A 115,343-nucleotide genomic window follows, 5' to 3' on the forward strand; every position below is an offset into this window, starting at 1 on the left:
ATTTATATCCGGATGCAGTGACGCATCTCATCTTGGCGGATGCTACAGGGATAGAGTCTTTCCAACAAAAAGAAAGTTATGAAGTACCACCGCTATCGACGGACTTACAAACTGTAACTGAGATTACGAAGTATAATAAAAATGAAGTAAAAAATAGTCGTGATGATAAAGAGCATTATGATCAGCTTACGAAAATGAGAGAGCGCCGCATTGCGATGGAAGCTGATAAAATTAAGGTACCGACTTTAATTATATGGGGACGACATGATAAAAGTGTTTCTTGGAAAAATGGTGAACTGTATCATGGGCTATTTGCAAATAGTACGTTTCATATTATTGAAAAAGGATACCACGCACCGTTTCGTCAGGAACCAATTGAGTTTATGGAATATGTACAAGCATTTTTCGCGAAGCATCCACAATAAAAATTTTAAGCATAAATCCACTTCTTTCCTCATAAAGTGAAACTAATAAGGCTTGTCTAAGGAAAGGAATGAAGTGATTTGGAAACTTTACCATGGTGGGTTTATCTTGTAATTGTCGGGATTGTACTAAGTGGCTACATGGTTTTATATACTTCGAAAAAAGAGCAAGATATGGATAATGAGTTTATCGAAAAAGAAGGCGAAGTGTATATGAAGCGCTTAGAAGAAGAGCGCGAGAAACGTAATCAGGATAGTGATAAAGATTCGGTATTGCTTTAATAGAAATTTTGAAAGGCTACCACCTAGTAGGATTTTACATCTAGGTGGTAGCTTTTTTCTTCTGGGGGAGCAGTATATGTTCATCAAGCTAAGGTTATATTAGTTTAATTTTACATGTATAAGAGAGTCATCATAAACTTTTATTGATGGCATTTATATATATTTTTCCTCATAAGAATGGAACTAGCGGGGATTTTACTGGGGGGGATTAACAATGCATAGGGATGAAACTTCATTACATCCTGATACAGGCGTTACGTCTGTAATGTTTGTTGAGCGTTCATTAAATGAAATTCGTTTTTGGTCTAGAATCATGAAGGAGCATTCTTTTTTTCTTCGATTGGGATTTAGATGTGAGGATACTCAATTAATTGAAGAGGCGAATCAATTTTATCGGTTGTTTGAACATATTGAACAAATAGCGCATTCCTATACAAATGAAACAGATCCTGAGCAAATCAAAAGGTTTAATGCAGAAGTACAACAAGCCGCAACTAATATTTGGGGATTTAAACGAAAAATTTTAGGATTAATTCTCACATGTAAATTGCCAGGACAAAATAACTTTCCACTTTTAGTTGACCATACAAGTAGGGAAGCTGATTATTTTAGAAAACGTTTAATACAATTAAATGAAGGTAAATTAGATGCCCTTCCTGATGCTATTATTAAAGAAAATGTTTTCTTTTTACGGATTATGGCAGACCATGCTAAATTTATTGGCCATCTTCTTGATCCGTCGGAAAGAAAGCTTGTAGATACAGCACGAAATTTTAGCAATGATTTTGATGAATTGATGTATCAAGCAATTGACTTAGAATCTATGAAACCACAATCCCAAACAGCTCCTCTTTTAGATCAATTTTTAGATCAAAATCGCGTGTCAGTTGCATCTCTTCGGGATTTTAAGAAAACAGCACGTGATTTAATTGAGCAATGTAAAATAAAGAGTATCATTCATCCATTATTAGCAGACCATGTTTTCCGTGAAGCTGATAGATTTCTTGAAATCATTGATATGTATGATGTTCATCTTACAAATATTCAATCACAACCTAGATATTAGAAGATAAGGAAAGATACTATTTTTCCTTAAGCTGAGAAGTTAACAATTTATTGTTAGCTTCTTTTCTTTGTGATTAAAATTTTCTTTTAAGGACTACATAAATCCTTTTGACCAAATATGTAATTCTTTGTAAAATATTATATATGGAAATATTATGAATATACAGGAAATCTATGGGTAGTAGATTTTAATAAATTACTCGGGGGAAATTTATTAATTAAGTATATTAACTTTTTCACATTAAATTTTACAACTAAAGGGGTAGTAGTAATCATGAAGGCAAAGAAATTAGTAAGTTTAGCATTACCAGTTATGTTATTGAGCGGTTGTATTACAATTGAAACGGATGGTAAGAAAGCTAATGAACCAAAGAAAGAAGAAACACAACAGGTAGAGAAAGAAAATAAGGCTTCTGAAAAAGAGAGTAAGTCAACTGATAGCAAGAAAGAGGATAGCTTATCTGTAGCGAAAGGTGAAGGTACAAACAGTAGTTCATCAAGTAGTCAACCAAGTTCTTCTTCAAATAATTCAACTTCTTCACCTGGTAAGGTAACTGGTTCAGATGTTGAAAGGTACAAGGCAGATATCATAAATAGTGCTACTCAAATTGAAGATACAATGAAATTAATTGAAGGAATAGCAGATTCAGACGTAAAATCATACAAACAAAAGAAAAGTGAAGTACAACTAAGTTTAGGTGGAGCAAAGGCAACAACGAAGAAACTGAAGAATTTACAAGCGCCCCCTGAGTTACAGGGAGAACAGGCGAAGATAAAGCAATCGATGGAACTGTATGCGGATTGTTTTCAACTTCTCTTTGATGCATTGGACCAAGAAGACGAAAGTAAAATGCATCAATCAGTAAGTAAAGCACAAGAAGGTTCGAATCTGTTTGAAGAGGCAGCGAAGAGTATCGGTAGTAAAACTAACTAAAGTATTTAAAGGGGTATTTGTAAGTGCAGTTGGCGCAAGTGAAGAGTTAGGAATTAGTTATGGAAACACATTACAAATTTATCAAATGGACGATAATGTTCGTATTCGATATGTAAAACAATAAATAATTGGTGAAAAACTCTGTAATAAATTTTACAGGGTTTTTTGTTAGTTCTAGTTTATTTTTTTGTCTTCCTAAGCGCTAAGCATACTAGTATAAGTTGAGAAATGAACAAAACGATAATGATAGGCAGATGATGTAACTCCATAGTAACTGTAACCATCTAAAGCCCAATTCATACACTATGATGGAGGATTTTTACTTCATAACCGGATGAAAAAGGAGTGTAATCATGAAGAAACGTACTGTTAATGAAGCAGGAAGGAATGTGCCACAACCAATCCGCAGCGACGGAGCAGGTGCGATTGATTCTGGACCTCGTAATGTTATGCGGGATATTCAAAATCCGAATATGCTTGTTCCGCCTATAACGGATGCAGGGTTAGTTCCTAACTTGAAGTTTTCATTCTCGGACACTTCTATGATTTTGAAACAAGGCGGGTGGTCTCGGGAGATTACTGCTCGGGAACTACCGGTTTCGACGACGATTGCCGGAGTAAATATGAGTTTAACGGCAGGTGGAGTACGAGAACTACATTGGCATAAAGAAGCAGAATGGGCGTATATGCTTTTAGGACGGGCACGCATAACGGCTGTAGATCAAAATGGACGGAATTTTATTGCTGATGTTGGACCAGGTGATCTTTGGTATTTTCCTCCTGGTATTCCGCATTCCATTCAAGGATTGGAACATTGTGAATTTCTACTCGTTTTTGATGATGGGCATTTTTCTGATTTATCTACTTTAGCTATTTCTGATTGGTTTGCGCATACGCCAAAAGAAGTGTTGTCGGCTAATTTTGGAGTACCTGAGAGTGTTTTTCGTTCTCTCCCTTCAGATCAAGTTTATATTTATCAAGGAGAGGTGCCAGGTTCGCTTGAAAGTCAGGAAGTTCAATCACCGAAAGGAGAAGTTCCTTTAACATTTAAACATGAATTGTTAAAACAAAAGCCGGTTAAGACGCCTGGTGGTAGCGTTCGAATTGTAGATTCTACAAATTTCCCTATTTCAAAAACAATCGCAGCAGCGCTTGTTGAGGTTGAGCCTGGTGGAATGAGAGAACTTCATTGGCACCCGAATAATGATGAATGGCAATATTATTTGACAGGGGAAGCGAGAATGACTGTGTTTCTTGGAAATGGTACCGCTCGTACATTTGATTATAGAGCTGGCGATGTCGGATATGTACCGTTTGCGACGGGGCATTATATTCAAAATACAGGTACCGAAACATTATGGTTTTTAGAGATGTTCAGAAGCAATCGTTTTGAAGATGTATCGTTAAATCAATGGATGGCACTGACTCCTAAAGAAATAGTGGAGAGTAATATACATGTTGGCCCGCAAGTAATGGATTCTCTGCGTAAGGAGAAGTGGCCTGTTGTGAAATATCCGGGGTTTTCATATAGTCCGAAAAGTGATGAGTAAAAATGAAAATTTGCGTTATTCTTTCTGGAGACTGATAAGAAGGGATGGCGTATTTTTTATGCCTAATCTAGTCTTTATCCCGCTATTTGCCGGGCAGTAAGACCCACCTCAAAATTCAGCGGAATCAAAGAAGTTAGGTGGGGCGCGGGCTGTCCGTAAAAGCCCGATTAGTGAGGGCTGATTAAAGTTTCACTTTATTAGTATCCGTCCCTTGTATTATTGTTCGGGAAATTATTATTGGAGCATAGTATAGGGAAGATACATATAAAAGAGCGCCATTATAAGCTGTAACGTATAAGTTGTGCAGGAAATGCAACAATAACTCGCTTTACTCTTCATCATTTATTTGAACATAATGGGCATAGAGAGGTGATAAACACAGTATGATTTTTAGTGAGCGTTTAAAAGAAGAAAGGGAAAAAAGAAATTGGTCGCAAAATGATTTGGCTGAAAAACTTCATGTGAGCAGGCAATCTGTTTCGAAATGGGAGACGGGAAAGAACTATCCGAGCATTGAAATTATTATTCATTTAAGTGATCTGTTCGGTATTACAATTGATGAACTGCTAAGGAGTGATGAAGAATTGACGCAGAAAATAATTGAAGATAGTAAGCAATTGGCGTATCCAAAATGGAAGGTGTTTTTTGATAGTCTATTTATGATAGGAGTATTTTTGTTTATTGCAAAAATCGTTGTATGGATGCTAAATAAGTTTGCTGGAGCAAGTATTACAATTGTAGCAGATGCGCCATATGTAATGAATCTTTTGCCCCTTGTATTCATGATTATAGGTGGTATAGGTTCCGATAAGTTGAAGAAAATATATAAATAGAGGAAAGATTTGAAAGAAATCCCCAACACTGGCTGTTCTTTTCACTTAAATTGTGTACTATAAAGGATAGGATGACATAAAGAAGGGGACATTTAGAATGGAATTTCATGAACAGAAGATTTTGCCGGCAGTGAGGCAAATTAAAGATTTGGAAAAGCTATTACATAGTTCGTATGAATATATTGTTATTTTAGATATTCATGTCGGCCAATTGAAGAGTGTTATATCGCTTGCGAAGCAATATTGTAAAAAGGTGTTTTTACATGTGGATTTAATTCATGGTTTGCAGAGTGACGGGCATGCGACGGAATATTTATGTCAGGAGTTTAGACCGTACGGGTTACTTTCAACAAAGGCGAGCGTTATTATGAAGGCGAAGCAAAAAGGTGTTGTGGCAATACAACGCATCTTTTTAATCGATTCGAGTGCGATGGAGAAGAGCTGCAATCTTTTAGATAAGACGAAACCGGATTATATTGAGGTACTTCCTGGAGCATTAACGGACGTTATCGCTGAAGTGAAAGAGCGTACTGGTGTACCGATTTTAGCAGGTGGTTTTATTCGTACTGTAGAAGATGTGGAAAGAGCATTAAACGCTGGTGCGACAGCAATTACGACATCAAAACGTGAACTATGGAAACATTACCAAAAAAAGTGACGAAAATGTGAATTTTTTCGTTGACACCGCTTTCATTTACGGTTAACATTATAGACAAGTTAATAAACGTGACGGAGAAAAGTAGAGATCCACATTTCATTGTTTCTATATAAATTTATATAGAAGCGTGCAAGCTGTGGGTCTTTTTCTTTTGACAAAAACGAATGGCCATTCATTTTACCTCTATCACATTTGAAAGCGTTTAAATTGATTGTGGAGGGATACTATGTCAGCATTTTTAGGAGAGTTAATAGGGACTGCGTTGTTAATCGTACTTGGTGGCGGCGTTTGTGCTGGTGTAAGTTTAAAGAAATCGTTTGCGAAAGATTCAGGTTGGATTGTTATTACAATGGGCTGGGGCTTAGCAGTAGCGGTTGCAGCGTATGCGGTTGGATCAATTAGTGGGGCACATTTGAATCCAGCTTTAACGATAGGATTAGCATTTAAGGGAGCGTTCCCATGGAGCGACGTACCAGGTTATATCGTAGCACAAATGATTGGGGCAATTATCGGGGCAGTTATCGTATATTTACATTACTTACCACACTGGAAAGAAACAGAAGATCCAGGAACAAAGTTAGGTGTATTTGCAACAGGTCCAGCAATTCCGAACACATTTGCAAACCTTTTAAGTGAAATGATTGGAACATTCGTTTTAGTATTTGGTATATTAGCAATTGGTGCAAATAAATTTGCAGATGGATTAAATCCATTTATCGTAGGTTTCTTAATTGTAAGTATTGGTTTATCATTAGGTGGGACAACAGGATACGCAATTAACCCAGCGCGTGATTTAGGTCCGCGTATCGCACACTTCTTCCTTCCGATTGCAGGAAAAGGCGGTTCAAACTGGAAGTATGCATGGATTCCAGTAGTTGGTCCAATTTTAGGTGGATCACTTGCAGGTTTATTCCATCAAGTTGTATTTGAAGGAAAACAAAATTCAGCACTTATTTATGTGATTATCGCAACTGTGATTGTACTAGCAATCTCTTATATGACAAGTAAAAAAAGCGGAAGCAATACAAATAGTAGAAAAGTAGCATAAGGGGGAAACCGATATGAAAAAATATATTCTTTCATTAGACCAAGGAACAACAAGCTCACGCGCAATTCTTTTCAATAAAAAAGGTGAAATTGTTCATTCAGCTCAAAAAGAGTTTACACAACATTTTCCAAAGCCAGGCTGGGTAGAGCATAATGCACAAGAAATTTGGGGATCTATTTTAGCAGTTATCGCAACTTGCTTAAGCGAAGCGGATGTAAAACCAGAACAAATCGCTGGTATCGGTATTACGAACCAACGTGAAACAACGGTTGTATGGGATAAAACAACTAGTAAACCAATTTACAACGCAATCGTATGGCAATCTCGCCAAACAGCTGAAATTTGTGATGAGTTAAAAGAAAAAGGTTATAGCGAAATGGTTCGCGAAAAAACAGGTCTTTTAATTGATGCATACTTCTCTGGTACGAAAGTAAAATGGATTTTAGATAACGTTGAAGGTGCAAGAGAAAAAGCAGAAAACGGCGATCTATTATTCGGAACAATTGATTCGTGGCTTGTATGGAAACTATCTGGTGGTAAAGCACACGTAACAGATTACTCAAACGCATCACGTACGTTAATGTTTAACATTCACGACTTACAGTGGGATGATGAGCTTCTAGAAATGTTAACAGTACCAAAGAGCATGCTTCCAGAAGTGCGTCCATCATCTGAAATTTACGGAGAAACAATTGATTATCACTTCTTCGGCCAAAATGTACCGATTGCAGGTGTAGCTGGTGACCAACAAGCAGCATTATTTGGACAAGCTTGTTTCGGTGAAGGTATGGCGAAAAATACTTACGGAACTGGTTGTTTCATGTTAATGAACACTGGTGAAAAAGCAGTAGCTTCTGAGCACGGTCTATTAACAACAATTGCATGGGGAATAGATGGTAAAGTAAACTACGCATTAGAAGGAAGTATTTTCGTAGCGGGTTCTGCAATTCAATGGTTACGTGACGGAATGCGCATGTTTAAAGATGCAAGTGAGAGTGAAGTGTATGCGAGTCGCGTTGAATCAACTGACGGTGTATACGTTGTACCAGCATTCGTTGGACTAGGAACACCTTATTGGGATAGTGAAGTACGCGGCGCTATGTTTGGTGTAACGCGCGGTACGACGAAAGAGCATTTCATTCGTGCAACGCTAGAATCTTTAGCTTACCAAACGAAAGACGTATTATGCGCAATGGAAGCAGATTCAGGTATTGAGCTGAAAACATTACGCGTTGATGGCGGAGCAGTTAAAAATAACTTCTTAATGAAGTTCCAAAGTGATATTTTAGATGTTCCTGTAGAGCGTCCAGTAATCAACGAAACAACGGCTCTAGGTGCAGCATACTTAGCTGGTCTTGCGGTTGGATATTGGAAAAACCAAGATGAAATTAAAGAACAGTGGCATATGGACAAACGCTTTGAACCAACGATGGAAGCGAAAACAAGCGAAGAGCTATATGCTGGATGGAAAAAAGCAATTGAAGCAACAAAAGCTTTCAAATAATCATAAACAGTGTTATAATGGTGACAAGTTAATAATTCGGTAGGAGATTTGGAGAGACCACAACGCGCTATAGAGGCGAAATCTATAGCGGAGTTTGTGGTCTCTTTTTTCGTTATCAAAGGGAGGAATTACCATGAAATTTTCAAGTAAACAACGTAAAGACGTATTAAACGGAGTAAATAAACAAGAGTTAGATGTGATCGTAATTGGTGGAGGTATTACTGGTTCTGGTATTGCATTAGATGGAGCAACACGCGGGTTATCAACAATTGTGTTTGAAATGCAGGACTTTGCAGCAGGTACATCAAGTCGTTCAACGAAGCTTGTACACGGTGGTCTACGTTATTTAAAACAACTTGAAGTGAAAATGGTAGCAGAGGTGGGGAAAGAGCGTGCGATCGTATATGAGAACGGTCCCCATGTAACAACACCAGAGTGGATGTTACTTCCGTTCCATACAGGCGGTACGTTCGGATCATTTAGTACATCAATTGGTCTTCGTGTATACGACTTCTTAGCAGGTGTAAAACGAAGCGAGCGCAGAAAGATGTTTAACCGTGAAGAAACGCTAAACAAAGAGCCTCTTGTAAAAAAAGAAGGATTAAAAGGCGGCGGTTACTACGTAGAATATCGTACAGATGATGCGCGTCTTACAATTGAAGTAATGAAAGAAGCAATTGAGCATGGTGCGAAAGCTGTTAACTACGCAAAAGTAGACAGTTTCTTATATAAAGATGGAAAAGTATGTGGTGTACGTGTAATCGATTTACTAGACGGAGAAGTATACGAAGTTTACGGTAAGAAAATTGTAAACGCAGCTGGCCCTTGGGTAGATACACTTCGTGAAAAAGATAACTCGAAAAAAGGAAAAGTACTTCAGTTATCAAAAGGTGTTCACTTAGTAATTGATCAAAAACGTTTCCCATTAGGTCAAGCGATTTACTTCGATACACCAGATAAACGTATGGTGTTCGCGATTCCTCGCGGAGGAAAAACATACGTAGGTACAACAGATACGTTCTATGATAAAGACGCAGCTGTACCACAAATGACAACAGAAGATCGCACATACATCATTAATGCGATTAACTACATGTTCCCAAGCGTGAAAATTACAGAGAAAGACATTGAATCAAGCTGGGCTGGTGTTCGTCCGTTAATTTATGAAGAAGGTAAGAGCGCATCTGAAATTTCTCGTAAAGATGAAATTTGGACTTCTGAATCTGGTTTAATTACAATCGCAGGTGGTAAATTAACTGGATACCGCAAAATGGCTGAAATGGTAGTAGACTATGTAACGAACTTACTACAAAAAGAAGGTCATAGCGCATATCCGAAGAGCGACACGAAACATATGCCAATCTCTGGTGGACATGTAGATGGTTCACACGGATTCCCAGCATTCGTTGCGAAAAAAGCTGGCGAAGGTACGAAATATGGTTTAACAACAGCACAAGCAGAAGAATTCGCGAAATTCTACGGCTCTAACGTTGATGTACTGTTCGACTTAGCGAAAAAACATAAAGAAGAAGCGAAAGAATACAACATGCCGCTTGACGTTCTAATCCCACTTGTATACGCAATGGATTACGAAATGACAGCAAAACCAGTTGACTTCTTCGTACGCCGCAGAGGCGCTGTATTCTTCAACATCCACTGGGTATACGAGTGGAAAGAAGCAGTAATCAACTACATGGCTGCGAAACTAGGCTGGAGCAAAGAAGAACAAATGAAATATACAGCTGAACTAGAAAAAGCACTAACAGACGCTGTAATTCCTGTAGATCAACAAGAACAGGCAGCTGCGTTAGCGTAAAATAGAGAACCACCTGAAGGGGAGCCTTTAGGTGGTTTTTTTATGGGGTATTTTTCTAACTATGTTGCATAACGACATATGTTGTTATACTATGTATATAAGGTGGTGGTATTGTTGGACAAAGAAATCTTGAAGGGAAGTATAGATATTTTATTACTTTCTATCATTGCAAAACGTGATACATACGGATACGAAATAGCTCAAAGTTTAAAGGATGCAAGTGAAGATTTGTATAGTATGGGACAGGGAACTTTGTATCCTGCTTTAAAGAGATTAGAGAAAAAGGAGTTTCTTGAATCTTATTGGAATGAATCTGAGAATGGGATGAAAAGGAAATTCTATACTATTACAGATAAAGGGAAAAAAGAATTGCAGAAGAAAGTGAACTCTTGGGAGAGTGTAACAGCATTAATTCAAGCTTGTCAGAAAGGAGTTATTTATGAGTGAATTTGATGAGTATATTAAGTCTATTTTAGCCTATTCAGAACTTAGTGATATTGAACAGGATGAGCTATTTCTAGAAATGTATGATCACTTGAACAGCTTGAAAGAAGAATATATGGAACAAGGTATGAATGAAAAAGAAGCGATTTATAAAGCGATTCAAAGTTTTGGAGAATCAAAAGTTATTGGCGTAGAGATTAATAAATCGGTATACGAAGTTCCTAGGCCATTAAAGGTATTATCAAAAATTTTATGTATTCCTTATATAATCATTTGTTTTATTGTCTTTTTAGGAACGTTTATTTCAACTTCTACATTTGACTCTGTTCGCAGTTTGACAGGTGGTGGGACTGTCTATCATCCCATTGAATTTTGGCAGCAATTTTTACATATATCTGATTTAGAAACGTTATTACAACTTTTTGGAATAACACTTTGGCAAGTTAAAGATTTTATTGCACATCCAGGTCCTTGGGGAAACTCAACTTATTGGTTAAGCGTTTTACAACATATAATATTAGTAGTTCCATTCGGATTTTTCGTTCCAGTGCTCATTAATAAAGTGACTAACTATAAGAAAGCTCGTAAGTGGTATGTTATGACCTTTCTTGTTTGGGAGATATTACATTTACTAACTTTGTCTGATGTTTTTGATGTGTGGCAGATTGCTATAAATATGCTCGGTGCGTCGGTAGGATATCTTTTATTTATAAGCATAATGCAACTGGATAATAAATTTAGGGTTATGCGAAAGAAGATATTTGAAAATTAGCTCGCTATTCTGTAGTTTAAATTATACAAATTTAATTTGATGGTAATAGAGTATCGCTGAAAACATAGGTACTATGTAGTGAGAGGATTTTTTATATTCGTAATAGGTGTTGTTCCTTGTTTAATCCTACTGTTATGAAGCGGGTCCATAATCCGTCTTTATTGGTGCTATAAATGATGAGAGCGGCACAGCTGAACTAGAAAAAGTCTAGATCAACAAGAGCAAGCTGCGTTAGCGTAAAATAGAGAACCACCTGAAGGGGAGCCTTTTAGGTGATTTTTTCTCTTGACTAAAAATAAATAAAATGTGTTACAATGATGATAGAGTATTTAGTGTGAATTTTGCATAAAATAAAAAAGACAGAAGCCTGAGAAACTTCTGCCTTTGTAACCTAACTTGCTATTGTGGTGGTAGTAGGTGCGGTTATAAGACAATTACATTAACGTTTTAGCCGAGAACCGCCCTTACCTTTTCCACGAAGCAGGGTGGTTCTCGCTTTTTTGTATACAGAAATTAGCCATGGACCGACGTATCTTCTACCGATGACAACGCCAGCTCCGGTTAGGATACCATACACTAATTTAATTACAAACATCGCGATCATATTATCACCTCCCCCCTTTTTTCAAAATGGAAGAGATGATTGCCACACCTACTAGTTATAGCTTATTAAGTTACGTATTCATTGTATTATGTTTTAAAATAGGGAACAAGATATATGGATGAAAATTCCTGTTTTTAAGCAGAACATTAGTGTCAGGGGACAAGAAGTAAATAAATATTCATAAAAAAACGGTATGGACATCGCAATCTGTATTTTTTACACTAGCACACTTAGTACGTTTTGTTTCAAAAACATAAATAGATAGTATGTAGAGGGTTATGATAAATAACCCTCTTTTCGTGTTTAAATAAGTGCACTCTCTTTAATAGAAATACATAATTCAGAACGAGAAATTGATTCAGCTAGTTGCTGTAAATAAGAGTATTCTTCCGCATCTTTTTCGGAAGTGTTAGGATCTAATAAAGGTGAAGAAAGAAGTACATCAATCGTAAGTATGTCTGTATCATGAGAGACGATGTTATAACCTGCAAATACAGGTCGTTTTAAGTCTTTTACTTTTTGAATCATTTGATGGAATTTCGTAACACTTATATGGATTTGTGCGAATGGAAAGCATTTTTGGATAGGATTCTCGATGTTCTTTCTAATTTTATAATCGTATACATAGTAGTACTTTTCTTGCTGCTCAAGTGTTTGCAACTCTTTCGTTATGAGTGGTATTTGTCTGTAAGTCCAGTTGTGAGTGCACGATGTTCTTCGCCAACTAATAATGTGAAAGGTCTTGGTGAGGGAGATTGAAATGGTGCGCACGTTTAGGTCAGTAAAAGTGTGCTTAGATTGTAAAATGGTATGTAATTTTTCGGTAGGAAACTCACCGTCATAAATAGCAATAAAATAGTGGTTCATCTTTTCGCTCCTTAATTTTTTTCTAAACTGATATATTCTACTTTAAAGGTGTAAGTCCTGCATAAAAAAGAAAACACCTTGATTGTTATCAAGGTGTTGTAATAAGCTCAAAACTATCCGAATCAGCCCCAAGTACAAAAGGACTAACCTCGCCAACACAATAAAGGTGCAATTCATGCATCGCTCGCGTACAAGCAGTGTAGAACAATCTACGAACGCTCTCATTGCTGTACACATCTTTAGAAGCATCGTAAATAATAACGGCATCAAATTCGATACCTTTCGCTAAGTAAGCAGGGATCACGACAATGCCTTGTTCGTATTCAGCAGAGGTGCTCTTCACAAGTTTAATATCTTCAATGCTACTAAGTTCCTCATAGGCAGCGGCGCTTTCAGCTGCGGATTTACAGATGATTGCGATCGTATTGTGCTGCTCTGTTTGTAGTGCAGCAACTTTAGCAGTAATATGTTCGTGTAGTTCGTTGTGATTAGCTACTTTCGTCACTGTAGGTTTCGCGCCGTCACGTTCAAAGGCGTGAATGTTCTTCCCTTCCGGTACGAGAGCACGTGTAAATTCAATAATCGGTTTTGTTGAGCGATAGCTACGAGTTAAGTTAATGCCGTTTGTTTCGTCTGGCCCGTATAAATTCGTAAGTGTATCGAAATTCACCGTTTCACTCGCATGGGCAAATATCGCTTGGTTAAAGTCTCCGAGTACCGTCATTCTTGCAGCAGGGAAGAGACGTTTTAAAAACTCGAACTGGAACGGAGAGTAATCTTGCGCTTCATCTACGAGTACGTGTTTAATCGATCTGTTCGTTTGGAAGCCTTCAATTAATTCTTTTAAAAGTAAAAATGGAGTCGCATCCTCGTAATATAGCTTTCCTTCATCAAGCATGTTTACTGTTAATGAGCAAATGTCATCCCACTCTTTCGGTTTTTCCCCAGGAACCCATGATGCATCTGTGAAGAGCTGTTTATATATGCCTGTGAAATTGATGAAACGCAATGTTTGAACGCCTTTACGAAGCGGCTTCATTTTTTTACGGACAATCATACGCCCAAGTACTCTTGTTTCTTTCTCAAAGTCTTGAAAGGAGTTGTCGTCAAACTCGCCTTTTTTCTGTAAATATTTATAAGCCTTTTGGTATTCATCTTTACTAAGTAATTCAATTTCCTCTTCTACCCAAGGTTTTTTCAGTTCTGCTTTTTCAAGTGCATCTATTTGCTTATTTAGCCAATCCGTTAACTTCTCAATTCGACTATGGAAGCGGAGGGAGGAGTCAGTATTATAAAATTGCTCTGTAATTTCTTTAGCTGAGGCAATCAGTTTTCCTCTAAATTTCATTCCTCTAAATAGCATACCTGAAGATTCAAGAGATTGTCTGTACGCTCTAATCATCTCGAAAAATTGAGTGGATGCTTTAAATCGGATGCTCGCATTTCTCGTTTTATAGGTAGGGCTATTTGTTTCAGTTAGCATATATTCTAATTGCTCATAAGGGTCTTCAACGTCAAATGACTTACTCAGTCTATGATTTAAATATTCTTGGAATGTCACTTGCTGCATATTTTCTTCACCGAGTTCAGGTAGTACGTTAGAAACGTAGCTATTGAACATAGAGTTAGGGGAGAAGAGAATAATTTGATCCGCTTTTAGCCATTCGCGATATTTATATAGTAAGTAGGCGATTCGCTGCAGGGCAGCTGACGTTTTACCACTACCAGCAGCTCCTTGCACGATAAGGAGTCGGCCTTCATCGTGACGAATAATTTCATTTTGTTCACGCTGAATTGTAGCGACGATACTTTGCATATGTTTGTTCGTACCTTTTCCGAGCGCTTGTTGCAAGATTTCATCGCCAATTGTAAGGCTCGTATCGAACATAGAATCAATCTCGCCATTTTGAATAATGTATTGTAATTTTTTCTCCACATTGCCGTGAATTACGCCTTCTGGTGTACTGTATTCAGCCGGTCCTGGTGGATAATCGTAGTATACACTCGAAATGGGTGCGCGCCAGTCATATATAAGAAAGTTTTCTCCGCTAGCATCAGTAAGTGTAGCAACGCCAATATAAATTTGCTCTGCGCTAGGTTCGCCTTCTTCTTTGAAATCAATTCGTCCGAAATAAGGTGCTTTATGCATGCGTCTTAATGCGGCAAGTCGATTAAAGGTGTGCTTATGGGTAATTTGTGTGACAGCTAGTGACTGAGCTTGTTGTCTTAAGTTGATAACTGTTTCAAGATAATCATCAAAAGTATCCGTGTTCACTTTCACATCATCCCAAAAGTGTTTACGAATATTGATTACTTCTGCCCGGCGTCTGCCAGTTTCGTTTTCCAGTTTATCAATTTGCTCCGTAATTGTCTCGATTACGGTATCCAATCTTTTTTGCTCTAAATCAAGTTTTTTGTTCATACGGTAAGCACTCCTTTAAAAGTGAAAAATAGAGGTTGACTGAAGATGTGTTTTGGTGTACAATTAAAATAGGGATAAATACGTTCCTTTCATTTTAGAAAACGTGTTTCCGTACTAATTTAACATAGTTTTTGAATTTAATCAATGATAATAAGATAAACCTTGGTTCTGCGTGGCGTGGATCAAGGTTTTTTTGTGTTTTTCTTTAAGGAAGAATTGCAATTTTATTGAGGAGAATGTAAGTAAAGCAAAGAAGAAAATCAGGAATAGGGGGATACTGATGCAAAAATATTTTGAGGAAGCGCATCGTTTTTGTTCTCGTAATAGAAAGCACTTAGAAAAGGATGTTATATGTGGTTGTTTCTATTGTTTAGAAATTTTTCATCCAAAAAAAATTACAGAGTGGTGGGATGATGATAACACAGCAGTTTGTCCGTATTGTGGGATTGACTCTATTATAGGGGAAAGTTCAGGATTTAGAATCACAGAAATGTTTTTAAGTGAAATGCATAAAAGATGGTTTTAGTTAAACGAATGAAAAAATAAACTTTCGTTAACGAAGAGGATACATAAAAAAGCTCGGGCCTAAGCCCAAGCTTTTTACTTCATTATTTCTTTTCTTCTTTTTTATCGTCAGCTTTTTTCTCTTCGAAAAGATCTTTTAAATCTTTATCGTCAACTTTTACGTCAGCTTTTTTGATTTCTTTCATCATAAGATCATTCATGAATGCAGCATCTTGTGCTTTTTTCTGAACTAGATCTTTTTTGATGTCGCCTTTTACTTCATCAAATGGTTTTTGTTCTTTAATGTCTGTTACTTTAATGATGTGGTAACCGAATTGTGATTTCACAGGTTCGCTTACTTCATCTTTTTTCAGCTTGTAAGCAGCATCTTCGAATTCTTTAACCATTTTACCAGCAGTAAAGTAGCCAAGGTCTCCGCCTTTTTCTTTTGAACCAGTATCTTCAGAGTATTGTTTCGCTAACTCTTCGAAAGATTTACCTTGTCCAAGTTCTTCTTTTACCTTTTTCGCAGTAGCTTCATCTTTTACAAGAATGTGGCTTGCTTTAATTTCAGGCTTGTAGTTTTCTTTTAGTTCTTTATCAGTGATTGTTTTCTCGATAGCTTTTTCTTGAGCTAATTGAGCACGCACACCAGTTTTTATAGTTTCTTCTTTAATACCTTGTTGTTTTAATAGTGTATCGAATTGATCACCGTATTGTTTTTTCATTTCATCGAACTTTTTGTCTACATCTTTGTCTTCAACTTTGTAGTTTTTAATAAGTACTTTTTCCATAACCATGTTGTTTAGTACTTGTTTACCAGCTTGTGTCTTCATTTGATCGTAGAATTCTTCTTTTGTAATGTCACCAGCTTTAGATGTAACAATTTTGTCTGATGATGATGTTCCACATGCTGATAATGCGATTACACTTGTTGCGGCTAAGGCAAGCATAGCTTTCTTCATTCGATAAACACTCCTACTATTATGTATTTTTAATTTATCCTACACCAATGAATTTTGATTCATAAGAGCCCGATTAAGTCTCACTGATACTTTTGCTTTTTTATATTGGTAAAGCGCGCTTAACAGGGCTTACCGAGGCTGAGGATAAAGTTTTGATGAATGTTTTGTTCTATAGTATAAGCAATATGTACAAAATTTAATATATCATATTTCGAACCGTTTTCATATTGATAAAGAAAAATTAACCAGCACGTGTCAGATTTTGAAAGTGTGCCATATTGGGCGTATGCCGCATATACAGAATAGAGGAGGGGATGGGGATGAATTCTCAACTTATTTTATTACTTGTACTGTTTATTTTATTGGTTATTGTAGGTATAATTTGCTTATAGAGGAAAAAAGTGAGGAAGGGGCTTTCCTTCCTCACTTTCCATGAAATATAATTTCTATATAACTAGAAATTAATAAAATTGTTATACATACATTAATAACCCGAAAGACACCGGGCTGGCGGCTCGCAGCTATTTGTTTTCGTTCACACAGTGTATGTGTCATGAAATTCGTGTAAAATATAACAAGAAGTGCGAATGCGACAAAAACAACTGTTATAAGTGTCATGAGGCGAGACCTCCTTTTGGCTAAAATACATATACATATATTGTATCACACGATATTTTGTTCGTGTTACAAAATTCAGAAATAGAAGACTTTGTGTTAGAAAGTGAGGGAGAAAATGGACGTTGTTAGAAGATTAGAACAAGCTGAATACTATGTAGACCTACTATTTAAAATGATTGATGAAGAGAAGTGTCCATTTTATTCTTTAATCATAAAGAAAAAAGCTCGTAAAAAAGATATTGAACGTATACTAAATCTTTGTGAAAAACTGAACGATCAATATGTAGTGGAGAAAGCAGAAGGGCTTCTTTTGTTCGATGCGCTGTTAGATCAATTTGAAAAAGCGCTTCCACATCAGCTCGAAGTACACGAAACTGCGGAAGCGCTAGCAAAACAAGGTTTATTTAAGCCGCTTATGAATGAATTCTTAAGCATGATTGCGAAAAAATAAATAGATTATTTCTTAACTAACTTTTGATCGGACTCTGTAAAGTTCTCTTCAATATCTTCTAATGATTTCTCAAAAATATCGATAAAGTCTTGTCCGTAAATATTACGCAGGATTGCAATCAGTTCGATATTTTCTGGGAACTTCCCATAAAAATTACGAAGTGCAAGAGCCCCATTAAACACTGAATTATTTTCAGGATCATACTCCTCCATTAAGCGAAGTAGTAATTCTTCCCCTTTGTCTGTAATTTCAATGTACGTATTTCGTTTATCATCTTCCTTTTTTGAGAATACAAGATAGCCGCGTTCTTCTAGCTTTTTAGAGAAGTTAAATGCCGTTGATACGTGCATAACTCCAAACTTAGCAATCTCAGAAATAGAAGCCCCTTTTAAATGATAAGCGATTGTTAAAATATGATGTTCATTAATATTTAAATCGTAAGGTTTAATCCACTGCTGCCAATCTTTCTCTACACATTTCCATAACGCTTTCGATAATTGAGCAATGCGTTGGCTGAAAATCATCGCTTCTTTTACCGAGTAATCTTTTTCTCCACTTTTCATTTACTCACCCACTTTAACATTCTTTTTCATTACTATCTATTATGCCAGTAAAATAAAAATTAATAAAGTCTTTTTGTAAGAATTGTGAAAATTTTTTAACAAAATGACATTCTATACAAATCATGCATAACTATGGAAGCGTTTTATGAGTCGTGAATACATGCGTTGTCCTTACATGTTAATTGATAACATATATTGTAAATGCATAAAAACACGGCATATCTATACGATATGCCGTGTCAAGGTCAATTTATATAAAAAATATTTGTTATATGCAAAAAACTAAGCAGGAATTTGTTTACGCTTTTTCTGGAACAGCTTCTTGCAGTTTCTCAATTGACTTTTGGATGTCCAAAATTTCTTTCTCAATATGGCGCTTGTTTTGAGAAATATCTTGTTTCCAATTAGAAAGCGTGTCTTGCATGTCATCTTTTAGTTCTTGAAACACTTCTTTACCTTCTGAAGCAGTTTCAACAATTTGACGCTTTAATAATTTCGTATCAGCTGTAATATCAGCTAAAGTCTTTTTAATATCATTTCCTTTTTCTTTTAACTTGCCGCGCATGTCTTTACCAGAAGAAGGAGTTGAGAAAAGAACGGCTAGTCCAGCAACTGCTCCGCCGCAAATAACACCTGTAATAAAGGATTTAGCTTTTGACATAAAAGGAGACCTCCTTATTTTTTGTTCGTATTCATGATGTGAAAAAATATGCATATCTTTCTTATATGTGCTATGCACAAACAATCATCCCTGAGCATTTTAGGTGAAGAAACAAGCCATGCGGAATTTGATGACTTCAGGGAAGTGGCTTGTTATGTATTACGCCTTCTTATAGTGTCATTATTTCACACTATTTGCAATTGTACTTGCGATGTTTTGTAAATTTTCCATAGTGTATTCATTTTGGTGTGATTTCCAAACAGCACCGAAACCATCTTTTTCACCGTAGCGTGGAATTAAATGAAGGTGGAAGTGGAACACAGTTTGTCCAGCTTTTTCACCGTTATTGTTAAGTAGGTTAAAGCCAACTGGATTAAACTCTGTTTTAATCGCATTTGCGATTTTTGGAACGACAGAAAAAATATGTGATGCGATTTCTGGCGTTAACGCAAAAATGTCTTGTTTGTGAACTTTCGGAATAACAAGAGTATGTCCTTTTGTTACTTGACTAATATCTAAAAATGCAAGCACATGTTCATCTTCGTATACTTTTGAGCAAGGGATTTGCCCGTCAATGATTTTACAAAAAATACAATTGTCTGCTGTATGATTCATTGATCTCATCCTTTCAAATATCCTTAGCCGTATTTTACCATAATTACATAAGAGAACAAACACGAAAAACAGGAAGCTGACTCAGCTTCCTGTTTTCTGAAGAGGGATTGAAAAAGCATTATCGTAATTTACGTTTCGCAGACACCTCATTTATTTAAGAAATGCACGGTAAATCGGCTAAAGTTTCTGCCGTAGACACCCCATTTTCAAGTGAAATGAATTGCAATCTTTTTTAAATGAAATTGTTTATTTTTTAAAACAGTATATGCTCTTTCAGAGACACCCCGTTTCGAAAATGAAACAAATGATCTGGTTATGTGTAAATTTCATTGTCCAACTTGGACACCCCATTTCATGATGACTTCACTATGTTGTTGTACTCATCAATTGGTGGTTGCTTTTTCAATGTGTTCCTTCTTCAATAATTATGATGTCCGCTTTCGGGAAAATATATGCTAATAAATTTTAAAATTTTTTTTGAGTACATGGATACTATGTAGTACAGCATAATTTTTGGTAAGATGAATATAGAATGAATACTAATGAAGAAAGTGGTGTCGTATGAGCGAGTTATTGCGTGTAGAAAATGTTACAGGAGGATATACGAAACGACCTGTATTAAAAGACGTTTCGTTCTCTGTTAATAAAGGCGAACTTGTCGGCTTAATCGGTTTAAATGGAGCTGGTAAAAGTACGACGATTAAACATATTATCGGTTTAATGGAACCGAAAAAAGGAACTGTCACAATTAATGGGAAAACAATTCGTGATGATATGACAGCGTACCGTTCTAGCTTTTCATTTATTCCGGAAACGCCGGTATTATATGATGAATTAACGTTAGAAGAGCATTTGAAATTAACAGCTATGGCGTATGGCGTGGATGAAAAACAATATGAAGAACGTGTAGGACAACTACTACAAGAGTTTCGTATGAAAAATCGTTTAAAATGGTTTCCATCTCATTTCTCAAAAGGGATGAAACAAAAAGTAATGATTATGAGCGCATTTTTAGTGGAGCCATCTCTTTACATAGTAGATGAACCTTTCGTTGGATTAGACCCGTTAGCGATTCAATCCCTTCTTCAAATGATGGACCAAATGAAAAAGAGTGGTGCCGGTATTTTAATGAGCACACATATTTTAGCGACGGCAGAGCGTTATTGTGATTCGTTCATTATTCTGCATCAAGGTGAAGTAAGAGCGAAGGGAACTCTATCTGAACTGCAATCACAGTTTAATATGCCAGGTGCAACGTTAGATGATATTTACATTGCATTAACGAAGGAAGAAGATTATGAATAGCACAGCGTTATGGAAAGAACGATTTCGTCAATTTCTAAAAGAAGTTCGTACATATAGTAAATACGTATTTAATGATCATTTGAAATTTATTTTCGTGTTCATCATCGGTGCGGGAGCGTATTATTACCAGCAATGGTTACAAACGTTAACAACTTCGTTTCCAACTGCGCTCGTAATGGCAGTATTAATTGGACTCGTGTTAACGGCTGGATCCATTCAAACGTTATTAAAAGAAGCGGATCTCGTTTACTTACTGCCAGTTGAAGAAAAGTTAAAACCTTACTTCACAAAGGCATTTCTTTTTACATTTATGATTCAGTTATACATAATCGCAATCGTAGCAGCTGCGCTTGCTCCGTTATACTTCCAACAAATAAAGCAAACAGGAGCTGGCTACATATGGATCGTACTCGCATTTGTCATTGTAAAAGCGTGGAATTTATTTGTAGCGTGGGAAAAGTCATTTTTAACAGATCAAAATATACAAAGGGCTGATTGGTTTATTCGTTTTATCCTAAACGGTTTATTTGTATATTTCCTTGTAGAACGTACTTCAGTTCTTTTCATTGGTGGAATCGTCCTTCTCATGGTGTTATACCTTGCTATCATGCATCAAATGGTCAAAGGAAAGCCACTAAACTGGGAGTATTTAATTTCCGAAGAAGGTAAGAAGATGATGCTGCTGTACCGCATCGCGAATATGTTCGTTGATGTACCAGCATTAAAAGAAAGAGTATCTCGCCGAAAATGGCTGGATTTCATTCTTTCGATAATCGGCGAAAAGCGTACATATTTATACTTATATACGAGAACATTTTTAAGATCAGGTAACTATTTTGGATTATATGTGCGCCTGCTCGCTCTAGGCGGAGTTATTCTTTACTTCATTCCATTTTTATATGGACGATTTATCGTAAGCCTTATCTTCCTATACTTAATCGGTTATCAGCTATTAACTTTATGGAAACATCACCGCATGAAAATTTGGCTTGATTTGTACCCAGTAGGCGGAGAAGAGAAGAAGAAAGATTTTCTTACTTTATTAAATGCAATTCTTATTACAGGTAGCGTTATATTTACAATTATATTTGCACTGGCAACGAAAGATTTCATGATGACAGGAATTTTACTTATCGTAAGCATATTATTTAGTATCGGTTTCGTTTACCAATACGGGGCGAAGCGCATTGAGCGTTTAAATTGAAAGGAATGAACCTATGATTACATACGAAGAGAAGGTTATAAAAGAATTGGAGCAGTGGAAAGCTACATTCATGAAAGATTCTTCTATGATGACACGGTTCTCCAAAAAAGTGCAGACGAAGGTGCAACAGCTCATTCCGGCGAAAGTACAAAAGGTACTAACAGAGACGATTCGTATGATGGTGCAAACGATTAGCGCCGGGTCAAACTTTATAAAGCCGAAGCTAAAAGAGACGACATGGTCACTGCAAAGACGTGACGATGAAGTTCGTAAAAAAATGGATGAGTACAAAAAAATAGCAGCGGCAGAAGGAGCAGGGACTGGAGCTGGTGGTATTCTCCTCGGTCTTGCTGACTTTCCGCTTTTACTTACAATTAAAATTAAATTTTTATTCGATGCAGCGACATTGTACGGATTTGATACGAGTAAGCAAGAAGAGCGTCTTTTTATCCTTCACGTTTTCCAACTTGCCTTTTCAAGTGACGATCACAGAAAAGAAATATGGAAAGCAATCGAAACGTGGGATACAGAAAAAGAAAATCATATGGACTGGGAAAAGTTCCAAACAGAGTACCGAGACTATATTGATTTAGCGAAAATGCTTCAGCTCGTCCCAGTAATCGGTGCCCCAGTCGGCGCATATGCGAACTATCAATTACTGCAAAGGCTTGGAGAAGTGACGATGAATTGCTATCGTATGCGATTGCTGAATAGGGATTAAAAACAAGGCGTCCTACATATGTAATGTAGGACGCCTTTTCTTAGAAGCTAAGTCCGATATAGCTAATTCCAACTATAATCAATACGATAAAAAGTACAATGATTAATGAAAATCCGCTCTTACCAGCTTGTCCCGCTTCACCGCCGCCATTACCACCAAGTCCCATATGATATCCTCCTTATTGTTATATGTTGCTTTTACTTTATAACTTTCTGTATTTTCCAATAAATACCTTCTGTAGTGCTAACTAAATTGAAAATCATTTCGTTTTGTTTTATAATTTACTTACCGACCGGTAAGTAAAAATAAGTGAGGTACAGTATGACGAAGAATTTACAAACATCGCAGAACATTGTAGAGGCATCATTTAAACTTATGGCAGAACACGGCATTGAGAAGATGAGTCTTTCCATGATTGCGAAAGAGGTAGGTATTTCAAAACCGGCTATTTACTATCATTTTTCTTCTAAAGAAGCGTTAGTTGATTTTTTATTTGAAGAGATTTTTTCTGATTATCATTTTACAAAGTACTTTAATGAAGAGCGGTATACGAAAGAAAACTTTGCAGAAAAGCTAATCGCAGATGGTTTACATATGCTCTCTGAGTATGAAGGGCAAGAAGGAATACTACGCGTTATCAATGAATTTATCGTAACTGCATCACGAAATGAAAAGTATCAGAAACGTTTATTTGAAATACAAGAGGATTTTTTGCATGGTTTCCACGATTTATTGAAGAAAGGCGCGAGACTGGGCGTTGTGTCACAACATGAAACGGAAGAAAATGCTCATACGCTAGCGCTTGTGATCGATAATATGAGCAACTATATGCTCATGGGATTCCATTTAAAGTATAAAGAAATTTGGATTCGAAATGTGAAAAACGTCATGAAGGAGGAGTAAAGATGAAAATGCAAAAAAACTGGTGGCTCGGTTTTCTTGGATTTATTGGGATTTATAAAATACCAGGTATGATTGAAGCTTTTCAAGCGGATGGAAGTTGGATGAAGTTAATCGGTTTCATTTGGTTACTTTGGTTCGGATATTTTATTCCTGAGAAGAAAGAAGATTAAATTTCAATTTTCTGTAAAGTTATGTAAAATGTAGATTAAGAGTATTCATATATTAGATTACTAGATTTGGAGTGGTTACATGGATTCATTGAAAAATGAAATTCACCCTGACATGGTCAAGGTGTGGAAAGCGCGTTCTTTAATTGAGCTAGGAATCAGTATTATAGTCATTTTTGCATATCTTTTCTTTATGATTAAGTTTAATTGGTGGGCTTGGATTTTCTATGTGCTCATCGGATTAACAATCGTATATACACCGTTTGATTACTTTACGTTTCCGAAACTACGTCAACGTTATTACAACTACCAACTAAATGAAGAAGAACTTGAAATTCAGCATGGCCTTTTCGTTGTTAAGCGTGTATTAGTGCCGATGATTCGTGTACAGCACGTAACGATTGAACAAGGACCAATTATGAGAAAATATGGCTTAGCAGAATTACACATTTCAACAGCAGCAACTTCTCATAGCATCCCAGGTTTAACGATGTATGAAGCTGAAATGTTGAAAACGCAAAATAGCAGAATTAGCGAAAGTGAGTGATGAGGATGTATAAAAGGCAGCATCCAATCACGATGTTATTAGAGTTAAAAATAACAGACTTTATACCACTCATTATTTTCATGTTTAGCTTAAACGGAAAGTTCCCGTTTTGGTATTTAATTCCCGCTGCATTTGGTTTACTCACCGTTTTTTTAGCGTTTGAAAAATGGTATTACACAACATACTGGGTTGAAAATAACGTATTACATGTGAAACAAGGTCTCTTCGTGAAAAAGGAGAGCTACTTAAATAAAGAACGTGTTCAAACGATTAATACAAGTTCTAACGTACTATATCAAATGCTCGGTTTGAAAAAAATTCAGATTGAAACAGCTGGCGGGGGCGATGAAGCAGAAGTTAGCTTAGCTGGAATTACGGCAGAAGAAGCGGCGGAGCTTATTACTTTGCTAAATGAGCCAACTCCAGAAGTGAAAGCAGAAAAAACGTTAGACGAAGCAGCAGAAAATGTAGTAGAAAAAGCAATTGTTACAGAGGAAAAACAAACGACAGAATATAAATTAACTTGGAAAGAGATTTTATTAGCATCTGTTACATCTGGTCAATTTGGACTATTATTCTCTTTAATCTTTTTCGTCTATCACCAAGTAGATGAGTACATTCCGAAATGGATAGAGAATGGCGTAAAGTCGTATGTAATGGAACATGATATATATGGCTGGATTTTCATGGTAGCCATGTTACTCGTTCTTTCTTGGATTATATCTACAATCGGTTACGCGTTAAAACATGGCGATTTCACAGTGAATCGAAGAAATGACGAAGTTCGCATTTCGCAAGGATTACTTGAGAAAAAAGAGCTCGTACTAAAATTGCATCGTATTCAAGGTATTACGATAAAAGAAAGTATTTTACGCCAACCATTCGGTTATTGTGCTGTGCAAGTAGAAGTCATTCAAAGTAAAGGAATGGGTGACGAAAAAGAAAAGGTTACACTGCACCCAATCATTCGAAAAGATCGAGTACAACAGTTACTCGCCCATTTACAATTACCATACGAACTGAATGCAAATATTACTTCGTTACCAAAAGCAGCATTGCGCCGCTATCTCATTGATAGTTTCATCTTTTTCGCTATGCTCGCAATCCCGCTTACTGGAATAGGCATATACTTTGAAAAGTATTACATCATGTGGGCATTACTACCGCTCGCAATCCTTATCTTTACACTTGGATACGCAACATTTAAAACAAATGGTTACAGTGTTAACGGAGAACAAATTACACTTGTCTATCGTAGCATCGGAAAATATACAGGACTTATTAGAAGAAGACACGTCCAATCAATGGAGAAGACACAATCATATTTCCAGCGCCGTGCGGATTTATGTACGTATAAGTTTTCGAGTGCATCATCTAGTTACAAAATAGAGCATACGAGAGTAGAAGATGCGGAGAGAATGCAGGATTGGTATAAGAAGAAGTTAAGTGAGAATTAAGTGGAACGGCTCGCCTTTCGCGGAAGACGGGCTATTTTTTTATGCGAAAATAATGAATAATATATGTAAAGAAACAAGCGAGGTGAATGAGAGTGAGCAAATTTTTAATACCGTATTCATTTTCTATATTAAGTTTCTTTATTTCAGCAACAGCACTTGATTTATATGATAGGATGGGAAACAATAGTGAGCTGGTTTCGCCGAACATAATTGGAAAGATAATTCAATCTACTGCGCAAATGGGAGTCCTTACATTGTATTTCGGAGTACCTATTATTTTAGGTGGCTGTCTACTTGGTGAGCTATTGTTTAGAGGTATCATTTTACGATTTAAACTCAGCTATATTATATCTTTATTATTATATCTATTTTTAGCTTTTAGTATTGTTTCTGTAACGGTTGGAATTCCAACTACATATGAGGATTCTAATACTACTTTCATGGTAATAACTATGATTTGCGCTGTTACATTCTTTATGGGCCGGAATATATGGGAGAAAAAAGAAATGAATAATGAAGTAACAGAATGAAATATACATGTCCGTGCTGCGGGTATAGAACAATAGAAGAAGAACCACCAGGTACATATGAAATTTGTAATATATGTTACTGGGAAGATGATGAGGTACAGTTTAACGATCCTGACTTTGAAGGCGGTGCAAATGAAGTCTCGTTAAGACAAGCACAGAAAAATTTTATTGCATTTGGTGCTTGCGAGGAATGTTTTGTTGGATTAGTTAGAAAACCGACTAGTGAAGATGTGAAGGATGCTAGTTGGCAGCGAATTTGTTAAGTAAAATGTTATTACTCAATTCAATGGGAGTAATAACATTTTTTATTTAGTGCTGAAAGAATTACTGCCGTCTTATAAAGTAATAAGAAGGACTAAATTGGTAAATTTTATTAATGGATATATTTTCAATAAATACAAAAGTATAGATGTATAGTCAGCTTTGTGTGTTTAATGTTATCATATTGAATGATATGGAAGTTTTTAATAGAATAAGTAACTAAAAATTCAAAGGTAATGAAGCTTTTGTTGTATAAAGAAAATACTTAGTAGTAATCAACAATATTAAAAATAAGATTCGTATTTATATAAATTTAGTAGAAATGGGGTTTTAAAAAGGAATGAGTATAAGCATAACGCGGCAAAAGATTTTGGCGGCCGCTTCTCAAATTGTGCAATGTAAAGGGGTTGCTAAATTAACCTTAGAAGCAGTGGCAAAAGAGGCGGGTGTAAGTAAAGGGGGATTATTGTATCACTTTTCAAATAAAGAAGCTTTAATAGAAGGTATGATAGTCAGAGGGGTAGAGGATTATGAAGGGGCCATTTACAATAAAGTAGCGGAAGACTCAGAGAGGAAAGGGAGATGGGTTCGCTCTTTTGTAGAGGAAAGATTAAATAATGAGAGAAGAACAGAAGAGTTGTCTAGTAGTATGATGGCAGCATTCATGTTAAAACCTGAATTACTTGAGCCATTACAACAATCATTTCAGCAACTGCAAAAGAATATAGAAAACGATGAGATAGATGCAGTTTGTGCAACAATTATTAGATTAGCAGCAGATGGATTATGGTATTCGGAATATTTAGGGGTTGGAAGACTAAGCCCCGAGTTAAGAGAAAAAGTGATTCAAGCTCTTATTAGGAATTCATATAAATAGAATATACGAACTATATAATGTGAAAATAATTCACCGTTGCTTCTTTAATGTAGTGGTGAATTATTTTTTTTATTAGAAAAATAGAACAATTTTATAGAGTATTGAATTATAACCGTCCAGACGGTATAGTAATATTTGGTTTAAGAGGAAAATGAAACAAAAAAAGAATAAAAGATATTTTTAGCACACTATTCGAAAGGATAGGCCGCAAAGCTTAGAGTCTACGGTAATACATATTGGTTACTAAGATCGTCTGGTTGCACATTTTTGATGCAACCGGACGGTCTTTTTTTGTTATATAAATATAAAAAATAGGAGGGAACTATGCAAATGAAAAGTACTAAAAGACATATTTCAATGGTTTCATTAGTTTTTCTAGTATTATTTTCAGTGCTGAATGTGTGGGCTCCAGTTATTCAAGCTGCTGTGATGAAAAGTCCAGTGGACGAAATTAATATTTCCCGTACTGATGGCACGACATCTGAACCGTATCAAGCCTCAGATGGTATGAAAGTAGAAGTGAAGTGGTCAGCTAAAGAAAAAATAAAAAGTGGAGATCAATTCACAATTGATATGCCAAAAGAGTTTCGAAAAGACCTTATGAATATGAGTTTTCCTTTAAAAGATGCTGAAGGAAAAACAGTTGGTACATGTGAGATGAAAAAGGGTCTATTAACGTGTACTATGGGTGATTACGTAGAAGGAAAGAATAACATTAAAGGTTCTTTATTCGTAGAATTCTACTTTGGTCTAGAAGCATATGATGGTGTTAAAGAAATTCCATTAGAATTTAACGTTGATGGTCAAATCGTCAATAAAGAAGTAAATGTAAGTAATACGACAGAGAGACCGAAGCCACAGCCCAATACAGATAATCTATTGAAATGGGGTTCTTATAATCAAGAAGATCCTTCGATTGCTGATTGGCTTGTATATGTAAATGCAACTGGAACAGAAATGCAAGATCTTAAATTAACAGATACATTAGGACCTGGGCATGAGTTAATTACAGACAGCGTAGTATTAGAAGAGGCTGTATTTGAAGATGGTTATGCACCAACAAATATTAAGCCAGCAGATTTATCTAACATTAAAATTAATGCAACAAAGGCTGGATTTACAATTGAGTTTCCAGACAGTTCAAAAGGCTATATTTTAAGATATAAAACAAAGGTTACAAATCCTGCTGCGAAGCCTCATAAAAATACTGTGAAATTAGAAGGTAAAAATATTAAAACTGAAGAAAAAGTAGGACAAGTATTTGTAAGTGGTGGGGGAGGATCCGGTTCAGGTGACAATAATCCACCTAGCATTGAAAAAAATATAGTTGATGAGAATGGCAAGCTTGTAGAGAATGAGCAGTTAACAAAAATGGATCAAGTGATTCAATACCAAGTTGGTACACATATACCGAACGATCCTCCTAAATACACATCCATGGTAATTCGTGATGATTTAGAAGATGTTTTAGAAGTATTAGAGGCAAAAGTGTATGATCAAAATGGCCAAGATATTACTTCTAAAGGAACGTTAAATATAGATAAACAAAGAAGTGAAGTAACATTTACGTTTGGTGAGAGTTTTGACTATAAGTCGTATGAAGACCAGATAATTAATCTTAGTATCAAGGCGAAAATTAAAAATGATGCAGACTTATCTTCTTACGTAGATAAGAAGATTCCTAATAAAGCGGAATTACATTTTGATGATAAAACATTAACATCAAAAGAAGTAACTATTACGCCGCCTGAAGCTCCAAAAGATGGTACAGTATCGCTTCATAAAATAGATTCTGAGAATCCGAACAAAGGGTTAAAAGGTGCCGAATTTGAAGTCCGAAATAGTGCAAATGAAGTTGTTGCAAAACTGAAAACGGACGAAAAAGGTTTTTCAGTACCTCAACCTTTAGCTCCTGGGACGTATAAAGTATATGAAACAGTAGCACCAGAAGGATATCAAAAATTAACAAGTCCAGTAGAGGTTACACTTCAAGCTGGAGAAACAAAAACAATTGAAATTAAAAATACTATGCAAAAGGGTCAAATTGAAGTAAAGAAAATTGATTCGGAAAATGGTGAGAAACCATTAGCAAATGCAGAGTTTGATATAGTAAAAGACGTTGTAGTAGTCGAACATATTGTTACAGATAAAGATGGTAAGGCAATCTCTAAACCGTTAGCACCAGGAAAATATATTTTAAAAGAAACGAAAGCGCCTGAAGGCTACCAATTAAAAGAAACAGAGTTCGAAGTAAATGTAACAGGGGACGGCATATTCCCAATACAAGTGGAAAATGCAATGGTAGACAAAGGTAATATAGAAATTACAAAAGTGGACAAAGAAAACGGGGCAGTATTAGCGGGTGTCGAATTTGAAGTCCAAGATGAGAAAGATGAAGTAGTAAGAAAAGTAGTAACAGATAAAGATGGAAAAGCAAATGTTTCAGATCTATCAGTAGGAAAGTACAAATTAGTAGAGGCGAAAAGCTTACCGGGTTATAAAAAGCTAACAGAACCAGTACCATTTGAAATAAAAAAAGGTATGACAAAAGCTTTAGCAATAAAAGTAGAAAATGAGCAGTTAGACAAAGGCTCAGTAGAAATTACAAAAATAGATAAAGATAGTCAAAAAGTATTAGAAGGCGTAGTCTTCGAAGTGCAAGATGAGCAAGGCAAAGTAGTAACAGAAGTAAAAACAGATAAAGATGGTAAAGCAAAAATCTCTGATTTATCAGTAGGGAATTACAAATTAGTAGAGACGAAAAGTTTACCAGGCTACAAAAAGCTAACAGATTCAGTATCATTCGAAATTACAAAAGGTATGACAACAGTCCTATCGTTGAAAGTAGAAAATGAACAGTTAGATAAAGGTTCAGTAGAAATTACAAAAATAGATAAAGACAGCAAAAAAGCATTAAAAGGCGTAGTCTTTGAAGTGCAAGATGAGGCTGGAACAGTAGTAAAGGAAGTAAAAACAGATAAAGATGGTAAAGCAAAAATCTCAGATCTATCAGTAGGAAAGTACAAATTAGTAGAGAAAGAAAGTTTACCAGGCTATAAGAAATTAACAGAGCCAGTATCGTTTGAAATTACAAAAGGTATGACCGAGATCTTATCATTAAAAATAGAAAATGAAATGGTAGATACGGGAAATATAGAGATAACAAAGATAGATAAAGATAATAAAGCACCGTTAGCGGGAGTAACATTCATCGTACAAGATGAAAAGGGTAAGGAAGTTACGAAAGTAACGACAGATAAAGAAGGAAAAGCAAATGTTTCAGATTTACCTGTAGGAAAGTATGAATTAGTAGAGGTAGAAAGTTTACCTGGTTATAAAAAGTTAGAAAAACCAGTATCATTTGAAATTAAAAAAGGCATGACTGAGGTTCTATCATTAAAAGTAGAAAATGAAATGGTGGATACAGGGAATGTAGAGATAACAAAAATAGATAAAGATAGTAAAGCTCCATTAGAAAATGTTGTATTTGAAGTACGTGATTCAAAAGGAAAAGTAGTTGCGAAAGTAAAAACGGATAAAGAAGGAAAAGCAAACGTTTCAGATTTATCTATTGGAAAGTATGAGTTGGTAGAAGTAGAAACACCGGCAGGATACAAACCACTAGAAAAGCCAATTTCATTCGAAATTGAAAAGGGTAGAGTAACAGCATTACAATTGACTGTAGAAAATGAATTAGTGGATACAGGAAATGTAGAAATTACAAAAGTAGATAAAGAAAATAAAGATGCTTTAGCTGATGCAGTCTTTGAAATTCAAGATGAAGCAGGACAAGTAGTCGCTAAAATAACGACAGATAAAAAAGGACAAGCACAAGTTACTAATTTATCAGTCGGCACATACAAGTTAGTAGAAGTAAAGGCACCAAAAGGGTATAAACAATTAGTAGATCCGATTACTTTCCAAATTGAAAAAGGCATGACAAAATCTCTTGCTTTAACAGTAGAAAACGAAATGTTAGACAAGGGAAATGTGGAAGTAACAAAAGTAGATAAAGATAGTCAAAAAGTATTAGAAGGCGTAGTCTTCGAAGTACAAGATGAGCAAGGAAAAGTAGTAACAGAAGTAAAAACAGATAAAAATGGTAAAGCAAAAATCTCAGACTTATCTGTAGGAAAGTACAAATTAGTAGAGAAAGAAAGCTTACCAGGTTACAAAAAGTTAACGGAACCAGTATCATTCGAAATTAAAAAAGGTATGACAAAAGTCTTATCATTGAAAGTAGAGAACGAACAGTTAGATAAAGGTTCAGTAGAAATTACAAAAGTGGACAAAGAAAGTGGCGCAGTATTAGCGGGCGTAACATTCGAAGTGCAAGATGAAAAAGGCAAAGTAGTAACAAAAGTAACGACAGATAAAGAAGGACAAGCAACAATTTCAGATTTACCAGTAGGAAAATATAAGCTAGTAGAGGTAGAAAGCTTACCAGGATATAAAAAACTAGCGAAACCAGTATCATTCGAAATCAAAAAAGGTATGACAGAAGTTTTATCACTAAAAGTAGAGAACGAATTAGTAGATAAAGGCTCAGTAGAAATTACAAAAGTGGACAAAGAAAGTGGCGCGTTATTAAAAGGCGTAACATTCGAAGTGCAAGATGAAAAAGGCAAAGTAGTAACGAAAGTAAAAACAGATAAAGAAGGAAAAGCGAAAATTTCAGATCTATCTGTAGGGAATTACAAACTAGTAGAAGTAGAAAGCTTACCAGGCTACAAAAAGCTAACAGAGCCAGTATCATTCGAAATTAAAAAAGGTATGATAGAAGTCTTATCATTAAAAGTAGAGAATGAACAGTTAGACAAAGGTTCAGTAGAAATCACAAAAGTAGATAAAGATAGTCAAAAAGCATTAGAAGGCGTAGTCTTCGAAGTACAAGACGACAAAGGAAAAGTAGTAACAGAAGTACAAACAGATAAAAATGGTAAAGCAAAAATTTCAGACTTATCTGTAGGAAAGTACAAATTAGTAGAGAAAGAAAGCTTACCAGGCTACAAACAATTAACAGAACCAGTATCGTTTGAAATTACAAAAGGTATGACAGAAGTTCTATCATTAAACATAGAAAATGAAATGGTAGATACGGGAAATGTAGAAATTACAAAAATAGATAAAGATAATAAGGCACCGTTAGCAGGTGTAGTCTTTGAAGTACAAGACGACAAAGGCAAGGTAGTAACGAAAGTAACGACAGATAAAGCTGGAAAAGCAACAGTTTCAGATTTATCAGTAGGAAAGTACAAGCTAGTAGAAGTAGAGAGTTTACCAGGCTACAAAAAATTAGAAAAGCCTGTACCATTTGAAATTACAAAAGGTATGACAAAATCTTTAGCGTTCACTGTAGAAAATGAAATGGTAGATACGGGGAATGTAGAAATCACAAAAATAGATAAAGACAGTAAAACACCATTAGAAAATGTTGTATTTGAAGTACGTGACTCAAAAGGCAAAGTAGTTGCGAAAGTAACGACGGATAAAGAAGGAAAAGCAAACGTTTCAGATCTATCAGTAGGAAAATACAAATTAGTAGAGACGAAGAGCTTACCAGGTTACAAAAAGTTAACGGAACCAGTATCATTCGAAATTACAAAAGGTATGACGAAAGTTTTATCATTGAAAGTAGAGAACGAACTGTTAGATAAAGGTTCAGTAGAAATTAAAAAAGTAGACAAAGAAAGTGGCGCAGTATTAGCGGGCGTAACATTCGAAGTGCAAGATGAAAAAGGCAAAGTAGTAACAAAAGTAACGACAGATAAAGAAGGACAAGCAACAATTTCAGATTTACCAGTAGGAAAATATAAGCTAGTAGAGGTAGAAAGCTTACCAGGATATAAAAAACTAGCGAAACCAGTATCATTCGAAATCAAAAAAGGTATGACAGAAGTTTTATCACTAAAAGTAGAGAATGAATTAGTAGATAAAGGCTCAGTAGAAATTACAAAAGTAGATAAAGGCTCAGTAGAAATTACAAAAGTAGATAAAGATAGTCAAAAAGTATTAGAAGGCGTAGTCTTCGAAGTACAAGACGACAAAGGCAAAGTAGTAACAGAAGTAAAAACAGATAAAAATGGTAAAGCAAAAATCTCAGACTTATCTGTAGGAAAGTACAAATTAGTAGAGAAAGAAAGCTTACCAGGCTACAAAAAGCTAACAGAGCCAGTATCATTCGAAATTAAAAAAGGTATGATAGAAGTCTTATCATTAAAAGTAGAGAATGAACAGTTAGACAAAGGTTCAGTAGAAATCACAAAAGTAGATAAAGATAGTCAAAAAGTATTAGAAGGCGTAGTCTTCGAAGTTCAAGACGACAAAGGAAAAGTAGTAACAGAAGTAAAAACAGATAAAAATGGTAAAGCAAAAATTTCAGACTTATCTGTAGGAAAGTACAAATTAGTAGAGAAAGAAAGCTTACCAGGCTACAAACAATTAACAGAACCAGTATCGTTTGAAATTACAAAAGGTATGACAGAAGTTCTATCATTAAACATAGAAAATGAAATGGTAGATACGGGAAATGTAGAAATTACAAAAATAGATAAAGATAATAAGGCACCGTTAGCAGGTGTAGTCTTTGAAGTACAAGACGACAAAGGCAAGGTAGTAACGAAAGTAACGACAGATAAAGCTGGAAAAGCAACAGTTTCAGATTTATCAGTAGGAAAGTACAAGCTAGTAGAAGTAGAGAGTTTACCAGGCTACAAAAAATTAGAAAAGCCTGTACCATTTGAAATTACAAAAGGTATGACAAAATCTTTAGCGTTCACTGTAGAAAATGAAATGGTAGATACGGGGAATGTAGAAATCACAAAAATAGATAAAAACAGTAAAACACCATTAGAAAATGTTGTATTTGAAGTACGTGACTCAAAAGGCAAAGTAGTTGCGAAAGTAACGACGGATAAAGAAGGAAAAGCAAACGTTTCAGATCTATCAGTAGGAAAATACAAATTAGTAGAGACGAAGAGCTTACCAGGTTACAAAAAGTTAACGGAACCAGTATCATTCGAAATTACAAAAGGTATGACAAAAGTCTTATCATTGAAAGTAGAGAACGAACAGTTAGACAAAGGTTCAGTGGAGATTACAAAAATGGCCGCTGAAAGCAAGGAAGTCTTATCAGGAGCTGTGTTTGAAGTTCATGATGAAAAGGGAAAAGTAGTAGTGAAAGTAACAACAGATAAAGATGGAAAGGCAAAAATCACAGATCTATCTGTAGGTAACTACACACTAGTAGAAGTAGAAGCACCAAAAGGATATGAAAAATTAACTAATCCAATTCCATTTGAAATTACAAATGGAATGATAAATGCAGTTCAATTAGAAGTATTAAACAAATTGAATCATTTAGCACCACCAGGTCCAGAAACACCAGATCCAGAAAAGCCTGGAACACCAGATCCAGAAAAGCCTGGAACACCGGATCCGGAGAAACCTGGAACACCGAATCCAGAAAAACCTGGAACACCAGATCTAGAAAAACCTGGAACACCAGATCCAGAAAAGCCAGGGACACCGAATCCAGAGAAACCTGAAAAAGAATTACCGAAGACAGGGCAGAAAATGCCTGTGGAACCATATATGGGAGCACTTCTTGTAATGATGAGTTTTGGATTACTCGTATTAGGTAGAAAACAGCAGAGATAATAAAGGTGAAAAGGTATCCTCAAAGTATTTGAGGATACCTTTTTTAGCATAAAAAAAAGCATCTAGCAAAAGTACTAGATGCAAATAAAAACACAAGGGAAGACAAAATTCTTCCCTTTTCCCGTATGTAATTATATCAAAAAATTTATAAAAAACTAGCTATATTTAAAATATAATTTTTAAAAAAGTTATATACATAAATAATTGCAATACGCGCAGTTTTATCTTTCTGAAAAATCCATTTCTTTAATTTCGAATATTAAGACTAATGTTGATAAATCTTCAGATAATTAGAAAAAATACCCAAAAGGATATATAATATTGCTTAATAAATAATTTTAATGAATTACATATATTTCATTTGGTGTATTAATTGAATATCATAATTTTAAATTTTATTAAGCAAGAATCTCGGTTACTTATTGCATTTCTAACATAGGGTGAGATAGAAAAATACAATAGTGTGGAGGTTTTTATAATGACGTTTGTTCTTAGTAAAATGAATGGGTTTAGCATAGAAGAAAAGGTACATGAATTTGAATCTAAAGGATTCCTTGAAATCTCAAATGAAATCTTTTTACAAGAGGAAGAGAATCATCGTTTATTAACACAAGCACAGTTAGATTATTATAATTTGGAAGATGATGCGTACGGTGAATGCCGTGCTAGATCTTATTCAAGGTATATAAAGTATGTTGATTCACCAGATTATATTTTAGATAATAGTAATGATTACTTCCAATCTAAAGAATATAACTATGACGATGGCGGGAAAGTTAGACAGTTCAATAGCATAAATGATAGCTTTTTATGCAATCCTTTAATTCAAAATATCGTGCGTTTCGATACTGAATTTGCATTTAAAACAAATATAATAGATACAAGTAAAGACTTAATTATAGGTTTACATCAAGTAAGATATAAAGCTACTAAAGAAAGACCATCTTTTAGTTCACCTATTTGGTTACATAAAGATGATGAACCAGTAGTATTTTTACACCTTATGAATTTAAGTAATACAGCTATTGGTGGAGATAATTTAATAGCTAATTCTCCTCGAGAAATTAATCAGTTTATAAGTTTGAAGGAGCCTTTAGAAACTTTAGTATTTGGACAAAAGGTCTTCCATGCCGTAACGCCACTTGGAACAGAATGTAGTACGGAGGCTTTTCGTGATATTTTATTAGTAACATTTTCTTATAAGGAGACAAAATGAGAGAGAATAAAATAATTATGATTTCTGGAGCCAATAGCGGTATAGGTCATGCTTGTATAAAATACTTTTTAGAAAAATCATTTTATGTAATAGCGCTTGATATTCATAATAATAATTTAATAGATTATATGAAAACAGATATGCCTTTGAAAGTAGTGCAAATTGATTTAAGTAATAGCGAAGCGATTCATAATCTTTTTACTCAATTAGATTTAGAAAAGCTTTCTCCTGATATATTAATAAATGCAGCTGGTATTCGAGAGATAACACCTGTTTTACATTTATCCGATGATATGTTTAAAAAAGTAATTGATGTAAATTTAGTAGCCCCATTTATCCTTTCTAGGGAAGTAGCTAAGCGATGGTGTGAATCGAAAATAAAAGGTTGTATTGTGAATATAGCATCGGTTTCTGGATTAATGGCTGAACCAGAGCGAGCTGCTTATGTTGCATCAAAGCATGCTTTAATCGGATTGACTAAACAGATGGCTATGGAATTTGGGAAGCAAAATATAAGGGTAAATAGCATTTCTCCCGGTGTTATTAGAACCGAACTTACAGAAGAATACTTTAGTAATAAAGCCTTGATGTCTATGATAAAAAGTAATCAATCTTTAGATACTTGGGGGTTGCCGCAGGATATTGTTTCATGTATTGAGTACTTGATTTCTGATCAGGCCCGCTTTATTACTGGTTCTAATTTTGTAATTGATGGTGGTTGGACTGCTGGGAAAAATTTATAATTGAGTGTTTTTGAGGAAAAGCACCTGTCCTTTTTTTAGGCTGGTGTTTTTCTCACTATAAACCGAGTTTTTATTGGAGGGGGATTAATTTGCTTCAAAAGAGTTTTAAGCAAGAGAAAACGGTACCGGCCTTAAAGATGATAGCATCAATGGTTATCTTTGGATCAGTTGGATTTTTTTCTGTTCAAACAAACTTACCTTCGTTTGAATTAGTGTTTGTAAGGTGTATTTTTGCGACAATATTTTTAAGTGTATGCTGGTTGCTTACAGGGCAATATAAACAAGATAAATGGGAACGAAAAGAAGTTATTCAAGTTTTAATATGTGGTTTTTTCTTAGTATTTAATTGGGTTTTCTTATTTAAAGCCTTTGAAAATATGTCAGTTACCATTGCTATCTCAGTTTATCATCTTGCACCAGTAATTGTACTGTTAATTGGAAGTATCGTCTTTAAAGAAAAATTAACATTCATATCTATCATTTCAATAATTGTGTGTTTTGCAGGAGCTTTATTAATTGCTGGTATTGATGGAAGCTTCTCTGTCGGCTCATTAATGTCTTCAGGTATGATATGGGGATTTCTTGCGGCTCTCTTTTATGCATTTACAACTTTATTTGGTAAAGGGATTAACAAAATGAGTGCGTATGCAATGACATTTTTACAAACATTCTTGGGGATATTTCTTTTAATACCATTTATAGATTTAGATGCTTTTAGTGGCCTCACTCAAAGTAATTGGACATATATTATAGCTACTGGTTTTATTCACACAGGGATAGTATATTATCTGTTTTTTGATAGTTTACGCTATTTATCTACAAAAACCATCTCAATATTAGTTTTTTTAGATCCGGCAGTGGCAATATTATTAGATACTGTACTTACTGGATTCCGTCCAACTTTAATGCAAATAACAGGAATTCTTTTTATTTTTATTGGCATGACTTTAACATTAAAAAAATCTAAAGATAAAAAACTAAGCCAAAAAGAAAAGCGAATTGAAAGCGATGCTAGTATATCTCAACAATAATGAAATATATTGTGTATAAAACGATAAACCTTGCATGAATCATGTAAGGTTTATTTTAGTTCAATATAATTCATATTTATAATACATAATTTTCAAAACTGAGGTATGTGTTTCTTTAATATGCTTTTGATTCAACTATTTTTATTTGACTATAAATTTACAAAAATGTATATAAAACCTTATTTTTTGATAATATATAAGTAATAAATTCATAGAATTGGAGTGATGAGATGCAGCCGTTAGAAAGGGAGATTCATTCTAATATGCTGAAAGTGTGGAGGATGCACGCTTTAATTGGGGCGGTAGTTATACTAACAGTCGTAATTGCGTATTTCTTTTTTATGATTAACTTTAACTGGTGGGGCTGGTTGTTCGGACTATTAGTAACAGGAGCTATTACATTTATTCCCCTTGATTATTTTGTGTTTCCAAATTTACGTCAACGCTATTATAGTTACAGATTAAATGAAGAAGAGATTGAGATTCAAAAGGGAATGTTTGTTGTAAAACGCGTACTTATTCCGATGATCCGTGTGCAGCACGTAACGATTGAGCAAGGGCCGATCATGAGAAAGTATAATTTAGCAGAATTACATATTTCAACAGCCGCAACTTCTCATAGTATTCCAGGTTTAACGAAAGAAGAAGCAGAACAGCTGAAAAGACAAATTGGAGAACTTGCGAAAGTGAGTGATAAGGATGTATAAGAGGCAACATCCGATTACGATATTGTTAGGTATTAGGATTGCGAGTTTGTTGCCACTTATTATTCTTGTTTTATTTAAACCTGATGAACAAGTGGAACCTTGGTATTTATTTTATCTTTTTCTTCTGGTTGTTTTATTCATCATGGCTATTTTTTCAGCAATTAAATGGTATTTTAAAGTTTACTGGATTGAGAATAATATTTTACATATAAAGCACGGTGTTTTTGTAAAGAAGGAAAGCTATTTAAATAAAGAGCGTGTACAAAATATTAGTACGTCTTCTAACATCATTTATCAAATGCTCGGACTTATGAAGTTAAATATAGAAGTAGCCGGTGGTGGTAATGAACCAGAAGTGATGTTGGCTGGTATTAAAGAAGACGAGGCAAAACATTTAATTTCTTTATTACATAAGAAAGAAACTACTGTAAAAGAAGAAATAGAAGAGGAAGAAAGCAAGACGGTTTATCAGTTAACAGCGAAAGAGGTTTTAGCCGCAGCGATTACATCTGGTCGGTTCGGACTAGTGTTCTCTGGGCTAGTACTTCTTTACACAAAGTTTGATTTTGTTCTTCCTGAAGGATTCACAAGTAAAGTAGAAGTGTATGTGATGGGAAACGGTGTTTATAAACTAATTGTAATTGCATTAATTTTAATGGCAATTTCGTGGATTATTTCCACGGCTGGATATGTGTTGAAATATGCAAACTTTAAAATTGAGCGAAAAGGGGAAGAGATTCGTATCGTTCAAGGATTATTTGAAAAGAAAGAGTTTGTCTTAAAATTGCACCGCATTCAAGCGATTACTGTAAAAGAAGGTATGCTTCGCCAGCCGTTTGGCTATTGTGCTGTTGAAGTGGAAGCAATTCAAAGTATTGGAGCAGCAAGTAACGAAGTAATGTTGCATCCATTTATGAAGAAAAAAGATGTACAGCACCTGATCACATATTTAGAGTTACCATATGAAATCGAAGCGGAGATCGTTCACTTACCAAAAACAGCGTTGCGTCGTTATTTCATTATGGGCTGGTTAATAAGTATCATACTCACAGTTCTAATTGCCAGCGTGAGTATATATTTTAAACAATATATTGCGTTGTTTGTTATTTTACCGTTATTTATCGTGTTTTCGTTACTTGCGTATGCTAGATATAAAAGTGGCGGTTATGAATTAAGAGAAAATCAACTAACGGTTGTATATCGTAATTTTTCGAAATATACAGGAATAATGCGAAGAAGACATGTTCAAGCAGTAGGTTATAATCAATCGTATTTTCAAAGAAAAGATGAATTATGTACAACTCTTGTAGCGGTAGCTGGGCGCGGTTATGAAGTAAAGCATATGAGAAAAAAAGATTCACTTCGTATATATAATTGGTACAAAGAAAAAGGAAACACCGGTGTGTAATGGTGTTTCCTTTTTGTCATTAAATTGATATCTTTAGTCGAATCGTTGATATATTTCAAGATATGATAGATATATTCGGAAAATCGTTGATATATTTCAAGATGTGATAGATATATTCGGAAAATCGTTGATATATTCAAAGATGTGATAGATATATTCGGAAAATCGTTGATATAATTTCACGTACTGTTAGTGTTGTATTATGTTTTAATTAAACTAACACATCAAAAGTAGTCACAAAAGATGGACGAGAGAAAATACTCTTTTGCTGTTCCGCATGTGGATGCGCTGGAGCTTGTCCTTCTGCTTGTACAGGGCGTTTCTTATGAGCGTTTTCGAATGAACGTGATTCTGTCCAGTCTTTAAAGTTTTGCTCTGTTTCCCACATCGTTAAGATGACGTATGTATCGTTACTTAATGGACGTAGAACACGGATTGCTTGGAATCCTGGTTCGTTTTCAATAAGGCCTGCGCGGTTTTTAAAACGGTTTTCAAATACAGGGCGACCTTCGTCTGTGACAGAAATGTTGTTACAAACGATATAGCCAGGTTGTCCTTTAAATTCACCGACAGCATCTAGTACGTCATACTGAAGTGAACCTTCTACAGATTCTTCTGTATTTTCTTTATAAAACATATTTTTTTCATCATTTTTTGCAGTGAAATGTGCTTGTTCTAGAGGTGTTTCGTATGAAATAATAGCCTTCATTTTAATGCCCCCTTAATAGTTTGTTTCTATTATATCAACTCTCTTAAAAAACTTCGAAGATTATATACATAAAGATACTTCTTTTTCAAATAATAAATGTACCATCATTTGGAAAGAAGGACGATGTATGAAGAAAGTAAAGTGGACTTTATTAGGCGGCGTCGCAACGTTCGTAGTAGCGATTGTAATCTATAAACTTATCGTGTTAGCTGGTGGCTATATGATGGATGAAAAGCAGCTCGTTTTCCACTCTTCATCACGTATCGTTGACCAGAAAGGGAAAGAAATTACGAAATTATACGTAGAAAATAGAGAGCTCGTACCAATCGAGCAAATTCCGAAGTATGTGCAGCAGGCGTTTGTTGCGGTGGAAGATTCTCGTTTTTATGAGCATCAAGGGATTGATTATCCGTCTATATTCCGTGCTCTTTATAAAGATACGTTAGCTGGAGAAAAGGTAGAGGGCGGTAGTACCATTACGCAGCAACTCGCTAAAAACGTCTTTTTAACTCGTGAAAAAACATTTACGCGCAAATTGAAGGAAGTCGCAATTTCTCTTCAATTAGAGCAAAAATATACGAAGCAACAAATTCTTGAAATGTATATGAATCATATTTATTTTGGGCATGGGGCTTACGGCATTCAAGCGGCAGCAAAGTTGTATTTTAATAAAAATGTTGAGGATTTAACAGTAGAGGAAGGGGCAATGCTTGCAGGCCTTCCGAAGTCACCAAACGGATATTCACCGTACTATTCTGCAGAGAAGAGTAAGGAACGCCGTGATCTAGTGTTGTCACTTATGCATAAACAAGGCTATTTGACTGCAGAAGAAAGCGTTCGTTATCAAGGGAAGACAATTGCTCTATATAAAAATTTAGATGAGAATGAGCTTGCATATATGCCGTATATTGATATGGTCATAGATGAAGCCGCTCGTTTATACGGATTGTCTCATCAAGAAGTACTTCGCGGAGGATATACGTTTGTCGTACCTATGGATGAAAAGATTCAAAAGGTAGCATATAACCAGTTTCAAGATGCAAGGAATTTCCCTGGGAAAGAAGAGGGGGCGCAAGGTGCTTTCTTATTAATGGATAATCGTACGGGAGGGATTAAAGCGGCGATTGGGGGAAGAAAGTACGTCCCGAGAGGATTTAATCGTGTTTTTGCCAAAAGGCAGCCTGGATCTGTTTTAAAACCACTTATCGTTTATGCACCAGCACTAGAAACGAAAAAGTATAATCCGTATTCTTTATTAACGAATGAAAGAAATTCTTTTGAAGGGTATGAACCTCGAAATTATAATCATGAGTATTCAAAAGAAATGACGATGTATGATGCGATTTTAGAGTCGGCAAATGTACCGGCAGTTTCTTTATTAAATGAGTTAGGGGTAGAAGAAGGAAAGCAATATTTAGAAAAAGGAAATGTTCATATTGCAGATGCTGGTTTAAGTACAGCGCTTGGCGGATTGAAAAATGGCGTTTCAATATTTGATCTTGTAAAAATGTACCGTTCATTTTTAGCAAATGGAAATATTATCGAGCCGCACGTTATTGATAAAGTATTAAACAGACACGGTGCAGTCATTGGGGAATCTCCAAAAGTAGAGACGAAAATCTTCTCGAAGCAGACAGCATGGTATATGACGAAAATGTTAGAAGGAGTTGTGAAGGAAGGAACAGCGAGAGTTGGTGTATATAACGGTGCGTTAGCTGGGAAAACAGGTACAACTTCATTGCCAAATGACGATAAGGGAGCAAGAGATATGTGGTTCGTCGGCTATACACCAAACTTAGTAGGCGCTGTTTGGATTGGTTATGACCGCACGGATAAGGAGCATCAGTTGCAAGGAGAAAGTGCATCTGCGACAAAATTGTTTAAGAAAATTTTAACGAAGGCTAATGTAGAACATAAAGAGAAGTTTATGAAGCCTGAAGGTGTGGAAACAATCGGCGCTCCGATTCGGCTGCGCAAAATTGAAGATGTAAAAATGAAATTATCATTTAGCCCTTTCGGTTTATTTAAAGCAAAATTAAGCTGGACGCCACTTCCAGATAACAGAATTATGTACCGAATCTATAGAGTGGAGAACGGAATTCATACGCATGCTAGCACTGTAAATGGTGCTGGAGAATATGAGGAAAAGTTCGTTAACATATTTTCAAAACCGAGCTTTTACGTTGTACCATATAATACACAAACGAATCGTGAAGGAGAAAAGTCAAAAGTAGCTAAACCATAGTTTTTCTCTGTGTTATAATAAGAATGTTGTGAAAATAGTAAGCGTTTTTAAGAATGTTTGTGTCAATTTAATGAACAACGTACATAATATTATGCATTTTGTTTTTACAAGCTGTATAGTAAAAAAAGATAAATATCGAACGTATTCGAAGCATTGGTAAGGAAGGGAGCAAGGGTCTTGGTAAGAACTATAAATGAGACATTTTTAAAAGCATGTAGGGGGGAACGTACCGATTATGTACCAGCATGGTATATGCGTCAAGCAGGTCGTTCACAGCCGGAATATAGAAAGATTAAAGAAAAGTATTCTTTATTTGAAATTACACACAATCCAGAGTTATGTGCTTACGTTACAAAATTGCCGGTTGATCAGTATAACGTAGACGCAGCAATTCTTTATAAAGATATTATGTCACCACTACCTGCAATTGGTGTGGATGTAGAAATTAAATCAGGTATTGGCCCAGTTATCGATAACCCAATCCGTTCTTTACAAGACGTAGAAAAACTAGGGGAAATCAATCCAGAAGATGACGTACCGTACATACTAGATACAATTCGTTTATTAACGACAGAAATGTTAGACGTACCGTTAATCGGTTTTTCAGGAGCTCCATTTACATTAGCGAGCTATATGATTGAAGGCGGTCCATCTCGTAACTACCATAATACGAAAGCGTTCATGTATGCAGAGCCAAAAGCTTGGTTCGCTTTAATGGATAAACTAGCAGATATGGTTATTACATATTTAAAAGCGCAAATTAACGCAGGAGCAAAAGCAGTTCAAATTTTCGATTCTTGGGTTGGAACAGTAAATGTAGCGGATTATCGCGTATTTATTAAACCAGCAATGGAGCGTATTTTTGCAGAAGTTCGTAAGATGGGTGTTCCAATGATTATGCACGGCGTAGGAGCTGCACACTTAGTGAATGAGTGGCACGACTTACCGCTTGATGTAGTCGGCTTAGATTGGCGCTTACCGATTGAAGAAGCACGTGCACGGGGCGTTCATAAGGCGGTACAAGGTAATATGGACCCTTCATTCTTACTTGCACCATGGTCTGTTATTGAAGAACATGTAAAAGGTATTTTAGATCAAGGGATGAAACAGCCGGGTTATATCTTTAACCTAGGTCACGGTGTATTCCCAGAAGTAAATCCAGATACATTAAAACGTTTAACTACATTTATTCATGAATACTCTAAAGGGCAGTTAGCGAAGTAAAGGAGCATTGCTGTATGAAAAAGAAAATTGGTTTGCTTGTAATGGCATACGGAACGCCATATAAAGAAGAAGATATTGAACGTTACTATACACATATTCGTAGAGGAAGAAAGCCAAGTCCTGAAATGCTGGAAGATTTAACAGAGCGTTACCGTGCAATTGGTGGTATTTCTCCTTTAGCTACTATTACATTAGAGCAAGCTAAGAAGTTAGAGAAGCGTTTAAATGAAGTACAAGATGAAGTAGAGTACCATATGTATCTTGGCTTAAAACATATTGAACCGTTTATTGAAGATGCGGTGAAAGATATGCATAACGACGGAATACAAGATGCAATCGCACTTGTTCTTGCACCTCACTATTCTACGTTTAGCGTGAAATCATACGTTGGACGAGCACAAGAAGAAGCTGAGAAACTTGGAAACTTAACAATTCATGGCATTGATAGCTGGTATAAAGAGCCGAAATTCATCCAGTACTGGGTCGATGCAGTGAAAGGTATATATAACGGTATGTCAGATGCAGAGCGTGAAAAAGCAGTATTAATCGTATCTGCACATAGCTTACCAGAGAAAATTATTGCAATGGGCGATCCATATCCAGATCAATTAAATGAAACAGCGGACTATATCGCGCGCGGAGCTGAAGTAGCAAACTATGCAGTAGGCTGGCAAAGTGCAGGAAACACACCAGATCCTTGGATTGGTCCAGATGTACAAGATTTAACGAGAGAACTAAATGAAAAGCACGGTTATACTTCATTCGTATATGCACCAGTTGGATTTGTTGCGGAACATTTAGAAGTTTTATATGACAACGACTTTGAGTGTAAAGTTGTAACGGATGAAATTGGCGCGAAATATTATCGTCCAGAAATGCCAAATGCATCGGACGCATTTATTGATTGTTTAACAGATGTTGTATTAAAGAAAAAAGAATCTGTACTGTAAGAAGAAGGGGGAGCCTGCTTGAGGAAAAAGGTTGTGATCATCGGCGGAGGCATCACTGGATTAACAGCAATGTATAACTTACAAAAAAATATTCATGAAAAAAACTTGCCGATTGATACATTACTTATAGAAGCATCGGGTAAACTTGGCGGAAAAATTCAAACCGTTCGAAAAGATGGATTTACAATTGAGCGCGGACCAGATTCTTTCTTAGCACGAAAAGAAAGTGCAGCTAGATTAGTGAAAGAATTAGGTCTTGGCGATGAACTTGTAAATAATCAAGCCGGTCAATCATTTATCCTTGTAAACAATCGGTTACATAAAATGCCGAATGGATCAATGATGGGAATTCCAACGCAAATTACGCCGTTTCTATTTTCCGGGCTGTTCTCCCCAATTGGTAAACTAAGAGCTGGCTTTGATTTATTAATGCCGAGGTCAAAGCCAGTATCTGACCAATCACTCGGACAATTTTTCAGACATCGTCTTGGAAACGAAGTGGTTGAAAACTTAATAGAGCCGTTACTATCGGGTATTTATGCAGGGGATATTGATGAAATGAGCTTAATGTCAACATTCCCGCAAATGTATCAAATTGAGCAGAAACATCGCAGTATTTCACTCGGTATGCGTACGCTCGCTCCGAAAGAAGAGAAAGCTGAACCGAAAAAGGGAATGTTCCAAACAGTGAAAACAGGTTTAGAATCTATCGTAAAATCTCTCGAAGCAAAGATGCATGAAGGTACGATAATAAAGGGAACTCGCATTGAAAAAGTTGCGAAACAGGGTGATGGTTATACGATTACTCTTAGTAACGGAAAAGAAATAGAAGCGGACGCCATCGTAGTGGCAACTTCGCATAAAGTATTGCCGTCCATGTTTGCTCAGTACAAGCAGTTTCGTTTCTTCCGTAATATTCCATCCACATCCGTTGCGAATGTGGCACTTGCTTTCCAAAAGTCTGCAATCCAGCGCGATATTAATGGTACAGGATTTGTCGTATCACGAAATAGCGATTACACCATTACAGCATGTACGTGGACGCATAAAAAATGGCCACATACAACGCCAGAAGGAAAAACACTCCTTCGCTGTTACGTTGGACGTGCTGGTGATGAAGCGGTTGTAGAACAAACTGAAGAAGAACTCGTTCAGCTCGTACTAGAAGATTTAAGGAAGACGATGGATATTACAGAGGATCCAGAGTTTACAATCGTAAGTCGCTGGAAAGAAGCGATGCCTCAATATACAGTGGGCCATAACGAGCGAATGAAAAAGCTCACAACATTTATGGAGAAAGAGTTGCCAGGTATATACTTGGCAGGTAGCTCCTATGCTGGTGCTGGACTTCCAGACTGTATGAATCAAGGTGAGGAAGCTGCAAAGCGTGTATTATTTCATTTGGAGAAAGTAATAGATGCTGAATTAATCGCACAATAAATTATAAGAAACGCCTTCAATCATATTGAAGGCGTTTCGTTTATTATATAAAATACTTATTCGCCAATAAACATATATAAGTTATTTGGCTTTATAACAGCATCTCCTGCATAAATAACCCAATCTGTTAAGTTATCAAAATCTAAATGATAACTATTTCCTTCACTCATATCTTCTATAAAATATGGTTCATTGATGAGTATTCCTTGAATCAGGTCTTCTGTAATATGTTGCATTTCAAACCACATATGTTCGCTTTTACCCTCTTCATAGGAAACACCAAACTTAGCGAGAAAACGAAACTCTTCATTGGATTTTTCAATTTGAAAAATGTTGCTGAAATACCCGAAAGTATTTTTCGCATTATAAGCCATACGATCGGTTTCACTATTTGTTTTATAGAACATGAGCCCTGTAGCTTCCTCGTGTTCTTTGAAAAAACTTTCAATATATTCTTCTGAAGTATTAAATTTGAATAAGAGAACGGATGGAGATTGATGGTATTCATCTCGGGCATCCATTCCGCCTAAGAATGTATTTTGTGCATCTATTGGCTGTAATTTCACTTCTTCATCCTCGATTGAAGATAATTGGTCCATACTCGTTTTATGCCCTATATAAGATAATCCTTTCTCCCACGGAACAGCGACTGTATGTATAGAACCTTGCTGACTATGCGCGATAACGATAGGCTCATTCATAGGGACTTGTCCATTCTCAACGGCATTATTAGCAAATGTTTGAAAGAGATCGCCAATGCCGTAGTAGGAAGAAATGCGATTTGGAATAATTAACTCTATTTCAGTTACGCCCGCTCTTAAAAGGCCGTGTGTATGAAACCAATATTGCGTAGGCTCGCCTTCTTTATCGTCTTCATAAACGGAATGAATAACGTATAAGTCAGGAATGTCAGGTAATAATTCATTTTCAACGTGATATTCAATATAGTTTCTAGATATCACTTTCATTGCTGCACTTGAATCGATTACAAATAACAAATCTGGGGCGAGGTTCCATAAAAATTGTATTTGCTGGAAAAAGCAGTCGAGTACATCGCCTACAAATAGCGTACGAGTGAAAATTTCAGTACCGAAAGCCGCATCTTCAAAATTACGATCTACAATTGTAGAATCTTGTCTATTGTACATTTTATATTCTTCTGGGTCATTCGCCTCATCAATATGCAGTTCATACGGTATGATTGTTTCATCCATATGTAACTCAACAATAAGGCTTGTCTCATCACTATAAACAATTTTTAACTCATCAACTTTAGTAGCGATATTTTCTAGCCGTTGTTTTAACTGCTCAATTGTAATTCTAGTTGGTATAACAGCAATCATATCTGAAAAATGACGTTCTAATGTTCCATTCATAGCTGCGCGGTATGTTTCTGTTTGCACTTCCATCCAATCACTCCTATTCAAATGAATCCATTTTACATGCCAATCAAATGTCGATATTTTCTGTTTTCTCTCTCTAACATTATAGAGTGCATTTGTAGAAGGTGTAAAATTATTATTTTGTATTATAGTTTGAAAGCTTGTAAATTAAATAAATCTTTTGTAAAATTTGTCGAAAAATAGTTCTATATAACGAATCATTTGTTATGATAGAAATGCTGAGAAAATATGAAATAGGGAGAGGAAAATGGCTGTGAAGAAATTGTTAAGCGTCTTTTTATCATTCTTGCTATTGCTTTCATTTACTGGAACTTTAGCGCAAGCAGAAGAAACTGCTTCTATGTCAGTAGAAAAAGCAATTCAAGTATTTAAGCAGCAAGGGAAAACGAAGGGGATTGTGGAAGGATATATTGTCGGATATACGCAAAGTTCTTCTAAATATACGAAGGATCCAGCTAAGTTTGATGATACAAACGTAGCAATTGCAGATTCGCCAAACGAAACGAATCCAGACAAAATCATGCCCGTTCAGTTGCCAAAAGGTGATGTGAGAACGGCAGTGAATGTAAAAGATCACCCTGAAAATATCGGGAAGAAAGTTAGTTTGACTGGGACTCTTGAATTATATTTTAGTAACCCAGGTTTAAAATCAGTAACAGCTTATAAGTTTCAAGGTGAAGGACAAAACCGTGTTAGCGATGTAGTAGCTTCACCGAACGGCGGAGAAGTTGCGAAAGGAACAGCGGTAACATTAACGACGAATACAGAAGGTGCAACGATTTACTATACGTTAGATGGCTCTAATCCTACTAATAAAAGTGTTCTTTATAATGGACAAATTATAGTGAATGAAAATAGTGTAGTGAAAGCAATCGCAGAAAAAGAAGGACTTACTTCTTCAGCAATTTCGACATTTTCATTTATTATCGTAAATAATGAACAGGTTCGTATTCATGACATTCAAGGAAAATCACATATGTCTCCTTACAACGGGAAGAAAGTAAACAATGTGGAAGGCGTTGTCACAGCGCTTGATAAAAACGGCTTTTATATAGAAGATAATCAGCCGGATAATGATCCAGCTACTTCAGAAGGTATGTACGTATATAAAAAAGATGCGAATGTAGCAGTAGGAGATCTTATTCAAGTTGATGGAGTAGTAGAAGAATATGTTGGACCAGGATATGCAGAGCGATTTGAAACAGACTTAACGACGACAGAAATTAAGGCGAGTCGCGTTGTTGTAATCGCAAAAGATCAATCTTTGCCAGCACCGATTGTACTTGGGGAAAACGGTGTGAAAATCCCAGACCAGATTATTGATAATGATGCATTCGGTTTATTTGATCCAAATGAAGATGCAATCGACTTTTATGAAAGTATAGAAGGCATGCGTGTTACGATGCCAACACCAAAAGTTATTGCACCTCAGAAAAACGGAAATTTATATGTAACAGTAAAAAATGGTGGAGATAAAATAGTAACACAATATGGCACACCTCTATTAGATGAAAACCAATTAAACCCAGAGCGCCTTTCTGTAAAAGTACCTCGCGATTATGTAGCAAAAGTAGGAGATACTTTCACTGGAGATATAACAGGGGTAGTAGGATATGATTACGGTTCTTTCCGTATTTCGCCAATAACAGAACTGCCAGCTGTAGTGGATGGTGGATTTAAGCAAGTAGGCGCAAATATTCAGCCACGTCTTGATAAGTTAACGGTTGCTACATATAACATTGAAAACTTCTCAGCGAATAAAAAAGAAACAACAGATGAAAAGGTAAAAGCGTTAGCGTATTCTATTAAATACAACTTAAAAATGCCAGATATTATCGGTGTAGAGGAAATGCAAGATAATAACGGATCAATTAATGACGGTACAACAGATGCGTCATTAAGCGCAAAACGTATCATTGATGCAGTGCTAGAAATTCGTGGACCGAAGTATGAGTATGTAGAAATCGCTCCAAACAATAATCAAGACGGAGGAGCACCAGGAGCGAATATTCGCGTCGGCTTCTTCTATAATCCATCACGCGTGAAATTAGCGCCGGTACCAAAGTTACTTGATAAAAATGTTGTTCGTATTGGAGACGAAAATCCATTATTTGAAAGTACACGTAAACCGTTAGCGGCAGAATTTACGTTCCAAGGACAAAACATTGTTGTCGTTGCAAATCACTTAAACTCAAAACTAGGAGATGCAACGCCATTTGGAAAAGTGCAGCCGCTCGTATTAAAAAGTGAAGACAAACGAATTCAGTTAGCACAAGAAGTAAATCATTTCGTGCAAGGAATTCAGAAAAAGAATACGAATGCACCAGTTGTCGTGTTAGGTGATATGAACGATTTCGAATTCTCTAAACCACTAAAAACACTAGAGGGAACAATCTTAAAAGATATGTTAAACACAGTGCCAAAAGAGAATCGTTACACGTACATTCACGAAGGAAATGCACAAGTGTTAGATCATATTTTAGTAACAAATAATATCGCACCACACACAATTGTAGATCCAGTGCACTTAAACTCAAATATAATGAAAGAGCACGGACGTGTAAGCGACCATGACCCAGTACTTGCTCAAATTGATTTGAAGAAAGCTTCTTAAAGAAAGGAACGCTTAGGTGACTAAGCGTTCTTTTTTTGCATCGTTATAGAATAGTATAAAGAGATGATTCCTTTTTTTGTAATCTAATGATAAAATTGATTGAATATTTAGTTTTTTAATAAGGAGGACAACAATGCAGTTACAAATAAATGGAAAGGTAATGAATCAGTTTGCAATCTTTTTTAGTACGATCGTCATGCTTCAGTTTGTAGCTGATATAACAGGACTTACAAGCAATCTAGATATTACGTATAACTTAATACATACAGCAACTTCTTATATAACATTTAGTTTGGCGGTTATTTTCACTTTAATAGGTGCAAGAAGAGAATTAAGTAAATATGCAATTGTTTCATTATGTTTAGTGGTAGGTATTAAAGCGATTTATTTTGTAGCGGTCGTTATTTTATGGGGATTGGCTGGTACACCGTAAGTGAATAGTAAATAAAACCCTAATTTCCAATATAGTAAGGAAATTAGGGTTTTATTATACTTGAAACGCCTTTCTACACCGCTCTCTTTTTTGCAACCTTCTTCTATATTTTTTTCTATCACGTTTTACTCCTTGTATATACATGATTAAGCTAACGAGGAGGAAGAAGGCACATTGTATTGTCAAAATATATGGTGACATGCCATGCAGCGGCTGCCTTGGATCATATAAATGAATAGGTGCTCCGCCTATTGTAGGGAGTACCGTATTTAGCAGGACGTAAGGAATAGAGGTAGTTGCAAATGGAAATAGAAGCGCCATATAGTCCTTTTGGGACCATGCAGATGCAGCAAGTCCTAAAAGAGCCATCAAACCTGCAAATAAAAAATTAATTCCGATATATACAGCAATGTAAGTGATGGGAGAAGTTTCATATAAGTTTGCGAACATCCCGTTATCATTTATAATGCCTGAACCAGCCGTTGGTACTCCGTCTGGAATGGTTAATTTGCAAAATAATAACGATAAGATGAATGGAAATGTATAAAGAAGTCCGCCGCAAAAAAATGTAACGATATATTTCGTTACTGAATAAGAAAATAAAGAAATTTCTTTACTGACAAACGGTTTAAAACCATCGGACTTATCCGAGTTATAACTTGTACTAAAGGGAAGACTTGCAATAACTGGCATTAATAATAAATAAACATCCATTTCATTTCCACGAAATCCAATCCATTTAATATCCGTCGATATAGGTCCATTCGCAGCGTCTCCTAAATAACGAATTACATAATAATAATGATAAATACAAATAAGAACAAATCCACTAAACATAATAATTAAAGAAACACGATTACAAAAAGCTTGCTTTATATTTAAACGAAGCGCACGCATCATGACTGAAAAAGCCTCCACTATTTTGATAAACTTGTCTATTTTCTATATTACTATTAATTGTAAAGATTTTCTTGTTTTTTTTATTTGATTATTTGAAAAAGAGGAATTTTGTTGTTGTGAAGGAAGGTTTAGCTGAAATTAATTTTTCTAAAATATGGTTGACAATTAAGTATTACATTTGTAATCTTAATTGTAGATTACAAATGTAATACTTAGGAGTGAAACATACGATGACAAATCAATTACCTAAAATATCTGAAGCGGAATTAGAAATTATGAAAGTACTTTGGTCGAGTTCTCCGCAAACAGCGAATGAAATTATAGAAGAACTGGAAGATGCAATGGACTGGAAACCGAAAACAATCCGCACATTAATTAATCGATTAGTACAAAAGGAAGCCGTTTCTTACCATCAAGATAAAGGGCGTATGTACGCTTATTATCCGTTAGTATCACAACATAATTATTTGCAAGTGGAAACGAAATCTTTACTAAAACGTTTTTGCGGTGCAGCGTTTAAGCCATTACTTGTTAATTTCTTAAAAGAGGAGAAATTATCTTCAGAAGATATTAATGAATTAAAACGCATTTTAGATGAGAAGACAGAGGAGAATAAGAGGAAGGATCGATAAAAATGATAAACACGCTTATAAATGTATACCTTCCTCATTTTTTTGATTGGCTTATAGAAACGTCACTTATGGCTAGCATATTAGTCGGATTTATTTTATGTATAAAAGTGCTATTTAGAAATAAATTAACCCCCCGGTGGCAATATATGCTGTGGATCGTATTAATGATAAGACTCCTTTTACCGTGGTCGCCAGATAGCTCTTATAGCATTTACTCATTACTTTCTTATAGTTCTAGCGTATCGGAAGTTATTCCAAAAAATATGCCGGCTACTGAGAATATAGTAAACATAGAAAGCGAACGAAAAGTGGAATTGAAATCAAATTCTAAAATGGTAACAAAAACTAGCGAACCGGAAGTAAAAGTCAGTTCGGAAAAACAGACTACATTTTCTTTATACAAACTTGCTTTGTATGTTTGGATAGCTGGGTTAATCATATTAGCGGTCATCACGTTTCTTACAAATAGCCGTTTATATTCTTACATAAAGAAACAACCGGATATTACGGATGAACAGGCCATTACAGTGTTTAATCGCTGTAAGCAATCTATGAAAATGAAGAAGGCGGTTTCGTTACGTCTAGCGGGAAAGATTGCGAGCCCAACTGTGTTTAGTTTCTTTCGTCCGAAAGTATTACTATCAAAAAAACATATGAAAGTATTAAATGAGCAACAATTACAATATGTCTTTTACCATGAGTTAGCTCATATTAAGAGAAACGATGTAGCTGTAAATTGGATTATGTACAGTTTAATCCTATTAAATTGGTTCAATCCGATTCTTTGGTACGCCTATTTTTGTATGCGAGAAGATCAAGAATTAGCCTGTGATGCATATGCACTTACTTTTATAGATAAAGAGGAACAAATTGCATACGGACATACAATTATTACCCTTCTAGAACACTATTCCTATCAAGTACCAAGCCTAGCAAATTTAAGTAGAAATAAACGAACACTAAAAAGGAGAATCGTTATGATTAAAAAATTCCAAAAGAAATCGTATCGCCTTTCTTTACTTGGAGTGATTGCGATAGCAGCTATAGCAGGCGGATTTTTATTAAATGCAAGGATAACTGAGGGAGATGAAAGACAGGAAGAAAAGATTGTAGAAAAAAAGCAACATAAAGCGGCTTTTGAAGAAGCGATAGAAACAGTATTAGGTACACCAGAGAATGCAAGTAGAGAATGGGGTATGTCGATAAAGTCATATAAAATGAATACAGATTTTTTGTATTTGGCAGAAAAGAATTTTACGAAAGAAGAATTTGAGCAGTATGTTCAATTATTTAAGGAAGCGCAAGAAATTCATAAGAAAGCAATGGTTAAGAAAAATGTGCCTGAGAATTATGATGGAGATACAAAGGAATATAAACCTGAACGCTTGAAGAAAGCTGATCAAGAAAGACTAGCTACTATTGAGAAGACATTAAAGCCGCTTGAAGATAAGCTGGAGAAGTCTTTAACATATACTATAGAAGAAGCAAAAGAACATGTACCGTATCAAATTAAGCAGCCGACTTATATACCAGAAGGTTATGAGCTAAAGAGAGAATGGGCTGACTCATATTTTGGAAGAGATGTAGAATTAGTTATTAAATCAGAATATACAAAAGGGAAATATGGTTTTACGATTTATCAGTCAAGGATGTATATGGATGGTAATGGTAATGGTGGTAAGGATCCACTACACTATATGATGCCTGGAGAAGAGAATTTAGAAAGTTATAGTTTAGACGGGAAAGGAATGGTCTATAATAAATCTTCTCATGGAGAGGGGAAGTTAAGAGGCCTTAAAATGTTTGTACCAGCACAAGGTAAGAATAGTGATTATCAAATTGTCATAGTGAATGATATTTTTACAAGAGATACAAAGATATACGAAGAGATAATCGATGATGAGCTAACTAAGAAAGAAATGGAGAAAATATTACTTTCTATGTCAAAATAATAGACAGTGTTCTTAAACCTTTGGTTTTAAGAACACTGTCTATTTTATTAAATTTCTAGTGGGATCTAGTCAGCAATTATTTACGAATATATTCTAGCTTTCCATACAAGTATACTTTTTGATAAACTATGGACAGTATGATATACACTGACTGGAATTTTTTTATACTGGAAATAATAAAAAGAGAACTTGTATAGAATGTAAGCGTGTGGTAATATCAAAGATGTACTGATTGACTATATTATCCAATTGGTCATTTTTGGAGGTGACAATGTGGCGATAGATCGAAAACGTTCTATTATTGAAGCTGCAACAAAGTCTTTTTCAGCGTTCGGTTATAAAGCAACAACGATGGATCAAGTAGCGAAGTTAGCGAATGTAGGAAAAGGAACGATTTATACTTTTTTCAAAAATAAAGAAGAGCTATTTGGTGAAATTATTTCTAATTTAATTACAGAAATGAAGCAAGTTGCAGAAAGTGCAATTCGTTCAGATGTTTCATTTTTTGAAAATGTACATAGAGCATTATATAGCATCTTGGAATTTAGAAAAGAACATCAGCTCATGATTAAATTAATTCAAGAAGAGCGCGATATGGGAACGAAAGAAGTACAAGAAGTTATGCAACAAGTTGATGTGGAAATCGTTTCTGTTATTCAATCGTATTTAAAGATTGCGATTGAAAAAGGTGAAATTAGCAAATGTGATCCAGAAATTACAGCATTTATTATGCTGCGTCTATATGTATCGCTTATTTTTGATTGGGAAAAAAATCACGAACCGCTAGAAAAAGAAAAAATTGCAGAGTTATTTGAACTTTATTTATTAAAAGGATTGTCAAACTAAGATAATCCTTTTAATTTTATAAAAAATGACCAAATGAACAATGCGGTCATATATTTAAGTTAAGGGGGGATATAGAAAAATTATAATCATAATAAGAAAAAGTTGCATAGTAATAAATTCAGGGATAAGGCATATGTATGAACAAGTATAGCCTTTTTGTTTGGGTAAAAATGACTATATGAACATTTTGGTCATTTTATAAAAAGGGGGAGAAATTATGAAAGGGAATCAGTTACTTCGGAAAGAGTTCACGGAAATTATAAAAAGTAAAAAAATATTAATTCCAATTATTGCGGTCTTATTCGTACCGATTTTATATGCAGGGATGTTTTTGTGGGCCTTTTGGGATCCGTATAAACAGTTAGATGACTTACCAGTTGCAGTAGTCAATTTAGATAAAGGCGCAGTATTTGATGGGAAACCAATTGAGGTCGGAAAAGGGCTCGTTGATAATTTAAAAGATAATAAAAGTTTTAAATGGGAGTTCGTAAGTGAAAAAGAAGCGAAGAAAGGAATGGAAGGTAGAAAGTATTACATGTTAGTGCGCATTCCAGATGACTTCTCAAGTAACGCTACAACGTTACTAAAAGACAATCCAAAGCCATTAAACTTAGAGTACATTCCAAATGAAAGTTTAAACTTCTTATCTTCACAAATTGGAGGAACAGCCATTGAAAAGATTAAAACTGAAGTATCAAGCACGTTAACGAAAACATATGCAGAGAAAATGTTCGATTCTATTAAAGACGTCTCAAAAGGATTAGCAGATGGAGCGGAAGGGGCAAGTAAACTACACGACGGATCAAGTGAATTGCATGATGGTTCAAGTAAAGTGACGGATGGCCTTCATACACTTCAAGGGAAATCAGGGGAGATGAAGGATGGAGTTGGTAGGTTAATAGATGGCTCTGGAAAAGTGACAGATGGCCTTTATACGTTGCAAGGAAAATCAGGGGAAATGACAGTTGGTATTAATAAACTGTTAGATGGCTCAGGTCAGGTAACATCTGGTTTGTATACGTTGCAAGGGAAATCAGGGGAGATGGAAACAGGTATTAATAAATTGTTAGATGGCTCAGGTCAGGTAACAGATGGCTCAAGTAAAGTAACCAATGGTTTAAATGTATTAAACGGTAAAACAGGAGAAATGAAGAGTGGAATTACTGAACTAGTAAATGGAGCAGGGCAGCTTTACGGTGGTTCTAGTCAAGTTAATAGTGGTTTAAATTTACTTGTTAATAAATCGGGTGAGTTACAAAAATGGATAGGAAATCTTTCTGATGGATCAGGGCAATTGTATGGTGGTTTAAAAGAATTAGAGGATAAATCTATTGAATTAAATAATGGCTTGAAAAGTGTGTCTGCAGGCTCTAACAAATTAGAAAAAGGTACAGGCGAACTTTCAAGTGGTTTAGAGAAACTAGATGGTACAAAAAATCAATTAGAAGAAGGCGCACAAAAAATTCAGCAAGGTTTGCAAGATTTAAATAATCAAGTACACAGTGTTGTAACGAATCAATCAAATGAACAGAAATCATCCAATACAGTACAGCAAGTAAATGCAGAGATAAATAAAACAGTGGAAAGCGTTGGGCAACTAAAAGAAGATTCGCTATCTAATGTAGAGAATGCAAATCAAATGACAAAAGATGTTGCAGCTTTGAAAGAACAAATCGCAAGTCTCCCACAAGAATATCAAGATAAGTTAGAACCATTTATAGCAAATGTTAAGAAAAGCACAGAGGCAGTTCAAAAGAAATCAACAGAACTTGTAGGGACAACAAATACAGCAAATAAAAATGTATTAGAGTTAAAAAGTGTAATGAGTGAGGAGAGAGAGGGAGCACAAATAAAGGTATCAAGTCCAGAAAATCTAAATGGTTTAGTAGCTGGTATCGAAAAATTAGCAAAAGAGCAAAATAAATTTCTTGCTAATTTCCAAGGATTTGGTCAAGGATTAGGGGTAGCAAAACTTGGAGCAAATAATGTAACAGAGGGAAGTAAAGAATTAAATGTTGGTGTTAGCAAATTGGCTGAAAATGGGCCGAAGCTTGTAAGTGGAGTTAATGAATTGAAAAATGGTGCAGGTAAGCTAAGTGGTGGCTTAGGTGAATTATCTACAGGATCCAATCAATTAATTACAGGTGTAAATCAATTAGCGGATGGCTCTGGAAAAGTGACAAATGGTTTAGAAAAACTAAATGGTGGTTTAGGTGAATTATCTATCGGCGCCAATCAAATGGCAGTGGGGATAAATCAGTTAGCAGGGGGAGCTAGTCAAGTCACAGAAGGCTCCGGCCAAGTAACAACAGGCTTAGGCACATTATCAGGGGGAACAGGTCAACTAGTTGATGGAGTAAACAAGTTAGCAAACGGTTCCGGTCAAGTAACAACAGGCTTAGGCACATTATCAGGAGGAACAGGTCAATTAGTTGATGGAGTAAACAAGTTAGCAAACGGTTCCGGTCAAGTAACAACAGGCTTAGGCACATTATCAAATGGCTCAACCCAGCTAATCGACGGAGTAAATAAACTAGCAGACGGATCAGGAAAAGTAACTGATGGACTAGTGAAAGTAAACGATGGTTCAAGTGAACTTGCAGAGAAACTTGGCGAAGGAGCAGAAAAAACTGGTGAAGTAAAAGGGACGGATAAAACGTATGATATGTTTGCAAGTCCTGTAAAAGTGAAGACGGAGAAAATGGCGGAAGTTCCTAACTACGGAACTGGATTTACGCCGTATTTCCTATCACTCGGTTTATTCGTTGGGGCATTACTATTATCAATCGTATATCCATTACGTGATACAGTAGGAGTTCCAAAATCAGGATTTAGTTGGTTTATTAGTAAGTTCGGTGTTTTACTATCAGTTGGTATTATTCAAGCGATAGTAGCAGATGTTATATTACTGTTCGGATTGGGTGTAGAAGTACAAAGCATTCCATACTTCATACTCTTTAGTATCATTACAAGTTTAGCATTTATCGCATTAATTCAATGTTTAGTAACAGCATTCGGTGATGCAGGCCGTTTTATTGCCATTATCACATTAATTATGCAGCTTACAACGAGTGCCGGAACATTCCCGCTAGAATTGATTCCGAAGTTTTTACAACCATTCAATGCTTGGTTACCGATGACATACTCTGTATCAGGATTGAAAGCAGTCGTATCGAGTGGAGACTTTGACTTCATGTGGCAAAACATAGGAATGCTCATGATCTTTATCGTTGTATTATCACTTGGAACGATCGCTTCCTTAACTTTGATGCACAAACGACAATTTAAAAATGTTGCTGAAAATCAATCGGTTGAAGCGTAGATAAAAGCACCTTTTTGGTGCTTTTTTATTTTAATAGAGGGCACATCTTTTCCTTAGTTCATCTATAAATCTTTCTAAAAGCTATAAAAACGAAAGAAAAGGAATTACAACAATTTACAGAGAAACATAGGGTAGAGGAGTTGATATGATGAAAGGCAATCTTACTTATTATTTTATCGTAAATCCGCTAATAATCTTTCTTGTTTATGCCCTTTCACCTATATTGTTTGATAAAGAAGTATATACAAGTATGAAAGATGCATTTGGAATACTTACGTTCTATTATGTGTTAATGGGTGGATATTACTTTATTGATATTTTAAGTGAAAAGATAAAGAAAAAAAGTGATGGAGGATAACAAAATGACTGAAAGTGAAATGAAATTCCGGGATACGACCATTCGTAACTTTTTCGATAAAGAGGATCGTTTAAAATCGATTCCAGGTCAAAAGAAGAAAAAACTAGTATTGTTAGAGCATTTAATTAGCAAGTTAAATGCTGAAAATCAATATACAGAAAAAGAAATTAATACATTTATAAAACAATATCATGATGATTTTTGTACAATTAGACGTGAATTTATTGTACAGGGGTTTATGAATAGAGAGGATAATATGTACTGTATAAACGGGAGAGAAGTTTGGACGAAGTGGGAGGAGTTAAAATAATGAATCAGCGAGGGGATCCCCGCTGATTATAAGCCTGTGCTAGTCTTGCTGTTTCTTTGTAGTAAGTCTATGAACGCTTCAACATTCGAACTTGTAATGTATCCAAGCGTTATATATTCATCTTCATAGTAAAATATTATTTTTTTGTCAAAGATTCTTCTCTTCGTTTCTATGGATAGAATTTTTTCATAATCAAATTCGGCAATGAATGTGTTTTTATATTGGCTAAAAAAGAGAAGTCTTTGATTAGTAGCAAGTAACATGCCAGGATACGGGACTTTATGCGTAATCATATAGCCAGTAAGTGAACATTTTAAAGTAGATAAAATCTTTTCTTCTTTATGTAATAGTTGTTTTGCAGCTGTTAAGATTGGATTCATTGCATACATTCCTTTTATTTTGATGTATGAATATTGTATCAAGAGTAAAAAGATTCTCAATATGTAATATTGCATATTGGCCGTTTTATAGTTTTAATATTATTTTTAAAAAGAAAAAGTACGAGGTGATTCAATGATACGGTTAGTAAAAGAGACTGATGCAGAAGCAATTATGAATATTAGAAAAGAAATTATATTATCGGAAACTACTACAAAATTTTTCATAGTATCCCCAAAGAAGTTACCGAATGATATGAATGCAGAAAGAGAAAAGATACGGAAAAGTAATGAGAAAGGTAATCTTTATATCGTGTATGAAGTAGATGGGAAGGTAGTTGGCTTTTTACTTTTCAACCGATATGAACTAGAACGGTTACAACACGCAGGCACAATGGGAATGGGGATTAAAGAGGCGTATTGTAATCAAGGCATCGGCACGAAATTAATTGAATTTCTTATTAGTTGGGCGAAAGGGCAGAAAGGTTTAGAGAAAATTTGTTTAGGTGTAGTTTCTGTTAATGATCGGGCAATTAAAGTGTACAAACGTATGGGCTTTGTAGAAGAAGGCAGACAACGAAAGCAAATTAAATATGAAGATGGATCATATGGAGATGACGTATTGATGGGGTTTTATATTGAATAAAGGATATATGGTATTAAGAAAAGGAATGTACATAACGTAAATTTCTAAAAGCAGTATATTGCCCCTGCATTAACAGACTTTTACCTATGTATAATATTAATATAGTAAAATCATAACAACCGATATTGCAGTTTCCAATAATATACTATATAATCAATTTAAGAAAACGTTTTCATGCAAAGGGGGAGAATTTCGTGTCGACTATAGAGGACGTGGCGAAATTAGCGGGGTTATCAAGGACAACGGTTTCTAGGGTGATTAATAATCATCCATATGTTTCAGATGAGAAGAAAAAAAGGGTTCAATTAGCAATGAAGCATTTAGGCTTCGTTCCTAATTCTGCGGCGAGAAGGCTTCGTAAACAAAAAACGGAAACAATTGCGGTGCTAGTTCCAAGGATTACAAATCCTTTCTTCAGTAGATTTATTGAAGCAATCGAGATTGCTGCTTCTGAACATAAATATAAACTGATTATTTGTCAAACAAGATATTTACCGGAAAAAGAGATGGAGTATTTACAATTATTATCTACGAAGCAAGTAGATGGGATTATTCTATGTTCACTAGAAAATCCGTGGGAAGATGTAGAGCCATACTTACAGCACGGTCCAATCGTGTTGTGTAATGAATATATTGAGGAAGCAAATATTCCAACAGTGAAGTTTGATCATGCGCAAGGAGCATACATAGCTGCGAAGCATGTGTTAGATCAAGGATATCGTAATCTTATTTTTTGCCGTGGTAACGAAACCAAAGTCGTTAGCCAGCAGCGAAAAATGGGCTTTTTACGTGCAATAACTGAGAAGAGCCGCCAAGTAGAAGCGATTGACTTTCTTGAAAACGCTTTCTCTTGGGAGGATGGAAAACGAATATTCCATGAAGTATTAAAGGACAAAAAAAATCCTACCGCGATTTTGGCAGGAGGCGATGAGGTAGCAGCTGGAATTATCTCAGAGGCGAAACGCCATAACTGGAGCATTCCAGATGATCTCGCTGTTATCGGTTTTGATAATCAAATATTATCGCAGATTACAGAACCAGGTATTACGACTATTGAACAGCCAATTGATGAAATGGCCCGAAAAGTTGTCGACCTGATGATGGATAAAATCCATACGAAAAATTATCGAAAAAAAGAATTGTATGAGTTTGAACTGGAGCTCTTGGTGAAAGGTTCAACGATGAAGGATAAGATGTTATTAGCCTAGTAGACTATGTCTGCTAGGTTTTTTTCTGTTCACAAACTACTATTCTTCGTGAACGCAATCATCACATTTGTTATGGTATGCTTCGTGCTGCTCATCAATTTCTTTCCCGCAGTGCGCACAAGTTTTCGTCGGTAAATTTCTGAAAAACTCCATTGGTTGATCGATCATGTCAATCCCTCCATTTCCATTTCCATTTCTTACTATCATTGTATTAGTACAAAAAATAAAAGTCAACAACTGTTTTATAACAAAATTGAAAATTAATGAAAAAGTTTAGGAAATGGATTATAGTTAACAATGTAGGATGTAAGTAAAAAACTTTCTCAAGTACGGAGAAAAACTGCATTCCTACTCGGTTTTAGAAAGGATGGATACATATGAAAATGACTGTTGTCGGCTTTTGGGGCGGCTTTCCAGAAGCGGGAGAAGCAACGTCGGGGTATTTGTTTGAACACGATGGTTTTCGTTTACTTGTAGACTGTGGTAGTGGTGTACTAGCACAGCTTCAAAAATATATAACACCATCTGATATAGATGCAGTTGTACTATCGCACTATCATCACGATCATGTTGCAGATATTGGGGTATTGCAATATGCGAGATTAATTACGAGCGCGACAACAAGGCAACTACCAGAACTACCAATATACGGTCATACGTTTGATGAGAATGGTTTCCATTCTTTAACACATGAACCGCATACGAAAGGAATCGCGTACAATCCAGAAGAAACACTTCAAATTGGACCGTTCTCGATTTCATTCTTAAAAACTGTTCATCCTGTTACATGCTTTGCGATGCGCATTACAGCAGGTAGTGATATCGTAGTATACAGCGCTGATTCCAGTTATATTCCTGAGTTTATTCCATTCACGAAAGATGCTGATCTTTTCATTTGTGAGTGTAATATGTATGCACATCAAGAGGCTGCAAAAGCAGGGCATATGAATAGTACAGAAGTAGCAAGTATTGCAAAAGATGCGAATGTAAAAGAACTTTTATTAACGCACTTACCGCATACAGGCAACCCATCTGATTTAGTAACAGAAGCAAAACAAATTTTCAGTGGCCATATTACGCTAGCGCATAGTGGCTACGTATGGAACTCATGAGGTGATACGATGTTATTTATTGATAATAAAGGAATTACAGACCCTAGAATAAACTTAGCGATTGAAGAATATTGTGTGAAGAATTTAGATATTAACGAAACATATTTACTGTTTTACATTAATGAGCCTTCGATTATCATTGGTAAAAACCAAAACACAGTAGAAGAAATTAATGCAGATTACGTAAAAGAAAAAGGTATTCATGTCGTTCGTCGTCTATCAGGCGGAGGCGCAGTATATCATGATTTAGGAAACTTAAACTTCAGCTTTATTACGAAAGATGATGGAGACAGTTTCAGCAACTTCAAAAAATTCACAGAGCCTGTAACGAAAGCGCTTAGTAAATTAGGCGTAAATGCAGAACTAAGTGGTCGTAACGACATTTTAGCTGAAGGTAGAAAAATTTCAGGTAATGCGCAGTTCTCAACGAAAGGTCGTATGTTCAGTCACGGTACGTTACTATTTGACTCTGAAATCGATCACGTCGTATCAGCGTTAAAAGTAAAAATGGATAAAATCCAATCAAAAGGTATTAAATCAATCCGTAGCCGCGTTGCGAACATTACAGAGTTCCTAAACGAAGAAATGACGACAGAGGAGTTTAGACAACTTCTTCTAGAAACAATTTTCGAAGGAGAAACAGAAATCCCAACGTATGAATTAACAGAAAATGATTGGAAAGAGATCCACAAACTTTCTGAAGAACGTTACCAAAATTGGGATTGGAACTACGGAAAATCACCGAAGTTCAACTTACAACATTCACACCGCTTCCCAGTTGGACAAGTTGATGTTCGTCTTGAAGTGAAAAAAGGAACAGTAACAGAATGTAAAATTTACGGCGACTTCTTCGGTTCACTAGATGTTCATGATATCGAAGAGCGTCTAACAGGCGTTCAGTTCGATAAAGATGCATTCACTGCAGCTTTAGAAGGCGTAGATATCGCACGCTACTTCGGTAACATTACAACAGAAGATTTCTTACATTTATTCTTCTAAAAATGAGGGAGGCTGCCATAAAGGCAGCCTCTTTCTTTTTGTAGTTTTGTCGATATAATTCCATTTACCACAAAATGTATACTTACAGGACATCTGCCTCTTATAAAGGAATATATATATGAAAAGGAGGCGAATCGAAATGAAAAGAGTAATGTACGTTATATTATTGCTCAGCTTCGTCATCGGAATGACAGCGTGTAACAGTGGATTGCCCTCAAGTCATACAATTTTGTCTATCGGAAAACCGGCTGAGGATAATGTTATATATTTTACGCATACAGATAACAAACGAAAGATACATGATATACAAGACATGTTTCAAAATAAGAAGTGGAAAAGAAATGAAACATTCAGCACTGTTAATAAAAAGCCAGATGTCGTCTTATCAATAGATGAAAACAACAAAGGGTTACCGACGTTATATGTTACGGTGTATTTTCATGAAGATGGAGCGGACGCTCTTAACTTGCACGGCGAGCATACGACGTTAAATAAAGAGGAACTTAATAAACTTAGAGAAAAGATGAATGCATATTATCCTAAAATGATTTCTGGTCTAGTTTCATAAATTACTTGTAAATAAAATCCCCTTATTTTTCCAAAGTAAACTAAGAGAAGGTGAGCTGTCTATATGCAGTTAATAGAATATCACTTGCCACTTTAATTTTCTTTTAATATAATTAATTTAGAATTTTTAAATATTCTAAATTTTATAAAGGTGGGGTTTTTGTGAATCTCGTTCAATCTTTGGCTGAAACGGCAAAAAAGAAGGGGGATAAACCGGCTTATATATTTATGGATCAGTCGGTCTCATATGACCAATTAAACAAAATGGTCACAAGGTTTTCTAGCAATTTAGCAGAAATGGGCATTGGAAAAGGGGACAATGTCGCATTAGTTGTTGGGAACTCACCACATTTTTTGGTCGGTTTATACGGAACAATGAAAGCCGGAGCAACTGTTATTCCAGTTAATCCAATTTATACAGCAGACGAAATGCATTATATTTTACAAAATGGAGATGTAAAAACAATCATCGTACTCGACGTCCTTCTACCTGTTATACAATCTCTTACAACAAGACTTCCTTCATTAGAAAACATCATCATATGCGAAACCTCATCAGATTTTAACCATACAGAAACCGAAAAAATGAAAACGTTTACTAGTTTTGTGGGGATTGGAGATACAACTTACGAAGGTCCTGAACTAGATGAAGAAGATGTAGCGGTTATCCTATACACTTCGGGCACAACTGGAAAACCGAAAGGCGCTATGTTAACACATAAAAATTTATATAGTAATGCGAGCGATGTGGCTTCGTATTTACAATATACGGCTGATGACCGCGTTGTTGCGGCACTGCCTATGTTCCATGTATTCTGTTTAACAGTTGCGGTAAATGCACCGATTGTGAACGGGGCAACGATTTTAATGTTACCGAAATTTAGTCCGAAAGAAGTATTCCGTATTTGTCGCACGTACGAACCAACGATCTTTGCTGGCGTACCGACGATGTACAATTATTTATATTTATTTGAAGAAGCAAGCGCAGAAGATGTGAAGACGCTTCGTCTTTGTATTTCCGGTGGCGCATCGATGCCTGTTGCTCTTCTACAAAACTTTGAAAAACGTTTTAACGTTATTGTTTCAGAAGGATACGGTTTATCAGAAGCATCACCAGTTACTTGTTTCAATCCGCTAGATCGTCCTCGTAAACCAGGGTCGATTGGCACAAATATTTGGCATGTAGAAAATAAAATTGTAAATGAACTTGGGGAAGAAGTACCTGTCGGCGCAGTCGGCGAATTAATCGTTCGCGGACCTAACGTTATGAAAGGATACTATAATGCACCAGAAGATACAGCTGCGACATTGAAAGACGGCTGGCTATATACAGGTGACTTGGCGAAAATGGATGAAGAAGGTTACTTCTATATCGTTGATCGTAAAAAAGATATCGTCTTAGTTGGCGGTTATAACGTATACCCTCGTGAAGTAGAAGAAGTATTATATACGCACGAATCAGTAGCGGAAGTTGTTGTAATCGGTGTTCCTGATGAAAACTTAGGAGAAGCAGTGCGAGCTTACGTCGTTCTGAAACAAACGAACGTAACAGAAGAAGAACTAATGCATTACTGTACGTTACATTTAGCGAAATATAAAGTGCCGAAAAGCATTGAGTTTTTAATAGAATTACCGAAGAATACGACTGGTAAGTTGTTAAGAAGAGCATTGAGAGAGAAAGCGATGCAAGTGTAAAAATGAGGCAACCATCTTTGAAGGTGGTTGCCTCATTTTTTTGTGCATTGATTAAGCTGTGGTGCCATATATTTAAAGCTTCATATGACCAACAAGGAGGAGATATACATAGAACAGAAGGGATTAACGCTTACGGCGAGTGCAATATCTTATTTGTGAAATTATGGATGAACTCTGAAAATGATAAGAACGGTAATTTTAATCAAAATGGAGTAATGAACCGTGAATCAATGGCTACGGTGTTAGTAAATGCATATAAATTAGAATGGAATGGAAATAGTAAGTTACCAAAAGAATTTGCTGATTTGAAAAATCATTGGGCTCGAAGTATGCCAATATTTTAGTTTAGTAAGAAAATCCAAATTCCAAGTTGACACATATGAATTACAGAATTAAAATGAAAAGAAATCGAATACAATACATTAGAAGCTAATCAGATAAACTGAAGGCGCACAATGTTCACGTTTGTGAATATATTGTGTGCCTTTTTCTATTGTATAAACTAAGGGGGCTTAACGATGAAAAAGTGGGGTAAGACAGCGTTTATGAAAAGTACAGGTGTTTTATTATCAGCAGTTGTACTTTTATCAGGGTGTGGTTCGGCAACATCCACTAGTAATTCTGAAGGAAGTGGAGATAAAAAAACAGTTGAGCTTTTAAATGTTTCTTATGATCCAACGAGGGAGTTATATCAAGATTTTAATAAAGATTTTGCGAAGTATTGGAAAGAGAAGCATGGGCAAACAGTAAATGTAAAACAATCACACGGGGGATCTGGAAGTCAAGCGCGCTCTGTTATTGATGGCTTAGAAGCAGACGTTGTTACACTAGCACTTGCTTATGATATTGATGCGATTAGTAAGAAAAAACAATTAGCAGAAGATTGGCAGAAGCGACTTGCGAATAATTCCACTCCATACACGTCAACAATTGTATTTCTTGTTCGAAAAGGAAACCCGAAAGGAATTAAAGACTGGGATGATTTAACGAAAAAAGGTGTGTCTGTCATTACACCAAACCCAAAAACATCAGGCGGGCACGTTGGACTATTTAGCGGCGTGGGGATACGCACTGAAAAAATATAATAATAGTGAAGATAAGGCGAAAGAGTTTGTTAGCCAAATTTATAAAAACGTAGAAGTATTAGATTCAGGAGCGCGCGGAGCAACGACAACATTTGTTGAAAAAGGAATTGGTGACGTATTAATCGCATGGGAAAATGAAGCGTTATTATCTCAAAAAGAGCTTGGAAAAGATAAATTTGAAATTGTAACCCCTTCTATTAGTGTACTTGCAGAACCACCAGTAGCGGTTGTAGATAAAGTCGTTGATAAAAAAGGAACGAAAAAAGTAGCAGAAGGGTATCTTGAATATTTGTACTCAGAAAAAGGACAGGAAATTGCGGCGAAAAACTTTTATCGTCCGCGCAATGAAAAAGTAGCAGAAAAATATGCATCCCAATTTCCGAAAGTTCAATTATTTACTGTAGATGAACTATTTGGTGGTTGGAAAAAAGCACAGGAAAAACACTTTAATGACGGCGGCGTATTCGATAAAATTTATCAAAAATAATGCGTACTGCTAAAGGGGGATGAGGTGAAAGAGGATGAGGAAGAAACGTGTTTTACCAAGGTTTGGATTATCGCTTGGATTTACAATGTTGTACATGAGTTTATTCATACTTATACCACTTTCTATCGTATTTATTCAAACTTCACAGTTAGGTTGGAAGAAGTTCGCTGGGGTTATAACGAACGAGCGTGTGTTGCATTCCTATCAAGTTAGTTTTACAACTTCATTTGCAGCTGCTATTGTAAATGCCATTTTCGGTTTATTAATAGCTTGGGTGCTCGTACGCTACAAATTTCCAGGGAAACGACTATTAGACGGACTCATTGATTTACCGTTTGCACTTCCGACAGCTGTAGCTGGTATTACACTTACAACGCTTTATGCGGAAAATGGATGGATTGGGAAAATATTTAGTCTGTTTCACATAAAAGTAGCTTTTACACCACTCGGAATTATCGTTGCGCTTACTTTTATCGGTTTACCATTTGTCGTTCGAATGGTGCAACCAGTGCTGCAAAATATTGATAAAGAAGTAGAAGAGGCAGCTTCGAGTTTAGGTGCATCCCGCTTGCAAATATTTGTGAAAATCATTTTACCAGAGATCTTTCCCGCTCTTCTTGCAGGTTTTTCACTCGCATTTGCAAGAGCATTAGGAGAATACGGATCTGTCGTTTTCATCGCAGGTAATATGCCGATGAAAACAGAAATTGCGCCACTGATGATTATGACGAAACTAGAACAATATGATTATGCAGGGGCAACAGCTGTAGCGACCGTGATGCTTATTATTTCTCTCCTTTTCCTTCTTCTTATTAATATGATTCAAAGCTGGAGTAGAAGGCATGAACTAAAAAGTGAATAGGAGGAGAGAAAATGGAACCAACATTATTAGAAAAGAAAATAGTAAAAAGCGTATCAGCTAAAAAAGAATCTAAGCTTGTACCAGGCATATTAATTACGATTACAGTTTTATTTTTATCTCTCTTTCTATTACTGCCACTCATAACTATTTTTCTAAAAGCCTTTGAAAGAGGGATGGATGTATACATTGCCGCTATTACAGATCAAGAAGCATTTTCAGCAATTAGATTAACGCTTCTCGTTGCGTTAATCGTTGTGCCGCTTAATACGATATTTGGGGTAGCGGCCGCATGGCTTATTACAAAGTTTCAGTTTAAAGGAAAACAAGTATTACTCTCTCTTATTGAACTGCCGTTTGCTGTGTCACCAGTTATCGCAGGATTAGTATTCGTTTTACTTTTCACACCGAGGGGTGCTCTTGGCGAATGGTTACTTGAACATGGAGTGAAACTCATTTTCTCTGTACCAGGCATTATTATCGCAACAATCTTTGTAACCTTCCCGTTCGTTGCACGTGAATTAATTCCCATTATGCAGGCGCAAGGGAAAAGTGAAGAAGAGGCAGCTTTATCACTTGGCGCAAGTGGCTGGAAAATGTTTTGGCGCGTTACGCTTCCAAATATAAAATGGGGTCTTTTGTACGGCATGATTCTATGTAATGCCCGTGCTATCGGTGAGTTTGGAGCCGTTTCTGTCGTATCAGGTCACGTGCGCGGTATTACGAATACGATGCCGCTCCATATTGAAATTTTGTACAATGAATATCAATTTTCAGCAGCATTTGCAGTAGCGACGTTAATGTCATTAATTGCAGTGTTTACACTCGCTATAAAAAACTGGATTGAATGGCGAATGGAAAAACGACAATAAGAGGGGGATTACGGTGAGTATTCAAATTCAAGGTGTATCAAAGCAATATGGTACATTTCAAGCACTAACAGACATTCATTTGGATATTCCAAAAGGCGAACTTGTTGCCTTATTAGGCCCATCAGGTTCTGGGAAAACGACGTTATTACGCATTATTGCAGGATTAGAAGAAGCGGATGGAGGCTCTATTTCATTTGATGGAGAAGATTTAACAGACATTCACGTGAAAAACAGGCAAGTCGGTTTCGTCTTTCAGCACTATGCGCTCTTTAAACATATGAATGTATTTGAGAATGTCGCTTTCGGTTTAAAAGTAAGAAAGAAAAGCTTAAGACCGTCAGCAGAAGCGATAGAAGAAAAGGTAACAGAATTATTAAAGCTCGTAAAAATGGATGGCTTTGCTAAACGTTATCCAGCGCAATTATCTGGTGGACAACGTCAACGTATTGCACTAGCCCGGGCACTTGCAGTCGAACCGAAAATTTTATTACTTGATGAACCGTTCGGTGCACTCGATGCAAAGGTGAGAAAAGAATTACGAAGATGGCTCCGAAAATTACATGACGAATTTCAAATTACGAGCGTATTCGTAACGCATGATCAAGAAGAAGCGTTAGACGTTGCAGACCGCATCGTTGTAATGAATGAAGGCTGCATTGAACAAATGGGAACACCGGAAGAAGTATATGAAAACCCAGCAAGTCCGTTTGTATATGACTTTTTAGGAAATGTAAATTTATTTCACGGGCGCGTTCATAAAGGAAAGCTAAATGTAGGGTCGGTCGAACTAGAAGCACCAGAGCATAAGCACGTTTCCAACGTAGACGGAATAGCCTACGTAAGGCCGCATGACTTATCAATCTCTCATACGAAACAAAGCATAGATGCAATCCCGGCAAAAGTATCTTATTCTCACGCAGTCGGAAATATCGTATATGTAGAATTAAAACGAGACGGAACAGATGAATATTTAGAAGCAGAAATTACGAAAGAACAGTTCAAGCAGCTGAACATTCAAGCGGGTGATTTCGTATACGTACAGCCGAAAGAAGTGAAAGTGTTTATTCCGGAGGATTTTGTAATTTAAGAGTGTTCACTCTTAAATTACAAAATCTATTAATAAGAAAAGGTCTCCTAAAAGATATTTTAGGAGACCTTTTCTTTGTTTATCGTAATAACTTTTTCTCATATGAAATGTAGTCGGAAGTTTGCATATATAATAGCGGAGCGTGTTCACACAACTATTTGGTACGAGTAGTAATGAAGATATTCTTCCTACGTTCTTACATAAAATTTTTAATTTTGGATATTTGTATCATATGTTTCTGCGACAAACACAAAGTCTACATGCTCTTTATCAATAAAAATACTTGTTTTAGATGGAAGACCTGTTATGGTAGAAACAATATCAACCTCAACAAGGTCAAATCCTACACGATAAGCATCTTCAATTTCAATTCCACCAGTTAGAAAATGCAATCCATCCCCAAATGACTTAAATACAAATACATTTTCTTTCAAACTTTTATTATCCATTTCAATCCATTCTTCGTTAATATAAATCTTAAATGTTGTGCACTTTGGAACACACTCGATGTGATGTATCCCTTTATAACTATTAAGTGAAAACATATAGGTATGAGTTTCTTTAAAGTTAATATCTATCCCGTATTTAAAAGCAAAAGTTTTATATACCATCTCATAAAACAATGGCATTACAATATCATCCCATGCGTCATAGGCAAAAGCATGAATTGGTATTAGATGAGGATATAAACTTACAATCGCTTTTTGAAAATTAAGTAAGATGGTTGTATCTGTAATTTCTTTTAAAGAATCATCTATTTCATGATCATAATCTTTCGAAATTCTGTTATCAATCATATGACAAACTCCTTACATAGTCTTCTATATACTACGTTTTTCCGCATCATCAGTTTGTTCCTTCTTCAACTAAATTGCAAGTTTAACCGATGATTCCAAAAAGGCCCTTGTCTTATTTTATCAATCGTTAAATCGGATTGGGATACTACAAGCATAAATGAGAAAAGAAATCGTCTTTTCTTTTTTATGATAGATGTATTTATTTTTAAACTGCATTTACTTTACTCTTTATTTTATTTAGATTTGGATATGTAACATTATTGTGTTAAAAAATATTTCAGCGAGGTGAGTTTATGAAAGAAAAGAAATGGTATAGGCAATTAGTCGTAATGGTGTAGGAGTATCATCTAAGGCCATTTTAAATGCCGTTAAAACTGGCGAAAAAGTTATACAAAGTGGTGGTAGAGCTAAATCTACTAGTAAACAGGCTGTAGTAGTTTTAAATAAAAAAGGTAAAGTAATTACAACTTTTGCTAAGGGTTCAAAATAAACTGGGAAAGGAGAAGATAAGGTTGTTTAAATTAAATAAAGAGATGCAGATTTTATTGAAACAGACATTAGAATCACAAAATAAACATTTACTATGGTTAAATGTTTATGAAGACTTAAGTATGATAGAAACTGAAAAAATAAATAAATTGAGAGATATTATAGTACATGAATTAATGGAGAAAGGTTTTGATGAACGAGACAATATAAACGATTTGGGAAGAGCATTAGAAGAGCTAATTGATATCTTAGGAAATTTAATACCTTAGAAAATGTTAAGCTGTATGGCAACGTTTTTAGCAGATGGAAAGTTCCGTTAATTACAGAATGAAAGATTATATAATTTTTAACAATGCGCTTAATACGAGCGTAGCTATGATTAGAGAGTTTTGCATGTGTAGAATAACTCCAAAAATATAAGGATATATTCTGAGGGCGTATGATTATATAGTATATTTATTGATTCGAATCTTTAAAAGGAGAGGAAACATGGAGAAAATAATAGGGATTATTCTGATTATAGGTGGTATGATTCCATTAATTTATGCAATGATACAAATCTATCGGCAATGGAAAGAAAAAGGACCTTCTTTTGCCCTTAAATCAATAATTTTCCTAGCCGTAAGCATTTTGCTAGATACTGCAACAACTATTATATTGTGTATAGTAACAGTATTCATTGGTATTTGTTTAATTATCTACACATAATAAGTTCAAGAAGGCTAACTTATCGATTGTTACTAATTGGAGGGATTGAATGAACTTCATTTTACATGGATCTAAACATACAGTTTTGGCTTCCGTTTTTGACTCATTTCAAGGTAGGGAAAAAGAGTTTAATTGGCTTATAACAGACATGGAGATTGTCGCACAGCAGGAAGAGAAACTTATCCGAGATTATCCTAAAATGTCGCATCCAATAGTTTGGATAGCAGGTGAAGATCTTTCAAATCTCGTAAAGAAATATAATCCTCAATTTATTTGGGGTGTACTATCTGCGTTTGATAAATCTATAAACATTGATATTAATAATTTGCTTGTAGAGCCCTATGCAAATGGAAACGAAGGGCTCTGGGTACCAAGTCCAAATATTCAGCACCCTCAAGCAAAAATTGAAATTGTTTGTTGGGATTCCAGTTTAATGTTGTTATTAAGTAACGATATAAATATTGATGATAAATTTAGAAATTACTTTAAAGAAGCTAGGGATTTAAATGCCTATAATTCGGAATTTTGATTTAAATGGAGACAACATTAATCCGTTATACGAAACAGATATGGAAAAGGGAACGGTATGCGTACTCTACAAGTAGCGTATTATAAGGTGAAAAGCGGATTCTCTGTGAGGAGAATTAGATTATTATTGATTTATAAAAACAAATAGGAATAGATAAACTTAATATTATTAAATGAGAATAGTAGGATGGAATAGGGATAAATATAACTTTGAGAGAAAAGAAGGTGTATTATGGAGTTTACATTCGAAAAGATTCAACGTATTGAAGATGCAAATATATACCGTGTTAGTAATATAACTGATATTTATGAAACAGATTTATTTGATGATTATAATCGTAATGTTGATAATTTAAGTTTACTTGTTCAAGAGAGGATTAATCAGTTTATTGTACATGTAGATAAATCTGAGGAAAAAAATGTGAAAGAAGAAATAGAGTCTAAAAACATTTCCTACACAGTTTTTGATTCGGGAAGAAGGAACATTTTCTTTGTTTTTGATTCTATACCAAGGACAGAAGTATCATATATAATCAAGTATTTTTATGGTGTAAGTATAGAAAATACTTTTGCTATTATCAGTTTAGGAAATAGCGTTGGTATTAAACTAGAGGAAATAAATCAAAGTAAATTGATGAAGTGTTTAATGGGAGAATGTGTTGTACCACAAATCGAATTAGTTCCATCATCGGCGTGTGCATTTATTCAATATGATGGTGCGCTTTTAACAATTGCTAGTAATAATTTCGATATTTGTGCAACATGAAAATAATAAGAGGTAATTAAATGATTTTTTTAGCGCAAGGAGATACTGGAGATATCCAAAGTTAATTAATATATATATGTCGCACCACTTATATTTTTCAGAAAAGGTAACTTTAAGAATATAGGAGGATAAAAGATACATGGATAAAGAATATGAAGAACTCATAGTTAGGAGTTTTAAAAAAAAATCCAGGATAGAATTATTTTTGAACTAACTTCACCTAAAAAAAGAGTGAAGGCATTAGGGCGTTTGGCGCATAACCATGACACTATCTTAAATTCTATGTATTTTGAATCTATCCCAAAAAATATGGTGTATGCTGAAGGAATATCAACGTAATTAAAAAAATATGGAGCAAAGGATTCTTGTTACGTAATGTCCCTTATTAGTGAAATTGATGGGAGTTTTATGGGATTAGAATGTGCAATAGAAAAAGTTATTTGGTGTGGTTTACCTTGTTTAATTTCATGCATACCGAGTAAATTATTATATTTTCAAGCTGAGCAGGGGAGCGGCCCGCCTGAAAGATATATTCTACGTAAAATTTAAAAGTATATTCCTATAAAAAGATATATAAGGTAGGAGAAAGAGTGGCACCATCAATCCATTATATGAAACAGATAGAAAGCGTCCCCCGCTAAATAAAAGTAATAATTGAAAAGGATGAGTGATTATGAGGTTTTTTTTGAGTGGTGAATTAGAAGGTGACATTGCTGAGGAATTTATAAATATAATTTCAGAAATCGGTAGTGACCTTGAAAAATTAAATAGTAATAATTATGGTAGCGAAGTAGAAGAAATAGCTATAATCCCTATAGTAGTTAACATAACTCCGGAATATGAAGATGCGGGTTTTCATAAAGAAAGAAAGCTCTTTAAAAGGAAGAGTAAAGAAGCAGATTTTAGATTAAGGATTGACTATGAAGCATTTTTATCTGCAGATTATGCTACGAGGGAAATATTGATAATTGAAAATATTATTCAATCTATTAGACTGTTAGGGGAAAAGGCTACGTCGGATTTTAATGCAATAAAGTTAGAGCAAGACATTTTACAAGTTTTTGATATGAAAGAGGGGATATAGTAGATACTCATATCGAAGTATTAAATGAAAATAGTAAGATGAAATGGGAATAAAATAATTATGACCTTGAGAGAAAAGAAGGTGTATTATGGAGTTTACATTCGAAAAGGTCCAATATGATAGTGCACTTTTAACAATTGTTAGTTTTTCCCTTCAGGAAAGAATGAAGTGATGTTGGATGTAAATAGTCTGTGAAGGAGAGAATTTAATGTTTCCAATAGGTGAACAGCCACGCATTCTTAAAGATTTGGCTGGAATAAATGAAGATGTACAAGAGTTAGCTATTAGCGGTAAAACAAAGAATATAGAACTATTAGGAGAATTGAAAATTAGGGATTTATGGATTTTCACAGTAAATCAAACGCAGTTTGATAAAATTATGGAGTATGTTAATCCAGAGATACTCTATATCGATGAAATGAGGGTGGAGAATTTATCGAAACTACAAAAAATGTCTAATTTAAGAAGATTATATTTAGGTTGGAATCCTAAGAATACAGATTTATGGGATTTGAGTTATAATAACAACCTTTCTTATCTATTAATACAAGCTTTCTCTAAATTAGAAGATTTATCGCCAATAAAAGATGGAAAGAAGTTAGAAGGTCTTTTTTTGGGAGGAGCAATAATGAAAACTCTTAATGTAAAAACATTAGATCCAATCGGTGATTTAGTAGAATTAAATGAGTTAACTTTAATGAATATTAAAGTTCAAGATCGTTCTTTAGAGCCATTAATGAATTTGAAAAGACTTAAGAAATTAAATGTATCTAATCAATTCCCTATGGAAGAATACGCTAAATTATCGGTAGTATTACAAAATACAGAATGTGAATTTTTTAAACCATATGTACGTATGGAGTCCACAGAAGGAAAAGATATTATGATGATTGGTAGAAAAAGACCTTTCCTTAATTCGAAGATAGATGCTGAAAAAATAAGGAAATATGAGCAAGAATTTAAGACGGTGCAGGAAGAATTTAGAGATGGAATGAAATGAAATGAATGTAGTCCCTAAATAAGGGGCATGTGGAAGGAGTAATGATATGGATGTTTATGAGTTAATTAGTGATGTAGATTCAAAAGAAAAATTATTAGAGTTTTTGTTTCATCTTCAAAAAGATTTCAAAGAAAATCAGGATGAGTGGGAGAATATAACATTAGAGGATTACTTAGAATCAATGGAAGCATGGGTAAATGATTGTGAGGGATCCTACCAAAACAGAGGTGAAGAGATGCCTAAAAATATATCATGGGGCTTTATTGCACAGGTGTTATTGGCGGCAGCTCACTATGAATAAATTTAAATAGATTAATTTATTGAGGTCTAATTTAAAATAAAAGCGAAGAGTCTAAATAGCAGGTGAAGATCTCTCAGATCTCGTAAAGAAATATAATCCTCAATTTATTTGGGGCGTATTATCTGCTTTTGATAAGTCTATAAACATTGATATTAATAACTTGCTTGTAGAACCCTATGCAAATGGAAACGAAGAACTCTGGGTACCAAGTCCAAATATTAAGCATCCCCAAGCAACACTTGAGATTGTTTGTTGGGATTCGCATATAACGCTTTTTTTTAGTAAAGATGAGGACATCGATGATAAATTTCAAGACTATTTCAAGTCCGCTAAAAAATTGGATTGTTAAATAGGTCGTCCTTGAGTAATAAAATGAATGTATGAATAATAATCTCTTTGATGATTATTGGAATATTAGCTAGTATTTTTGAAAAAGTAACTTGTAAAATTTCGGAGTGAATTGTTAACTTTTGATGCAATAGGAAATCGTAAATAAATTTATGAAGGAGAATTTAGAGTTGGTAGAGTTTTTTGAATATTTATTAATTTTGGTTTTAAATATGCTAGTAGCATCTATCGTATTTTTACAAGAGTACTGCATAGGTAGTATAAGACTGTCTCATTATAGGAGAATCTTTGCTACGGTCATGGCTATACGTTCATTGGTGAGTATATGGATCATTTACCCTATGACAGCTACTCTGTTAGGGACGCTAAATATTTTAGTGATTCAATCAATTATATTACTTTTCCTTTGGGGGCTTATGCAGTGTGTAAAGAAGTACAGAGGAAAGTGGTATATTACAATGATTGCACTTATTATTTATGGTCTTAGCTGTTATTTTCATATTATGTATGCGAAAACTGTATAGATAATGAGAGGGTATTTGTAGACCTAGTTACATGATAGTAAGAATCTTTAATGAAAATTATAATAAAATGATGTCAAAAGGGAGACTAAAAGTGCTTATAGAATTTTTAGAATTCATTTCTATCTTGGCTTTAGTAGTTGTATTAACATTAACTGTTATGTTGCAAGATATATTTTTTATAAATATAAATAAACAATATACTGAAACACGTATTGGGGCGATTATTTTTTGTATTCGGATGTTGTTCGGGACATGGGTAGTATTTGTTACAGAAACTACTATAATTGCTGTCTCAAAAGTGACTGCAATTCAATTAATTATTTTACTTCTTTTTTGGGCATGCTCGAAGTATGTACAAAAAACTCGTGAAAATTGGCTAATTACTATAGTTGCTTTTGTTGTTTATGGTGTTGGTACATACATGTATATTCAGTTTGCTTTTAGAGGCTATTAATATATCACCAGAAAAGTTAGTGGTTAGAAAGATGCATTTGTTAAATGTTTGTATGAAGGAAGAGCGAATATAGGCTCTTTTTTCTTTATATATAGGATAGGACATGTATCTAATCCTCGTGGGATAAATCAAAATAGAGAACGGGAAGGAATTATATGAACAAAAAAGAATTAAAATTAAAGCTACTGCAAGGTCTAATTGAAGATTTTTCTGCTATTTAATATTTAGAGGTCCTAAATATTTTTAGTTGTGGGGATGTAATTACAATAAGTTTTATAGAAACATTGTGTAGATTAAAGTAGTTCTCTTTTGCAGAAAGTAATGTTGTAGATGATGATTTTAGTGTCTGTAAAGGGATAGAATTTGGTAGCTTTATGGATAAGAGGCATTATTCGCATAAAAATAAGAGTTTTAATGGTATACAGGAGGGTATTATAATGAAATTCCCAAAAGATGAAGATGGACAAGTATTAAATATGTTATACAAGCAAGGTATAGATTTTAATAAAAAACATATAGTAGATTTCTTTATTGCAATTCCTAATCAAGGTAATGGAGAAAAAATAATTGGCAGACTACAAGAGCTGGGCTTAAATTATGAATTAGATTATAATGAAGAATTTGAAGATTGGACATGTACTTGTTCTAAAGAAATGTTCTTAATTTATGAGGATATTGTAAAGATGCAAAAGGAATTGAGTACCCTAAGTGATGCGTTTGGTGGATATACAGATGGTTGGGGTGCATTTGTGTAATAGTGAATTTAATTATCGTGATAAAATAAATTAGATGGAGTAAAGAAACTATTTATGGAAAGAAGGGCTTATATAAGTTCTTCTTTCTTTGTATATATTAATATATCTTAGTGGTAGAAAGGTATATGATATGTGGGCGGGGGGCTACCGGTAAAAGCCCGATTGGTAAGGACTAATTAAAGTTTCACTTTATATAGGTTTTGAGAGAGTAAGATATAAGATATATTGTTTGTAGCGGAAATCTTGAATGAAGGGAGCGTGTGATAATTGGCAATGGCGGATGAACAATTCGAGAATTATCTTGTTATGTGTTATGACAAATTAGAAAGTAAACAGCAAAAATTCATTTCGGATTATAATATCTATAACTTTGATGAGTATTGTTATGATCAAGATCCATGTATATTACAGTTTAAAAAAAATGGTCAAGTGTTACTTGAATTTAGTGTTGTTTTTATAGGGTCTTGGTCTGGAAAGAGTAACAGTTGGATGTGGTCTTGGGCTAATGAGAATGTGGCTGATTATGCAAGAAGTAAGTCTAACTGTTTGAAAGATTTACAAAAGATTACAGGAAGTGAGGTTTTTATAAATCCACTTTTTGAATGCGATCAAGAAATGGCGTATGAGCTAGCAGCCTTTTCCATTGAATATTTAGATGCAGAAGGAATGTATATGGCACCGGGTGAGAGAAGTGATGTGTTTATGGCTGTTATGTCACCGCATGCGTTGTGAGTAGAGCATATGAAAAATATAGATAAGGTAAAATGAATAAGGAGTACAGTTTAATAAATTATTAAAAGGTATCATAGGTCCCCGATGCATGGTGATAAATTTAAAGGAGTGAATTATATTGCTTGAAGTAAAGTTTTACGATTGGAAAAAAAACGTCCTAAAAAACATTATTTGCTTGTACATGAAATTAGAATTTTTGAGCTAATTTTCTCAAAGAAAGTTAGCGAGTTTGAGATGGGATTAAGAGAGATTGAAAAAGTAACTGTCTTTTGTTTAGCTAACGAAAACACTGATATTTCATATGAAGTGAATAGAGCTTTGGGTGAAATTCGTATATATGTTCCATATGATTTTATGGACTTTTTAGCATTAAATTCAGTTGAAGAGAAATACAAAGAGTTTTGCAAATTAGTACGCCAATATGTTGTCCCTGGACTTGAAGAAAACTCTACTCTTTCATCATCTGTTGTTAAAGGGTATATAGAGGAATCTTTAGATGAAATTGTGAAGCAAAACTATGAAGGAATATTTTTAGTTGGGAAGACACCTAAGAAAAGCCCAAGCCGTAAGAAGATAGCGATATTAAAAGGAATTCATCGTGTTAAAGGTTTCCAGCTACGATGTGAAGTGTATGATGAAAAGGGATTAAAGATTCGAGATCAATTATTGGTGGAAGAGGTAGGGAATGAAATGGTATATTCTAGATTCTTAGGGACATTAAAATGGGAAAGTGAAAATCTAATAGTAGTTCAATCTAAATCCAGTAGTTGGAAAGAAGAAATCTATCTTTAATAACAAGGTTGTATAGTAGAAAGAGGGTTGTAGAGCATAAATGAATTTTTTTCGAAAAAATAAATTAAGTGACATTCAGAAAAAATACTATGAACATTTTGGAGAGCCTAGTCAGATTCTTGAATATACCTGGGGTGAAAGAGGAGCTAAAAGAGTAGAATTAGATAATACCGCTCTAAAAAAAGGAATGCTATACGTTTTAGAATTCCCGAAAAATGAAGATAGGCCAGTATGGACATATGTGACATTAGGGATGTCAGCTGAATATATGACCAATGGTGCTAAAGGAGAATTAATTTGGTTAAATGCAAATCAAAATGAGAAAATAATTGATTTGCTTGCTGGATTAGCACATTATCCATTTATAGATGAAACCTCGTTTGATTATGGGGATACAATTTCTAATGCGGATGCTGAATCTGATTTTTCAATGAATGTGCTTTTAGTAAGCCCGGCAGTTATTGAGGCAGGAGAGTCTCCAGAGCTAATGGAGTTTTTTGAAGAAAAGGAGCTTGATTTATTTTGGTTATTACCTATTCATCAAGCAGAAAAAGAGTATATGATGGAACAAGGAGATGGAGATATTAGTGCGCTCTTTGACCTTTGGCTGGAAAAAGAGATTGATACAGAAACTTTCTGTGATCCACATCGTTTATCTACGGTTTGATAAAAATATTTTAAATAATAATTGTGAGTAAGCATCAAACTTATTAATATTAAGGAAGTTTGATGCTTATTTTTTATGTTTAGAATAAACGAGAGGTTTTTGATATATATGAAAGATATTGTATGTAAAGAATTAATAAGTCTTAAGTCTATTGTTGAAGCCTATCAATTTAAAAAAATGAGTTTGGATTATAAACAAAATGTAATTTTGCTAGTAAAAGACAATCAGAATCGACCTTTTATTATTGATTTAGATAAAAATAATGTGAATATAAATATTTTTAATTTAAATGTAGATATTGATGTCGAATCAGTGTTATGTATGCAACGAATCGGCGAGAAATGGTTACTGATATTTCACTATGAAGATGATAATGCGGTTATTTATAATGCGGATGGGAGTGAATATGTTAAGTTTTATATTGGAGAAGGGGTTCAAGATTGTCAGGTTGATGTGAACGAAGATATATGGGTTAGTTATTGTGATGAAGGAATTTTTGGAGAGTCTCCAATTGGAGCAAATGGTATAGTTGCTTTTGATTCTACAGGTCAATTGATTTTTGATAGCTATGATCAATATGTAGAACAATATAATATACCGTATATAGATGATTGTTATGCAATGAATGTTATAGATGGAGATGTTTGGCTCTATTATTATTCAGAATTTCCTTTAGTTCAAATGAAAGATAAAAAAATTCATATGTCGTGGAATGAAATACATGTAACTAGGAAAATATGGTCGAAAAGTTTTGCGGTTGCTCAAGGTAAAGTAGTATTCATTACTCAAGATAAAAAATTGGTTGTTTATGATTTAAACAATAATCAAGTGTACGATAGTAATCTTTGTAATGAACTAGGGGAGCAGGTTCAATTTGTTAATTATTATAGCCGCGGATCGGTTATGTATTTTCAAACGGATGATACGCTTTATTATGTTAATTTACTGAATGTATGAGGTGATAAATGTGAATGAACGTCTAAAGAAAATTGCAATGTTAAGAGAAAAGGTAGAGGAAAAGGCTACTAGAGAAAAGTTTTTAATGTTATGTCCGTCTATAAAAGAATTTGAGATTATTAGCGGGAAGAAAATTGCTTCATTAGTAAACTTTTTAATTGATGAAACACCGAATCCTATCAAAGTTATGAGTGAATTAAATGCTGAACAAGTTATCAATGAAATAAAAGAATTTGAACGTGAATTAACTAGTTTATTGTCTAAGAAGATTATTGTATGGTATGCACATGAAAATTGGGACTTTGGTGTGCAATTAGAATTAGAAGATTTCATGTTATATACAAAAGAAGTATTACATTTCATTGGATATGACGATGCTCAAAGAGGATTAATTTATTCTAGCCTTATTGTAGTAGATGAAGCAATGAGAAGTGCTTTTTCTTTTCTAAAGAATGAGTATAATGTCGAGATAGTACTATGGAAAGAAGGCTGAATGTATTAGAGTGTTTTGAAACAAATTGGATGAATGGTTGAATTTATTATTAGAAGAAGTGGTGCGTGGTTTAGTGTGATAGAAAGAAAAAGAGAGTCTTCAAGGGATATGTATAAGAGAGTAAAGGAGAGAAAATATGTCTTTTTATAAAGAGGAAATAAAAGGGGATAAATTGATTATAAGTGATGAAAGCATTGATATTTTAATGGATGCTTTTCAAAATAAAGGTGAAGAGATGCCTAAAAATATATCATAGAATTTCATAGCGACGATATTACTCGCGGGATCTTATTATGAATAAGTAAAAAACGAAGAGTCTAAATAGTCCCTTCGTTTTTTTTACTTTATTTTTTCTCTACCAATTTCTTATTCTTCCAATCTAGTGTGAACAATTTATTAAATGTTTTTTGATCAACGTCTTTTACGTTGTTTCCAACCCAGTTTGCAGTTCCGAATGTGAAGCCTGGACGAAGTTGGTAGTCATCGGCGTGTTTTGTATAAGCGACTTGTAAGTTAGATTGATCTGTATTTTTTTCAGAGATAACAACAGCAATCATACCAGGAGAGAAACCGCTATTTGTTAATGCTGGAAGTTGATCCATTGGTATTAAATTACCTTTTGCATCAGATTCATATAGGTATGTGCGAGAGTACATGAAAAGTTGGTTTCCATATAAAGAATGATAGGAGTCACGTGTGTAAATACCCCAGTTTTGATTGTTATATCCGTTAAAGAATACGTTCCATTTTACGTTTTTGTTCGTTTGGTCAATTAAATTTGTTTTATAACTAGTTTGTTTATAGCTTACAGAGTCAGACCAAGTGACTTGACCAGTTGCACCAGCTTCACCGCTAGGGCCATTAGGCGTTACAGAAGCTTTAACAGAGCCACCAAGTTGATAAGATACGCTAGATGTTACAGTCGTTTCTTCTACAGCATTTGTAGGCGCTACGTTAAAGAAACGAGCGCTGTTATCTTGAAGGTTAAATGCAACATCATATTGTGAAGGATAACGTAATGTTGCACTAGCGCCAGGGATTGGGTAGTTATCAATAGGTGCATCACTTATAGTAGGATTTGCTTTTAGAAAACTACCAGTTGTATTAATAACGGCAATCTGTTTATCAGCGCTTGGATCATCGATAAAAGTTACCTTTAAAGACATTGTCATATTATCAGCTTGATCATTATTAAATGTATTATAGCTCGTATGTGTTTTTGCATTTTGCCCGATATCTGTTACAACTTGTGACGTCGTTTGAGCGTAAGTAGCAGGTGTTGAAAGAGTTACAGCACTACTAGCAAAAACAGCGGATAATGCTAAACATTTTAAGTAGGTTTTAGAACGTTTCATACAATCACTTCCTTTTATCTTTGTCGATATATGTCGTATTACATTTATATCGTAACATGAAAATAAAACGGAATGGATGGTTATGCATAATTGCATAGATGAGTTTTGAAGGATAAAGATAATAGAATTTCATCCAACACTTAAGACTCGAAAATGTCCATTACAGCCGTTCTTAAAAATTTTAAGACAATATGTTTATCAATGTTCTTATTCTGAAGATTGAAGTGCTTAATATTTACGTTATAAGTGCATAACAAGTTATAATAGAAGAAATCAATAAGGAGGCTGGCTGTGAAGAATCTTCGTTATCTCAATATATTTACCATATTAATTATATACACACTACTTATGTTTTACATCGGCTGGAACGGATGGGTTTGGCTTCATGCGGTATTTGGCTGGGAATCTTGGGGATATTATGCTTTCATAGTCGCATTTATTTCATATGCGTACATTCTCGTGCAAGTGTTTAAGTTTTTGCCATTTCTGCGAACGATAGGTTCGATTTGGTTTGCGGTCATACAATATGCGCTTATGTTGTTGCCATTAGCTGATATTATGGTCTTTCTTTTACAGTTTTCAGTAGAGAAAGAAGCGGCAATTATTTGGACAGGGGTGGCTGTGATAGTTGCATTTATCTTTATCTTTGCGTATGGAGTATTTAATGCGTATAGTCCGGTAGTAAGAAAGTACGAGGTGCACATACCGAAAAAGGTAGAGGGGCGTAAAAGTTTACGCATTGCGATGGCTTCTGATATGCATTTCGGTAAACTGTCTGGCGTTTCGCATTTAAAAAGACTTGTTCGTCATGTAAATGAGATGGAACCTGATATTATTTTACTGCCAGGTGATATTATCGATGATCATCCAGGTGTGTTCATTCAAAAGAATATGGGATCGATCATGAAACAAATGAAAGCTCCATTAGGCGTATATGGCGTTTTAGGAAACCATGAATATTACGGCAGAGCAGTTCCAGAGTTTTTACAAGAGATGGATAAGATTGATATTCGTATTCTTTTAGATGAAGTAATTACAATTGAAGATGACTTTTATCTCATTGGAAGAAGAGATAAAACAGAGCGAGATCGCCAAAGCTTTGAACAATTAATGAGTACGGTAGATAAATCGATGCCTGTTATCGCAATGGATCACCAGCCATTTGAGTTGAAACAAGCAGCAGCGGCAGGTGTAGATTTATTATTATCCGGTCATACGCACCGCGGACAAATGGCGCCCAATCATATTGTAACGAGAAGAATGTACGAGCTAGACTGGGGATACGCACAAAAAGGCGCGTTCCACGCAATTGTTTCTTCTGGATTTGGATTTTGGGGACCACCGCTTAGACTTGGAAGTAGGTCGGAGATTGTGCAGGTAGAAGTTACATTTGAATAGGGGTTATGAAATAGAGAGCTGATGGCTCTCTATTTTTTCAATAAAAACAAATAACAATAAATATTTATGTTGGTGCTAATTTCATAAAAGAGATAAGATTATAAGACTTGATTAAAATAAAGGGGGATTGTAAGTGATCATATCAGATGTACTATACGGAGAATTTGAAGTGGATCAAGTAGTAGAAGAATTAATTTCAAGTAAGTCTATGCAAAGGCTAAAAGGCATTCATCAAAATGGCGCAAGTTACTTAATGAACGAGAAATGGAATGTAACGCGCTTTGATCATTCAGTTGGTGTTATGTTATTAGTTAAAAAACTAGGTGGTTCAGTAAAAGAACAGATTGCTAGTTTACTGCATGACGTATCACATACTGCTTTTTCCCATGTGATTGATTACGTTTTTGATAATGAAGATGAAAGTTATCATGAAGAGATATTTAGTTCTGTTGTGAAAAACTCAGAAATTCCAGCGATCCTTGCGAAGCATGGTTATAACTATGAAGATATTTTATTAGATGATTCGAAGTGGACATTACTGGAAAGGTCAGCGCCCGAATTATGCGCAGATCGAGTAGATTATACGTTACGAGATATGTATACATACGGATATATTTCTTTAGAAGAGGTTCATAGATTTTTAGAGGATATTATTGCAGTAGAGGGGAAAATGGTTGTTCAAAGTGTCGAAATGGCAGAATGGTTTACAGAAACGTATTACAAAGAAGTAATTGATTTCTTTATGAAACCAATGAATATTTACGGAAACGATATGTTAGCGAAAACGTTAAAGTTATCTCTTCATAAAAAGGTTATTCATGCAGATGATTTTCTTCTTGAAGATGAGGAGCTTATTTCGAAATTGCAGCAATGTAATGACCCCGAAGTAGAAGCTTTATTAAGCAAAGTTCATCCAAATGTAAAGGTAAAAGAAGATAGAAACGATTATGATTTACATCAGAAAAATAAAGTGCGTCTTATTGATCCGCCGTTACTTCGTGAAGGGAAAATCGTTCAGTCATCTGTTGTGTCAGAAAACATAAGACAGATAAGTGATATTGCTTATGAAAAAGCGGTGAGAGGGATGTATGTGAAAGTGATTTCGAATTAAAAAAGAAGTAGCGCATCGTTTTTAGAGCGCTACTTCTTTTTTATTAATGATCAAACCAATTCCAAATCTCAATATCTCCAAGAGTCGCATAACGTACGTGCGGGGAGTTTTGTAATTTTAATAACTCTTTCGATGGACCAGTAATAACAATTCCGTATACTTTTACACCGTTGTCCTTTACATATTGATAACGTTTATCTAAGTTTAGTTCTTTCTCAGAAAGCGCTGCTATTTTGCTTACCGTTTTTTTATGGATAGAAAGGATGCGCATCATTTCGGTTACTTTGTCTTCTTGCGTTTTCTGCCCGTCAGTTTCATTATCGAGGAATCTTACATGTTCTGGAAACCCTATAGCTTCTCCGCCATGTAGGATATAGTCATCTACATTTTTTCTTTCTTGTCCTGTATCTAAAGCGTACCATAAAGGAGTTGGAGGGAGTTCTTGTGCCTCGAATATGCTATATAAAAGCGGTTCTAATTCTTTTAAAGTGTAAGCTTTATCAAAAGAAATTGCTACTTCTGCAACGGTTCCATCATGTACTTTTGCAAGTGTATCCCATACTTTTTTTGATGAATCCTTTAAATAATCACCCTGCTCTGTTTTTGGATGAACAAAGAAGAGTTTTGGTTGATAGAACGGATTCATCCAAGTTCGCTTCGTAACATCTACAGATGATAAGAAGCTTTTTGTTTCTATTGTACCGAGGGGCATTTCTTTTTTACCGACGGTTCGTACTAAATCAAATTGGCTATTCGTACGGAAAAAAGCTTCTACACTTGTTCCGCCTCCCATAACACGGCTATTTGGGATCGTTGCTTCAAGTGCAAGCGAAGGAACCTCTCTAATTTCTTCTAGCCTTTTATCATTATTAGCTTGAAAATAAAAGGCTGATAATACCCCGCCGATTATATAGATAACGATGCAAATTGATAATATAAAACCAAACGTTTGTAAACGATGTTTCCACTTAATTCTCCAAAAAGGAATTTTAAGATTTTTTGGAGGTAACTTTTTCTTAATTGGTTCTGTTTTTGTTAACAGCTCATCTAAGTAAGCTTCACACTCTTCACATGACTCAATATGACTTTCTAACAGTTCTTGTTCATCATGCGTGAGCGTTCCATTTTCATACTTCTTCCATAGTTTTTTAAATTCTGTACAACCCATCCGTATCACTCCTTTATGCTTTTCGTGTCTTTCCGTCCCCTGTGTAATTCAATTTTCACTTTCGCTAATGAGAGACCAGTCATTTCTGCTATTTCCTTATAGGAGAATCCATAGTAATCTCGTAGTAGTAGGACATTTCGTCTTTCGAGCGGAAGAGCGTATAAACTGTCTAACCAACTAGCAATCTCATGTTTTACGAAATATTCATGTTCTGTACTTGGCACGTTTGGTAAATGGAATTCTTCCACTGTAGTTGTTTTATACTTTTTTTCTTTTCGATACCAATCGATAAAGGCATTGTAGGCAATTGTAAATAACCACGGCCTAATTTCTTCTCCTTTATAATAGTCAATATGGACGAGCATTCGGTAAAATGTTTCTTGCATGAGATCTTCCGCATAGTGGGAATCTCCGGTTAGGGAGAGAAGATAGCGAAATAAATCTTGCATATGCTCTGAGTAAATTTCTTCTAATGATTGTTTACGTTTCACTACATTTCCCTCCCTTCATACATAACAACGAAATACATATAAAAAAGTTACAATTTTTTATGGAATTATAGTAAAAAACGTCAAGAATTGGATTGCGTTCTCTTTTATCATAATACATATAAGGCGGGTGAACAGAGATGGAAAGCTATGAAACACAAATTCAAAGGTCAATTGATTATATTGAGGAAGATGTAATGGAAAAACAAACGCTGCGTAATTTAGCGCGGGTTGCAGGTTTTTCTGAGTCTCATTTTCATCGTGTATTTCAGGCGTTAGTAGGTGATACGGTAATGGAGTATGTTCGAAAGAGGAGGTTAGCCCGGGCAGCTTATCAACTTTCTCATACGGATGAAAAAGTTATTGATATCGCGTTTGAACATGGCTTTCAATCTCACGAAACGTTCACAAGAGCCTTTAAAAAATTATTTCAAATGACACCGAGTGAATATCGAAAACAAGAAATCGAAACACCGATGTATTACAGAGTAAATGTAAAGCAAAGAAAATTAAATCCGTATTTAGGAGGCATACAAATGGAATATCGTATTGTAAATAAACCAGAATTTTTAGTGGCGGGTTATGAACTGAAGACGACAAGTAAAGAAGGGAAAAACCATCAAGACATTCCAGCATTTTGGCAAGAATATTTACAAAAAGATCTTGGAACGACGATTCCGAATCGTAAAGATACGAGCCAATGGGTAGAGCTTGGATTATGTACTGATTTTAATTTAGAAACAGGAGACTTCACTTATATTATCGGAATGGAAGTTACAGACTTTGAAAATGTACCAAATGAAATTACAAAGCGTACTTTCCCGGCAGCAACATATGCAGTTTTTACAACGCCGAAAGTTCCTCATGAAGAAATGGTATCGTCTATCCACCAAACTTGGAATGCAGTATTCTCAGAATGGTTTCCGCATTCAGGGTATGAACATTGCGGAGTTACAGAGTTTGAACTATACGATGAGCGTTGCCACGAAGATAAGAGTGAGTTTGCACAAGTAGAGCTTTGGATACCGGTGAAGAAAAAATAATAGGGTAAGAGCGAATCATTGGGAGATGGTTCGCTTTTTCATAAAAGGGGAAATAGGAAAATGTTCAAAAAACTAGAATGTGTATCTATACATACGAAAGATATAGAAAAATCAATTTCTTTCTATAAAGAAATGGGAATGAAGCAAAACTGGATGATAGAAAGAGAACTAGAAGAAGGGGGTATTTGGACGTTAATAGGATTGAAGTTTCCAGATGAGAAAAGTTCAGAGTTAGTAATAAGCAATCATCCGGATATTAATTTTACGGAAGTCGAAGTATTAGTAGAAGATGTACAACAAACGTATGAAAGTTTAAAAGATAATAAAGATGTAAAGTGGATTCGCGAACCATTTCCAACAGAATCAGGACATGTTGCAGTAATGGAAGCACCTGATGAGAATGTGTTTGTGTTAGTAGGGAAATAGCTGAAATATGGAGTGACCTTTCATAGTGAGTTATGAAAGGTTATTTTTATCCCGCTATTTGCCGGGCAGCGCGATTGGTGAGGGCTAATAATCAATGGGGGATGAACAAAACCTCCACTGATTAAAGTTTCACTTTATAAGTGGATTGTTAAATTTGTATTGTTTTATCTGTAATACATATGAAAATGGTAAAATAAAGTAGCAATTAAATATTGCGGGTGGAAGGTTATGCCCTTTCTTCATTTTGTGAAGAAAGAAGGTGTAATCGTATGGAATTTCTTTTGCAAATTTTGTTGGAAATTCCAAAAACTATAGCTAGAGAAGGTATAGTTTTTGGATTTAAGAAATTAACGGCAAAAAAGCGCAAAAAGAAGACCACCCGTCTGCCTGCGAAGCGTGGGAAGTCTTCTAAGCGCAAATAAGCTTTAGTTGCAACCTTCCACCTTGCGGTAATTAGTTGCAGTGACGGGGTGTTGGAAGCACCTCGTCTACTTCATTTTATGCAAAACTTAGTTAGTTTATACTTCTATTTATAGTATAACAGTTTAGAAATGTATTTGTTAATAGTTTTATTTCTACTTTTACCTTGTATAGTAGGGAAGCAGGTTAGTATTGTCGGTTTTTGTCGGTAAGTCGATATATCTAGAAAATCGCTGATATAATTCGAGTTGCGCTGATATATTCAAAAAATCGCCGGTATAATTTCATATACCTCTAAAACACCTCAAAAAAAACGATCCACATAATTTCAATTGCAGTAAAATTATTCCAGGGAAGAAGAAAGACGCCACATAGCGTCTTTCCTACGAACGAAACGGAAATACAAGAATAATCGTCGTTCCTTTTCCGAGTGCACTATCAACGGAAATTGTTCCGTTATGAGCATGAACGAGCTGTTTTGTAATGGCTAGGCCAAGTCCAGTTCCGATGTTGCTTTCTTCTGTGTTTGTTCCGCGGTAATATCGTTCAAATAGAAGTTCTTTCGTTTTTTCATCCATTCCTTTTCCGTCATCTGAAATGGAGAGTGTAAAGGAATTAGCGTTTTGTGATAATTTTACGATGACAGTAGTTGTTTCGTTATTATGTTTTACAGCATTTACGAGTAAGTTTTCGATAATACGCTGGAACCATTTTTCTTCAATGAAATATTGAATTTTATTTGAGCTCGGTACGAATTCAATATTTTGATTTTGGAGTGTTGGATTGTTAATAAATTGCAATAACACTTTTTGAACGAACTGATTGATTTCAACGTTTACGTGTTGGGCAGGAAGGCTGTTATTTTTTAATTGATACGTTAAGCTTAAATCATCAATTAATGTCGTCATATATTGAGATTTCTCTTTCATAACACTACCAAATTGCTGAATATCACGATCAGTCCAGTTATATTGATTCGATTCGAGTAATAATGCGTAGCCATATATAGAGCTAAGTGGTGTTTTTAAATCATGCGTTAGACCGGTAATCCATTCTTCTCGTGTTTGCTGGAGTACTTGCCTCATCGCATCATTTTTTTTGAGTGTAATAGAAAGGTGTTCTAGTGAACTTGTTACATCTCTAAACAAACGAAATGACCATTTTTCTTTACCAGATCGCCGGAACCTGACAGGTTTTCCTTTTTTACTAATAGGTTCTTCATACTTTCCACCAGCGATATTTTTAAGCCAGCGCATCGCATGTAATAACGGTTTCCCGAATTTATTACCGTACCAAATAGAAAGAATGACTAAATAAACAAATACGATAAGAAGGATTAATCCGCATCCAATGAGAAACTTCTTAGTAAATACATCTTCAATTTCGTCATCTGGATAGTAGTGCTCATTTTTTGCAGTTACAACGAGAAGGTTGCCACTATTTGCATCGTAAAAGCTAGACGTGTTTTCTTTATGATTCCACGGCTCTTTTTCATTAAGGGCAATTTGTATCGCTGAAAATGTTTTTTTCTTTCCAGCTGGATAGGCAAAAACCTCTTCGCCATTTTGATTAAATATTTGAAGTGCTGCTTTTTCTTTAGACAGTAACTGTTTTTCTTGATCTGTTAATGTGAACGAATCCATCGTTAAAGAGGAGTGATCCTTTTGAATTGCTGTCAGTAACGCATTGCTTTTTAACATACCACCATAAATAACAAGTACTTTCTTTTCTTCTAATTCAATTTCCCAATATGTAAATTTATAATTACTTTCGATATGATGTTGTATATATGCGACTAAAGATGTCTTCGTATAAGCATTCGGAACATCATTTGGTGTATTAAAGTGGTAGAGGATTTTTCCGTTTTCATCTACAACTTGGAGCCAATCATTTTTCTCCTTTATTAAATCTTGCACTTCAGATTGTAACGAAATATGCCCATCTTCTGAAGAGATGTATCTTGAAATTGTAAAACTATCAGAATCTGGAATGTTAGGTTCGTATAAAGTACTAGTAAGAAGAAAAATTAAATAAGTAAAAGCAGCAACTACAGCGATAAGTAATGTAACTAAAACAAAAACGTGTTGCATGATAAATTGAATAATAAGTCGTTTATTAAAATTCATATCGTCACCCTACTTTGTAACGAACTTATAACCAAGCCCGCGAACGGTTTTTATATATTCTGGTTTACTTGGATCATGTTCAATTTTTTCACGTAGTTTTCGAATGTGGACCATAACAGTGTTGTCATCGCCATTATAGGCAGGTGCTCCCCAAACTTTTTCGTATATTTCCTCTTTCGAAAATACGTAGTTCGGATTCTCGCAAAAGAAGAGTAGTAGTTGAAAGAGTTGAGCGGAGCATTCGACAATGTGCCCATCTACTGTTAGTTCTGCAGAGTGCTGATCAATTTCAAATCTTCCAAATGAAATCGAGTGTGATTTTTGTTCGTGTGGTACGGTTTGTTTCATATGTCTCCGAAGCTGTGCTTTCATGCGTGCTACTACTTCTAATGGATTAAATGGTTTCGTAATATAATCATCTGCACCGTATGAAAATCCGGATATTTTATCTAAATCAGATGCTTTTGCTGATAGGAAGAAAATTGGACAATCTGTTTGTTGGCGAATGATTGGACAAATATCAAAACCAGATTGTCCAGGAAGCATTACATCTAAAATAATTAAATCGTAATTGTTTTGCTTAGTTAGAGATAAAGCCATTTCAGCTGATGTTGCAGTTGTAATATGAGAAAAGCCTTCTTTTTCAAGAATGGTAGTTAGTAATTGTAAAATTGCTGTTTCATCATCAACGAGTAAAATATTTGCTTGGTACATAAACATCCCTCCTAATTTTCTCGAATATCATATCATCATTTTGTAACTTATGGAATTTTTAAGGAAATTTTAAGGTTTTCTTTCGCAAAAAATTAAGAATCAAATGATATGATAAAAGTAACATAGGGGAGGAGATGAGTGTGAACCCGTTTCAAGTGATGCGAGCTAGATATTTTTTAATTGTATTTGCACTATTAATTTTAATAGCGAGAAGTAGTGGCGATTTGCTAACAAGTATATTTCATATACAAAATTCTTCTTTTATAAATATCCTTATATTCTATATCCTTCCGATGGTATGGATTTCTTATGAGTATAGAAAGCACCACATTTCATTTTCATTATTTGTTAATAAAAATGAAACATTTAACTTGGTACAAGTTTTATACATTACGGTTATGTTATGCATGTTTAGTTACGGGTATCTTATTTTGTATATGTATAGTTTTGCATGGATTACACCGGACTTTATTATGAACGCCCTGCATGAACCAATTGTAGATAGTACTGGGGGATATGTATCTCAAGTCATTAGGGTCGTATTCATCGCACCAATTATCGGGGAATTTGTTTTTCGCGGATTTTTACTTCAACGTTTTGCAACAAAATGGGGAACGAGCATAGCGACCATCGTTGTAGCAATATTGTTTGCGTTGTTACATGTTGATTTCCTCGGTGCAGCCATATTCAGCATCGTATTGTCAATCGTATATATTCGTACGAAAAGTTTACTCATGCCAATTGCAATACATATGTTAAACAATGCATTTGTAATAGGTGCGTCTTTTCTAATAAGTAGAGAAAAAATTATGAGTTTTGCCGATTTCTCAAATTATACGACATTCTTTCCTGGACTTATTATTTTTATAACAGGATTAAACTTAGTACTTATCTTTTTATTTGTTAATCGTAAATATTGGAGTAAAGAAGTGCCAGTTATATATGCAGAGCAGGAAAAGAGCTTTTCAGATGTAGTCGGGAGTAAATGAGATGAAGAAGACGGTTGAAAAAATATTAAAAGACATTATAGATACTACGTCTATTACAGATATGTGTGATAAAAGCGTTTGTCATTGGATTCAACCTGTAGTAGATACGATTGTGTTTCCAGAGTATTACTTATTTTCTAGTACTCATTTAAAAGAAAATATTATTTCTCTTCTTATTGTGTTCGGGGTTTTACTAATATTTGGTCTAATTGTAGAAGAAATGATGAAGCGCATCTTCAGAAAGAATGAAGAGAAGTATATGTAGATTCATAAAGTATTCGAGAAAGTAATGGTGGCTTTCCTTTTGTTTTATGGTATAAAAACAATCATTTACTTTATAGCTTTGAAACATCATTAATTCGAAATTTGAAAGGGATGTATAAAATTATATGAATGAAACGATATCGTCAAATAAGTTTTTTTATTTGATTTTACTTAGTCTAGTGTTAATAACGACAGTAAATGTTATTTTGCGCTGGGAGGAAGCTTATTTTTTCATGTATTTAGCGCTCCATTTGTTGGGGATTTTATGTATAAGTGGTGGAGTCGTTACTGAAAAAAAGAATGAAGAAAGCGTTAACTATATGTGTGTGATCGGTCTTGTTTTACTTTTAGCTGTACAGGGTATTATGAAATATAGTTCTTTCTCTTTACAAGATTTTAGTTTATTAATAGATGTACTTCCTTAAAGAGGCTTTTTATGTTATCTAAAAAGCAAGTAGGGTACGTGCTGGTTTGTAAGTGCGATTCTTATTCCGGATTATGAACCGAAGAAAGTGTTTAAAGGTAGGTAAAACTCTTCTTATGTAGAAGAGTTTTTTTATGTAAATAAAAAGATCCAGAGCAATTCACATAATAAGCTTGTTCTAATTTAGCGTGTACGAACTTACAATAATAATAGACAGGCAGCATAGAGGAGGGAATAGCGTGAGGAAGGTTATCGGTTGGTCGCTTTTTTTGTACGTTGGATTTGCGTTACTTATATATTGGTATTTATTTGGATGGAATCATGAACTTATTCCGGACATGTATAAGGGAACGAGTGCAGATCCAGAAACGTTTATGAGTACGAGAGAGCTTACGCTAAGCCAAGATTATTCGCGCGTGAAAAATTTACTATACTTTTTAGCGACGCCTCTTGAATGGATTATTTTATTATTTGTACTTGTGCTAGGTATTTCAAGAAAGTTTGAGAAATGGTCGAAGGAAACGACTAAAATAAGTGTTTTGCAAGTTGCGATTTATTTCTTTTATTTATCATTACTGACAACAGTGCTTGCCTTACCGATGCAATGGATTGGCCGGAAAGTGTCCGTTGATTACGGCATTTCAACACAAAGTACACAAAGCTGGATAAAAGATCATGTTATCGGTTTTTGGGAAAGTTATGCGACTATGTTAATCGTAGTTACCGTTCTATTATGGCTTATCCGTAAATTTCCGAAGAGATGGTGGCTCGCAGGATGGGCGCTCTCTGTTCCATTTACAATCTTTTTAACATTCATACAGCCTGTCGTTATTGATCCGCTTTATAACGACTTCTCGACGCTGAAAAATAAAGAATTAGAAACGAAAATTTTAGCGATAGCAGACAAAGCGGACATTCCTGCTAAACACGTATATGAAGTAAACATGTCAGAAAAAACGAATGCATTAAATGCTTACGTAACAGGAATTGGTCCTAACGCCCGTATTGTAATGTGGGATACAACGCTTAAGCAGTTAAAAGATAAAGAGATTTTATTTATAATGGCCCATGAAATGGGGCATTACGTTATGAAACATATATATTTTGGCGTTGCAAGTTATGTATTGCTATCGTTTATAGGTATGTTTTTAATTAGTCGTATTATAAATATGTGTATTCGCAAATGGGGAGATACATTGCAAATTTCAAAAGTGGCATGTTTCTCCATTTTACCTTTATTTTTCTTAATTTCTTCTATACTCTCATTTGCAGTACAACCAGCAACAAACTATGTTTCACGTATAGAAGAAAGAGCGGCAGATCAATATGCTTTAAATATGACGAAGGACGGAAAATCTGGTGTGAAAACTTTTCAATATTTATCAAAAACGAGTTTAAGCCAAGTGAATCCGCCTGCGTTAGTGAAATTTTTCTTATACACGCACCCACCAATTTTTGAAAGAATTCATACGTTTGAACAATATGAGAAACAAAGAAAAAAGGAGTAGCTATTATGCTACTTTTTTTTATAGAGATATAAGTTTCATATTGGGAATATTTATCATTGCTTTTTATTGCGATTTTGTAAATAATAAGCTATAAAATTCTAAAAATCTATATATAAAGGAATAAAGGTGAAAAAATGTATTTTTTACAAAATTTAAAAGTGAAATATAAATTATTAGCGCTTATTTCATTAGCAGTTTTAGGTATGGTAATTATAAGCAGTGTAGCAATTCATTCTATTAATAAGATTAAGCATGATACAGAGGTTGTAGTAGATGATTATCAATATTCTGCAATTTTATTAGAAGGAATGCTTCGCACACAAAATTCACTAGAATATAACTTATTAGAGTTAATTACGGCATCACAAAATGAAGTGGCAAATAAAGAGGGAATAATTAATAATATTGAAAAGGATCTTAAAAAATATGATTCTTTATTAAAAGAATATGATGATGGTTTTAATTTAAGTAAGCAAGAGGATGAACTGTTTCAGAAGATGAAGAAATCTTTACCAAGTTATAAAGATACATATAAGAAATTATTTGAAAAGGCAAAGGCAACAAACGAGCCGCAAATGGTAAATGAATTTCAGAAGGAATTAAAACCGAAGGGAATAGAGTTAGCTGGTTATGCAGTGGATCTAGAATCGTATGTTTCAAATTTAGCTGACCAAGTATTTAAAGATTCGCAAAAAATGATTGATCGTTCCGTTATTACCTTTATCATTCTTGTAGTAGTTACTACAATCGTTATATGTATAGTAAGTTATATTATTAGCAAGCTTATAGTTGCTCCTTTACAAACGGTTAGTCGTATGATGGAAAGAGCGAAAGAAGGAGATTTAACTGTACATGGTGATTATACTGCTAAGGATGAATTAGGTGTATTAGTAAGTAATTTTAATGAGATGATTGCAGGGCTAAGAACAAATATGCAAGAAGTAGAGAATAATATTCAGCTTCTATTCCAATATGCAGACGGAGTAGCATCTGCGTCAGAAGTATCTAGTAGTGCAGCCAAAAAAATCACTATGGATATTGAAGAAGTCGCAAATGGCGCAGAGAGTCAAATGCAAGCAATGGAACAAACTGCGGGTGCGATGGAAGAGTTGACACAAGGAATGCAGAGTATAGTCAATACATCATCCTCTGTAAATGAATTATCTGCTCAATCAGCATTAGATGCAGAGAGTGGTAACAAATTAATGAAACAAATGATTCAACAGATGGATACAATCCAAAATTCGGTACATAGCGGTGTGAAACAAGTAGAGACTATGAAAGAACAATCAGAAGAAATTGTTAAAATCATTGATGTAATGCAAGGTATTACCTCCCAGATTAACTTATTAGCATTAAACGCCGCAATTGAGGCTGCACGTGCTGGTGAAAGTGGTAGAGGATTTGCAATTGTGGCAGATGAAGTGCGGAAATTAGCAGAACAATCTAGTGATTCTGCAAAACAAATTGAGAATCTTATTACTCAAGTTATGGGAACAACGAACCATACAGTACATATGATGGGGAAAGTAGATAATGAGGTACAGGCAGGTACACAAGTAGTAATGCATACAGAAAAAGTATTTGGAACAATTACAGAAAAAGTACAGCAAGTATCTGAGCAAATTCAAACGGTATCTATGTCTACAGATGAAATTGCAGCGAGTAGTGAGGAAATCTCGGCTTCTGCAGAAGACATGGCTCAAATTTCCCAAAGATCATCTGACCGAACTGATAGGGTAAAAGAGTCTATTCAACAGCAAGAAAAATCTGTTCAAGAGATTTCGGTTTCAATTGAACATATGCATGACGCAGCAGGAAAACTAAAACAAATAGTTGCCCAATTTACTCTTCAAAAGTAGTAGCATATTTGAGTGTTAATAAATATAAAAAAATCATCCTCTTTTAAGAAAAAAGGATGATTTTTTTATCCCGCTATTTGCTGGGCAGTAAGACCTCCACCTCAAAATTCAGCGAAAGCGAGTTATCAGTGAAGGGGAATGCTACCTCTGAAATATAAACCATGAATATAGTAGCCTCCACTATGTATCTCCTTTAGGTGCTAATAAAGGGAAGTTATAAAGTGAAAAGGAGTTTATAAAGAGATTGTAGAATGTTTTAGTATATAACACCTTAGATGTGACAACTTCCTTTTTGAAAAAGAAAGAAGGGAGTATAAAGCAGAAAGGTAGTGGAAATATTTCTTCTAGAAGATTTACATTTTATCTTACATTCACCAAAAAATAATACTCCTGAAACAATGAAGTTCATTTTATTTGAATGAAATAGGGAGAGAGGACAATGAAGAAAAAAATATTGGGTGTAATGATGATTGCGACAATGGCAGGAGGTATATTTGCAGAGACGAATGTGACGCCTGTAAAAGCAGAAGAGTATCCACAAATGATTGTGTTTGAAGATGTTCCATACGGATTTTGGGCATATGATGCTATTATGGACTTAGCATATCATAAAATTATATTAGGGTATGGAAACGGGAAGTATGGTGTTGGCGATCTTATAACACGTGAACAAGTAGCTGGGACTATTTACAGAACACTTGAGATAAAAGAAGAAGGGCCAGTAGCGAATCCATATAAAGATGTTTCTGATAGTACAACAACTTTTAAAAAGGAAATTTTGGCGTTAACAAAACGTGGTGTTTTTTCAGGGGATGGCCAAGGGAATTTTAGGCCGAAAGCACCAATCTCTAGAGCGGAAATGGCTGTCATTTTAAAACGAGCATTTCATTTTGAAACGAAACAAAAACATACATTTAAAGATATTCCAAAAGGCCACTGGGCAGAAGATGCAATTAGTGCGTTACAATCTAATAATGTTGTGAGAGGAACTGGGAATGACATGTATGAATTAAATCGCCCTGTACCTAGAGAACAATATGCTCAGTTTATTAATAATGCGATTATTAATTATCATTTGAAAGAGGATTGGAAGTAGAGTGAAATATGAAAGCACAAATAGAAATATTTGTGCTTTTTTGTTTGTTTAAAAAAGAATTATTATTCTCATTTATGTATTTTTATGGTTATACACAAGCTTTATAATCAACCCGATGAAAAAGACATGATGTGTAATATGATTCACAAAACCGTCACGAAATGTGTCGAAAAATATATTGTCACTATACCATTTATTCTGTATATTTTTAAAAAAACATATACATATTGGGGAGATAATTTGATGAGCAAAAAATTATTAAAAACAGCTACAGCATTAACAATTATGGGTGGGGTGTTATTCTCAGCAGAGAGTAACAGTGTAAAAGCGGAAAGTGCACCGTTGCAAAAAACAAATACAATTGTATTTAAAGATGTACCAAAAGGGCATTGGGCATATGAGGCAATTCATGAATTAGCGGAACAAGAAATTATTTTGGGATATGGCGATGGAATATTCGGTTTTGGGGATAATGTAACACGTGAGCAAGTTGCAGCTTTAATTTACCGTGTGTTTGATATGGAAGAACAAGATGAATATGAAAACCCATATGGAGATATTGATGAAAATTCAACAAGCTTTATCGAGGAGATATTGGCTTTAACGGAAATGGGAATTTTCCAGGGAGACGAGAATGGAAACTTTAGACCGAAGGCGACGTTAACGCGTGCGGAAATGGCACAAGTTCTTACGAATGCTTTTGACTTACAGGCAAAGGGATCTCATAACTTTAATGATGTTTCAGCAAATTCATGGGCAACGAATGCAATTAGTGCAGTACAAACAAATGGTATTACAATGGGAATCGGAGAAGGTAAATTCGGTCCGTCTATGAAGGTAACGAGAGAACAATACGCACAGTTTTTACATAGAGCAATATTGCATGATATGGAACAAGGGCAGTAATAAAGTTTAACTAGTCAAAGTGAAATTTAAAAATAATACAAAAAGGTCGTTGTTGTATAACAGCGGCCTTTTTTGTATGAAATAAAGCGCGAAAGAATGGCGTTTTGAAAAAAAATGAAATGAATTTTCAAAAAAAACTTCCTTTTCTGAAGATTTGTTATATAATATAAAACATGAAATCAAATCTGTTATAAAACAGTTTAAGAAGGGGATGCTAATATGTCGACGCAAACTTCACGGGTTACATTGCCCGGAGAAATGTTACCAGCGTACAACGAAATATTGACACCTGAGGTGCTTAGTTTTTTGAAGGAACTACATGAGAATTTTAATGAGCGCCGCATAGAACTTTTACAAAAACGTGTAGAAAAACAAAAGAGAATTAATGCAGGGGAGTTTCCGAAGTTTCTAGAAGAAACAAAACACATACGTGAAGCGGATTGGACAATTGCCAAGCTGCCAAAAGACTTAGAGGATCGCCGCGTAGAGATTACTGGACCGGTAGATAGAAAGATGGTCATTAACGCTTTAAATTCAGGAGCGCATCTTTTTATGGCGGATTTTGAAGATTCGAATTCACCAACTTGGGAAAACGCAGTTGAAGGGCAAATCAATTTACGAGATGCAGTAAAGGGAACGATTTCACATAAAAATGATAAAGGGAAAGAATATAGATTAAATGAGAAAACAGCTGTACTCATTGTACGTCCAAGAGGATGGCATTTAGAGGAAAAGCATATGCAAGTTGATGGGAAAAATATGTCGGGTAGTTTAGTAGATTTCGGCTTGTATTTTTTCCATAATGCGAAAGCTCTTTTAGCAAAAGGGAGCGGCCCATACTTTTACTTACCGAAAATGGAAAGTTATTTAGAAGCGAGATTATGGAATGATGTATTCGTATTTGCTCAAAAATATATCGGCATTCCAAATGGAACGATTAAAGCAACTGTGTTACTAGAAACGATTCACGCTTCGTTTGAAATGGATGAAATTTTATATGAGCTAAAAGATCATTCTGCTGGCTTAAATTGCGGAAGATGGGATTATATTTTTAGCTTTTTAAAGAGTTTCCGTAATCATAATAAATTCTTACTACCAGATAGAGCACAAGTCACGATGACGGCGCCATTTATGCGTTCGTATTCTTTGAAAGTAATTCAAACATGTCACCGCCGTAATGCACCAGCAATTGGAGGAATGGCGGCACAAATTCCGATTAAAAATAATCCAGAAGCAAATGAAGCAGCTTTTGAAAAAGTGCGTGCTGATAAGGAACGCGAAGCTTTAGACGGTCATGACGGGACTTGGGTCGCCCACCCTGGACTTGTACCGGTTGCAATGGAAGTGTTTAATCACATTATGAAAACACCAAATCAAATTTTTAGAAAACGTGAAGAAATATGTGTAACAGAAAACGATTTACTAGAGGTACCGGTGGGAACGATTACAGAAGAGGGCCTTCGCATGAATATTAGCGTAGGTATTCAATATATTGCATCTTGGTTAAGCGGACGGGGAGCAGCACCCATTTATAATTTAATGGAAGATGCGGCAACAGCTGAAATTTCAAGAGCACAAGTATGGCAATGGATTCGTCATGAAGGTGGAAAACTAAATGATGGTCGTAATATTACGCTTGAATTAATGGAAGAGCTAAAAGAAGAAGAATTAGCAAAAATAGAAAGAGAGATTGGTAAGGAAGCCTTTAAGAAAGGGAGATTCCAAGAGGCGACAACGTTGTTTACAGATCTCGTTCGAAATGATGAATTCGTACCATTTTTAACATTACCGGGTTATGAAATTTTATAAAAAATGAAAAGGGGATGGAACAAATGAAAAACGAAAGAATCGAGAAGTTACAAGAAAGCTGGGAATTAGATGAGCGTTGGGAAGGGATCACACGTCCATATTCGGCAGAAGATGTAATTCGCCTGCGCGGGTCAATTGATATTGAACATACGTTAGCGCGTCGCGGTGCTGAGAAGCTTTGGACATCGCTTCATACAGAAGACTATATTAACGCACTTGGCGCATTAACAGGAAACCAAGCGATGCAACAAGTAAAAGCTGGGTTAAAAGCGATTTACTTAAGTGGTTGGCAAGTAGCAGCTGATGCAAACCTTTCTGGACATATGTATCCAGACCAAAGTTTATATCCAGCGAACAGCGTACCTGCTGTAGTAAAACGAATTAATCAAACGCTTCAACGTGCGGATCAAATTCAGCATATGGAAGGAAGCGATGATACAGACTATTTCGTACCGATTGTAGCAGATGCAGAAGCTGGATTTGGTGGGCAATTAAATGTATTCGAACTGATGAAAGGTATGATTGAAGCAGGTGCATCAGGTGTGCATTTTGAAGATCAATTATCTTCAGAGAAAAAATGTGGCCATTTAGGTGGAAAAGTACTACTACCAACGCAAACAGCAGTACGCAATTTAATTTCTGCACGCCTTGCAGCAGATGTAATGGGAGTGCCGACAATTATCGTTGCAAGAACAGATGCGGATGCAGCTGATTTAATTACGAGCGATATCGATCCTGTTGATAAAGCATTTATTACAGGAGAAAGAACACCAGAAGGGTTTTACCGTACGAATGCAGGTCTTGATCAAGCAATTGCGCGCGGTTTAGCGTATGCACCGTACGCAGACCTCGTTTGGTGTGAAACGTCAGAACCAAATTTAGAAGATGCAAAACGATTTGCGGACGCAATTCATAAGGAGCATCCAGGGAAGCTACTTGCATATAACTGCTCACCTTCATTCAACTGGAAACAAAAACTAGATGAAAAAGCAATTGCAAGCTTCCAAAAGGAAATCGCATCTTACGGTTACAAGTTCCAATTCGTAACACTTGCTGGATTCCATTCATTAAATTACGGTATGTTTGAACTAGCACGTGGCTATAAAGAGCGCGGCATGGCAGCATACTCTGAACTACAACAAGCAGAATTCGCAGCTGAAAAACATGGCTACTCTGCAACACGTCATCAACGCGAAGTAGGAACAGGTTACTTTGATGAAGTTGCACAAGTGATTACGGGCGGAACTTCATCAACGACAGCGTTAAAAGGATCTACGGAAGAAGCACAGTTTACGAAATAAAAGGAAGGGGCACCTTTTTGAAGGGTGCCCCTTGTTATTTTCTAAACGATTCGAAAAGAGAGAGGGAGTTGTCGGCAAAAAACGATACTTCCTTTTCTTTATTACTAAATCAACTCCACTCAGCCCTATGATCACGAATAAACTTTATATCTTTCTCATAATGCTCTAGATGTCCTTCATCAATCATTCTTTGGAAATTCAAGTCGCCTTCTTGCGCTTTTCGTTTCATATATGTACATAATCCTTCTAATCGAAGCAACACCATTCCTAAGTAATCTTCATCCATATTTTTACCATAGGACTGAACGAACAATTTGACTCTCTCTTTAATACGATCTGCATGTTGCGGTGAATCATAATGAACGGCTTCACCGGATTCTGTATAATACACTCTACTTAAAGGCACACAAGTATAAAGTGTATAAGCGATATCCCATAGTCTTGGACCAGGAGCAGCAACATCAAAATCAATAATCCCTACTGGCTTCTCATTATTAAAAATAATGTTATATATGGCAAAATCATTGTGACATAAAACCTCAATGTTATTTGGCGTGTGATCCATCGGTTTCCAATCATTTAATAACGGAAAATCACTTACAGCATCATGGTAAAGGCGGAGCATCTTTGCTATTTCTTTTAATACATCATTAGATCGCATATATTCTTTTAAAGGATAATTGCCAGCTTCTCCTTCAATAAAGGATAAAATCTCTCTATCCTTTTCATCTACACCTAAAAACTTTGGAGCATAATGAAATCCTTTGTTTTCTAAATGTTGCAATAGCTTATGAGTCTTTTCACTGCCTGGCTTTAACTCTCGCCGAACAGTATTTTCAGAACGATATACGCTTGAGACGTTTCCCCCTGTTAGCCTTTCTTCTTTAGCGTAGTTTGACATGTGAAAATTCCCCCTGTAATTAAAAAATCCAATTCCAAATAGTGAATAGACCAACAACGGCAGAAAAGAGAAGGGAAGCAAGCAATGCTAGACAGCCAAAAGGAACTAGCTTATCTTGCCATGTTTCTTTATACTCATAAATTAACTCCTCTGCTACTTTCTTCTGCACTGAAGATAAAGGTTGATCTTTATACAAACCTTTTATATGGTTAGAATCGCCTTTAAACTTTAAAGCACGTGCAATATGATGAGGACTATTTCCCATTGATTTTTCAAATAATAAACATGATTCATGCATAATATCTGTTTTATGCTCTTCTAGATACCAGTAACGTCCAGCCATTTCTGGATATTGTAATGTATAATAAATATCTCCGAGTTGTTTTCGAAGATGTAATTCATTTGGGTATGTAAAGATGAGGCCGTGCAATCTATCTCTTGCTTTTCCAAGATTATTATTTTCAATATCCTCTTCAATTCTTTTTAATGTTTTTCTAGGAATTTTATTGGTCATAAACTCCTCCTTATTTAGAATAGAGATAAGTATATTTTATAAGAAATACTAAAAATTAGAAATTCTATTTTCGAAAAAGATTGTACATTTTATTTTAATGTGCTATGATGATGTCAGTTGAATAGTTAAATTAAGCAATCCATATGTTATCAATTGCTGAAAACGAACGAGAAAAAGTATGTGAGAACTAGTTTATGTTTCGTATTTGATAATGTGTGGATTCTTTTTTTAGACAGGAAGACTAAAAAATTTAAAATTTGTATTTTCTTAGGAGGAAATAATTATGGCAGTAACAGGACAAGTAAAATGGTTTAACAACGAAAAAGGTTTCGGTTTCATCGAAGTTCCAGGCGAAAACGATGTATTCGTACACTTCTCAGCAATCGAAACTGACGGTTTCAAATCTTTAGAAGAAGGTCAAAAAGTTAGCTTCGAAATCGAAGAAGGTAACCGTGGACCTCAAGCTAAAAACGTAATCAAACTATAATTTTATAGTTGATGATGGAAAAAAGGATGGCTAATGCCATCCTTTTTTTGTTGTGGAGAAAGTTTTTCCAGAGCCTGTTTTTATATATAAATCTCTTTTTTTATGTTAAAACTGGTGAAAAATCACCGGGAATGCGTATTAGTTTCTGTAGAAGAATTAGTTCAGCAAGAGCATTTGTTGCGTATGATAGTAAATAACTATAAATTTGTATTCTCTGTTGAAATAGGGAAATCTTTTCCAGATAGACCTTGAGTAACATCTTTTTTGTTAGTGTTGTTGTTGGAATTTTGTACGTTTTGAGAAGATGTTTCTAACAGTTGTTCTTGTTCCTTACTAGGGGTATTCAGAGCATCTGAGGGGATGCTATTAACCTGCTGGCTTAATAGATTTTCTTTGTCCATAGTATACAGCTCCTTTTTGGAATTCGATAAAAAGCAATGTAATTATAAATAGCTACTTATATATATTGTGTTTTTGAATGATATTATATACAAAACTTATATTACAAAGTTAACTAATTAACGAATTGTTAGTGATGGATAAAGATGTACAAATTTGAAGTGTTTAATAAAAATTAAAAGCGGGTAACAAATACAAATACTCTTTCTCATGTTTTATATAAGGATCATATTACAAATCAAAAAAGATGTAGAGAACCTTGGGAGAAAATATAGTTGTTTTTTTAGGGAGAAGAATAAATAAAATGATACTACAAATGTAAAAAGGCATTCCATAAAGGAAGGCCTTTTATTGTTCTTGTCCTGATTTTTTCTTCTCACGTTTTTTACATTCTGGACATTTTGATTTACGAAACGGTTTAGCAAAGAATAGCAGAATGAAAAATAAACCGAATATAATACTAGCTGAGTTTTTCACGATAATGACGCTACTATTTTTCATTTGAATCGATGGTTGGATCTCTTTTTCCTCCATAGTGGCCCTCCATATATTGGATTTACATTTTAATTATAGCAAAGTTAATTGTTTTCATGATGTGAAAATAGGAAGGGATAATAAATATTTATAGGTAGTATAAATGCTGTTTTTATAACTTTAGAATTAAATAATCACTATATAGTGATTTTATTATTTAACAAATGTTTGATAAATGATAAAAAAATGTAAAAAAGCGGAACTTGTAAGCTATTTCCTTTTCATAGATGCTAAAATTATATATGCAGCTGCTAATATAAATGGAAAAAAGGAGATAATGGAGTATGGAAAGTAAAGTGGAACGCTATGTCGAAAATTATGTTGTAACGAAAAATACGATGGCCTTACTTCCTGTTATTCTAAGTGAAAAGAAAATTGTTACGCGAGTCGTTGAAATGAATGATTCTTTTTTCGTATTTCAAAAACCTCTAGATATTATAGAAAGAAGTTGCCGCAAGCATGGCTCTAGTTTCTTAGGCAGAAAAGAAGGAACGAAAGAGTTAACTCATATTACACATAAAGCACCGATTGCGATTAGTCCAGCAGATCAACTTTATTTTTTCCCTACCTATTCTTACTCTAGAAAAGAGTGTGCTTGGTTGTCTCATTTTTATATTGAAAGTAATAAAGAATTAAAAGATGGAAATCTTATTATTAGATTTATAAATGGCTTTGCTGTGAAATTAGAGATATCAAAAACTAGTTTTGAAAATCAACAAAATCGTACAGCGAAATTACGTACTGAATATGAAGATCGTAGGAAAAAACAAGGGAATCCTTGTTTTAAAGAGGTTGATAAAAAAGAGGAATCAACATTAAGACCCGCTTATGAGAGTGTGTATTTTGTGAAGGAAGGCGAAGTGTGAAAGGATGGGGGAATCCCCATTCTTTTTTGTTTATCCTGTTATTTGTGGGCAGTAAGACCCCCGCCTCAAAATTCAGCGAAAGCAAAGAAGTTAAGCGGGGGATCAACAAAATCCCCACTGATTAAAGTTTCACTTTATCAGTCTTTGTAGGTAAGGCGATATATTAGAAAAACCGAGTTGTAATTGTTATATTTAGAAAATCACCATTGTAATTTCATTTACCGAAAAAATCAAAAAAACAATCTAAATAACAAAACGAATGACACGTCCTGTCGAATATTGATAGATTATCATAGCTAAATAATGAAGGAATTCTTATGAAAGATATGGAAACTTTAATAAATACATCTCCATATGTCGTATCTACCATTTCCTCTTTCATATAAGCGATGATACAGTAGGGATAGTATTTAGAGTAAAGGGGTAAAGTGTAGAATGGATTTTCAGACAATCAAAGAGTATTTTTCACCAGAAAATATGGATCATATTGTTGAGAGTTATAAAGCGTTCGGACCACTTCTTGGTATTGGTTTACCGATGATAGAGGCGTTGATTCCAGCATTACCGCTTATCGTATTTGTACTGGCGAATGCTGTTGCATTTGGCTTTTGGCTCGGTTTTCTTTATTCATGGCTTGGATCAGTAATGGGTGCATTACTTGTCTTTTTCATCATCCGCCATTTTGGTCGCAGTCGTTTCTTTTCGTTTGTAAATAAGCATGAGAGAGTACGAAAAGCAATGGGGTGGATTGAAAGGAAAGGATTCGCACCGATTTTTGTTATATTTTGTTTTCCGTTTACACCGTCAGCGCTCATAAATGTTGTCGCTGGTTTATCCCGAATTAGTGTAAAACAGTTTGGTCTAGCGTTAGCATTCGGAAAACTTGTGATGATTTTTATTTTAACGTATATCGGTCATGATTTAATGTCATTTATTCATAATCCGGTGAAATCAGTTATTGTAGCGATTGGTATTTTTATTTTATGGTATGTCGGTAAGAAAATCGAAGTAAAGTTAGAACTACATTAAGAATAGTCTTCTTTGTAAAGGAAAGCTTCAGTATTAAAGGATAAGGGGAGAAGCAGATGAAGAAAACTTTGAAAAAAGAAGGCATGGAGTGGATACGAACAATTTTCATTGGTGTATTATTAGCTGTATTTTTTCGAACGTTTTTCTTTTCAACGTATGTTGTAGAGGGAAAGTCAATGATGCCGACATTGCAAGATGGCAATATGCTAGTTGTAAATAAGGTGAGTTATCAAGTTGGGGACTTGAACAGATTTGACGTTGTGGTATTTCATGCGAATAAAAAAGAGGACTATGTAAAGCGGATTATCGGTTTACCTGGAGATCATATTGAATATAAGCAGGATAAGTTATATATAAACGGTCAATTTATTGATGAGCCGTATTTAGAGAAGTATAAGAAAGAGATAAACGGAAGGCAACTAACAGGCGACTTTACATTAGAAGAGTTAACGAAAGAAAAACTGGTGCCACCTGGGTTTATTTTTGTAGTAGGTGATAACCGGCTCGGGAGTTGGGATAGTAGACACTTTGGCTTTGTAAAAGCTGATACAGTCGTCGGTAAAGTTGATTTGCGATATTGGCCAATTCAAGAGGTGCAAACGAATTTTTCAAAAGGTTGATATAATAGATAGAAGTATAGAAAAAGGCAAACAACTCAGTTTGTCTTTTTTCGTGTCCTATAATACAATTATAGTAGCAAACTAACGTTCGTTATGTAAGTGAAAGGTGGGGTTACATGTCACTTCGATTTGTGATTGGTAGAGCGGGAAGTGGAAAAAGTACACTTTGTTTACGCGAAGTGCAAGAAGAGTTAAAACAACGCCCGAGAGGGAAAACAATATTATATCTTGTGCCAGAACAGATGACATTCCAGACGCAGCAGGCGTTAATTGGAAGTGAGGATGTAAGAGGTTCTATTCGGGCACAAGTTTTTAGTTTTTCACGATTAGCGTGGAAGGTACTGCAAGAAGTTGGCGGAGCGAGTCGTCTTCATATTGATGAAGCTGGTGTACATATGTTACTCCGTAAAATTGTAGAGTCTCGTAAAGATGGATTATCGGTGTTCCAAAAAGCAGCGGAGCAAAACGGTTTCTTTGAACATCTTGGTAGTATGATTGCAGAGTTTAAACGTTACAATGTAACGCCATCTAACGTATATGAAATGTGGCAACAATTAGATGCGCATAGTAGCAGTGCCGAACAAAAGTTACTAGCGAATAAAGTGTATGATTTACAGCTGTTATACGATGATTTTGAACGTGCTTTAATTGGAAAATATTTAGATTCAGAAGACTACCTGCAATTGCTAGTGGAAAAGCTTCCGCAGTCTGAATATGTAAATGGTGCGGAAATTTATATAGACGGATTTCATTCATTCTCCCCGCAAGAGTTAGAGATTGTAAGACAGCTTATGATTTGCGGAGCGAGAGTTACGATCACGTTAACGATAGATGAAAAAACGTTAGCGCAGCCAGTAAATGAACTCGATTTATTTTATGAAACGACGTTAACGTATGAAAAAATAAAACAAGTAGCGCGTGAAGAGAAAATAGAAATTGAAAAAACAATTCCACTTATGGAACAGCCGCGTTTTCATTCTCCGGCATTAGCGCATTTAGAAGCTCATTATGAAGCGCGTCCGAATGAAAAATTTAACGGTGAAGCGAGTGTAACGATTAGTACAGCTGCGAATTTACGAGCGGAGGTAGAAGGTGTTGCTCGTGAAATTCGTAAACTTGTTGCGGACGAAAAATATCGTTACCGGGATATTGCAGTGCTTCTTCGTAATGGGGAAAGTTATTACGATGTGATGCGAACGTTATTTACAGATTATAATATCCCGCACTTCATCGATGAAAAGCGCCCGATGTCACATCACCCATTAGTAGAATGTATTCGTTCTGCACTCGAGATTATTAGTGGGAATTGGCGTTATGATGCGGTGTTCCGCTGCGTGAAAACAGAGCTTTTATATCCATTAGACGTAAGAAAAGAAGCGATGCGTGAAGAAATGGATGAATTTGAAAATTACTGTTTAGCGTACGGTGTACAAGGAAAGAGATGGACTGCTGAAGATCCATGGATGTATCGCCGTTATCGTTCTCTTGATGATACGAACGGGATGATTACAGACAGTGAACGTGAAATGGAAGAGAAAATAAATAGGCTACGTGACGTTGTAAGAACACCTGTTATTCGCATGCAAAAAAGGTTAAAGCGTGCAGGAACAGTTATGCAAATGTGTGAAGCAGTTTACTTGTTTTTAGAAGAACTGGATGTTCCGAAAAAACTAGAAGAATTACGTATACGTGCAGAAGAAAGTGGAGATTTCTTATTTGCGACAGATCATGAACAAGTATGGGAAGAAGTAATGAGCCTTCTTGATACATTTGTAGAGATGCTTGGGGAAGAGAAAATGTCTCTTTCTATGTTTACTGACGTTATGTCGACTGGTCTTGAGGCACTTCAATTTGCTAACATTCCGCCGTCATTAGACCAAGTGTTAATTGCTAATATTGATCACTCCAGATTATCTGATGTGAGAGCAACGTTTATTATAGGTGTAAATGAGGGTGTCATTCCAGTAGCACCTATGGATGAAGGTATGCTTTCTGATGAGGAAAGAGAAGTTCTTGGTGCGGCAGGGATTGAATTAGCGCCAACGACGAGACAAACTTTGTTAGAAGAACAGTTCGTTATGTATCAAATGGTAACGAGAGCATCTGAGAAGTTATACATTTCATGCCCGCTTGCAGATGAAGAAGGAAAGACGTTACTTGCGTCTAGCTTTATTAAGAAAATAAAAAGAATGTTCCCTAATGTGAAAGATTCATTTATTTCGAATGACGTAAATGATTTATCACGTTCAGAACAAATTTCATATGTAGCAACGCCAGAAGTAACGTTATCTTACGTTATGCAGCATCTACTAACGTGGAAGCGATACGGATTTGAAGGGAATTTAGACTTTTGGTGGGACGTATATAATTTCTACGTAACTTCAGATGAATGGAAACAAAAAAGTAGCCGCGTCTTATCAAGTTTATTCTATCGAAATCGTGCGAAGAAACTAAGTACAGCAGTAAGTAGAGATTTATACGGAGATATAATTAAAGGAAGCGTCTCTCGTATGGAACTATTTAATCGTTGTGCATACGCTCATTTTGCGCAGCACGGTTTATCGCTTAGAGAGCGTGATATTTTCAAGCTTGATGCGCCAGACATCGGCGAATTATTCCATGCGGCATTAAAGAAAATTGCGGACAAGTTATTGCGTGAAAACCGCACTTGGGCGGATTTATCCATAAAAGAGTGTGAGCATCTTTCTGTTTTAGTAATAGAAGAAATTGCGCCGTTATTACAACGACAAATTTTATTAAGTTCAAACCGTCATTTCTATTTAAAACAAAAACTACAACAAATCATTTTCCGTACGTCAATCATTCTTCGTGAACATGCGAAGTCAAGCGGATTCGTACCAGTTGATTTAGAGGTGCCGTTCGGTATGGGAGGTACAGGGTCACTTCCGCCGATGGAATTCTCATTACCAAATGGTGTAAAGATGGAAGTAGTCGGCCGTATTGACCGTGTTGATAAGGCAGAAGATGAAAACGGGACGTTCTTACGTATTATTGATTATAAATCAAGTTCAAAAGCGTTAGATTTAACGGAAGTGTATTACGGATTAGCACTTCAAATGTTAACGTATTTAGATGTTGTTACTTCGAATGCACAGACGTGGATGAAAAAAGGCCACGCAGCATCACCAGCTGGTGTATTGTATTTCCATATTCATAACCCAATCGTTGAGATGAAAGGTGACGCAACGGAAGCTGAAATTGAAAAAGAAATTTTAAAGAAATTTAAAATGAAAGGACTCGTATTAGGAGATGCTGACGTTGTTCGTTTAATGGATAACAAACTTTCAACAGGAAGCTCAGATATTATTTCTGCTGGCCTGAAAAAAGACGGTAGCTTTAGTGCGCGTTCAAGTATTGCAAGTGAGCAAGAGTTTAACGTACTGCAAAAATATGTACACCATACGTTTGAAAATATCGGAAAAGATATTACAGAAGGTGTTATCGATATTGCTCCTTATAAAATGGGGAATAAAGCAGCATGTACGTTCTGTAACTTCAAATCTGTTTGTCAATTTGATGAGTCACTGGAAGATAATCAGTTTCGATCGTTAAAAGATATGAAAGATAGCGAAGCGATGGAGAAAATAAGAGAGGAGGTTGGCGGAGAATGATAGAAAATTGGCCTAAAAAACCAGAAGGTAGTCAATGGACAGATGACCAGTGGAAAGCTGTTGTAGCGAACGGACGTGATATTTTAGTTGCTGCTGCAGCTGGATCAGGTAAAACAGCAGTATTAGTTGAACGTATTATTAAAAAGATTATTAATGAAGAGAACCCAGTCGATGTCGACCGCCTGCTCGTTGTAACATTTACGAATGCAGCAGCGCAAGAGATGAAAAACCGAATCGGGGAAGCGTTAGAAAAGGTATTAATTGATGAACCAGGCTCTCAACACGTAAGAAAGCAGCTGAGCCTATTAAATAAAGCTTCCATTTCAACAATTCACTCATTCTGTTTACAAGTAATTAGAGGATATTACTACATGCTTGATGTTGATCCTCGTTTCCGTATTGCGAATCAAACAGAAAATGAATTGTTAAAAGAAGAAGTGCTAGATGACATATTAGAAGAAGAGTACGGAATCGAAGATAATACAATCTTCTTTGAACTTGTTGATCGTTATACGAGTGACCGTAGTGATGATGACTTACAACGTATGATTTTAGCGCTTCATACAGAATCAAGAGCGCATCCAAATCCGGAAAAATGGCTTGATAAATTAGTAGAAGCATATGACGTAGAAGGAAAGACAATTGAAGATTTAGTATATGCTTCTTATTTATTAGAAGATGTGAAATTCCAGCTTGAAACAGCGGAACAGCATATTCGTAAGGCAACTGAACTCGCAATGCTTCCTGACGGTCCAGCGCCTCGCATTGAAACCCTGCAAGCAGATGTAGCATTACTTGGAACGCTATCATCAGCTGCTCGTGAGTCGTGGACAAGTGTGTATGAAGCGATGCAAAACGTATCGTGGCAAACGTTAAAGCGTATTAAGAAAAGTGATTACAATGAAGATGTTGTAAAACAAGTAGACTCTCTTCGTAATAAAGCGAAAGATGAAGTGAAGAAATTACAAGAAGAGTTATTTAGCCGCAAACCTGAAAGTTTCTTACGAGATTTTCAAGATATGCACCCAGTATTAGAAAAGCTTGTTCAACTTGTAAAAGTATTTACAGAGCGTTTCCAAGCGATGAAGCGAGATAAAGGAATGGTCGATTTCACAGATTTAGAGCATTTCTGTTTACAAATTTTAAGTGAACAAAGTGAAAATGGTGAAATGAATCCGTCAGCAGTGGCACTCCAATATCGTAATAAATTTGCTGAAGTATTAGTCGATGAATATCAAGACACGAACTTTGTACAGGAATCCATTATTAAATTCGTAACGAAAGATTCTGAGAGTGAAGGAAACTTGTTCATGGTTGGTGACGTAAAGCAGTCGATTTATCGTTTCCGACTAGCCGAGCCAGGACTATTCCTAGGAAAATATAAACGCTTCACACAAGAAGGATTGGGCGGCGGAATGAAGATTGACTTAGCGAAAAACTTCCGTAGTCGTCATGAAGTACTAGCAGGTACGAACTTTATTTTTAAACAAATTATGGGCGAAGAAGTTGGGGAAATTGACTACGATGCTGACGCTGAACTAAAGCTAGGTGCTACCTATCCAGAAGGTGAAGATGTAGCAGCAGAATTATTATGTATTCAGCAAACGGAAGAAGAAGTAATAGACGGTGAAGAAGGTGCAGAAGTCGAAAAAGCACAGCTTGAAGCTCGCCTTATGGCGCAGCGCATTAAAGCGATGGTTGATTCCGGTTATGAAGTGTATGACCGTAAAAATGATAGTATGCGTCCGGTGCAATATCGCGATTTCGTTATTTTACTTCGCTCCATGCCGTGGGCCCCGCAAATTATGGAAGAGTTAAAATTACAAGGAATTCCAGTATACGCTGACCTCGCGACTGGTTATTTTGAAGCGACGGAAGTAAATATTATGATGAACGTATTCCGCGTTATTGATAATCCGATGCAAGATATTCCGCTTGCCGCTGTACTTCGTTCCCCAATCGTTGGATTGAGCGATGAAGAACTTGCAACGCTTCGTGCTCATGGAAAGAAAGGCTCGTTTTATGAAGTAATGAGCTCATTCTTAAAAGGGGCACCGCTTGAAGAGGAGCAAGAACTTCATGATAAATTAGAGTGGTTTTATAACTTACTGCAAGGATGGCGTGAATTCGCCCGTCAACAATCACTTTCTGATTTAATTTGGAAAGTGTACGGTGAGACAGGTTATTACGACTTCGTTGGCGGTTTACCAGCTGGAAAGCAAAGGCAGGCAAACTTACGCGTACTATATGACCGCGCAAGACAATATGAAGCAACATCATTTAGAGGATTATTCCGCTTCTTACGTTTTATTGAACGTATTTTAGAACGCGGTGATGATATGGGTACGGCGAGGGCCCTCGGTGAACAAGAAGACGTTGTTCGCATTATGACGATTCATAAAAGTAAAGGGCTAGAGTTCCCGGTCGTATTTGTAGCTGGACTTGGTCGTCGTTTTAATACACAAGACTTAATGAAACGTTTCTTATTGCATAAAGATTTCGGTTTCGGTTCGCAATTTATCGATCCGCGTAAACGAATTAAATATACAACATTATCACAGCTTGCGATTAAGCGTAAAATGAAAATGGAATTAATTGCGGAAGAAATGCGCGTACTATACGTAGCATTGACGCGTGCGAAAGAGAAGTTAATTTTAATCGGAACAGTTAAGGATGCAAATAAGGAAATGGAAAAATGGCTTGATGCGAGGGAACATAGTGAATGGTTATTACCAGATCACATACGTGCCGGAGCGTCTTGTTATTTAGACTGGATTGCACCTTCATTATATAGACACCGTGATAGTGAAATGCTTCTTGAATTAGGACAAGGAAGCATTCCGGATGAAATTTACGGATATGACACTAGCTGGAAAGTAGAAGTTGTGGACGGTAACACACTACTTGCACCAGAGCCAGTTCAAGAAGAGAAACAAGAATTGTTAGAAGCGCTTCGTGAGAAAAAGGCTGTTCCCCTGCAAAGTGAACGGAAAGAAGAAGTGTACGACAGATTAATGTGGAAGTACGGATATGAGGATGCGACATCTCATCGTGCGAAGCAATCTGTTACAGAAATAAAGAGAAATTATCAATCTGAAGAAGGTAGCGATAACGCCTTTATTAAAAAACTACGTGCACCAATTAAAACACGCCCGCGCTTTATGGAGAAAAAAGGGTTAACGTACGCAGAGCGCGGAACAGCAGTCCATGCCGTTATGCAGCATGTTGATTTGAAGAAGCCGATTACGGTTGAAGTTCTTCAAGAGCAAATTGCTGGAATGGTAAATAAGGAATTATTAACATTCGAGCAGGCGGAAGAAATAGCGATTGAAAAAGTAATTTCATTCTTTGACAGTGACTTAGGTAAAAGGGTATTAGCGGCGAAAAGTGTTGAGCGTGAAGTACCATTTACGATGATGCTTGCAGCAGAAGAAGCATATCAAGATTGGCAAGGGAAGAGTGAAGAAACGATTCTTGTCCAAGGGGTTATCGACTGCATGATTGAAGAGGAAGATGGCATTACGTTAATCGACTTTAAAACAGATACGATTGAAGGGAAATTCCCAGGCGGATTCGAACAAGCGAAACCAATTTTAGAAGATCGATATAAAGTGCAGCTTTCGTTATATGCAAAAGCACTGGAGAAAAGCTTACAACATCCTGTAAAAGAGAAATGTTTATACTTCTTTGATGGGAATCACGTTGTAAATATTGAAGAATAGAGGGGCTTGTAAATGGTAACGGAAAAAACGTTAAGAACTTGTGAACAGGGACACGAGTACTATAAAAGTAGCGATTGTCCAACTTGCCCAGTCTGTGAGAAAGAGAGAAAACCAAAAGAAAGTTTTCTCTCTCTTCTTTCAGCGCCAGCAAGAAGGGCATTAGAGCACCG

111 protein-coding genes, 7 pseudogenes and 1 riboswitch (2 of these 119 cut by a window edge) are annotated in these 115,343 nt (G+C 35.3%); of the genes and pseudogenes, 93 read left to right on the forward strand and 25 right to left on the reverse strand.

Translation table 11 applies throughout. The annotated features are described in order from the left end of the window. The 13 genes from BC_RS05150 to BC_RS05205 form a co-directional block, all read left to right on the forward strand. Positions 1 to 425, forward strand: partial view of an alpha/beta fold hydrolase gene (locus BC_RS05150; protein ID WP_000919241.1) — the final stretch only. Its footprint begins 451 nt before the window's first position; the window shows 425 of its 876 coding nt (coding positions 452-876); the start codon falls outside the window, past its left edge; its stop codon occupies positions 423 to 425. Positions 426 to 503: 78 nt separating this feature from the next. Continuing rightward, positions 504 to 704 (forward strand): sporulation YhaL family protein, encoded by a 201-nt coding sequence (locus BC_RS05155; RefSeq protein WP_000449223.1) that lies wholly within the window; start codon positions 504 to 506, stop codon positions 702 to 704. A gap of 214 nt (positions 705 to 918) precedes the next feature. Next, positions 919 to 1,770, forward strand: a complete 852-nt coding sequence (locus tag BC_RS05160) for a DUF2935 domain-containing protein (protein ID WP_000554479.1) — start codon at positions 919 to 921, stop codon at positions 1,768 to 1,770. A gap of 273 nt (positions 1,771 to 2,043) precedes the next feature. Further along, the gene (locus tag BC_RS05165; RefSeq protein ID WP_000644847.1) at positions 2,044 to 2,703 is read left to right on the forward strand and encodes a DUF7018 domain-containing (lipo)protein; all 660 of its coding nucleotides are present in this window, start codon (positions 2,044 to 2,046) and stop codon (positions 2,701 to 2,703) included. Further along, positions 2,663 to 2,827, forward strand: coding sequence for a hypothetical protein (locus BC_RS27540; RefSeq protein WP_162840104.1), 165 nt, complete (start codon positions 2,663 to 2,665; stop codon positions 2,825 to 2,827). Before BC_RS05165 ends, BC_RS27540 begins: the two co-directional genes overlap by 41 nt. A 229-nt stretch (positions 2,828 to 3,056) precedes the next feature. Next, positions 3,057 to 4,253, forward strand: coding sequence for an oxalate decarboxylase family bicupin (locus BC_RS05170; RefSeq protein ID WP_000747527.1), 1,197 nt, complete (start codon positions 3,057 to 3,059; stop codon positions 4,251 to 4,253). Between the two features lie 383 nt (positions 4,254 to 4,636). Then, positions 4,637 to 5,086, forward strand: a complete 450-nt coding sequence (locus tag BC_RS05175; RefSeq protein WP_000577652.1) for a helix-turn-helix domain-containing protein — start codon at positions 4,637 to 4,639, stop codon at positions 5,084 to 5,086. A gap of 97 nt (positions 5,087 to 5,183) precedes the next feature. Beyond that, positions 5,184 to 5,744, forward strand: coding sequence for a glycerol uptake operon antiterminator GlpP (glpP, locus tag BC_RS05180; protein ID WP_000394285.1), 561 nt, complete (start codon positions 5,184 to 5,186; stop codon positions 5,742 to 5,744). A gap of 226 nt (positions 5,745 to 5,970) precedes the next feature. After that, positions 5,971 to 6,792, forward strand: a complete 822-nt coding sequence (gene glpF, locus BC_RS05185; RefSeq protein WP_001272200.1) for a glycerol uptake facilitator protein GlpF — start codon at positions 5,971 to 5,973, stop codon at positions 6,790 to 6,792. A 13-nt stretch (positions 6,793 to 6,805) separates the two neighbouring features. Next, entirely contained in the window at positions 6,806 to 8,296 is a 1,491-nt protein-coding gene (glpK, locus tag BC_RS05190; RefSeq protein WP_000760011.1) for a glycerol kinase GlpK, read from the forward strand. A gap of 133 nt (positions 8,297 to 8,429) precedes the next feature. After that, complete coding sequence (gene glpD, locus BC_RS05195; protein WP_000672833.1) at positions 8,430 to 10,112, forward strand: aerobic glycerol-3-phosphate dehydrogenase; 1,683 nt, start codon at positions 8,430 to 8,432, stop codon at positions 10,110 to 10,112. 114 nt (positions 10,113 to 10,226) lie between these two features. Beyond that, on the forward strand, positions 10,227 to 10,559 hold the full coding sequence (locus BC_RS05200) for a PadR family transcriptional regulator (protein WP_000356630.1): 333 nt from the start codon (positions 10,227 to 10,229) through the stop codon (positions 10,557 to 10,559). Further along, positions 10,552 to 11,328, forward strand: coding sequence for a VanZ family protein (locus BC_RS05205; protein WP_001288375.1), 777 nt, complete (start codon positions 10,552 to 10,554; stop codon positions 11,326 to 11,328). Before BC_RS05200 ends, BC_RS05205 begins: the two co-directional genes overlap by 8 nt. Before the next feature lie 439 nt (positions 11,329 to 11,767). On the opposite strand, the gene BC_RS27545 is transcribed toward BC_RS05205, so the two are convergent. The 3 genes and pseudogenes from BC_RS27545 to helD form a co-directional block, all read right to left on the reverse strand. After that, entirely contained in the window at positions 11,768 to 11,932 is a 165-nt protein-coding gene (locus BC_RS27545) for a hypothetical protein (protein WP_000561154.1), read from the reverse strand. A gap of 303 nt (positions 11,933 to 12,235) precedes the next feature. Then, positions 12,236 to 12,799: pseudogene (locus tag BC_RS05210) on the reverse strand (hypothetical protein). Between the two features lie 88 nt (positions 12,800 to 12,887). Then, complete coding sequence (gene helD, locus BC_RS05215; protein ID WP_001035427.1) at positions 12,888 to 15,221, reverse strand: RNA polymerase recycling motor HelD; 2,334 nt, start codon at positions 15,219 to 15,221, stop codon at positions 12,888 to 12,890. Between the two features lie 280 nt (positions 15,222 to 15,501). On the opposite strand from helD, the gene BC_RS05220 reads away from it, so the two are divergent. Continuing rightward, positions 15,502 to 15,747 (forward strand): hypothetical protein, encoded by a 246-nt coding sequence (locus BC_RS05220; protein WP_001174908.1) that lies wholly within the window; start codon positions 15,502 to 15,504, stop codon positions 15,745 to 15,747. 82 nt (positions 15,748 to 15,829) lie between these two features. Here BC_RS05220 and prsA read toward each other — a convergent pair whose 3' ends face one another. Together prsA and BC_RS05230 are read right to left on the reverse strand one after the other, a co-directional pair. Further along, the gene (gene prsA, locus BC_RS05225; RefSeq protein WP_000710058.1) at positions 15,830 to 16,690 is read right to left on the reverse strand and encodes a peptidylprolyl isomerase PrsA; all 861 of its coding nucleotides are present in this window, start codon (positions 16,688 to 16,690) and stop codon (positions 15,830 to 15,832) included. 423 nt (positions 16,691 to 17,113) lie between these two features. Continuing rightward, complete coding sequence (locus BC_RS05230) at positions 17,114 to 17,308, reverse strand: hypothetical protein (RefSeq protein ID WP_000172690.1); 195 nt, start codon at positions 17,306 to 17,308, stop codon at positions 17,114 to 17,116. 115 nt (positions 17,309 to 17,423) lie between these two features. Here BC_RS05230 and BC_RS05235 point away from each other — a divergent pair, with 115 nt between their 5' ends. Then, positions 17,424 to 17,759: a YhaI family protein gene (locus tag BC_RS05235; RefSeq protein WP_000383653.1), complete on the forward strand. Its 336-nt coding sequence runs from the start codon at positions 17,424 to 17,426 to the stop codon at positions 17,757 to 17,759. A gap of 5 nt (positions 17,760 to 17,764) precedes the next feature. On the opposite strand, the gene BC_RS05240 is transcribed toward BC_RS05235, so the two are convergent. The 3 genes from BC_RS05240 to BC_RS05250 all read right to left on the reverse strand — a co-directional run bounded on the left by BC_RS05240 (position 17,765) and on the right by BC_RS05250 (position 19,598). Next, entirely contained in the window at positions 17,765 to 18,322 is a 558-nt protein-coding gene (locus BC_RS05240) for an HTH-type transcriptional regulator Hpr (protein ID WP_000834924.1), read from the reverse strand. A 298-nt stretch (positions 18,323 to 18,620) separates the two neighbouring features. Then, entirely contained in the window at positions 18,621 to 18,983 is a 363-nt protein-coding gene (locus BC_RS05245; protein WP_000030302.1) for a YtxH domain-containing protein, read from the reverse strand. Positions 18,984 to 19,163: 180 nt separating this feature from the next. Then, positions 19,164 to 19,598 carry an HIT family protein gene (locus tag BC_RS05250; protein WP_001016841.1) on the reverse strand — a complete coding sequence of 145 codons (435 nt, stop codon included), beginning with the start codon at positions 19,596 to 19,598 and terminating at the stop codon, positions 19,164 to 19,166. A 561-nt stretch (positions 19,599 to 20,159) separates the two neighbouring features. Here BC_RS05250 and ecsA point away from each other — a divergent pair. Genes ecsA through ecsC form a run of 3 tightly spaced genes read left to right on the forward strand, consistent with a single transcriptional unit; the run spans position 20,160 to position 22,828 of the window. Then, positions 20,160 to 20,903, forward strand: a complete 744-nt coding sequence (gene ecsA, locus BC_RS05255; protein ID WP_001292603.1) for an ABC transporter ATP-binding protein EcsA — start codon at positions 20,160 to 20,162, stop codon at positions 20,901 to 20,903. Further along, positions 20,896 to 22,107, forward strand: coding sequence for an ABC transporter permease EcsB (gene ecsB, locus BC_RS05260; protein WP_001089155.1), 1,212 nt, complete (start codon positions 20,896 to 20,898; stop codon positions 22,105 to 22,107). The genes ecsA and ecsB overlap by 8 nt, the downstream gene beginning before the upstream one ends. A 13-nt stretch (positions 22,108 to 22,120) precedes the next feature. Continuing rightward, the gene (ecsC, locus tag BC_RS05265; protein ID WP_000634142.1) at positions 22,121 to 22,828 is read left to right on the forward strand and encodes an ecs operon protein EcsC; all 708 of its coding nucleotides are present in this window, start codon (positions 22,121 to 22,123) and stop codon (positions 22,826 to 22,828) included. A 40-nt stretch (positions 22,829 to 22,868) separates the two neighbouring features. Here the strand turns inward: ecsC and BC_RS05270 are convergent, their stop codons facing one another. Continuing rightward, on the reverse strand, positions 22,869 to 22,994 hold the full coding sequence (locus BC_RS05270; RefSeq protein ID WP_000522754.1) for a YjcZ family sporulation protein: 126 nt from the start codon (positions 22,992 to 22,994) through the stop codon (positions 22,869 to 22,871). A gap of 155 nt (positions 22,995 to 23,149) precedes the next feature. On the opposite strand from BC_RS05270, the gene BC_RS05275 reads away from it, so the two are divergent. From BC_RS05275 to BC_RS05330, 13 genes and pseudogenes are all read left to right on the forward strand, one after another. Continuing rightward, complete coding sequence (locus BC_RS05275; protein ID WP_000164837.1) at positions 23,150 to 23,731, forward strand: TetR/AcrR family transcriptional regulator; 582 nt, start codon at positions 23,150 to 23,152, stop codon at positions 23,729 to 23,731. Positions 23,732 to 23,733: 2 nt separating this feature from the next. Further along, a complete protein-coding gene (locus tag BC_RS27550; protein ID WP_000783808.1) occupies positions 23,734 to 23,901 on the forward strand; it encodes a hypothetical protein in 168 nt (55 codons plus the stop codon). 79 nt (positions 23,902 to 23,980) lie between these two features. Then, positions 23,981 to 24,458, forward strand: a pseudogene (locus BC_RS05280) (PH domain-containing protein). Further along, complete coding sequence (locus BC_RS05285) at positions 24,451 to 25,902, forward strand: PH domain-containing protein (protein WP_000278208.1); 1,452 nt, start codon at positions 24,451 to 24,453, stop codon at positions 25,900 to 25,902. Before BC_RS05280 ends, BC_RS05285 begins: the two are co-directional and overlap by 8 nt. Positions 25,903 to 25,988: 86 nt before the next feature. Beyond that, positions 25,989 to 26,432, forward strand: a complete 444-nt coding sequence (locus BC_RS05290; RefSeq protein WP_002195230.1) for a hypothetical protein — start codon at positions 25,989 to 25,991, stop codon at positions 26,430 to 26,432. Continuing rightward, the gene (locus BC_RS05295; protein ID WP_000877836.1) at positions 26,429 to 26,695 is read left to right on the forward strand and encodes a CPCC family cysteine-rich protein; all 267 of its coding nucleotides are present in this window, start codon (positions 26,429 to 26,431) and stop codon (positions 26,693 to 26,695) included. The genes BC_RS05290 and BC_RS05295 overlap by 4 nt, the downstream gene beginning before the upstream one ends. A 338-nt stretch (positions 26,696 to 27,033) precedes the next feature. Beyond that, the gene (locus BC_RS05300) at positions 27,034 to 27,570 is read left to right on the forward strand and encodes a TetR/AcrR family transcriptional regulator (protein ID WP_000028020.1); all 537 of its coding nucleotides are present in this window, start codon (positions 27,034 to 27,036) and stop codon (positions 27,568 to 27,570) included. Positions 27,571 to 27,742: 172 nt separating this feature from the next. Beyond that, positions 27,743 to 27,835, forward strand: a riboswitch (cyclic di-GMP riboswitch). A 59-nt stretch (positions 27,836 to 27,894) separates the two neighbouring features. Next, positions 27,895 to 35,229, forward strand: a complete 7,335-nt coding sequence (locus BC_RS05305) for a SpaA isopeptide-forming pilin-related protein (protein ID WP_001178115.1) — start codon at positions 27,895 to 27,897, stop codon at positions 35,227 to 35,229. A gap of 478 nt (positions 35,230 to 35,707) precedes the next feature. Beyond that, entirely contained in the window at positions 35,708 to 36,445 is a 738-nt protein-coding gene (locus tag BC_RS05310) for a 2OG-Fe dioxygenase family protein (RefSeq protein WP_000144813.1), read from the forward strand. Further along, positions 36,442 to 37,188 (forward strand): SDR family NAD(P)-dependent oxidoreductase, encoded by a 747-nt coding sequence (locus BC_RS05315; protein ID WP_001208947.1) that lies wholly within the window; start codon positions 36,442 to 36,444, stop codon positions 37,186 to 37,188. The genes BC_RS05310 and BC_RS05315 overlap by 4 nt, the downstream gene beginning before the upstream one ends. An 89-nt stretch (positions 37,189 to 37,277) precedes the next feature. Then, positions 37,278 to 38,219: a DMT family transporter gene (locus tag BC_RS05320; RefSeq protein WP_000939625.1), complete on the forward strand. Its 942-nt coding sequence runs from the start codon at positions 37,278 to 37,280 to the stop codon at positions 38,217 to 38,219. Positions 38,220 to 38,449: 230 nt separating this feature from the next. Further along, positions 38,450 to 38,926 (forward strand): PH domain-containing protein, encoded by a 477-nt coding sequence (locus BC_RS05325; RefSeq protein ID WP_001182728.1) that lies wholly within the window; start codon positions 38,450 to 38,452, stop codon positions 38,924 to 38,926. Beyond that, entirely contained in the window at positions 38,919 to 40,334 is a 1,416-nt protein-coding gene (locus tag BC_RS05330; protein WP_000278133.1) for a PH domain-containing protein, read from the forward strand. The genes BC_RS05325 and BC_RS05330 overlap by 8 nt, the downstream gene beginning before the upstream one ends. A gap of 211 nt (positions 40,335 to 40,545) precedes the next feature. Here BC_RS05330 and hmoB read toward each other — a convergent pair whose 3' ends face one another. Continuing rightward, positions 40,546 to 41,043: a heme-degrading monooxygenase HmoB gene (hmoB, locus tag BC_RS05335; protein ID WP_000644067.1), complete on the reverse strand. Its 498-nt coding sequence runs from the start codon at positions 41,041 to 41,043 to the stop codon at positions 40,546 to 40,548. 127 nt (positions 41,044 to 41,170) lie between these two features. Here hmoB and BC_RS05340 point away from each other — a divergent pair, with 127 nt between their 5' ends. The 4 genes from BC_RS05340 to hemY all read left to right on the forward strand — a co-directional run bounded on the left by BC_RS05340 (position 41,171) and on the right by hemY (position 46,902). Further along, positions 41,171 to 43,288 (forward strand): transglycosylase domain-containing protein, encoded by a 2,118-nt coding sequence (locus BC_RS05340; protein ID WP_000756285.1) that lies wholly within the window; start codon positions 41,171 to 41,173, stop codon positions 43,286 to 43,288. A gap of 177 nt (positions 43,289 to 43,465) precedes the next feature. Then, the gene (hemE, locus tag BC_RS05345; RefSeq protein ID WP_000252605.1) at positions 43,466 to 44,512 is read left to right on the forward strand and encodes a uroporphyrinogen decarboxylase; all 1,047 of its coding nucleotides are present in this window, start codon (positions 43,466 to 43,468) and stop codon (positions 44,510 to 44,512) included. A gap of 14 nt (positions 44,513 to 44,526) precedes the next feature. Then, on the forward strand, positions 44,527 to 45,462 hold the full coding sequence (hemH, locus tag BC_RS05350; protein ID WP_000726775.1) for a ferrochelatase: 936 nt from the start codon (positions 44,527 to 44,529) through the stop codon (positions 45,460 to 45,462). A gap of 18 nt (positions 45,463 to 45,480) precedes the next feature. Next, positions 45,481 to 46,902: a protoporphyrinogen oxidase gene (gene hemY / locus BC_RS05355; RefSeq protein WP_001228070.1), complete on the forward strand. Its 1,422-nt coding sequence runs from the start codon at positions 45,481 to 45,483 to the stop codon at positions 46,900 to 46,902. Between the two features lie 56 nt (positions 46,903 to 46,958). On the opposite strand, the gene BC_RS05360 is transcribed toward hemY, so the two are convergent. Continuing rightward, a complete protein-coding gene (locus BC_RS05360; protein WP_000453703.1) occupies positions 46,959 to 48,311 on the reverse strand; it encodes a DUF4026 domain-containing protein in 1,353 nt (450 codons plus the stop codon). Positions 48,312 to 48,552: 241 nt separating this feature from the next. Between BC_RS05360 and BC_RS05365 the strand changes: the two genes are divergently transcribed. Together BC_RS05365 and BC_RS05370 are read left to right on the forward strand one after the other, a co-directional pair. After that, the gene (locus BC_RS05365; protein ID WP_000279277.1) at positions 48,553 to 50,919 is read left to right on the forward strand and encodes a DUF6359 domain-containing protein; all 2,367 of its coding nucleotides are present in this window, start codon (positions 48,553 to 48,555) and stop codon (positions 50,917 to 50,919) included. 133 nt (positions 50,920 to 51,052) lie between these two features. Next, positions 51,053 to 51,352 carry a hypothetical protein gene (locus BC_RS05370; RefSeq protein WP_001176851.1) on the forward strand — a complete coding sequence of 100 codons (300 nt, stop codon included), beginning with the start codon at positions 51,053 to 51,055 and terminating at the stop codon, positions 51,350 to 51,352. Positions 51,353 to 51,406: 54 nt separating this feature from the next. On the opposite strand, the gene BC_RS05375 is transcribed toward BC_RS05370, so the two are convergent. Next, the gene (locus BC_RS05375; protein WP_000984146.1) at positions 51,407 to 52,252 is read right to left on the reverse strand and encodes a membrane protein; all 846 of its coding nucleotides are present in this window, start codon (positions 52,250 to 52,252) and stop codon (positions 51,407 to 51,409) included. Positions 52,253 to 52,482: 230 nt separating this feature from the next. Here BC_RS05375 and BC_RS05380 point away from each other — a divergent pair, with 230 nt between their 5' ends. From BC_RS05380 to BC_RS05405, 6 genes are all read left to right on the forward strand, one after another. Then, a complete protein-coding gene (locus BC_RS05380; RefSeq protein ID WP_000184510.1) occupies positions 52,483 to 52,884 on the forward strand; it encodes a BlaI/MecI/CopY family transcriptional regulator in 402 nt (133 codons plus the stop codon). 2 nt (positions 52,885 to 52,886) lie between these two features. After that, positions 52,887 to 54,836 (forward strand): M56 family metallopeptidase, encoded by a 1,950-nt coding sequence (locus BC_RS05385; RefSeq protein ID WP_011109891.1) that lies wholly within the window; start codon positions 52,887 to 52,889, stop codon positions 54,834 to 54,836. Positions 54,837 to 55,109: 273 nt separating this feature from the next. After that, positions 55,110 to 55,682, forward strand: coding sequence for a TetR/AcrR family transcriptional regulator (locus tag BC_RS05390; protein ID WP_000963381.1), 573 nt, complete (start codon positions 55,110 to 55,112; stop codon positions 55,680 to 55,682). Positions 55,683 to 55,899: 217 nt separating this feature from the next. Then, complete coding sequence (locus tag BC_RS05395; protein WP_000678077.1) at positions 55,900 to 59,004, forward strand: YhgE/Pip family protein; 3,105 nt, start codon at positions 55,900 to 55,902, stop codon at positions 59,002 to 59,004. 145 nt (positions 59,005 to 59,149) lie between these two features. Beyond that, on the forward strand, positions 59,150 to 59,362 hold the full coding sequence (locus BC_RS05400) for a hypothetical protein (RefSeq protein ID WP_001986098.1): 213 nt from the start codon (positions 59,150 to 59,152) through the stop codon (positions 59,360 to 59,362). 4 nt (positions 59,363 to 59,366) lie between these two features. Beyond that, a complete protein-coding gene (locus BC_RS05405; protein ID WP_000140291.1) occupies positions 59,367 to 59,672 on the forward strand; it encodes a DUF2087 domain-containing protein in 306 nt (101 codons plus the stop codon). 26 nt (positions 59,673 to 59,698) lie between these two features. Here BC_RS05405 and BC_RS05410 read toward each other — a convergent pair whose 3' ends face one another. Continuing rightward, a complete protein-coding gene (locus BC_RS05410; RefSeq protein WP_001068220.1) occupies positions 59,699 to 60,052 on the reverse strand; it encodes a PH domain-containing protein in 354 nt (117 codons plus the stop codon). A 133-nt stretch (positions 60,053 to 60,185) separates the two neighbouring features. Here BC_RS05410 and BC_RS05415 point away from each other — a divergent pair, with 133 nt between their 5' ends. Both BC_RS05415 and BC_RS05420 read left to right on the forward strand, forming a co-directional pair. After that, positions 60,186 to 60,695 carry a GNAT family N-acetyltransferase gene (locus BC_RS05415; RefSeq protein WP_000620469.1) on the forward strand — a complete coding sequence of 170 codons (510 nt, stop codon included), beginning with the start codon at positions 60,186 to 60,188 and terminating at the stop codon, positions 60,693 to 60,695. A gap of 194 nt (positions 60,696 to 60,889) precedes the next feature. Continuing rightward, positions 60,890 to 61,903, forward strand: a complete 1,014-nt coding sequence (locus BC_RS05420) for a LacI family DNA-binding transcriptional regulator (RefSeq protein WP_000103715.1) — start codon at positions 60,890 to 60,892, stop codon at positions 61,901 to 61,903. Positions 61,904 to 61,942: 39 nt separating this feature from the next. On the opposite strand, the gene yhfH is transcribed toward BC_RS05420, so the two are convergent. Then, positions 61,943 to 62,071 (reverse strand): protein YhfH, encoded by a 129-nt coding sequence (yhfH, locus tag BC_RS05425; protein WP_000567010.1) that lies wholly within the window; start codon positions 62,069 to 62,071, stop codon positions 61,943 to 61,945. 209 nt (positions 62,072 to 62,280) lie between these two features. Between yhfH and BC_RS05430 the strand changes: the two genes are divergently transcribed. The 9 genes and pseudogenes from BC_RS05430 (at position 62,281) to BC_RS05470 (ending at position 70,666) form a co-directional block, all read left to right on the forward strand. Further along, the gene (locus BC_RS05430) at positions 62,281 to 63,015 is read left to right on the forward strand and encodes an MBL fold metallo-hydrolase (RefSeq protein WP_000784668.1); all 735 of its coding nucleotides are present in this window, start codon (positions 62,281 to 62,283) and stop codon (positions 63,013 to 63,015) included. Between the two features lie 9 nt (positions 63,016 to 63,024). After that, positions 63,025 to 64,014: a lipoate--protein ligase gene (locus BC_RS05435; protein ID WP_000897285.1), complete on the forward strand. Its 990-nt coding sequence runs from the start codon at positions 63,025 to 63,027 to the stop codon at positions 64,012 to 64,014. Between the two features lie 139 nt (positions 64,015 to 64,153). Further along, positions 64,154 to 64,582: a hypothetical protein gene (locus tag BC_RS05440; protein ID WP_000832608.1), complete on the forward strand. Its 429-nt coding sequence runs from the start codon at positions 64,154 to 64,156 to the stop codon at positions 64,580 to 64,582. Positions 64,583 to 64,743: 161 nt separating this feature from the next. Next, the gene (locus tag BC_RS05445) at positions 64,744 to 66,276 is read left to right on the forward strand and encodes a fatty acid--CoA ligase family protein (RefSeq protein WP_001055172.1); all 1,533 of its coding nucleotides are present in this window, start codon (positions 64,744 to 64,746) and stop codon (positions 66,274 to 66,276) included. Positions 66,277 to 66,443: 167 nt separating this feature from the next. After that, positions 66,444 to 66,620: a hypothetical protein gene (locus tag BC_RS28275; protein ID WP_002195255.1), complete on the forward strand. Its 177-nt coding sequence runs from the start codon at positions 66,444 to 66,446 to the stop codon at positions 66,618 to 66,620. Positions 66,621 to 66,794: 174 nt separating this feature from the next. Further along, positions 66,795 to 67,848 (forward strand): annotated as a pseudogene (locus BC_RS05455) (sulfate ABC transporter substrate-binding protein). Between the two features lie 34 nt (positions 67,849 to 67,882). After that, the gene (gene cysT, locus BC_RS05460; protein ID WP_001227884.1) at positions 67,883 to 68,710 is read left to right on the forward strand and encodes a sulfate ABC transporter permease subunit CysT; all 828 of its coding nucleotides are present in this window, start codon (positions 67,883 to 67,885) and stop codon (positions 68,708 to 68,710) included. Positions 68,711 to 68,721: 11 nt separating this feature from the next. Continuing rightward, positions 68,722 to 69,579: a sulfate ABC transporter permease subunit CysW gene (cysW, locus tag BC_RS05465; RefSeq protein WP_000433825.1), complete on the forward strand. Its 858-nt coding sequence runs from the start codon at positions 68,722 to 68,724 to the stop codon at positions 69,577 to 69,579. A 13-nt stretch (positions 69,580 to 69,592) separates the two neighbouring features. Further along, positions 69,593 to 70,666: a sulfate/molybdate ABC transporter ATP-binding protein gene (locus tag BC_RS05470; protein WP_000027092.1), complete on the forward strand. Its 1,074-nt coding sequence runs from the start codon at positions 69,593 to 69,595 to the stop codon at positions 70,664 to 70,666. Between the two features lie 209 nt (positions 70,667 to 70,875). Here the strand turns inward: BC_RS05470 and BC_RS05475 are convergent, their stop codons facing one another. Beyond that, a complete protein-coding gene (locus BC_RS05475) occupies positions 70,876 to 71,463 on the reverse strand; it encodes a hypothetical protein (protein WP_000566764.1) in 588 nt (195 codons plus the stop codon). A 512-nt stretch (positions 71,464 to 71,975) separates the two neighbouring features. Here BC_RS05475 and BC_RS05480 point away from each other — a divergent pair. From BC_RS05480 to BC_RS05550, 17 genes and pseudogenes are all read left to right on the forward strand, one after another. Next, entirely contained in the window at positions 71,976 to 72,221 is a 246-nt protein-coding gene (locus BC_RS05480) for a hypothetical protein (RefSeq protein WP_000475565.1), read from the forward strand. Between the two features lie 220 nt (positions 72,222 to 72,441). Then, a complete protein-coding gene (locus BC_RS05485) occupies positions 72,442 to 72,660 on the forward strand; it encodes a hypothetical protein (protein ID WP_000411162.1) in 219 nt (72 codons plus the stop codon). A gap of 49 nt (positions 72,661 to 72,709) precedes the next feature. Beyond that, positions 72,710 to 73,189, forward strand: a complete 480-nt coding sequence (locus BC_RS05490) for a hypothetical protein (RefSeq protein ID WP_001009368.1) — start codon at positions 72,710 to 72,712, stop codon at positions 73,187 to 73,189. Between the two features lie 231 nt (positions 73,190 to 73,420). Continuing rightward, positions 73,421 to 73,954 carry a hypothetical protein gene (locus BC_RS05495; RefSeq protein ID WP_000397227.1) on the forward strand — a complete coding sequence of 178 codons (534 nt, stop codon included), beginning with the start codon at positions 73,421 to 73,423 and terminating at the stop codon, positions 73,952 to 73,954. 375 nt (positions 73,955 to 74,329) lie between these two features. Next, positions 74,330 to 74,503, forward strand: a complete 174-nt coding sequence (locus BC_RS27555) for a hypothetical protein (protein ID WP_000053020.1) — start codon at positions 74,330 to 74,332, stop codon at positions 74,501 to 74,503. Positions 74,504 to 74,627: 124 nt separating this feature from the next. Further along, positions 74,628 to 75,038, forward strand: a complete 411-nt coding sequence (locus BC_RS05500; RefSeq protein WP_001210416.1) for an Imm44 family immunity protein — start codon at positions 74,628 to 74,630, stop codon at positions 75,036 to 75,038. Between the two features lie 208 nt (positions 75,039 to 75,246). Further along, the gene (locus tag BC_RS05505; RefSeq protein ID WP_000483956.1) at positions 75,247 to 76,038 is read left to right on the forward strand and encodes an internalin; all 792 of its coding nucleotides are present in this window, start codon (positions 75,247 to 75,249) and stop codon (positions 76,036 to 76,038) included. A 46-nt stretch (positions 76,039 to 76,084) separates the two neighbouring features. Continuing rightward, positions 76,085 to 76,339, forward strand: coding sequence for a DUF7660 family protein (locus BC_RS05510; RefSeq protein WP_000383678.1), 255 nt, complete (start codon positions 76,085 to 76,087; stop codon positions 76,337 to 76,339). A 55-nt stretch (positions 76,340 to 76,394) separates the two neighbouring features. Beyond that, a pseudogene (locus BC_RS28280) lies at positions 76,395 to 76,688 on the forward strand (hypothetical protein); the annotation flags it as partial. A gap of 169 nt (positions 76,689 to 76,857) precedes the next feature. Continuing rightward, complete coding sequence (locus BC_RS27565) at positions 76,858 to 77,211, forward strand: hypothetical protein (RefSeq protein WP_000229075.1); 354 nt, start codon at positions 76,858 to 76,860, stop codon at positions 77,209 to 77,211. Positions 77,212 to 77,302: 91 nt separating this feature from the next. Beyond that, on the forward strand, positions 77,303 to 77,665 hold the full coding sequence (locus BC_RS05520) for a hypothetical protein (protein WP_000904360.1): 363 nt from the start codon (positions 77,303 to 77,305) through the stop codon (positions 77,663 to 77,665). Between the two features lie 437 nt (positions 77,666 to 78,102). Continuing rightward, a complete protein-coding gene (locus BC_RS05525; RefSeq protein ID WP_000671654.1) occupies positions 78,103 to 78,420 on the forward strand; it encodes a ribonuclease E inhibitor RraB in 318 nt (105 codons plus the stop codon). Positions 78,421 to 78,687: 267 nt separating this feature from the next. Further along, the gene (locus BC_RS05530) at positions 78,688 to 79,152 is read left to right on the forward strand and encodes a DUF6882 domain-containing protein (RefSeq protein WP_001240467.1); all 465 of its coding nucleotides are present in this window, start codon (positions 78,688 to 78,690) and stop codon (positions 79,150 to 79,152) included. Positions 79,153 to 79,386: 234 nt separating this feature from the next. After that, complete coding sequence (locus BC_RS05535) at positions 79,387 to 79,944, forward strand: hypothetical protein (protein WP_011109898.1); 558 nt, start codon at positions 79,387 to 79,389, stop codon at positions 79,942 to 79,944. Positions 79,945 to 79,984: 40 nt separating this feature from the next. Further along, positions 79,985 to 80,611: a suppressor of fused domain protein gene (locus BC_RS05540; protein WP_001008994.1), complete on the forward strand. Its 627-nt coding sequence runs from the start codon at positions 79,985 to 79,987 to the stop codon at positions 80,609 to 80,611. Positions 80,612 to 80,719: 108 nt separating this feature from the next. Next, the gene (locus BC_RS05545; RefSeq protein ID WP_000652087.1) at positions 80,720 to 81,568 is read left to right on the forward strand and encodes a hypothetical protein; all 849 of its coding nucleotides are present in this window, start codon (positions 80,720 to 80,722) and stop codon (positions 81,566 to 81,568) included. A 10-nt stretch (positions 81,569 to 81,578) separates the two neighbouring features. Next, positions 81,579 to 82,061, forward strand: a complete 483-nt coding sequence (locus BC_RS05550) for a hypothetical protein (protein WP_001005735.1) — start codon at positions 81,579 to 81,581, stop codon at positions 82,059 to 82,061. 344 nt (positions 82,062 to 82,405) lie between these two features. Here the strand turns inward: BC_RS05550 and cytK2 are convergent, their stop codons facing one another. Together cytK2 and BC_RS28285 are read right to left on the reverse strand one after the other, a co-directional pair. After that, entirely contained in the window at positions 82,406 to 83,416 is a 1,011-nt protein-coding gene (gene cytK2, locus BC_RS05555) for a beta-channel forming cytolysin CytK2 (RefSeq protein WP_000830632.1), read from the reverse strand. Between the two features lie 143 nt (positions 83,417 to 83,559). Next, positions 83,560 to 83,673: pseudogene (locus BC_RS28285) on the reverse strand (TetR family transcriptional regulator); the annotation flags it as partial. 34 nt (positions 83,674 to 83,707) lie between these two features. Here BC_RS28285 and BC_RS05565 point away from each other — a divergent pair. Further along, the gene (locus BC_RS05565) at positions 83,708 to 84,814 is read left to right on the forward strand and encodes a metallophosphoesterase (protein ID WP_000793731.1); all 1,107 of its coding nucleotides are present in this window, start codon (positions 83,708 to 83,710) and stop codon (positions 84,812 to 84,814) included. A 133-nt stretch (positions 84,815 to 84,947) separates the two neighbouring features. Further along, the gene (locus BC_RS05570) at positions 84,948 to 85,925 is read left to right on the forward strand and encodes an HD domain-containing protein (RefSeq protein WP_000587069.1); all 978 of its coding nucleotides are present in this window, start codon (positions 84,948 to 84,950) and stop codon (positions 85,923 to 85,925) included. A 43-nt stretch (positions 85,926 to 85,968) separates the two neighbouring features. On the opposite strand, the gene BC_RS05575 is transcribed toward BC_RS05570, so the two are convergent. Both BC_RS05575 and BC_RS05580 read right to left on the reverse strand, forming a co-directional pair. After that, positions 85,969 to 87,093: an anti-sigma factor gene (locus tag BC_RS05575; RefSeq protein ID WP_000501940.1), complete on the reverse strand. Its 1,125-nt coding sequence runs from the start codon at positions 87,091 to 87,093 to the stop codon at positions 85,969 to 85,971. Positions 87,094 to 87,098: 5 nt separating this feature from the next. Beyond that, complete coding sequence (locus tag BC_RS05580) at positions 87,099 to 87,584, reverse strand: RNA polymerase sigma factor (protein ID WP_000824008.1); 486 nt, start codon at positions 87,582 to 87,584, stop codon at positions 87,099 to 87,101. Positions 87,585 to 87,721: 137 nt separating this feature from the next. Here BC_RS05580 and BC_RS05585 point away from each other — a divergent pair, with 137 nt between their 5' ends. The 3 genes from BC_RS05585 to BC_RS27570 all read left to right on the forward strand — a co-directional run bounded on the left by BC_RS05585 (position 87,722) and on the right by BC_RS27570 (position 89,472). Next, complete coding sequence (locus BC_RS05585; protein WP_000446856.1) at positions 87,722 to 88,624, forward strand: AraC family transcriptional regulator; 903 nt, start codon at positions 87,722 to 87,724, stop codon at positions 88,622 to 88,624. 60 nt (positions 88,625 to 88,684) lie between these two features. Then, positions 88,685 to 89,050, forward strand: a complete 366-nt coding sequence (locus BC_RS05590) for a VOC family protein (protein ID WP_000473628.1) — start codon at positions 88,685 to 88,687, stop codon at positions 89,048 to 89,050. A gap of 269 nt (positions 89,051 to 89,319) precedes the next feature. Next, on the forward strand, positions 89,320 to 89,472 hold the full coding sequence (locus BC_RS27570) for a hypothetical protein (protein WP_000394942.1): 153 nt from the start codon (positions 89,320 to 89,322) through the stop codon (positions 89,470 to 89,472). A 381-nt stretch (positions 89,473 to 89,853) separates the two neighbouring features. Here BC_RS27570 and BC_RS05595 read toward each other — a convergent pair whose 3' ends face one another. Both BC_RS05595 and BC_RS05600 read right to left on the reverse strand, forming a co-directional pair. Then, the gene (locus BC_RS05595) at positions 89,854 to 91,596 is read right to left on the reverse strand and encodes a sensor histidine kinase (RefSeq protein WP_001010447.1); all 1,743 of its coding nucleotides are present in this window, start codon (positions 91,594 to 91,596) and stop codon (positions 89,854 to 89,856) included. A 9-nt stretch (positions 91,597 to 91,605) separates the two neighbouring features. After that, positions 91,606 to 92,310 (reverse strand): response regulator transcription factor, encoded by a 705-nt coding sequence (locus BC_RS05600; protein WP_000283871.1) that lies wholly within the window; start codon positions 92,308 to 92,310, stop codon positions 91,606 to 91,608. A gap of 140 nt (positions 92,311 to 92,450) precedes the next feature. Between BC_RS05600 and BC_RS05605 the strand changes: the two genes are divergently transcribed. From BC_RS05605 to aceA, 10 genes and pseudogenes are all read left to right on the forward strand, one after another. Beyond that, on the forward strand, positions 92,451 to 93,299 hold the full coding sequence (locus BC_RS05605; protein WP_001067985.1) for a CPBP family intramembrane glutamic endopeptidase: 849 nt from the start codon (positions 92,451 to 92,453) through the stop codon (positions 93,297 to 93,299). A gap of 1 nt (position 93,300) precedes the next feature. Continuing rightward, positions 93,301 to 93,657 (forward strand): annotated as a pseudogene (locus BC_RS05610) (hypothetical protein). Between the two features lie 31 nt (positions 93,658 to 93,688). After that, positions 93,689 to 93,988: a DUF2101 family protein gene (locus tag BC_RS05615; RefSeq protein WP_001006050.1), complete on the forward strand. Its 300-nt coding sequence runs from the start codon at positions 93,689 to 93,691 to the stop codon at positions 93,986 to 93,988. A gap of 238 nt (positions 93,989 to 94,226) precedes the next feature. Beyond that, positions 94,227 to 95,495, forward strand: a complete 1,269-nt coding sequence (locus BC_RS05620; RefSeq protein ID WP_001233328.1) for a M48 family metallopeptidase — start codon at positions 94,227 to 94,229, stop codon at positions 95,493 to 95,495. A gap of 134 nt (positions 95,496 to 95,629) precedes the next feature. Beyond that, positions 95,630 to 96,409: pseudogene (locus BC_RS28390) on the forward strand (MCP four helix bundle domain-containing protein); the annotation flags it as partial. A 156-nt stretch (positions 96,410 to 96,565) separates the two neighbouring features. Further along, positions 96,566 to 97,357 (forward strand): methyl-accepting chemotaxis protein, encoded by a 792-nt coding sequence (locus BC_RS28395; RefSeq protein ID WP_407707466.1) that lies wholly within the window; start codon positions 96,566 to 96,568, stop codon positions 97,355 to 97,357. 439 nt (positions 97,358 to 97,796) lie between these two features. After that, entirely contained in the window at positions 97,797 to 98,453 is a 657-nt protein-coding gene (locus BC_RS05630) for an S-layer homology domain-containing protein (protein ID WP_000727092.1), read from the forward strand. A gap of 138 nt (positions 98,454 to 98,591) precedes the next feature. After that, positions 98,592 to 99,359, forward strand: a complete 768-nt coding sequence (locus BC_RS05635) for an S-layer homology domain-containing protein (RefSeq protein WP_113304420.1) — start codon at positions 98,592 to 98,594, stop codon at positions 99,357 to 99,359. A 219-nt stretch (positions 99,360 to 99,578) separates the two neighbouring features. Continuing rightward, positions 99,579 to 101,168 (forward strand): malate synthase A, encoded by a 1,590-nt coding sequence (aceB, locus tag BC_RS05640; RefSeq protein WP_000107315.1) that lies wholly within the window; start codon positions 99,579 to 99,581, stop codon positions 101,166 to 101,168. A 23-nt stretch (positions 101,169 to 101,191) separates the two neighbouring features. After that, positions 101,192 to 102,469 (forward strand): isocitrate lyase, encoded by a 1,278-nt coding sequence (gene aceA / locus BC_RS05645; protein WP_000787342.1) that lies wholly within the window; start codon positions 101,192 to 101,194, stop codon positions 102,467 to 102,469. A 109-nt stretch (positions 102,470 to 102,578) separates the two neighbouring features. On the opposite strand, the gene BC_RS05650 is transcribed toward aceA, so the two are convergent. Then, complete coding sequence (locus BC_RS05650; RefSeq protein WP_000073799.1) at positions 102,579 to 103,370, reverse strand: phosphotransferase; 792 nt, start codon at positions 103,368 to 103,370, stop codon at positions 102,579 to 102,581. Positions 103,371 to 103,389: 19 nt separating this feature from the next. Continuing rightward, the gene (locus tag BC_RS05655) at positions 103,390 to 103,884 is read right to left on the reverse strand and encodes a DUF6584 family protein (protein ID WP_000182396.1); all 495 of its coding nucleotides are present in this window, start codon (positions 103,882 to 103,884) and stop codon (positions 103,390 to 103,392) included. A gap of 283 nt (positions 103,885 to 104,167) precedes the next feature. Here BC_RS05655 and cspA point away from each other — a divergent pair, with 283 nt between their 5' ends. Continuing rightward, the gene (gene cspA / locus BC_RS05660) at positions 104,168 to 104,371 is read left to right on the forward strand and encodes an RNA chaperone/antiterminator CspA (protein WP_000301519.1); all 204 of its coding nucleotides are present in this window, start codon (positions 104,168 to 104,170) and stop codon (positions 104,369 to 104,371) included. 197 nt (positions 104,372 to 104,568) lie between these two features. On the opposite strand, the gene BC_RS05665 is transcribed toward cspA, so the two are convergent. Both BC_RS05665 and BC_RS05670 read right to left on the reverse strand, forming a co-directional pair. After that, entirely contained in the window at positions 104,569 to 104,772 is a 204-nt protein-coding gene (locus tag BC_RS05665) for a hypothetical protein (protein WP_000356916.1), read from the reverse strand. 346 nt (positions 104,773 to 105,118) lie between these two features. Next, positions 105,119 to 105,304, reverse strand: coding sequence for a hypothetical protein (locus BC_RS05670; RefSeq protein WP_000391373.1), 186 nt, complete (start codon positions 105,302 to 105,304; stop codon positions 105,119 to 105,121). A gap of 284 nt (positions 105,305 to 105,588) precedes the next feature. On the opposite strand from BC_RS05670, the gene BC_RS05675 reads away from it, so the two are divergent. The 6 genes from BC_RS05675 to BC_RS05700 form a co-directional block, all read left to right on the forward strand. Then, positions 105,589 to 106,170, forward strand: coding sequence for a competence protein ComK (locus BC_RS05675; protein WP_000444443.1), 582 nt, complete (start codon positions 105,589 to 105,591; stop codon positions 106,168 to 106,170). Positions 106,171 to 106,605: 435 nt separating this feature from the next. Next, positions 106,606 to 107,199, forward strand: coding sequence for a TVP38/TMEM64 family protein (locus tag BC_RS05680; RefSeq protein ID WP_000347517.1), 594 nt, complete (start codon positions 106,606 to 106,608; stop codon positions 107,197 to 107,199). 56 nt (positions 107,200 to 107,255) lie between these two features. Further along, positions 107,256 to 107,819: a signal peptidase I gene (gene lepB / locus BC_RS05685; protein ID WP_000751917.1), complete on the forward strand. Its 564-nt coding sequence runs from the start codon at positions 107,256 to 107,258 to the stop codon at positions 107,817 to 107,819. A 116-nt stretch (positions 107,820 to 107,935) separates the two neighbouring features. Continuing rightward, complete coding sequence (gene addB, locus BC_RS05690; protein WP_000058591.1) at positions 107,936 to 111,451, forward strand: helicase-exonuclease AddAB subunit AddB; 3,516 nt, start codon at positions 107,936 to 107,938, stop codon at positions 111,449 to 111,451. Continuing rightward, complete coding sequence (gene addA, locus BC_RS05695; protein WP_000572298.1) at positions 111,448 to 115,173, forward strand: helicase-exonuclease AddAB subunit AddA; 3,726 nt, start codon at positions 111,448 to 111,450, stop codon at positions 115,171 to 115,173. Before addB ends, addA begins: the two co-directional genes overlap by 4 nt. A 12-nt stretch (positions 115,174 to 115,185) precedes the next feature. Continuing rightward, positions 115,186 to 115,343: the 5' portion of an RNA polymerase alpha subunit C-terminal domain-containing protein gene (locus tag BC_RS05700; protein ID WP_000255732.1), read on the forward strand. It continues 130 nt past the right edge of the window; 158 of the gene's 288 nt are visible here — the first part of the coding sequence; the start codon lies at positions 115,186 to 115,188; its stop codon lies off the right edge, out of view.

The organism is Bacillus cereus ATCC 14579 (assembly GCF_000007825.1).
Lineage (GTDB): Bacteria > Bacillota > Bacilli > Bacillales > Bacillaceae_G > Bacillus_A > Bacillus_A cereus.

What these genes read in the sequence shown, in the direction of transcription:
- BC_RS05160 (WP_000554479.1), top strand. Translation starts at nt 919, where the DNA reads ATGCATAGGGATGAAACTTCATTACATCCTGATACAGGCGTTACGTCT.
- BC_RS05165 (WP_000644847.1), top strand. Translation starts at nt 2,044, where the DNA reads ATGAAGGCAAAGAAATTAGTAAGTTTAGCATTACCAGTTATGTTATTG.
- BC_RS05170 (WP_000747527.1), top strand. Translation starts at nt 3,057, where the DNA reads ATGAAGAAACGTACTGTTAATGAAGCAGGAAGGAATGTGCCACAACCA.
- BC_RS05175 (WP_000577652.1), top strand. Translation starts at nt 4,637, where the DNA reads ATGATTTTTAGTGAGCGTTTAAAAGAAGAAAGGGAAAAAAGAAATTGG.
- glpP (WP_000394285.1), top strand. Translation starts at nt 5,184, where the DNA reads ATGGAATTTCATGAACAGAAGATTTTGCCGGCAGTGAGGCAAATTAAA.
- glpF (WP_001272200.1), top strand. Translation starts at nt 5,971, where the DNA reads ATGTCAGCATTTTTAGGAGAGTTAATAGGGACTGCGTTGTTAATCGTA.
- glpK (WP_000760011.1), top strand. Translation starts at nt 6,806, where the DNA reads ATGAAAAAATATATTCTTTCATTAGACCAAGGAACAACAAGCTCACGC.
- glpD (WP_000672833.1), top strand. Translation starts at nt 8,430, where the DNA reads ATGAAATTTTCAAGTAAACAACGTAAAGACGTATTAAACGGAGTAAAT.
- BC_RS05205 (WP_001288375.1), top strand. Translation starts at nt 10,552, where the DNA reads ATGAGTGAATTTGATGAGTATATTAAGTCTATTTTAGCCTATTCAGAA.
- BC_RS27545 (WP_000561154.1), bottom strand. Translation starts at nt 11,932, where the DNA reads ATGATCGCGATGTTTGTAATTAAATTAGTGTATGGTATCCTAACCGGA.
- helD (WP_001035427.1), bottom strand. Translation starts at nt 15,221, where the DNA reads ATGAACAAAAAACTTGATTTAGAGCAAAAAAGATTGGATACCGTAATC.
- BC_RS05220 (WP_001174908.1), top strand. Translation starts at nt 15,502, where the DNA reads ATGCAAAAATATTTTGAGGAAGCGCATCGTTTTTGTTCTCGTAATAGA.
- prsA (WP_000710058.1), bottom strand. Translation starts at nt 16,690, where the DNA reads ATGAAGAAAGCTATGCTTGCCTTAGCCGCAACAAGTGTAATCGCATTA.
- BC_RS05230 (WP_000172690.1), bottom strand. Translation starts at nt 17,308, where the DNA reads ATGACACTTATAACAGTTGTTTTTGTCGCATTCGCACTTCTTGTTATA.
- BC_RS05235 (WP_000383653.1), top strand. Translation starts at nt 17,424, where the DNA reads ATGGACGTTGTTAGAAGATTAGAACAAGCTGAATACTATGTAGACCTA.
- BC_RS05240 (WP_000834924.1), bottom strand. Translation starts at nt 18,322, where the DNA reads ATGAAAAGTGGAGAAAAAGATTACTCGGTAAAAGAAGCGATGATTTTC.
- BC_RS05245 (WP_000030302.1), bottom strand. Translation starts at nt 18,983, where the DNA reads ATGTCAAAAGCTAAATCCTTTATTACAGGTGTTATTTGCGGCGGAGCA.
- BC_RS05250 (WP_001016841.1), bottom strand. Translation starts at nt 19,598, where the DNA reads ATGAATCATACAGCAGACAATTGTATTTTTTGTAAAATCATTGACGGG.
- ecsA (WP_001292603.1), top strand. Translation starts at nt 20,160, where the DNA reads ATGAGCGAGTTATTGCGTGTAGAAAATGTTACAGGAGGATATACGAAA.
- ecsB (WP_001089155.1), top strand. Translation starts at nt 20,896, where the DNA reads ATGAATAGCACAGCGTTATGGAAAGAACGATTTCGTCAATTTCTAAAA.
- ecsC (WP_000634142.1), top strand. Translation starts at nt 22,121, where the DNA reads ATGATTACATACGAAGAGAAGGTTATAAAAGAATTGGAGCAGTGGAAA.
- BC_RS05270 (WP_000522754.1), bottom strand. Translation starts at nt 22,994, where the DNA reads ATGGGACTTGGTGGTAATGGCGGCGGTGAAGCGGGACAAGCTGGTAAG.
- BC_RS05275 (WP_000164837.1), top strand. Translation starts at nt 23,150, where the DNA reads ATGACGAAGAATTTACAAACATCGCAGAACATTGTAGAGGCATCATTT.
- BC_RS27550 (WP_000783808.1), top strand. Translation starts at nt 23,734, where the DNA reads ATGAAAATGCAAAAAAACTGGTGGCTCGGTTTTCTTGGATTTATTGGG.
- BC_RS05285 (WP_000278208.1), top strand. Translation starts at nt 24,451, where the DNA reads ATGTATAAAAGGCAGCATCCAATCACGATGTTATTAGAGTTAAAAATA.
- BC_RS05290 (WP_002195230.1), top strand. Translation starts at nt 25,989, where the DNA reads ATGAGAGTGAGCAAATTTTTAATACCGTATTCATTTTCTATATTAAGT.
- BC_RS05295 (WP_000877836.1), top strand. Translation starts at nt 26,429, where the DNA reads ATGAAATATACATGTCCGTGCTGCGGGTATAGAACAATAGAAGAAGAA.
- BC_RS05300 (WP_000028020.1), top strand. Translation starts at nt 27,034, where the DNA reads ATGAGTATAAGCATAACGCGGCAAAAGATTTTGGCGGCCGCTTCTCAA.
- BC_RS05305 (WP_001178115.1), top strand. Translation starts at nt 27,895, where the DNA reads ATGCAAATGAAAAGTACTAAAAGACATATTTCAATGGTTTCATTAGTT.
- BC_RS05310 (WP_000144813.1), top strand. Translation starts at nt 35,708, where the DNA reads ATGACGTTTGTTCTTAGTAAAATGAATGGGTTTAGCATAGAAGAAAAG.
- BC_RS05315 (WP_001208947.1), top strand. Translation starts at nt 36,442, where the DNA reads ATGAGAGAGAATAAAATAATTATGATTTCTGGAGCCAATAGCGGTATA.
- BC_RS05325 (WP_001182728.1), top strand. Translation starts at nt 38,450, where the DNA reads ATGCAGCCGTTAGAAAGGGAGATTCATTCTAATATGCTGAAAGTGTGG.
- BC_RS05330 (WP_000278133.1), top strand. Translation starts at nt 38,919, where the DNA reads ATGTATAAGAGGCAACATCCGATTACGATATTGTTAGGTATTAGGATT.
- hmoB (WP_000644067.1), bottom strand. Translation starts at nt 41,043, where the DNA reads ATGAAGGCTATTATTTCATACGAAACACCTCTAGAACAAGCACATTTC.
- BC_RS05340 (WP_000756285.1), top strand. Translation starts at nt 41,171, where the DNA reads ATGAAGAAAGTAAAGTGGACTTTATTAGGCGGCGTCGCAACGTTCGTA.
- hemH (WP_000726775.1), top strand. Translation starts at nt 44,527, where the DNA reads ATGAAAAAGAAAATTGGTTTGCTTGTAATGGCATACGGAACGCCATAT.
- BC_RS05360 (WP_000453703.1), bottom strand. Translation starts at nt 48,311, where the DNA reads ATGGAAGTGCAAACAGAAACATACCGCGCAGCTATGAATGGAACATTA.
- BC_RS05365 (WP_000279277.1), top strand. Translation starts at nt 48,553, where the DNA reads ATGGCTGTGAAGAAATTGTTAAGCGTCTTTTTATCATTCTTGCTATTG.
- BC_RS05370 (WP_001176851.1), top strand. Translation starts at nt 51,053, where the DNA reads ATGCAGTTACAAATAAATGGAAAGGTAATGAATCAGTTTGCAATCTTT.
- BC_RS05375 (WP_000984146.1), bottom strand. Translation starts at nt 52,252, where the DNA reads ATGATGCGTGCGCTTCGTTTAAATATAAAGCAAGCTTTTTGTAATCGT.
- BC_RS05380 (WP_000184510.1), top strand. Translation starts at nt 52,483, where the DNA reads ATGACAAATCAATTACCTAAAATATCTGAAGCGGAATTAGAAATTATG.
- BC_RS05385 (WP_011109891.1), top strand. Translation starts at nt 52,887, where the DNA reads ATGATAAACACGCTTATAAATGTATACCTTCCTCATTTTTTTGATTGG.
- BC_RS05395 (WP_000678077.1), top strand. Translation starts at nt 55,900, where the DNA reads ATGAAAGGGAATCAGTTACTTCGGAAAGAGTTCACGGAAATTATAAAA.
- BC_RS05400 (WP_001986098.1), top strand. Translation starts at nt 59,150, where the DNA reads ATGATGAAAGGCAATCTTACTTATTATTTTATCGTAAATCCGCTAATA.
- BC_RS05405 (WP_000140291.1), top strand. Translation starts at nt 59,367, where the DNA reads ATGACTGAAAGTGAAATGAAATTCCGGGATACGACCATTCGTAACTTT.
- BC_RS05410 (WP_001068220.1), bottom strand. Translation starts at nt 60,052, where the DNA reads ATGAATCCAATCTTAACAGCTGCAAAACAACTATTACATAAAGAAGAA.
- BC_RS05415 (WP_000620469.1), top strand. Translation starts at nt 60,186, where the DNA reads ATGATACGGTTAGTAAAAGAGACTGATGCAGAAGCAATTATGAATATT.
- yhfH (WP_000567010.1), bottom strand. Translation starts at nt 62,071, where the DNA reads ATGATCGATCAACCAATGGAGTTTTTCAGAAATTTACCGACGAAAACT.
- BC_RS05430 (WP_000784668.1), top strand. Translation starts at nt 62,281, where the DNA reads ATGAAAATGACTGTTGTCGGCTTTTGGGGCGGCTTTCCAGAAGCGGGA.
- BC_RS05435 (WP_000897285.1), top strand. Translation starts at nt 63,025, where the DNA reads ATGTTATTTATTGATAATAAAGGAATTACAGACCCTAGAATAAACTTA.
- BC_RS05440 (WP_000832608.1), top strand. Translation starts at nt 64,154, where the DNA reads ATGAAAAGAGTAATGTACGTTATATTATTGCTCAGCTTCGTCATCGGA.
- BC_RS28275 (WP_002195255.1), top strand. Translation starts at nt 66,444, where the DNA reads ATGAACTCTGAAAATGATAAGAACGGTAATTTTAATCAAAATGGAGTA.
- cysT (WP_001227884.1), top strand. Translation starts at nt 67,883, where the DNA reads ATGAGGAAGAAACGTGTTTTACCAAGGTTTGGATTATCGCTTGGATTT.
- cysW (WP_000433825.1), top strand. Translation starts at nt 68,722, where the DNA reads ATGGAACCAACATTATTAGAAAAGAAAATAGTAAAAAGCGTATCAGCT.
- BC_RS05475 (WP_000566764.1), bottom strand. Translation starts at nt 71,463, where the DNA reads ATGATTGATAACAGAATTTCGAAAGATTATGATCATGAAATAGATGAT.
- BC_RS05485 (WP_000411162.1), top strand. Translation starts at nt 72,442, where the DNA reads ATGGAGAAAATAATAGGGATTATTCTGATTATAGGTGGTATGATTCCA.
- BC_RS05490 (WP_001009368.1), top strand. Translation starts at nt 72,710, where the DNA reads ATGAACTTCATTTTACATGGATCTAAACATACAGTTTTGGCTTCCGTT.
- BC_RS05495 (WP_000397227.1), top strand. Translation starts at nt 73,421, where the DNA reads ATGGAGTTTACATTCGAAAAGATTCAACGTATTGAAGATGCAAATATA.
- BC_RS27555 (WP_000053020.1), top strand. Translation starts at nt 74,330, where the DNA reads ATGTCCCTTATTAGTGAAATTGATGGGAGTTTTATGGGATTAGAATGT.
- BC_RS05500 (WP_001210416.1), top strand. Translation starts at nt 74,628, where the DNA reads ATGAGGTTTTTTTTGAGTGGTGAATTAGAAGGTGACATTGCTGAGGAA.
- BC_RS05505 (WP_000483956.1), top strand. Translation starts at nt 75,247, where the DNA reads ATGTTTCCAATAGGTGAACAGCCACGCATTCTTAAAGATTTGGCTGGA.
- BC_RS05510 (WP_000383678.1), top strand. Translation starts at nt 76,085, where the DNA reads ATGGATGTTTATGAGTTAATTAGTGATGTAGATTCAAAAGAAAAATTA.
- BC_RS05525 (WP_000671654.1), top strand. Translation starts at nt 78,103, where the DNA reads ATGAAATTCCCAAAAGATGAAGATGGACAAGTATTAAATATGTTATAC.
- BC_RS05535 (WP_011109898.1), top strand. Translation starts at nt 79,387, where the DNA reads ATGGGATTAAGAGAGATTGAAAAAGTAACTGTCTTTTGTTTAGCTAAC.
- BC_RS05540 (WP_001008994.1), top strand. Translation starts at nt 79,985, where the DNA reads ATGAATTTTTTTCGAAAAAATAAATTAAGTGACATTCAGAAAAAATAC.
- BC_RS05545 (WP_000652087.1), top strand. Translation starts at nt 80,720, where the DNA reads ATGAAAGATATTGTATGTAAAGAATTAATAAGTCTTAAGTCTATTGTT.
- cytK2 (WP_000830632.1), bottom strand. Translation starts at nt 83,416, where the DNA reads ATGAAACGTTCTAAAACCTACTTAAAATGTTTAGCATTATCCGCTGTT.
- BC_RS05575 (WP_000501940.1), bottom strand. Translation starts at nt 87,093, where the DNA reads ATGGGTTGTACAGAATTTAAAAAACTATGGAAGAAGTATGAAAATGGA.
- BC_RS05585 (WP_000446856.1), top strand. Translation starts at nt 87,722, where the DNA reads ATGGAAAGCTATGAAACACAAATTCAAAGGTCAATTGATTATATTGAG.
- BC_RS05590 (WP_000473628.1), top strand. Translation starts at nt 88,685, where the DNA reads ATGTTCAAAAAACTAGAATGTGTATCTATACATACGAAAGATATAGAA.
- BC_RS27570 (WP_000394942.1), top strand. Translation starts at nt 89,320, where the DNA reads ATGGAATTTCTTTTGCAAATTTTGTTGGAAATTCCAAAAACTATAGCT.
- BC_RS05595 (WP_001010447.1), bottom strand. Translation starts at nt 91,596, where the DNA reads ATGAATTTTAATAAACGACTTATTATTCAATTTATCATGCAACACGTT.
- BC_RS05600 (WP_000283871.1), bottom strand. Translation starts at nt 92,310, where the DNA reads ATGTACCAAGCAAATATTTTACTCGTTGATGATGAAACAGCAATTTTA.
- BC_RS05615 (WP_001006050.1), top strand. Translation starts at nt 93,689, where the DNA reads ATGAATGAAACGATATCGTCAAATAAGTTTTTTTATTTGATTTTACTT.
- BC_RS28395 (WP_407707466.1), top strand. Translation starts at nt 96,566, where the DNA reads ATGCAAGCAATGGAACAAACTGCGGGTGCGATGGAAGAGTTGACACAA.
- BC_RS05630 (WP_000727092.1), top strand. Translation starts at nt 97,797, where the DNA reads ATGAAGAAAAAAATATTGGGTGTAATGATGATTGCGACAATGGCAGGA.
- BC_RS05635 (WP_113304420.1), top strand. Translation starts at nt 98,592, where the DNA reads ATGATTCACAAAACCGTCACGAAATGTGTCGAAAAATATATTGTCACT.
- aceB (WP_000107315.1), top strand. Translation starts at nt 99,579, where the DNA reads ATGTCGACGCAAACTTCACGGGTTACATTGCCCGGAGAAATGTTACCA.
- aceA (WP_000787342.1), top strand. Translation starts at nt 101,192, where the DNA reads ATGAAAAACGAAAGAATCGAGAAGTTACAAGAAAGCTGGGAATTAGAT.
- BC_RS05650 (WP_000073799.1), bottom strand. Translation starts at nt 103,370, where the DNA reads ATGTCAAACTACGCTAAAGAAGAAAGGCTAACAGGGGGAAACGTCTCA.
- BC_RS05655 (WP_000182396.1), bottom strand. Translation starts at nt 103,884, where the DNA reads ATGACCAATAAAATTCCTAGAAAAACATTAAAAAGAATTGAAGAGGAT.
- cspA (WP_000301519.1), top strand. Translation starts at nt 104,168, where the DNA reads ATGGCAGTAACAGGACAAGTAAAATGGTTTAACAACGAAAAAGGTTTC.
- BC_RS05665 (WP_000356916.1), bottom strand. Translation starts at nt 104,772, where the DNA reads ATGGACAAAGAAAATCTATTAAGCCAGCAGGTTAATAGCATCCCCTCA.
- BC_RS05670 (WP_000391373.1), bottom strand. Translation starts at nt 105,304, where the DNA reads ATGGAGGAAAAAGAGATCCAACCATCGATTCAAATGAAAAATAGTAGC.
- BC_RS05675 (WP_000444443.1), top strand. Translation starts at nt 105,589, where the DNA reads ATGGAAAGTAAAGTGGAACGCTATGTCGAAAATTATGTTGTAACGAAA.
- BC_RS05680 (WP_000347517.1), top strand. Translation starts at nt 106,606, where the DNA reads ATGGATTTTCAGACAATCAAAGAGTATTTTTCACCAGAAAATATGGAT.
- lepB (WP_000751917.1), top strand. Translation starts at nt 107,256, where the DNA reads ATGAAGAAAACTTTGAAAAAAGAAGGCATGGAGTGGATACGAACAATT.
- addB (WP_000058591.1), top strand. Translation starts at nt 107,936, where the DNA reads ATGTCACTTCGATTTGTGATTGGTAGAGCGGGAAGTGGAAAAAGTACA.
- addA (WP_000572298.1), top strand. Translation starts at nt 111,448, where the DNA reads ATGATAGAAAATTGGCCTAAAAAACCAGAAGGTAGTCAATGGACAGAT.